Annotated in this window: 134 protein-coding genes, 1 tRNA gene and 1 pseudogene (2 of these 136 cut by a window edge); 42 read left to right on the top strand and 94 right to left on the bottom strand. The window is 41.7% G+C overall.

Going from position 1 to position 108,453, the window contains the following annotated elements:
- The 13 genes and pseudogenes from NTZ93_03030 to NTZ93_03090 form a co-directional block, all read left to right on the top strand.
- Positions 1-684: the 3' end of an ATP-dependent Clp protease ATP-binding subunit gene (locus tag NTZ93_03030; protein ID MCX6816812.1), read on the top strand. 1,515 nt of this gene lie to the left of the window's left edge; only the last 684 of its 2,199 coding nucleotides appear in the window; its start codon lies beyond the left edge, outside the window; it ends in the stop codon at positions 682-684.
- On the top strand, positions 681-1,691 hold the full coding sequence (gene prfB, locus NTZ93_03035) for a peptide chain release factor 2 (GenBank protein MCX6816813.1): 1,011 nt from the start codon (positions 681-683) through the stop codon (positions 1,689-1,691). Before NTZ93_03030 ends, prfB begins: the two co-directional genes overlap by 4 nt.
- Positions 1,692-1,726: 35 nt before the next feature.
- Positions 1,727-2,206 (top strand): hypothetical protein, encoded by a 480-nt coding sequence (locus NTZ93_03040; GenBank protein ID MCX6816814.1) that lies wholly within the window; start codon positions 1,727-1,729, stop codon positions 2,204-2,206.
- Positions 2,203-2,889: a cell division ATP-binding protein FtsE gene (ftsE, locus tag NTZ93_03045; GenBank protein MCX6816815.1), complete on the top strand. Its 687-nt coding sequence runs from the start codon at positions 2,203-2,205 to the stop codon at positions 2,887-2,889. The genes NTZ93_03040 and ftsE overlap by 4 nt, the downstream gene beginning before the upstream one ends.
- Complete coding sequence (locus NTZ93_03050) at positions 2,886-3,764, top strand: permease-like cell division protein FtsX (GenBank protein MCX6816816.1); 879 nt, start codon at positions 2,886-2,888, stop codon at positions 3,762-3,764. The genes ftsE and NTZ93_03050 overlap by 4 nt, the downstream gene beginning before the upstream one ends.
- 702 nt (positions 3,765-4,466) lie before the next feature.
- A pseudogene (locus NTZ93_03055) lies at positions 4,467-4,556 on the top strand (M23 family metallopeptidase).
- A 407-nt stretch (positions 4,557-4,963) separates the two neighbouring features.
- Positions 4,964-5,890, top strand: coding sequence for a lamin tail domain-containing protein (locus NTZ93_03060; GenBank protein ID MCX6816817.1), 927 nt, complete (start codon positions 4,964-4,966; stop codon positions 5,888-5,890).
- Positions 5,868-6,239: a VanZ family protein gene (locus NTZ93_03065; GenBank protein ID MCX6816818.1), complete on the top strand. Its 372-nt coding sequence runs from the start codon at positions 5,868-5,870 to the stop codon at positions 6,237-6,239. The genes NTZ93_03060 and NTZ93_03065 overlap by 23 nt, the downstream gene beginning before the upstream one ends.
- Positions 6,236-7,168: a UDP-glucose 4-epimerase GalE gene (galE, locus tag NTZ93_03070; GenBank protein ID MCX6816819.1), complete on the top strand. Its 933-nt coding sequence runs from the start codon at positions 6,236-6,238 to the stop codon at positions 7,166-7,168. The genes NTZ93_03065 and galE overlap by 4 nt, the downstream gene beginning before the upstream one ends.
- Positions 7,165-7,761, top strand: coding sequence for a hypothetical protein (locus tag NTZ93_03075; GenBank protein MCX6816820.1), 597 nt, complete (start codon positions 7,165-7,167; stop codon positions 7,759-7,761). The genes galE and NTZ93_03075 overlap by 4 nt, the downstream gene beginning before the upstream one ends.
- 93 nt (positions 7,762-7,854) lie before the next feature.
- A complete protein-coding gene (locus NTZ93_03080; GenBank protein MCX6816821.1) occupies positions 7,855-8,028 on the top strand; it encodes a hypothetical protein in 174 nt (57 codons plus the stop codon).
- 86 nt (positions 8,029-8,114) lie between these two features.
- Positions 8,115-8,888, top strand: a complete 774-nt coding sequence (locus NTZ93_03085) for a YidC/Oxa1 family membrane protein insertase (GenBank protein ID MCX6816822.1) — start codon at positions 8,115-8,117, stop codon at positions 8,886-8,888.
- Positions 8,889-9,506, top strand: a complete 618-nt coding sequence (locus NTZ93_03090) for an SPFH domain-containing protein (protein MCX6816823.1) — start codon at positions 8,889-8,891, stop codon at positions 9,504-9,506.
- Here NTZ93_03090 and NTZ93_03095 read toward each other — a convergent pair.
- From NTZ93_03095 to NTZ93_03110, 4 genes are read right to left on the bottom strand one after another with little or no spacing between them, the layout of a single operon-like run.
- A complete protein-coding gene (locus tag NTZ93_03095; protein ID MCX6816824.1) occupies positions 9,503-10,384 on the bottom strand; it encodes an SGNH/GDSL hydrolase family protein in 882 nt (293 codons plus the stop codon). The two genes, NTZ93_03090 and NTZ93_03095, sit on opposite strands and share 4 nt — an antisense overlap.
- Before the next feature lie 24 nt (positions 10,385-10,408).
- Positions 10,409-12,769: an endopeptidase La gene (lon, locus tag NTZ93_03100; protein ID MCX6816825.1), complete on the bottom strand. Its 2,361-nt coding sequence runs from the start codon at positions 12,767-12,769 to the stop codon at positions 10,409-10,411.
- A gap of 26 nt (positions 12,770-12,795) precedes the next feature.
- Positions 12,796-13,437: a triose-phosphate isomerase gene (locus tag NTZ93_03105; GenBank protein MCX6816826.1), complete on the bottom strand. Its 642-nt coding sequence runs from the start codon at positions 13,435-13,437 to the stop codon at positions 12,796-12,798.
- Between the two features lie 3 nt (positions 13,438-13,440).
- Complete coding sequence (locus NTZ93_03110; GenBank protein ID MCX6816827.1) at positions 13,441-13,842, bottom strand: hypothetical protein; 402 nt, start codon at positions 13,840-13,842, stop codon at positions 13,441-13,443.
- Positions 13,843-13,860: 18 nt separating this feature from the next.
- On the opposite strand from NTZ93_03110, the gene NTZ93_03115 reads away from it, so the two are divergent.
- The gene (locus NTZ93_03115; protein ID MCX6816828.1) at positions 13,861-14,427 is read left to right on the top strand and encodes a hypothetical protein; all 567 of its coding nucleotides are present in this window, start codon (positions 13,861-13,863) and stop codon (positions 14,425-14,427) included.
- Complete coding sequence (locus NTZ93_03120) at positions 14,424-14,657, top strand: hypothetical protein (GenBank protein MCX6816829.1); 234 nt, start codon at positions 14,424-14,426, stop codon at positions 14,655-14,657. The genes NTZ93_03115 and NTZ93_03120 overlap by 4 nt, the downstream gene beginning before the upstream one ends.
- On the opposite strand, the gene NTZ93_03125 is transcribed toward NTZ93_03120, so the two are convergent.
- Positions 14,644-16,146, bottom strand: a complete 1,503-nt coding sequence (locus NTZ93_03125; protein ID MCX6816830.1) for a tRNA uridine(34) 5-carboxymethylaminomethyl modification radical SAM/GNAT enzyme Elp3 — start codon at positions 16,144-16,146, stop codon at positions 14,644-14,646. The genes NTZ93_03120 and NTZ93_03125 overlap by 14 nt on opposite strands.
- Here NTZ93_03125 and NTZ93_03130 point away from each other — a divergent pair, their 5' ends adjacent.
- On the top strand, positions 16,147-16,791 hold the full coding sequence (locus tag NTZ93_03130) for a class I SAM-dependent methyltransferase (GenBank protein ID MCX6816831.1): 645 nt from the start codon (positions 16,147-16,149) through the stop codon (positions 16,789-16,791).
- Here NTZ93_03130 and NTZ93_03135 read toward each other — a convergent pair.
- The 4 genes from NTZ93_03135 to NTZ93_03150 form a co-directional block, all read right to left on the bottom strand.
- Positions 16,767-17,213, bottom strand: a complete 447-nt coding sequence (locus NTZ93_03135; GenBank protein MCX6816832.1) for an NUDIX hydrolase — start codon at positions 17,211-17,213, stop codon at positions 16,767-16,769. The two genes, NTZ93_03130 and NTZ93_03135, sit on opposite strands and share 25 nt — an antisense overlap.
- Complete coding sequence (locus tag NTZ93_03140; GenBank protein ID MCX6816833.1) at positions 17,194-17,991, bottom strand: inositol monophosphatase; 798 nt, start codon at positions 17,989-17,991, stop codon at positions 17,194-17,196. Before NTZ93_03140 ends, NTZ93_03135 begins: the two co-directional genes overlap by 20 nt.
- Entirely contained in the window at positions 17,969-19,069 is a 1,101-nt protein-coding gene (gene thiI / locus NTZ93_03145) for a tRNA 4-thiouridine(8) synthase ThiI (GenBank protein ID MCX6816834.1), read from the bottom strand. Before thiI ends, NTZ93_03140 begins: the two co-directional genes overlap by 23 nt.
- 265 nt (positions 19,070-19,334) lie before the next feature.
- On the bottom strand, positions 19,335-20,444 hold the full coding sequence (locus NTZ93_03150) for a fibronectin type III domain-containing protein (GenBank protein MCX6816835.1): 1,110 nt from the start codon (positions 20,442-20,444) through the stop codon (positions 19,335-19,337).
- A 131-nt stretch (positions 20,445-20,575) separates the two neighbouring features.
- Between NTZ93_03150 and NTZ93_03155 the strand changes: the two genes are divergently transcribed.
- The 9 genes from NTZ93_03155 to NTZ93_03195 all read left to right on the top strand — a co-directional run bounded on the left by NTZ93_03155 (position 20,576) and on the right by NTZ93_03195 (position 27,763).
- On the top strand, positions 20,576-20,962 hold the full coding sequence (locus tag NTZ93_03155) for a hypothetical protein (protein MCX6816836.1): 387 nt from the start codon (positions 20,576-20,578) through the stop codon (positions 20,960-20,962).
- Between the two features lie 16 nt (positions 20,963-20,978).
- Positions 20,979-21,578 carry a hypothetical protein gene (locus NTZ93_03160; GenBank protein MCX6816837.1) on the top strand — a complete coding sequence of 200 codons (600 nt, stop codon included), beginning with the start codon at positions 20,979-20,981 and terminating at the stop codon, positions 21,576-21,578.
- A gap of 5 nt (positions 21,579-21,583) precedes the next feature.
- Positions 21,584-22,420 carry a DUF5677 domain-containing protein gene (locus tag NTZ93_03165; protein ID MCX6816838.1) on the top strand — a complete coding sequence of 279 codons (837 nt, stop codon included), beginning with the start codon at positions 21,584-21,586 and terminating at the stop codon, positions 22,418-22,420.
- 21 nt (positions 22,421-22,441) lie between these two features.
- Positions 22,442-23,698, top strand: a complete 1,257-nt coding sequence (locus NTZ93_03170; protein ID MCX6816839.1) for a hypothetical protein — start codon at positions 22,442-22,444, stop codon at positions 23,696-23,698.
- 168 nt (positions 23,699-23,866) lie between these two features.
- Positions 23,867-24,679 (top strand): hypothetical protein, encoded by an 813-nt coding sequence (locus tag NTZ93_03175; protein ID MCX6816840.1) that lies wholly within the window; start codon positions 23,867-23,869, stop codon positions 24,677-24,679.
- A gap of 55 nt (positions 24,680-24,734) precedes the next feature.
- Positions 24,735-25,415: a hypothetical protein gene (locus tag NTZ93_03180; protein MCX6816841.1), complete on the top strand. Its 681-nt coding sequence runs from the start codon at positions 24,735-24,737 to the stop codon at positions 25,413-25,415.
- A gap of 66 nt (positions 25,416-25,481) precedes the next feature.
- Positions 25,482-26,078, top strand: a complete 597-nt coding sequence (locus NTZ93_03185; protein MCX6816842.1) for a hypothetical protein — start codon at positions 25,482-25,484, stop codon at positions 26,076-26,078.
- A gap of 57 nt (positions 26,079-26,135) precedes the next feature.
- Entirely contained in the window at positions 26,136-27,032 is an 897-nt protein-coding gene (locus NTZ93_03190; protein MCX6816843.1) for a hypothetical protein, read from the top strand.
- Positions 27,033-27,103: 71 nt separating this feature from the next.
- Positions 27,104-27,763: a hypothetical protein gene (locus NTZ93_03195; protein MCX6816844.1), complete on the top strand. Its 660-nt coding sequence runs from the start codon at positions 27,104-27,106 to the stop codon at positions 27,761-27,763.
- Here NTZ93_03195 and NTZ93_03200 read toward each other — a convergent pair.
- Positions 27,729-28,898, bottom strand: a complete 1,170-nt coding sequence (locus NTZ93_03200; GenBank protein MCX6816845.1) for a glycosyl hydrolase family 18 protein — start codon at positions 28,896-28,898, stop codon at positions 27,729-27,731. The two genes, NTZ93_03195 and NTZ93_03200, sit on opposite strands and share 35 nt — an antisense overlap.
- Before the next feature lie 24 nt (positions 28,899-28,922).
- Between NTZ93_03200 and NTZ93_03205 the strand changes: the two genes are divergently transcribed.
- Positions 28,923-29,759 (top strand): polysaccharide deacetylase family protein, encoded by an 837-nt coding sequence (locus NTZ93_03205; GenBank protein ID MCX6816846.1) that lies wholly within the window; start codon positions 28,923-28,925, stop codon positions 29,757-29,759.
- Position 29,760: 1 nt separating this feature from the next.
- Here the strand turns inward: NTZ93_03205 and NTZ93_03210 are convergent, their stop codons facing one another.
- Positions 29,761-31,539 carry an ABC transporter ATP-binding protein gene (locus NTZ93_03210; GenBank protein ID MCX6816847.1) on the bottom strand — a complete coding sequence of 593 codons (1,779 nt, stop codon included), beginning with the start codon at positions 31,537-31,539 and terminating at the stop codon, positions 29,761-29,763.
- A gap of 38 nt (positions 31,540-31,577) precedes the next feature.
- Here NTZ93_03210 and NTZ93_03215 point away from each other — a divergent pair, with 38 nt between their 5' ends.
- Positions 31,578-32,105 carry a YbhB/YbcL family Raf kinase inhibitor-like protein gene (locus NTZ93_03215; GenBank protein ID MCX6816848.1) on the top strand — a complete coding sequence of 176 codons (528 nt, stop codon included), beginning with the start codon at positions 31,578-31,580 and terminating at the stop codon, positions 32,103-32,105.
- On the opposite strand, the gene NTZ93_03220 is transcribed toward NTZ93_03215, so the two are convergent.
- From NTZ93_03220 to NTZ93_03245, 6 genes are read right to left on the bottom strand one after another with little or no spacing between them, the layout of a single operon-like run.
- Complete coding sequence (locus tag NTZ93_03220) at positions 32,090-32,488, bottom strand: DUF5666 domain-containing protein (protein MCX6816849.1); 399 nt, start codon at positions 32,486-32,488, stop codon at positions 32,090-32,092. The genes NTZ93_03215 and NTZ93_03220 overlap by 16 nt on opposite strands.
- Positions 32,481-33,707, bottom strand: a complete 1,227-nt coding sequence (locus NTZ93_03225; protein MCX6816850.1) for an ABC transporter permease — start codon at positions 33,705-33,707, stop codon at positions 32,481-32,483. The genes NTZ93_03220 and NTZ93_03225 overlap by 8 nt, the downstream gene beginning before the upstream one ends.
- Before the next feature lie 2 nt (positions 33,708-33,709).
- The gene (locus NTZ93_03230; protein MCX6816851.1) at positions 33,710-34,420 is read right to left on the bottom strand and encodes an ABC transporter ATP-binding protein; all 711 of its coding nucleotides are present in this window, start codon (positions 34,418-34,420) and stop codon (positions 33,710-33,712) included.
- A complete protein-coding gene (locus NTZ93_03235; GenBank protein ID MCX6816852.1) occupies positions 34,417-35,682 on the bottom strand; it encodes an HlyD family efflux transporter periplasmic adaptor subunit in 1,266 nt (421 codons plus the stop codon). The genes NTZ93_03230 and NTZ93_03235 overlap by 4 nt, the downstream gene beginning before the upstream one ends.
- A 37-nt stretch (positions 35,683-35,719) precedes the next feature.
- Positions 35,720-36,724: a HAMP domain-containing sensor histidine kinase gene (locus NTZ93_03240; GenBank protein MCX6816853.1), complete on the bottom strand. Its 1,005-nt coding sequence runs from the start codon at positions 36,722-36,724 to the stop codon at positions 35,720-35,722.
- Positions 36,725-37,405, bottom strand: a complete 681-nt coding sequence (locus NTZ93_03245; GenBank protein ID MCX6816854.1) for a response regulator transcription factor — start codon at positions 37,403-37,405, stop codon at positions 36,725-36,727. It lies immediately after the preceding gene.
- Between the two features lie 56 nt (positions 37,406-37,461).
- On the opposite strand from NTZ93_03245, the gene NTZ93_03250 reads away from it, so the two are divergent.
- The gene (locus NTZ93_03250) at positions 37,462-37,890 is read left to right on the top strand and encodes a transcription elongation factor GreA (protein MCX6816855.1); all 429 of its coding nucleotides are present in this window, start codon (positions 37,462-37,464) and stop codon (positions 37,888-37,890) included.
- Here the strand turns inward: NTZ93_03250 and typA are convergent.
- From typA to thyA, 6 genes are all read right to left on the bottom strand, one after another.
- A complete protein-coding gene (typA, locus tag NTZ93_03255) occupies positions 37,880-39,700 on the bottom strand; it encodes a translational GTPase TypA (protein ID MCX6816856.1) in 1,821 nt (606 codons plus the stop codon). The two genes, NTZ93_03250 and typA, sit on opposite strands and share 11 nt — an antisense overlap.
- 128 nt (positions 39,701-39,828) lie before the next feature.
- Positions 39,829-41,325, bottom strand: coding sequence for a hypothetical protein (locus tag NTZ93_03260; protein MCX6816857.1), 1,497 nt, complete (start codon positions 41,323-41,325; stop codon positions 39,829-39,831).
- A gap of 64 nt (positions 41,326-41,389) precedes the next feature.
- Positions 41,390-42,133 carry a class I SAM-dependent methyltransferase gene (locus NTZ93_03265; protein MCX6816858.1) on the bottom strand — a complete coding sequence of 248 codons (744 nt, stop codon included), beginning with the start codon at positions 42,131-42,133 and terminating at the stop codon, positions 41,390-41,392.
- Entirely contained in the window at positions 42,088-42,687 is a 600-nt protein-coding gene (locus tag NTZ93_03270; protein ID MCX6816859.1) for a phosphoribosyltransferase, read from the bottom strand. The genes NTZ93_03265 and NTZ93_03270 overlap by 46 nt, the downstream gene beginning before the upstream one ends.
- A complete protein-coding gene (locus tag NTZ93_03275; GenBank protein ID MCX6816860.1) occupies positions 42,668-43,153 on the bottom strand; it encodes a dihydrofolate reductase in 486 nt (161 codons plus the stop codon). The genes NTZ93_03270 and NTZ93_03275 overlap by 20 nt, the downstream gene beginning before the upstream one ends.
- A 31-nt stretch (positions 43,154-43,184) precedes the next feature.
- Entirely contained in the window at positions 43,185-44,135 is a 951-nt protein-coding gene (gene thyA, locus NTZ93_03280) for a thymidylate synthase (GenBank protein ID MCX6816861.1), read from the bottom strand.
- A gap of 27 nt (positions 44,136-44,162) precedes the next feature.
- Here thyA and NTZ93_03285 point away from each other — a divergent pair, with 27 nt between their 5' ends.
- Positions 44,163-44,645, top strand: coding sequence for a SurA N-terminal domain-containing protein (locus NTZ93_03285; protein MCX6816862.1), 483 nt, complete (start codon positions 44,163-44,165; stop codon positions 44,643-44,645).
- Here NTZ93_03285 and NTZ93_03290 read toward each other — a convergent pair.
- Genes NTZ93_03290 through gltX form a run of 3 tightly spaced genes read right to left on the bottom strand, consistent with a single transcriptional unit; the run spans position 44,607 to position 48,420 of the window.
- Positions 44,607-46,253, bottom strand: a complete 1,647-nt coding sequence (locus tag NTZ93_03290) for a hypothetical protein (protein ID MCX6816863.1) — start codon at positions 46,251-46,253, stop codon at positions 44,607-44,609. The two genes, NTZ93_03285 and NTZ93_03290, sit on opposite strands and share 39 nt — an antisense overlap.
- Positions 46,254-46,256: 3 nt before the next feature.
- Positions 46,257-47,057: a hypothetical protein gene (locus NTZ93_03295; GenBank protein ID MCX6816864.1), complete on the bottom strand. Its 801-nt coding sequence runs from the start codon at positions 47,055-47,057 to the stop codon at positions 46,257-46,259.
- Complete coding sequence (gene gltX / locus NTZ93_03300; protein ID MCX6816865.1) at positions 47,035-48,420, bottom strand: glutamate--tRNA ligase; 1,386 nt, start codon at positions 48,418-48,420, stop codon at positions 47,035-47,037. The genes NTZ93_03295 and gltX overlap by 23 nt, the downstream gene beginning before the upstream one ends.
- Before the next feature lie 41 nt (positions 48,421-48,461).
- Here gltX and NTZ93_03305 point away from each other — a divergent pair, with 41 nt between their 5' ends.
- Positions 48,462-49,544, top strand: coding sequence for a hypothetical protein (locus NTZ93_03305; GenBank protein MCX6816866.1), 1,083 nt, complete (start codon positions 48,462-48,464; stop codon positions 49,542-49,544).
- On the opposite strand, the gene NTZ93_03310 is transcribed toward NTZ93_03305, so the two are convergent.
- Positions 49,489-50,391 (bottom strand): D-alanyl-D-alanine carboxypeptidase, encoded by a 903-nt coding sequence (locus tag NTZ93_03310; GenBank protein ID MCX6816867.1) that lies wholly within the window; start codon positions 50,389-50,391, stop codon positions 49,489-49,491. The two genes, NTZ93_03305 and NTZ93_03310, sit on opposite strands and share 56 nt — an antisense overlap.
- Complete coding sequence (locus tag NTZ93_03315; protein MCX6816868.1) at positions 50,388-51,776, bottom strand: OB-fold nucleic acid binding domain-containing protein; 1,389 nt, start codon at positions 51,774-51,776, stop codon at positions 50,388-50,390. Before NTZ93_03315 ends, NTZ93_03310 begins: the two co-directional genes overlap by 4 nt.
- Before the next feature lie 70 nt (positions 51,777-51,846).
- Here NTZ93_03315 and NTZ93_03320 point away from each other — a divergent pair, with 70 nt between their 5' ends.
- The gene (locus tag NTZ93_03320) at positions 51,847-52,188 is read left to right on the top strand and encodes a hypothetical protein (protein MCX6816869.1); all 342 of its coding nucleotides are present in this window, start codon (positions 51,847-51,849) and stop codon (positions 52,186-52,188) included.
- Here NTZ93_03320 and recJ read toward each other — a convergent pair.
- Positions 52,178-53,797, bottom strand: coding sequence for a single-stranded-DNA-specific exonuclease RecJ (recJ, locus tag NTZ93_03325; GenBank protein ID MCX6816870.1), 1,620 nt, complete (start codon positions 53,795-53,797; stop codon positions 52,178-52,180). The genes NTZ93_03320 and recJ overlap by 11 nt on opposite strands.
- Before the next feature lie 20 nt (positions 53,798-53,817).
- Between recJ and NTZ93_03330 the strand changes: the two genes are divergently transcribed.
- The 3 genes from NTZ93_03330 to NTZ93_03340 are packed head-to-tail and all read left to right on the top strand — an operon-like array spanning position 53,818 to position 55,831.
- Positions 53,818-55,185 (top strand): HDIG domain-containing protein, encoded by a 1,368-nt coding sequence (locus NTZ93_03330; protein ID MCX6816871.1) that lies wholly within the window; start codon positions 53,818-53,820, stop codon positions 55,183-55,185.
- Positions 55,186-55,224: 39 nt separating this feature from the next.
- Positions 55,225-55,533, top strand: a complete 309-nt coding sequence (locus tag NTZ93_03335; protein ID MCX6816872.1) for a type II toxin-antitoxin system RelE/ParE family toxin — start codon at positions 55,225-55,227, stop codon at positions 55,531-55,533.
- Positions 55,526-55,831 carry a helix-turn-helix transcriptional regulator gene (locus NTZ93_03340; protein MCX6816873.1) on the top strand — a complete coding sequence of 102 codons (306 nt, stop codon included), beginning with the start codon at positions 55,526-55,528 and terminating at the stop codon, positions 55,829-55,831. Before NTZ93_03335 ends, NTZ93_03340 begins: the two co-directional genes overlap by 8 nt.
- Before the next feature lie 84 nt (positions 55,832-55,915).
- On the opposite strand, the gene NTZ93_03345 is transcribed toward NTZ93_03340, so the two are convergent.
- Genes NTZ93_03345 through NTZ93_03375 form a run of 7 tightly spaced genes read right to left on the bottom strand, consistent with a single transcriptional unit; the run spans position 55,916 to position 61,245 of the window.
- On the bottom strand, positions 55,916-56,602 hold the full coding sequence (locus tag NTZ93_03345) for a transposase (GenBank protein ID MCX6816874.1): 687 nt from the start codon (positions 56,600-56,602) through the stop codon (positions 55,916-55,918).
- Positions 56,603-56,625: 23 nt separating this feature from the next.
- Positions 56,626-57,510 carry a protein translocase subunit SecF gene (secF, locus tag NTZ93_03350; GenBank protein ID MCX6816875.1) on the bottom strand — a complete coding sequence of 295 codons (885 nt, stop codon included), beginning with the start codon at positions 57,508-57,510 and terminating at the stop codon, positions 56,626-56,628.
- Positions 57,511-57,518: 8 nt separating this feature from the next.
- Positions 57,519-58,778, bottom strand: a complete 1,260-nt coding sequence (secD, locus tag NTZ93_03355) for a protein translocase subunit SecD (protein ID MCX6816876.1) — start codon at positions 58,776-58,778, stop codon at positions 57,519-57,521.
- A 3-nt stretch (positions 58,779-58,781) separates the two neighbouring features.
- Positions 58,782-58,970, bottom strand: coding sequence for an AbrB/MazE/SpoVT family DNA-binding domain-containing protein (locus NTZ93_03360; protein ID MCX6816877.1), 189 nt, complete (start codon positions 58,968-58,970; stop codon positions 58,782-58,784).
- Positions 58,971-59,003: 33 nt separating this feature from the next.
- Positions 59,004-59,588 (bottom strand): hypothetical protein, encoded by a 585-nt coding sequence (locus NTZ93_03365; protein MCX6816878.1) that lies wholly within the window; start codon positions 59,586-59,588, stop codon positions 59,004-59,006.
- Between the two features lie 18 nt (positions 59,589-59,606).
- Complete coding sequence (locus tag NTZ93_03370; protein ID MCX6816879.1) at positions 59,607-60,794, bottom strand: DUF3048 domain-containing protein; 1,188 nt, start codon at positions 60,792-60,794, stop codon at positions 59,607-59,609.
- Positions 60,784-61,245: a DUF4446 family protein gene (locus NTZ93_03375; protein ID MCX6816880.1), complete on the bottom strand. Its 462-nt coding sequence runs from the start codon at positions 61,243-61,245 to the stop codon at positions 60,784-60,786. The genes NTZ93_03370 and NTZ93_03375 overlap by 11 nt, the downstream gene beginning before the upstream one ends.
- A gap of 32 nt (positions 61,246-61,277) precedes the next feature.
- Between NTZ93_03375 and NTZ93_03380 the strand changes: the two genes are divergently transcribed.
- On the top strand, positions 61,278-61,481 hold the full coding sequence (locus NTZ93_03380; GenBank protein MCX6816881.1) for a hypothetical protein: 204 nt from the start codon (positions 61,278-61,280) through the stop codon (positions 61,479-61,481).
- Here NTZ93_03380 and rdgB read toward each other — a convergent pair.
- A complete protein-coding gene (gene rdgB, locus NTZ93_03385; protein MCX6816882.1) occupies positions 61,426-62,004 on the bottom strand; it encodes an RdgB/HAM1 family non-canonical purine NTP pyrophosphatase in 579 nt (192 codons plus the stop codon). The two genes, NTZ93_03380 and rdgB, sit on opposite strands and share 56 nt — an antisense overlap.
- A 20-nt stretch (positions 62,005-62,024) precedes the next feature.
- Between rdgB and NTZ93_03390 the strand changes: the two genes are divergently transcribed.
- Positions 62,025-62,597, top strand: a complete 573-nt coding sequence (locus NTZ93_03390) for an aspartyl protease family protein (GenBank protein ID MCX6816883.1) — start codon at positions 62,025-62,027, stop codon at positions 62,595-62,597.
- 5 nt (positions 62,598-62,602) lie between these two features.
- The gene (locus NTZ93_03395; GenBank protein ID MCX6816884.1) at positions 62,603-63,409 is read left to right on the top strand and encodes a hypothetical protein; all 807 of its coding nucleotides are present in this window, start codon (positions 62,603-62,605) and stop codon (positions 63,407-63,409) included.
- 4 nt (positions 63,410-63,413) lie between these two features.
- Here NTZ93_03395 and NTZ93_03400 read toward each other — a convergent pair whose 3' ends face one another.
- From NTZ93_03400 to recA, 12 genes are all read right to left on the bottom strand, one after another.
- A complete protein-coding gene (locus tag NTZ93_03400) occupies positions 63,414-63,989 on the bottom strand; it encodes a hypothetical protein (protein MCX6816885.1) in 576 nt (191 codons plus the stop codon).
- Between the two features lie 56 nt (positions 63,990-64,045).
- On the bottom strand, positions 64,046-64,816 hold the full coding sequence (locus NTZ93_03405) for an undecaprenyl-diphosphate phosphatase (protein MCX6816886.1): 771 nt from the start codon (positions 64,814-64,816) through the stop codon (positions 64,046-64,048).
- Positions 64,817-65,500: a hypothetical protein gene (locus tag NTZ93_03410; protein ID MCX6816887.1), complete on the bottom strand. Its 684-nt coding sequence runs from the start codon at positions 65,498-65,500 to the stop codon at positions 64,817-64,819.
- Between the two features lie 454 nt (positions 65,501-65,954).
- Entirely contained in the window at positions 65,955-68,450 is a 2,496-nt protein-coding gene (gene mgtA, locus NTZ93_03415) for a magnesium-translocating P-type ATPase (protein ID MCX6816888.1), read from the bottom strand.
- Positions 68,451-68,455: 5 nt separating this feature from the next.
- On the bottom strand, positions 68,456-69,436 hold the full coding sequence (locus NTZ93_03420) for an AI-2E family transporter (GenBank protein ID MCX6816889.1): 981 nt from the start codon (positions 69,434-69,436) through the stop codon (positions 68,456-68,458).
- Position 69,437: 1 nt separating this feature from the next.
- Positions 69,438-70,295: a tRNA (adenosine(37)-N6)-dimethylallyltransferase MiaA gene (gene miaA / locus NTZ93_03425; GenBank protein ID MCX6816890.1), complete on the bottom strand. Its 858-nt coding sequence runs from the start codon at positions 70,293-70,295 to the stop codon at positions 69,438-69,440.
- Positions 70,292-71,380, bottom strand: coding sequence for a MiaB/RimO family radical SAM methylthiotransferase (locus NTZ93_03430; protein ID MCX6816891.1), 1,089 nt, complete (start codon positions 71,378-71,380; stop codon positions 70,292-70,294). The genes miaA and NTZ93_03430 overlap by 4 nt, the downstream gene beginning before the upstream one ends.
- The gene (locus NTZ93_03435; protein ID MCX6816892.1) at positions 71,380-73,017 is read right to left on the bottom strand and encodes a hypothetical protein; all 1,638 of its coding nucleotides are present in this window, start codon (positions 73,015-73,017) and stop codon (positions 71,380-71,382) included. The genes NTZ93_03430 and NTZ93_03435 overlap by 1 nt, the downstream gene beginning before the upstream one ends.
- 28 nt (positions 73,018-73,045) lie before the next feature.
- Complete coding sequence (locus NTZ93_03440; protein ID MCX6816893.1) at positions 73,046-73,321, bottom strand: HU family DNA-binding protein; 276 nt, start codon at positions 73,319-73,321, stop codon at positions 73,046-73,048.
- A 60-nt stretch (positions 73,322-73,381) separates the two neighbouring features.
- A complete protein-coding gene (gene rny / locus NTZ93_03445; GenBank protein MCX6816894.1) occupies positions 73,382-74,887 on the bottom strand; it encodes a ribonuclease Y in 1,506 nt (501 codons plus the stop codon).
- 127 nt (positions 74,888-75,014) lie between these two features.
- A complete protein-coding gene (locus NTZ93_03450; protein ID MCX6816895.1) occupies positions 75,015-75,419 on the bottom strand; it encodes a regulatory protein RecX in 405 nt (134 codons plus the stop codon).
- Positions 75,379-76,419 (bottom strand): recombinase RecA, encoded by a 1,041-nt coding sequence (recA, locus tag NTZ93_03455; GenBank protein ID MCX6816896.1) that lies wholly within the window; start codon positions 76,417-76,419, stop codon positions 75,379-75,381. Before recA ends, NTZ93_03450 begins: the two co-directional genes overlap by 41 nt.
- 66 nt (positions 76,420-76,485) lie before the next feature.
- On the opposite strand from recA, the gene NTZ93_03460 reads away from it, so the two are divergent.
- Positions 76,486-76,559, top strand: a tRNA-Pro gene (locus NTZ93_03460).
- Complete coding sequence (locus NTZ93_03465; protein ID MCX6816897.1) at positions 76,560-78,209, top strand: DUF2207 domain-containing protein; 1,650 nt, start codon at positions 76,560-76,562, stop codon at positions 78,207-78,209.
- A 13-nt stretch (positions 78,210-78,222) separates the two neighbouring features.
- Here the strand turns inward: NTZ93_03465 and NTZ93_03470 are convergent, their stop codons facing one another.
- The 5 genes from NTZ93_03470 to NTZ93_03490 are packed head-to-tail and all read right to left on the bottom strand — an operon-like array spanning position 78,223 to position 81,968.
- Positions 78,223-78,921, bottom strand: coding sequence for a hypothetical protein (locus tag NTZ93_03470; protein MCX6816898.1), 699 nt, complete (start codon positions 78,919-78,921; stop codon positions 78,223-78,225).
- Positions 78,922-78,969: 48 nt separating this feature from the next.
- Positions 78,970-79,638, bottom strand: a complete 669-nt coding sequence (locus NTZ93_03475; protein MCX6816899.1) for a thermonuclease family protein — start codon at positions 79,636-79,638, stop codon at positions 78,970-78,972.
- The gene (locus NTZ93_03480; protein MCX6816900.1) at positions 79,635-80,315 is read right to left on the bottom strand and encodes an SIMPL domain-containing protein; all 681 of its coding nucleotides are present in this window, start codon (positions 80,313-80,315) and stop codon (positions 79,635-79,637) included. Before NTZ93_03480 ends, NTZ93_03475 begins: the two co-directional genes overlap by 4 nt.
- Before the next feature lie 4 nt (positions 80,316-80,319).
- Positions 80,320-81,060 carry a phosphodiester glycosidase family protein gene (locus tag NTZ93_03485; GenBank protein ID MCX6816901.1) on the bottom strand — a complete coding sequence of 247 codons (741 nt, stop codon included), beginning with the start codon at positions 81,058-81,060 and terminating at the stop codon, positions 80,320-80,322.
- A complete protein-coding gene (locus NTZ93_03490; protein ID MCX6816902.1) occupies positions 81,057-81,968 on the bottom strand; it encodes a tRNA-dihydrouridine synthase in 912 nt (303 codons plus the stop codon). The genes NTZ93_03485 and NTZ93_03490 overlap by 4 nt, the downstream gene beginning before the upstream one ends.
- Positions 81,969-81,990: 22 nt before the next feature.
- On the opposite strand from NTZ93_03490, the gene NTZ93_03495 reads away from it, so the two are divergent.
- On the top strand, positions 81,991-82,854 hold the full coding sequence (locus NTZ93_03495) for a PD-(D/E)XK nuclease family protein (protein ID MCX6816903.1): 864 nt from the start codon (positions 81,991-81,993) through the stop codon (positions 82,852-82,854).
- 37 nt (positions 82,855-82,891) lie between these two features.
- On the opposite strand, the gene rpsI is transcribed toward NTZ93_03495, so the two are convergent.
- From rpsI to NTZ93_03670, 35 genes are all read right to left on the bottom strand, one after another.
- Entirely contained in the window at positions 82,892-83,299 is a 408-nt protein-coding gene (rpsI, locus tag NTZ93_03500) for a 30S ribosomal protein S9 (protein MCX6816904.1), read from the bottom strand.
- Positions 83,300-83,302: 3 nt separating this feature from the next.
- The gene (rplM, locus tag NTZ93_03505; protein MCX6816905.1) at positions 83,303-83,722 is read right to left on the bottom strand and encodes a 50S ribosomal protein L13; all 420 of its coding nucleotides are present in this window, start codon (positions 83,720-83,722) and stop codon (positions 83,303-83,305) included.
- Entirely contained in the window at positions 83,719-84,114 is a 396-nt protein-coding gene (gene rplQ / locus NTZ93_03510; GenBank protein ID MCX6816906.1) for a 50S ribosomal protein L17, read from the bottom strand. The genes rplM and rplQ overlap by 4 nt, the downstream gene beginning before the upstream one ends.
- The gene (locus NTZ93_03515) at positions 84,111-85,022 is read right to left on the bottom strand and encodes a DNA-directed RNA polymerase subunit alpha (GenBank protein ID MCX6816907.1); all 912 of its coding nucleotides are present in this window, start codon (positions 85,020-85,022) and stop codon (positions 84,111-84,113) included. Before NTZ93_03515 ends, rplQ begins: the two co-directional genes overlap by 4 nt.
- 33 nt (positions 85,023-85,055) lie before the next feature.
- Positions 85,056-85,667, bottom strand: a complete 612-nt coding sequence (gene rpsD, locus NTZ93_03520) for a 30S ribosomal protein S4 (protein ID MCX6816908.1) — start codon at positions 85,665-85,667, stop codon at positions 85,056-85,058.
- Positions 85,668-85,672: 5 nt separating this feature from the next.
- The gene (gene rpsK / locus NTZ93_03525) at positions 85,673-86,041 is read right to left on the bottom strand and encodes a 30S ribosomal protein S11 (protein ID MCX6816909.1); all 369 of its coding nucleotides are present in this window, start codon (positions 86,039-86,041) and stop codon (positions 85,673-85,675) included.
- A gap of 2 nt (positions 86,042-86,043) precedes the next feature.
- A complete protein-coding gene (gene rpsM / locus NTZ93_03530) occupies positions 86,044-86,454 on the bottom strand; it encodes a 30S ribosomal protein S13 (GenBank protein MCX6816910.1) in 411 nt (136 codons plus the stop codon).
- Positions 86,455-86,460: 6 nt separating this feature from the next.
- Complete coding sequence (gene rpmJ / locus NTZ93_03535; protein ID MCX6816911.1) at positions 86,461-86,574, bottom strand: 50S ribosomal protein L36; 114 nt, start codon at positions 86,572-86,574, stop codon at positions 86,461-86,463.
- Complete coding sequence (infA, locus tag NTZ93_03540; protein ID MCX6816912.1) at positions 86,571-86,792, bottom strand: translation initiation factor IF-1; 222 nt, start codon at positions 86,790-86,792, stop codon at positions 86,571-86,573. The genes rpmJ and infA overlap by 4 nt, the downstream gene beginning before the upstream one ends.
- A 97-nt stretch (positions 86,793-86,889) precedes the next feature.
- Entirely contained in the window at positions 86,890-87,459 is a 570-nt protein-coding gene (locus NTZ93_03545; GenBank protein MCX6816913.1) for an AAA family ATPase, read from the bottom strand.
- Entirely contained in the window at positions 87,435-88,010 is a 576-nt protein-coding gene (locus NTZ93_03550; GenBank protein ID MCX6816914.1) for a nucleoside monophosphate kinase, read from the bottom strand. Before NTZ93_03550 ends, NTZ93_03545 begins: the two co-directional genes overlap by 25 nt.
- Before the next feature lies 1 nt (position 88,011).
- The gene (secY, locus tag NTZ93_03555; protein ID MCX6816915.1) at positions 88,012-89,298 is read right to left on the bottom strand and encodes a preprotein translocase subunit SecY; all 1,287 of its coding nucleotides are present in this window, start codon (positions 89,296-89,298) and stop codon (positions 88,012-88,014) included.
- Positions 89,291-89,725 (bottom strand): uL15 family ribosomal protein, encoded by a 435-nt coding sequence (locus NTZ93_03560; GenBank protein ID MCX6816916.1) that lies wholly within the window; start codon positions 89,723-89,725, stop codon positions 89,291-89,293. Before NTZ93_03560 ends, secY begins: the two co-directional genes overlap by 8 nt.
- A 1-nt stretch (position 89,726) precedes the next feature.
- Positions 89,727-90,170 carry a 30S ribosomal protein S5 gene (gene rpsE, locus NTZ93_03565; GenBank protein MCX6816917.1) on the bottom strand — a complete coding sequence of 148 codons (444 nt, stop codon included), beginning with the start codon at positions 90,168-90,170 and terminating at the stop codon, positions 89,727-89,729.
- Between the two features lies 1 nt (position 90,171).
- On the bottom strand, positions 90,172-90,489 hold the full coding sequence (gene rplR / locus NTZ93_03570; protein MCX6816918.1) for a 50S ribosomal protein L18: 318 nt from the start codon (positions 90,487-90,489) through the stop codon (positions 90,172-90,174).
- Between the two features lie 7 nt (positions 90,490-90,496).
- Positions 90,497-91,048, bottom strand: a complete 552-nt coding sequence (rplF, locus tag NTZ93_03575) for a 50S ribosomal protein L6 (protein ID MCX6816919.1) — start codon at positions 91,046-91,048, stop codon at positions 90,497-90,499.
- A gap of 3 nt (positions 91,049-91,051) precedes the next feature.
- The gene (gene rpsH / locus NTZ93_03580) at positions 91,052-91,441 is read right to left on the bottom strand and encodes a 30S ribosomal protein S8 (protein ID MCX6816920.1); all 390 of its coding nucleotides are present in this window, start codon (positions 91,439-91,441) and stop codon (positions 91,052-91,054) included.
- A 12-nt stretch (positions 91,442-91,453) separates the two neighbouring features.
- A complete protein-coding gene (locus NTZ93_03585; protein MCX6816921.1) occupies positions 91,454-91,639 on the bottom strand; it encodes a type Z 30S ribosomal protein S14 in 186 nt (61 codons plus the stop codon).
- Positions 91,640-91,644: 5 nt separating this feature from the next.
- On the bottom strand, positions 91,645-92,202 hold the full coding sequence (gene rplE, locus NTZ93_03590; protein ID MCX6816922.1) for a 50S ribosomal protein L5: 558 nt from the start codon (positions 92,200-92,202) through the stop codon (positions 91,645-91,647).
- A 2-nt stretch (positions 92,203-92,204) separates the two neighbouring features.
- Positions 92,205-92,513 (bottom strand): 50S ribosomal protein L24, encoded by a 309-nt coding sequence (gene rplX / locus NTZ93_03595; GenBank protein MCX6816923.1) that lies wholly within the window; start codon positions 92,511-92,513, stop codon positions 92,205-92,207.
- Positions 92,510-92,884, bottom strand: a complete 375-nt coding sequence (rplN, locus tag NTZ93_03600) for a 50S ribosomal protein L14 (GenBank protein MCX6816924.1) — start codon at positions 92,882-92,884, stop codon at positions 92,510-92,512. Before rplN ends, rplX begins: the two co-directional genes overlap by 4 nt.
- A complete protein-coding gene (gene rpsQ / locus NTZ93_03605) occupies positions 92,881-93,105 on the bottom strand; it encodes a 30S ribosomal protein S17 (protein ID MCX6816925.1) in 225 nt (74 codons plus the stop codon). Before rpsQ ends, rplN begins: the two co-directional genes overlap by 4 nt.
- Positions 93,102-93,260: a 50S ribosomal protein L29 gene (rpmC, locus tag NTZ93_03610; protein MCX6816926.1), complete on the bottom strand. Its 159-nt coding sequence runs from the start codon at positions 93,258-93,260 to the stop codon at positions 93,102-93,104. The genes rpsQ and rpmC overlap by 4 nt, the downstream gene beginning before the upstream one ends.
- Positions 93,257-93,664: a 50S ribosomal protein L16 gene (rplP, locus tag NTZ93_03615; GenBank protein MCX6816927.1), complete on the bottom strand. Its 408-nt coding sequence runs from the start codon at positions 93,662-93,664 to the stop codon at positions 93,257-93,259. Before rplP ends, rpmC begins: the two co-directional genes overlap by 4 nt.
- 4 nt (positions 93,665-93,668) lie before the next feature.
- A complete protein-coding gene (gene rpsC / locus NTZ93_03620; GenBank protein MCX6816928.1) occupies positions 93,669-94,346 on the bottom strand; it encodes a 30S ribosomal protein S3 in 678 nt (225 codons plus the stop codon).
- The gene (rplV, locus tag NTZ93_03625) at positions 94,330-94,692 is read right to left on the bottom strand and encodes a 50S ribosomal protein L22 (GenBank protein ID MCX6816929.1); all 363 of its coding nucleotides are present in this window, start codon (positions 94,690-94,692) and stop codon (positions 94,330-94,332) included. Before rplV ends, rpsC begins: the two co-directional genes overlap by 17 nt.
- 4 nt (positions 94,693-94,696) lie before the next feature.
- The gene (gene rpsS / locus NTZ93_03630) at positions 94,697-94,978 is read right to left on the bottom strand and encodes a 30S ribosomal protein S19 (protein ID MCX6816930.1); all 282 of its coding nucleotides are present in this window, start codon (positions 94,976-94,978) and stop codon (positions 94,697-94,699) included.
- A gap of 1 nt (position 94,979) precedes the next feature.
- Entirely contained in the window at positions 94,980-95,807 is an 828-nt protein-coding gene (gene rplB / locus NTZ93_03635) for a 50S ribosomal protein L2 (protein MCX6816931.1), read from the bottom strand.
- The gene (gene rplW / locus NTZ93_03640; protein ID MCX6816932.1) at positions 95,804-96,121 is read right to left on the bottom strand and encodes a 50S ribosomal protein L23; all 318 of its coding nucleotides are present in this window, start codon (positions 96,119-96,121) and stop codon (positions 95,804-95,806) included. The genes rplB and rplW overlap by 4 nt, the downstream gene beginning before the upstream one ends.
- Complete coding sequence (gene rplD, locus NTZ93_03645; protein MCX6816933.1) at positions 96,111-96,743, bottom strand: 50S ribosomal protein L4; 633 nt, start codon at positions 96,741-96,743, stop codon at positions 96,111-96,113. Before rplD ends, rplW begins: the two co-directional genes overlap by 11 nt.
- Positions 96,730-97,317 (bottom strand): 50S ribosomal protein L3, encoded by a 588-nt coding sequence (gene rplC / locus NTZ93_03650; GenBank protein ID MCX6816934.1) that lies wholly within the window; start codon positions 97,315-97,317, stop codon positions 96,730-96,732. The genes rplD and rplC overlap by 14 nt, the downstream gene beginning before the upstream one ends.
- A 5-nt stretch (positions 97,318-97,322) precedes the next feature.
- A complete protein-coding gene (gene rpsJ, locus NTZ93_03655) occupies positions 97,323-97,631 on the bottom strand; it encodes a 30S ribosomal protein S10 (protein MCX6816935.1) in 309 nt (102 codons plus the stop codon).
- 70 nt (positions 97,632-97,701) lie between these two features.
- Complete coding sequence (tuf, locus tag NTZ93_03660; GenBank protein MCX6816936.1) at positions 97,702-98,880, bottom strand: elongation factor Tu; 1,179 nt, start codon at positions 98,878-98,880, stop codon at positions 97,702-97,704.
- Positions 98,881-98,930: 50 nt separating this feature from the next.
- Positions 98,931-101,108 (bottom strand): elongation factor G, encoded by a 2,178-nt coding sequence (gene fusA / locus NTZ93_03665; GenBank protein MCX6816937.1) that lies wholly within the window; start codon positions 101,106-101,108, stop codon positions 98,931-98,933.
- A gap of 660 nt (positions 101,109-101,768) precedes the next feature.
- Complete coding sequence (locus tag NTZ93_03670; GenBank protein ID MCX6816938.1) at positions 101,769-102,041, bottom strand: hypothetical protein; 273 nt, start codon at positions 102,039-102,041, stop codon at positions 101,769-101,771.
- 143 nt (positions 102,042-102,184) lie between these two features.
- On the opposite strand from NTZ93_03670, the gene NTZ93_03675 reads away from it, so the two are divergent.
- Together NTZ93_03675 and NTZ93_03680 are read left to right on the top strand one after the other, a co-directional pair.
- Positions 102,185-102,661: a hypothetical protein gene (locus tag NTZ93_03675; protein MCX6816939.1), complete on the top strand. Its 477-nt coding sequence runs from the start codon at positions 102,185-102,187 to the stop codon at positions 102,659-102,661.
- 8 nt (positions 102,662-102,669) lie between these two features.
- Positions 102,670-103,176, top strand: a complete 507-nt coding sequence (locus tag NTZ93_03680; protein ID MCX6816940.1) for a hypothetical protein — start codon at positions 102,670-102,672, stop codon at positions 103,174-103,176.
- 13 nt (positions 103,177-103,189) lie between these two features.
- Here NTZ93_03680 and NTZ93_03685 read toward each other — a convergent pair whose 3' ends face one another.
- From NTZ93_03685 to rpoC, 5 genes are all read right to left on the bottom strand, one after another.
- Complete coding sequence (locus NTZ93_03685) at positions 103,190-103,861, bottom strand: hypothetical protein (protein ID MCX6816941.1); 672 nt, start codon at positions 103,859-103,861, stop codon at positions 103,190-103,192.
- Between the two features lie 71 nt (positions 103,862-103,932).
- Complete coding sequence (locus tag NTZ93_03690; GenBank protein MCX6816942.1) at positions 103,933-104,448, bottom strand: VTT domain-containing protein; 516 nt, start codon at positions 104,446-104,448, stop codon at positions 103,933-103,935.
- 57 nt (positions 104,449-104,505) lie between these two features.
- A complete protein-coding gene (gene rpsG / locus NTZ93_03695) occupies positions 104,506-104,985 on the bottom strand; it encodes a 30S ribosomal protein S7 (protein ID MCX6816943.1) in 480 nt (159 codons plus the stop codon).
- Positions 104,986-104,990: 5 nt separating this feature from the next.
- Complete coding sequence (gene rpsL / locus NTZ93_03700; protein ID MCX6816944.1) at positions 104,991-105,491, bottom strand: 30S ribosomal protein S12; 501 nt, start codon at positions 105,489-105,491, stop codon at positions 104,991-104,993.
- Positions 105,478-108,453, bottom strand: the 3' portion of a protein-coding gene (rpoC, locus tag NTZ93_03705) for a DNA-directed RNA polymerase subunit beta' (GenBank protein ID MCX6816945.1). 699 nt of this gene lie beyond the right edge of the window; the window shows 2,976 of its 3,675 coding nt (coding positions 700-3,675); the start codon falls outside the window, past its right edge — the gene reads right to left on this strand; the stop codon is at positions 105,478-105,480. Before rpoC ends, rpsL begins: the two co-directional genes overlap by 14 nt.

A 108,453-nucleotide genomic window follows, 5' to 3' on the forward strand; every position in this document is an offset into this window, starting at 1 on the left:
AAACAAGACAACAAACCGATTGCCAGCTTTTTGTTTGGCGGGCCAACCGGTGTAGGTAAAACGGAAACCGCCAAAACCTTAGCGGCCGAGTTTTTCGGCTCAGAAAAAGTAATGATACGCTTAGACATGAGTGAATACCAAAATTTAAACAGCTTAGATAGATTGAATAATCAGCTGACCGGGGCGGTGAAACATCAACCCTATACTTTAATCTTGCTGGATGAGCTGGAAAAAGCTCACTCTAAGATTTTAAATCTGTTTTTGCAGGTTTTAGACGATGCTAGGCTTACTGACAGCACTGGAAAAACCATTGATTTTAGTAATACCATTATTATCGCCACCACGAATGCCGGGACTAAAATTGAACAAATTGAGAGTGCTTTTCCGCCGGAATTTTTAAACCGTTTCAGCGGAATAATTGTTTTTGAAACCCTCTCTAAAAAAGAAACCGAGGAGGTCATTAAATTAAAATTAAAAGAGGTGGCAGCAGAATTAGCAAAACAGGAAATTATTGTTAACTTTAATGAGGAGGCGGTAAAAAATTTAATTGCTGATAGCTTTTCGACCAAATGGGGCGGCAGGCAAATTGACAGAACCATTCAGGAAAAAATTACTAATGTTATTGCCGAAAAAATTCTTCAGGGCGAGATTAAGAAAAACCAAGCGTTTGAGTTTAAGGTATGACTGCGCTAATTGACAGGCTGAACCAATTGAAAAAGGCGATTAATTTTGATGGGAAAAAAGCGGAATTGGCGGCGTTAGAAAAGCAAATTCAAGACCCGGATTTCTGGAAAGACCACCAGCGGGCGCAAAATGAGATGAAAAACTTAAGCCGATTACAGGAAGAATTGAGCGAAATAGACAGATTTGAGGAAAAATTAGGGGAAAATCAAGACCAAGCTATTTTAGAGGCGGAATTAGCGAAACTCGAGTTAAAGCGATATTTAGCCGGACCGCACGATCAGGCTGACGCAATTTTAGCCATTCATGCCGGGCAGGGCGGGGTCGAAGCCATGGATTGGGCAGAGATGCTGAAACGGATGTACTTAAGATACAGCGAAAGAAAGGGGTTTAAAACCCAAATATTGCAGGAAAGCCAAGGAGAAGAAGCGGGAATTAAAAGTACGACGATTAAAATTGAAGGCAATCTGGCTTACGGTTATTTAAAGAATGAAAAAGGGACCCATCGTTTAGTCCGACAGTCGCCGTTTAATTCCGACCATTTAAGGGAAACGTCTTTTGCCTTAGTGGAGGTTTTGCCGGTTTTAGAGGAGACGGAAATGGTGACTATCCGCCCGGAAGATTTGGAAATTGAATTTTCCCGCTCGTCCGGGGCCGGCGGCCAGAATGTTAATAAAGTATCGACGTCCGTCAGGTTAAAGCACAAACCGACGGGAATCGTTGTGGAATGCCAAACCCAGAGGTTTCAGGAACAAAACCGGAAGATTGCCATGCAAATTTTAGCGGCTAAGCTTTGGCAGATTGAAGAAGAAAAACGGCAGCTAAACTTAAAAAATCTTAAAGGCGAACACAAACCGGCTTCCTGGGGGAACCAAATCCGTTCCTATGTCCTCCACCCTTATAAACAAGTGAAGGATTTAAGGACCGGCCACACGGAAACTGACCCGGGGAAAGTATTAGATGGCGAGCTGGATAGTTTTATTGAGGCAGAATTGGGACTTGTGGTATGATTAAAGTATATTAATTTTTCGGGGAGGTTCAACCTATGGTCGAAATAAAACCATTAAATTTATCTTCGGATACAACGACGCCAATGATGTCTAAAAAACCACAGGCAAAAAGCAAGGGGAAATTAATCCTCTGGTTTTTAGTAATAATTCTTTTAGGCGCCGGTTCGGGTTTTGGACTATTTCGTTTGAAACAGCCCGGAGGTACGACCGGAGTAAAATATCTGAGCCGAACGGCAACAGATGAAACCATGAAAAAAGGCGCTACTTTTGGCGTCCAAGACGAGAAATCATTTCCAGATTTAGCCGAAGGCCAATTAGTCCAGGGAGGAATTGACGGAGAAGGTTCCCATCATTTAATCAGGGAGGGGGGCGAATCACAAAACGTTTACCTAACCTCATCAATTATCGACTTAGATCAATTTGTCGGGAAAAAGGTTAAAGTTTGGGGACAGACATTTCAAGCGCAAAAAGCCGGCTGGTTGATGGACGTCGGGCGCTTAGAAATTCAAGAATGATTGTTTTTCAAAAAGTCACCAAAATTTTTCCGGACGGAACTCAAGCTCTTCATGAAGCCTCTTTCCAAATAAAAAAGGGTGAGTTTGTGTTTTTCATCGGACCTTCAGGGGCAGGTAAAACCACGGTAATGAAATTATTGCGGCGGGAAATTATCCCCACTCAGGGAGAAATTTTAATTAAAGATAAAAATTTGGCGGAAATTAAACAAAAAGAAATTCCTTTTTTGAGGCGGCAGACAGCCATGTGCTTTCAGGATTTCAAACTATTGGGTGATCGAACGGTAAAAGAAAATGTGGCTTTAAATTTGGAGGTGGAAGGAATTAAAGATGAGGAAATTGATAAAAGAGTTCACGAGGTTTTAAAAAATGTCGGTTTGGAAAAAAAAGGCAATTTTTTCCCGAGGCAGATTTCCGGAGGCGAACTACAGCGGGTGGGAATTGCCCGGGCAATTGTCGGGAAGCCAGATATCCTGTTGGCTGATGAACCGACAGGCAACCTTGATCCTCAAGCCGGTTTTGATATTTTAAAACTATTCAAAGAAATTAACCTAGCCGGGACAACCGTACTGGTCGCCACCCATAACGCCGAAGTGGTAAATAATTTTGAAGAAAGAGTCATTACTTTAAATAAAGGCAAAGTGATAACGGACACGAAGAAAGGAAAGTATAAAATAAAAATATGACCTTTCTTAAAAAAACCTGGACACAGATAAGAAGAAGCCCTTGGCAAAATCTGGCAGCAGTAATGACGACAACTTTAACTTTATTGGTAATCGCCGTTTTTGTCCTGATTTCTTTCGGTTCAATCAAAATTTTGAAATATTTTGAATCGGCCCCTCAGGTAATCGCCTTTTTTAAACCGGGGAAAGATTTAACCGATGCCAATATTGCCAATATCCGGGCGCAGCTGGATAAAACCGGCAAGTTAAATGATTTCCGCTACGTTTCCACCCACGAGGCGGAAGCAATTTATAAAGAAAAAAATAAAGATAATCCCCTGTTGTTGGAATTAGTCGATTATAGTATTCTACCCGCTTCAATCGAGATCTCAGCGAAAGATTTAAAAGATTTAAAGGATTTAAGGCAAATTCTGCAGGTGCAAGATAATGTCGACGAAGTGGTTTATTACGAAGATATTATTAATAACCTGGCCAAATGGATTAACAGCATTAAGACGTTGGGCCTCGGAATAATTATTTATTTGACCGTAGAGTCGATTTTGGTAATTTTGGTGATTACCGGTATGCAGATTGCCTCTAGGCGGGAAGAAATTGAGATTTTACGTCTAATCGGCGCCACTAGTTGGTTTATCAGAAAACCATTTATCTTAACCGGGATAATTTACGGAATCGTGGGTAGTTTTTTGGCCTGGGGAGTGTCATATTTACTGTTACTTTACTCGACACCCTTCTTAACTAATTGGCTCCAGGATATTCCGTTACTCCCGATTCCTTTCTGGTTTATGATGCTGGTACTATTGATTGAATTATTTTTAGGTGCCTTGATCGGAGCAACCGGCGGTTTATTGGCCACACACAGATTTTTAAAAGAAGAATAAAATTAAGCCATGTGGAAAAAAATTTTAGGGATTTGCTTACTGCTATTATGTATATCGACGGTAGAAATTCAGGCTGATGATTGCGCTAATTTTTCTACCGGCAGCAGTGAAAAAGTTAATTGCTACCAAAATAAATTAAACGAGAATCAGGGACAACAAAAAACCTTAAACTCCACCATTGTCTATTTAGACAATAAAATGGCTTTAACCATGGCCCAAATCGCCAAAACCGAACAAGAATTGAAGGTCCTGGAAGAAGACATTGCCACTTTAACGGTAAAAATCAGCCGGCTGGATGAAAACTTAACAGAGATTTCCAAGCTTTTGGTTTCCCGGGTCGGAGCCGGCTATAAAAGAAGTTTATTTAACCCGATACTGATGTTGTTTTCCAGCGATGGGTTAACCAGCTTTATGCAAAAAGCCAAATACCTGGAACTGGCCCAACAAAATGACCGAAATTTGCTAATGGAGCTGCAAAGTACAAAAAACCAACACGAACAGCAAAAACAGCTTGAGGAAGAAAAACAAAAACAAGCGGAAGCTTTAAGACAAACGCTAGCAACGCAAAACTCCAACCTACTGACACAAAAACAAAGCAAGCAACAATTATTAGAAATTACTAAGAATGATGAAAAAACTTACCAACAATCATTAGCAGAGGCACGAGCAGAGCTCGAAGCTTTACTAAATTCTAAGTTTACAGAAAAACGTAATGTGAAAAAAGGGGAAGTTATTGGAATTATGGGTAGCACCGGTAATTCTACCGGTCCGCATTTACACTTTGGTATTTATAATCTAAGGGAAAATGAGAGGGAAAATTTTAATTATTATGCTGACACTAACCCCTATGACTACCTATCATCCAAAACAGTATTATTTGATAGTAAGTCATGTGATGATGTTGGTAATGAGCCTGTTACTAAAACTGTAGGCAATGGAGGCCACGATTGGCCCATGGGGAATATTCGAGTTACGCAATGTTGGGGACATACTCCATATTCATATAAATATCCAAATAACTTTCATAACGGTTTTGACATCGTTGATCCAAATGCCATCGTTAAAACCACTGATGATGGAATTGCTTATTTCTACCGAGGAAGTTCCGCTATGGGCAATAATGTTCGGGTTTTTCACAATGATGGTAAGATGACCCTTTATCTTCATCTTCAATAATTTTTTTTGATACACTATTCTTAATGCCTGCCCGCATAAATAATATACGAACAAAAATTTTCATTAGCGCCCTCACCGGCGCTTTATTTTTAATTACTCCAAATAAAATATTGGGACAAATACGGATTAATGAATTTAGCTCAGACACTTCAAGTGATTGGGTTGAAATTTATAACGACTCTGATAATTCTGTGGATCTGAGCGAATACAGCTTAGTCGATGGTAGTACTTCAGGTAATCCAAAAAGTTTTAACTGCATTTTAGCAGCAAAAGGTTGGACAGTAACAGAATGGAGCAATAAATTAAATCATGACGGCGATATTATTAAATTAAAGAGTGGTGAAAATGTAACTGATTGCGTTAGTTATGGTAACTGGACAGAACAATTTTGTTCAGAAGCAACTCAAGTTACTTTAGCTGAGATTAAAGGAAATGAGGTGGGAGCGCGAAATCCTGACGGCAACGGGACATGGATAGTAACGACAACAGTAACCAAAGATGGTCCTAATGGCGGTGGTCAAAAGGATTCGAATCTTGGTTGTTTTATGCCCAGCCCGTCACCAGCGCCGAGTCCGTCACCCTCATCTACTCCCTCACCAAGTCCTGAACCCAGCCCGAGTCGAAGTCCAAGTCCAACACCATTACCATCAAAATCCCCCAGCCCAAAACCCAGCCCCTCGAGTCCCTCGATTGCACTCGGGACAGGTTCGCTCGGGGTCGTTGATCCATCATTTGATCCTGAAGAAAATTTAATAGCTGAGTTGGCCACGCCTGAAGGCGAGGTTTTGGGGGAAACTGAGCCGGCGACGAAAGCCGGAAAAACCAAAAATCCTTATTTATTATCTTTTGGTCTAATCGGCTTGGGTTTAGCTTTGATGGCTACGACAGTGGTAGTTTTTACAAAAAGCAACCATTATAATAAACCTCATGACACTCAAGGAAAGATTTAAATTGTGGCTGCCGGCAATGATTTGGATGGTAATAATTTTCTTCATATCCGGCCAACCGATTAATAACCCGGGGGTAGCTTTCAGCTGGCTGGATTTTATTTTTAAAAAAACCGGCCATCTGACAGAATACGCTATTTTATACGGATTAATTTTCCGGGCAGTCTCACAAAAAGGAAAATTTACTTATAAAAAAATTTTTATGACTGCGTTTGTTTTAGGCTTGATTTATGCTTTAACTGATGAATGGCATCAGACTTTTGTGACCGGCAGAGAAGGAACCTTAAGAGATGTAGGTTTTGATTCTTTGGGGATGTTGGCCGGATTAATAATCACCAGAAATTGGTTATGAAAATATTAGTGACCGGCGGCAAAGGCTATATTGGCTCGATTACGGCTAGTGCTTTAGAAAAAAACGGACAGAAAGTGGTAATTTTTGATAAAAAAGACGGACAGGATATTCAAGATATCAACAAATTAAAACAACTGTTAGCAACGGAAAAAATCGAGGCGGTGATGCATTTTGCCGCTTATATCGAAATGGGTGAATCAATGACTAATCCGCAAAAATATTTTGAAAATAATTTTGTCGGTTCACAACACTTAATCCAAGCAATGGTAGACACTAAGGTTAAATATTTAATTTTTTCTTCCACCGCCGGAGTGTACGGCAATCCGATCAGAATTCCGATTAAAGAAGATGACCGGAAAGAGCCGGAAAATCCGTATGGACAGTCAAAATTAATGGTGGAGGAAACTTTAGATTTTTATGACCGGATTTACGGTTTAAAATCGATTTCTTTAAGATATTTTAACGCGGCGGGGGCTTCGCCTGCTGGCGAAGGATTAGGAGAAAACCATCAACCGGAAAGCCATTTAATCCCTAACCTGATTAAAGCGATTTTGGAAAACCGGGAGTTCTCTTTGTTCGGCAACGATTATCCGACTAAAGATGGAACTTGTATCCGGGATTACATCCATGTTTTGGATTTGGCCGAGGCGCATATTTTAGCCTTAAAAGCACTTATTTCCGGTCATAAAAGCGAGGTTTATAATGTGGGTGCCGGAAAAGGTTATTCTTCTTTAGAAGTGATCAAAATGGTGGAAAAAGTCAGCGCTAAAAAATTAAAGTTAAAAATCGGACCAAGGCGACCGGGAGATGCTAATGAGTTGGTGGCCGACCCGACAAAAATTCAAAAAGACTTAGGCTGGCGACCAAAATATTCGGATTTAGAAACAATTGTTAGATCTGCCTGGCAGTGGCACAAAAAACAGCTATGAATATGATTGGTTCTGCAATTGAAAAGGGTCTGGGAATTTTAGGGATAAGGGAGAGTGTAAAATTGGTCGCTCCGATTCAAAAACTTGATTTTTCTATTAAAGAAGTAGCCGATCCTGAGTTTTCTGCCATTGTGCAAAAAGAACCGGAGGCAAACAGAATCTTTGTTTTACCTTTTAAGGTTAATTCCTCAGATTATTTTTCTTTTTTGCAATTATTGCAAAATTTAGGTTTTGATAATTTTGCTATGCTGAGTATGCCTCATGGGGAAAAATTATCACCTGTCCATAGCAATATTGCCGGACTTCGCCAACAATTACTGGAAAATCCTATTCCCACAAACAGGAAAAGCGAGCCTAGAAATAAATTTTCTTCACTGAATATTTTCAAATCAGGAAGATTGCACCTGCGTCTATTTGAATTTGGACAAGATACGGTAATTGCGGCACATATCGACCAACCAAATACAGAACATTTAGATATCAGAAAACATCTGGCAAATAAGTTTGTTTCTGATTATCCGGGTGGAGAAACATTGTTTCAGGAATTACTTGAAAATGTAAAATCGGCTTTGGAGCCAAGCATTACTTCCTAACATTCCGTTCCGGAACGGAATAAACGAAACCACCTCTATCACACACCGGGTGTGTGATAAGACTATAGCAAGGTAACGTGTTAAAATGCCTTTATGTGGTTAATCTGGGCGTTGATATCAGGACTGTTTTATACCGGGGATAATTTAATTACCCGCTATATTCTCAAAGGGAATAAAGACGCTTGGGCGTTCTCATTTTATTTTAGTTTTATTGGCGCGCTGGTAAGTTTGCCGCCGTCATCGCCGCCACCCTCGGCGCAATTTTAATCCGCTGGAGCTAATTACCTCTATCACACACCGGGTGTGTGATAAGAAAAGTGGCGGAAAGGCCGCCTTTTTACTACAATAACCATATGGGTTGGTTTACGACCTTTATTTATCAGCCGTTTTTTAATCTATTGGTAGGAATTTACTGGGCTTTAGGGAGGGTGGCGCCGCAATATTTGGACATGGGAAATGCGGTGATTATTTTTACGATAATTTTTAGAATTATCTGGATACCCATCTCTCTTTCTTCCTCTCGCAGCGCTAAAGAACGGCATGAAATCTCGGAAAAATTTTCAGAAATTCAGGCATTACACGCTAAAGATCCTATCAGAGAACGGGAAGAAACGAAAAAATTAATGAGGAGAAACAGAAGAATCATCTTTATGTCCTCGTTCGATATCTTTTTTCAGATAATGGTGATGCTGATGCTTTACCGGATTTTTACCACCGGTTTGGAGGGGGCAGATTTTCATTTGATTTATAAGTGGATGCCAGCGCATCCGGAACACTTTAATTTAACCTGGCTAAACGGCCGGTTTGATTTAACCCACCCGAATGTAACTTTAAATCTCATCAATTCGCTGGTTATTTTTGTCGCCGAAGGACTGTCGGGGTTGCTGTCGCCCTTCCCAACCGGCAGAAGCGAACTATTAACTTTATTTATCTTGCCGATCGGGGCGTTTAGTTTTTTTGCTTTTATGCCGGCCGGGAAAAAATTGTTTGTGATTACCACTTTACTGTTTTCAATTGTAATCATGCTTGCTAAGGCCGTAAAAATTATCTATTATGAATCCAGGGGCAGGCTGAAGAAATTAGCCTACGGCCTAATTATTGATAAACCCAAAGAAGGGGTAAAATAAATGGAGTTTGATAAATTAGTGGTTTCTTTCTTAGCCGATGAGGTGGTCGGCGGATTTTTTGTCAATGTGCCGCCGGGACACGTCGCCTGCATCCATGACTTAGGACGAGGGGTATTAAAAAAAGTTAAGGGTCCGGGATTACATCTTAAAATCCCCTTTTGGCAAAGAGCCAAGCTGTTTAACGCGCAGATTCTGGAATACTTAATCCGGCATGACTTTGATTTAACTTATAAAGAAGCAATGGGCGATGAAGCGATTACCGGCAAGACTTCAGACGGAAAAAATATCCAATTAGAAGGTTCAATCTTATTTAAAATCGATAAAACCCGGGCCAATGAACTGTGGGAAACGATTGGAGAGAATTTTATCAGTAAAATTGTCCGGCCGGTTTCCCGGAGCCGCATCAGAAGCGTTTTATCAGAGGTCTCCTTAAATCAGTTAACCTCTTATCGAACCCAAGTCGAGGAAAAAATCAAAAAAGAGTTGAATAATATTTTTTCCAAATCAGGTATTATTTGCGACGGATTTTTATTATCGGAATTAAAAGATTTAGGAGTTTTGAAAACCACCAGTGATGATAAAGTGATTTTTAAAGAAGAAAAATCAGACGAAAGCTAACGGAAATAATTTAAGATAAGTTTAGCGGTCAGTTCGTGACCAGCCACAGAAGGATGAAGGCCGTCATGACTGATATAGCGGCTATTACCTTCTCCGTCTGGAGATAAACTCGCCTCATAGACATTAATTAAAGGAATGTTTTGGCTGTGAGCAAAGTTAATAAAATTATTCAAATATAACTTAACTGTTTTAGCCTGATCAGCCCGATCATTGGCTGATAAATTTAATCCTTCAATGTTGCCGGCAAAAAGCTTGGAGTTGGGGGCAATGGTGGCCAAAAATATCAATTTCGCGTGACTGTTGTTTCTGACCGTCTCGACAATTTTGCCTAAAGTCAGCCACTGTTTATCCAAATCCTCCTGGGACTGGCTCCCATGATTGTAGGCCATGGACTCAATAATAATAATATCCGGCTGGACAGAGAAGAGAGCCGGAATGGTTTGGCCTAAATATTGATAATCATTATTTAACCGATGCAGGCCAAATTCTAAGTTGGTAGCGCCGGCGCCGTAATTGAAAATTTGAAAGGCGGCGGCGGGAAAATAGCGACTGAGCTCCTGCTGTAATGCCGGAAACCCCGGACCGGCAGTATCGATCATGGAATCACCTAATAGGGCAATTTTATATTCCCCTTTGAGTTGGTTATTGGTTTTTGGCTCAACTTCTGGTTTAGTTGAGGGAACACGAGGAATTTCGATTACTTGGGCTTGGATAGTTCCGGCCGGAATCACAATCTGTAAAGGCACTGAAGTATCTTCACTGCTACTGCTTAATGGGGATAAAAACGCCGGTTGATTGACAGAAAAGCCGCCGACTGAAAAAACGCCGACAATCAGGCCTAAAGAAAAAATAAAGCCAGCCTTTTGCCAGTAAGCCATGATGCAACCATCTTAACCTTAAAGTCAGACGAAGGCTAATTTAAGCACTTCATCCAGGTGGGAAACGAATTCAAACTTAATTTCTTTTTTAACTTTAGCGGGAAGTTTGTCTAAATTTTTCTGATTGTCTTTCGGTAAAATTACCATGGTGATGCCGGCACGATGAGCGGCGATGACTTTTTCTTTAACCCCGCCGATTTCCAGGACCCGGCCCCGAAGGGTAATTTCACCGGTCATGGCGACAGTTTTTTTAACTTTTTTCTTAGTTAAAGCGGAAATAACGGCGGTGGCCATGGTAATACCGGCCGACGGACCGTCTTTAGGCACCGCCCCCTCAGGCACATGAATATGGATATCCACGGTTTGATAAAAATTCTTGTTGAGTTTTAGCTGCTGCCAGCGGGAACGGACATAAGAGATGGCGGCTTGAGCAGATTCTTTCATCACTTCGCCTAAATGACCGGTAAGGGTAATTTTGCCTTTGCCGGGAACAATCGCTACTTCAATAAATAAAACATCGCCGCCGGCTTCGGTCCAAGCCAGGCCGGTAGCCACACCAATATCATCTTTTTGTCCGGCCAAAACAGGAGAAAATGCTTCCGGGCCAAGATATTCAAATAAATTTTTAGGGATAACTTTAAAGGGACCACGTTTTTTAAAGGCAATTTTCTTGGCAATTTTGCGAAAAACCTTAGAGATTTCTCTTTCTAAGCCGCGAACGCCGGCTTCATGAGTGTAGCCGGAAATAATTTTTTTCAAACTTGATAAGGGTAAAATCGCCTGTTTTTTAGTCAGACCGCTGGCATTTAAGCTTTTATTGATCAAGTATTTTAGGGCAATTTTTTCTTTTTCATCAGCGGTATAACCGGAAAAATGAATTACTTCTAAACGGTCTCTTAAGGACGGCGGGATCGTATCTAAAATATTAGCTGTGGTGATAAACATCACCTGGGATAAATCAAAAGCCACTTCCAGATAGTGATCGGAAAAATCTTTATTCTGCTCGGGGTCCAAAGCTTCCAATAAAGCGGCCGAGGGGTCACCGCGAAAATCTGCCCCAACCTTGTCAATTTCATCCAGCATAAAGACCGGATTATTGGTCCCGGCGGTTTTAATCCCCTGAATAATCCGGCCGGGCAAGGCACCAACATAAGTGCGGCGGTGGCCGCGGATTTCGGCTTCGTCGCGAATACCGCCTAAAGAAACTTTGACAAATTTACGATTTAAGGCCCGGGCAATCGAACGGCCAATCGAGGTTTTACCAACTCCGGGAGGGCCAACGAAGCAAAGAATCGTCGGTCCGGCCGGAACAACAGATTTATTAGCGCCCTGACGTTGTTTTTTCAACTGGAGCACGGCTAAATATTCCATAATTCTGTCTTTAACTTCTTCAAGACCATAATGATCGGCTTCGAGGATACTCTCAGCCTTATTCATACTGACATTATTGGGACTACCAACACTCCAGGGCAAGCCACAAAGCCAATCCAAATAGGTACGAATATAGCCTGTTTCTGGATTATACATATGCATTTCTTCCAGACGGTTTAATTCTTCCAAGGCTTTTTTGTTTGCCTCATTAGGCATCTTGGCGGCGGTGATTTTCTCCCGATATTCTTTAATGTCTTTATTTTCACTGTCATCGCCCAGTTCTTTTTGAATGGTTTTTAAACGTTCGCGCAAAACAGTCTCCCGCATGTTTTTATCGAATTTCTTCTGGGTTTTAGTATTAATATTGCGTTCAATTTCCAAAATTTTTAATTCCTGCGAGAGGTGGTCGGAAACTAATTCCAAACGTTTTTTCACCTCCAGAGTTTCCAAGAGAAACTGTTTTTGACTGGTAGAAATATCCAGATTGGTGGCAATTTGATCAGCCAGCTCGGAAGCGGAAACCCCGCTCATTACCCGCATAAACATGAAAAAATCGACGGATTTACCCATATTGACGGCTTGTTTATAGTTATTGCTAACCAGCTTCAGCAAAGCCGTAACCTCATCAGATTCTTCGGTAATTTCCGCTAATTCTTCCACTTCGCCAACTAAAAAAGGTTCACTGGCAGTTAAACTGTTAATTTTGACCCGGACTAAACCCTTGACCAGAGCGTTAATTTCCCCATCGGTCTTTAAAATTCTTTCCAGGCTGCAAAGCGTCCCGATTGTATAAATATCGTTTACCCCCGGTTCGGCAACTTCAGGGTTTTTTTGCGCCACGAAAACAATTAATCGATCGGTGCGAAAAGCGGCCTCGACACCGGCACTACTTTTGGCCCGGCCAAAAGTCAAGACCGACTCACTGTGAGGAAAGACAACCCCTTCACGCAAGGGCACAAGCGGAACAACCCTTTTGGTTGGTTTATTCTGGTGCGGACCTAAAAGAATAGCCATAATTTAGCAGTATAAACAAAAGAGTGCTAACGGTCAAGTCCCAGTATTAATTCTTTTAGAGTTTGTTCCTGATTATCTGATTTGGCAAATTCGGAAGCGACTAACACTCCGGCACCGCCGGCGGCTAAAGCTTTTTGAACATGGAGTTTGTTTCTAATTCCCCCGCCGATAATTAAAGGTGCCTGAGCCACTTGAACGGCTTTTTTAATTAAAGCCTCATGGGCATCAATCATAGCGACCGGCCCGCCAATCAGCCGGGGATCTTCAAAAGCGATAAAATCAGGTTTTAAGGTGTTAAATTTGGTAATCATGGCCAAATCGGATGCCATTAACATAAATTTGAGCCCTACCTTCCGGCAAAAAGCCGTGGTTTTGATAATAGTTGACCAATCAAGCAGGTGTTCGGCGTGATTTAATAACACCCCTGAGGCTCCGGCAAATTTTAAACTTGCTGGTGCCTGCCAGCCGGTAAATTTTCCAGACTCAACCGGGTCGGCGTGCTGGGCCCAGATTTCTAAATCAGGCAAAGCTTGCTTAACCTGGTAAATATCCACAGCCTGAAGACAAGGAATTACAAGTTTGTCTGCCAGTTGGCGGATCAGACGGCAAAGTTTAAGAGTATTCTCCCCGCAGGTTTGGCGATAAATCTTAAAATTAAGAAAAATCATATTTTATTGACATTTAATTTCTTTAGCGACATTACAAATGTCTTCCTCTAAAAGATTTTCGCAGGCGCCGATTTTAATCTTTCTTACCTGTTGGGCCGGAAACTGCCTAATTTGAGTAGTGGTAGTTTCTAAAATCTGGGTAATTTCCTGCTTGACTGCCTGGCTAATTGCCTGACTAACCTCCTGGGGAGTTAGATCTTTTAAATTGTTTAAATTCAGAGGCTGGGGAGATTCACCGGAGGAGACAAGGCTGCCCTGAACACCTTTAATTAAACTTGAAGTGGCCAGATTTTTGGGAAAATCAGGATAATACTGCTTAATAACGATGTATAAACCAAAAGCACCGAAAGCAAACCAGGCCAATTTCAGTAAATTTTTCGGCCGGAAAATTTTTAACAAAAACATTGATTTATTGTAACATCCATGCTAATTTTAGGATACATGAGAAGGTTGATAATTATTTTGGCTTTATTCCTGATTAGTGCGACCCCGGTATTGGGTCAAAAAGAAGCTTCCGAAACAGGCAAAAATCGCCTCTTAATACAGCAAGAAAACCAGGCATTTAAAGAAAAAGTAAAAACAATTAAAGATCAGAGGAAACAAAAAATTGCGGAGAGAATTAATCAGCAGCTGGCTCATATCAATGACCAGGCGACTAAAGCCATGACTAATGTATTAGACCGAATGACTCAACTGTTAGAAAAACTGTCCAGTCGAGTGGCCAAACTTAAAGAGCAAGGCAAAAATACAACCGCAGCCGAAGCAGCAATTGCTAAGACCCAAGATTCAATTACCGCCACTAAGGCGGCAGTGGAAGAGCAAGCTAAAAAAGTGTACGTAATTGAATTCACTGAAGAAAGCGGTTTAAAGGTTGGCGCATCCCAAGCAAAAACCAGCTTAAGGGTAGACTTAAAAGCTCTGCGAGAAAAAGTCCAAACCACCAGACAAATGTTGGTTGATGCCCTTAAAGCCGTAAAGAATAGTTTATGAAAAAAATATTTTTTATCACAATAGTTTTAAGTTTAGGAATTATTTTGTCCGGTTGCTTGCCAAAAAAAGTTGATGAAACAACAACAATTGGACAACCGGAATCAACTCAACAAGAACAAATTAACAATGATGATTCTGTGGAAACCATCGAAAAAGAGATAGATCAAACAACTGTGCAAGATTTTGACAAGGAGATTAACACTCTGGATTCGGATATCAATCAATTGTAAGCGACTGATAAAGTTGCCTGTCAATAAAGCCCAAACGGCGGTAATACTCACGGGTGCCGACGCTAGAGATAACCCTAACTCTTTGATATTTAAATTTTTTAGCAATCTGGGCGGCTCTCATTATTAATTTTTTACCTAAACCAGCGTGCTGTACCCGAGCCTGGCCACCTAAAGCCAAAGCCTGACCATAAACATGAAGTTCGCGGATCATGGCCGTAGTTTTATTTTTAGGTAATGACAAACGCAAGAAAGCGCATAGTTTATTTTTTTCCGTCACCCACTGCAAAAACTTCTCTTCGCCGACTGAAGTCTGATAAGAGATAATTTTTAGGGTTAAATTTTTCCAAGGCTCGTTCCTGATTTCCCGAAAGCGGATTTCTTTAATCTTATTGGTGGTTTTTTGCTCGACTAACTGACGTAAATTACTGGTTTTGTTACCACTAACAATATCCGAGGCAGAAAAATCGCGGATCATCCGGGAAACACGGCAGTAAGGCGGCACGAGCGGCAAGGTTTGAGTTAAAACTTTGATTAATTCTGATTGAGTATAAGGCCGCCATAAATTTTTTTGATAATATAGATAGAGTGGGGCGGATTTAATTAAGCTACAAGGGTAGATTTTTAATTCATCCGGCCGAAAATTTTTATCGCTAAATAATTTTTTAAAATCAGCAATATCTGTTTTAGGGGTGGCGCCGTATAAGTTAGCCATCCAGTGGGCCTGAATTTTAAAACCATATAAACGCAGTAATTTAATTGCCTTTTTGGTGGCGGCCACGGTGTGCCCGCGCTGATTCAATTTTAAAATGCGATCACTTAAACTCTGAATACCGATTTGAACTTTGGTACAACCTAAGTGGCGAAAACGAATTAATTCTGGCTTGGTAATCCAATCCGGGCGGGTTTCCAGACTTAAACCAACACAGCGGTTGGTGGCGGTTTCGTTGATTTTTTGCGCTACAGCTAACGAAACAGACTTTTGACCGTTAAGGGCTTCAAAACAACGCTTAATAAACCAGATTTGATAAGCTCTGGGGTAAGCTGACCAGGTACCCCCTAAAATGATTAACTCGATTTTGTCAGTGGGATGACCGTTAGCCTGATAGGTTTTTAAACGGGAAATCACTTGGCGGTAAGGGTTAAATTGGTTGGCAACTGCCCGCTGGCCGCCGGGCTCGTTCGGCAAGTAGCTTTTGGGCATCCTGGGATCATTAGGGCAATAGAGACAGCGGCCGGGACAAGGATAGGGCTTAGTTAAAAGCGTGACCGGAACCACGCCGGATAAGGTGCGGACCGGCTTAGCCACCAAAGAAGGAGGATAATTAAAATATCTTAAACCGCTAATCACCTCCGCTTTAGTAAAAAGTGTGGTTGCAGTTTTGGGGAAACGGCGCAAAACCTGGTCGTAATTTTTGCCAGCCGCCAATTCCTTAATTAAAGGCTGAAGTTTTTTCTCATAGGTTTTTGGGTTAAAATCAAATTTAGCCATATGGATTTAAATAAATTAAACGAAAAGTTTTACTTAAAAACCCAAGAGTATTTTAACACTTCCCGGCAGTTTTACTGGGAAGGGTGGAAAAAGCTCTTGCCTTACCTGCCTCGCCGGCAGGCGGGCCTACAGGGAGAGAACCTGCAGGTATTGGACCTGGGGTGTGGCAATGGCCGGTTCGGCAAATTCTTGGCAGAACATAAAAATATTGATTATATTGGCATTGATAATAATCAGTATTTACTGGATCAGGCGAAAAAATCTCTACCGCAGGCAAAATTGATAAAACAAGATTTACTGCTCCCCTGGCCGGTGAAAGAAAAATTCGATTTAGTAGCAATTTTAGGAGTAATGCACCACTTATCTGAACTTGATCGCGCGCCGCTGCTCCGGCGCGCTGCCGCTTGTTTAAAATCTAACGGAGTTTTATTTTTAAGTTTCTGGCAATTTAATCCGGCCAAAGGAAAATCAATTGGCAACCATGATTATCTTTTACCCTGGCATTTAGGCGTAGACGCCGAACGCTACTGCCATCTTTACAGTCAAGAAGAAATTAATAAATTAATTAAGCCGCTTAAATTAAAATTGCTTGATAACTTTATCGCCGACAAGAACAACCGCTATTTGGTGCTTAAAAACTGTTGAATAATCTCTAAATGGTCAAAGGCAAAAGATTTAGCCGGAGGAAGCTTGTCTAAATCAAACCATTTAATTTCACTGACTTCATGATCATGACCGCCGAGCTTTTTAAGCGGTTTTAGTAAATAAACTAAGGAAACGTTTTGACGGTTTAATTCGTGAGGCCGCTGAGGATTGTCATTAACCATAAATAGCTTGATTACTTTGGCCTCATAACCGGTTTCTTCGCGGATTTCGCGCACTGCCGCCTGAGCCCCAGTTTCATTCAAGTCTAAAAATCCACCCGGTAAAGCCCACTTACCGGTCTCCACCCACTTGCCGCTGCGTTTAACCAGAAGAATTTGGTTATCTTTTACTAACAGCATATCCACCACCATGTGGCGCAAAAAAACTTTTTTCTTTGATTTTTCAAAATAACAGGTGATCATAAAGCTGGTTGGCCAAATTTTCCGAGCCGATGACCATTGAATACTGATATGTTTTCAAATTATCGGTGCCTAGATTGGGTGGAGCGGAAGTGTATTTTATTGTTAACCCGGCTTCCTGACACAATAAAATGATGGCGCCAATATCCCAAACTGCCTGGTTAACAAACACCCCGGCATCAATCCGACCTAAGGCAATATTGACGCCGTGAAAAACACAACTACCATAACTGCGGGGGACGGAAGAAACGTGACAAATCTTAGCAAAAACCGCTTGCTTTTCTTCGGCTGAACCCACCATTGAGTAAACCAGCAACTTTTGTTTTAAGCGGTTAAATTTGGGTTTAATTTTTTTCTGATTCAGAAATATACCACCGCTTTTAAGCGCATGAATGATTTCATTGGATATCGGGAAAGAAGCTAACGTATAAACCGGCTGGTTTTTATACCACAAGGCAATAGAGACAGCAAAAACCGGAATTTTATTGGCAAAATTTAAAGTGCCGTCAATCGGATCAATTATCCAGTTATATTCCGGCCGGACATTAACGCCGGTTTCTTCACCGATAAAACCGGCCTGAGGCAGAATTTTTTTCAAGGCTTTTTTTAAGAAATTTTCTATCTGACTATCAAGATGGGTAACAACCGAGACTGACAGCTGAGGACTGGTTTTATAGCTAACTTTATTAGTCTTAGAAAAACCCAGCCGCAGCCGCTCGTTAATTGAGGGAATTAACTTAACTACCTGCTGGTGAATTTTAGAGAGAGATAATTCGGACATCTGTGGTTATTTGATTAATAATCTGGTCTATTTTAATCTTTTTTTCTAATATTTGTATCCGGGAAAAATTAGCCTTGATGGCTGGGTGAGTAGAGATAAGCGAGCAACAATCTTTGTAAGGTTTAATTGTTTCTTCATACAGGCCAATACCTTTCACTAAAGCGATAATGTCTTTTTTGTCAGTACCGATTAGGGGGCGAAAAATGGGAATTTTGACAGCCTCATCAACGCTACAGATATTTTCCATGGTTTGAGAGGCCACCTGACCTAAACTATCACCCAAAACTAAAGCCTGGTAGCCGTATTTTTTAGCCAAGATTTCCCCCACTCTGGCCATCAACCGGCGATAAACCACTAATTCCTGCGGTTCATCACGACTAGTTAAATCTAAAACAGCCATTTGAAAGGGTAAATACGAGGCCAAATAAATATTCTGGGATAAGGTCAGGCCGGACAATTTATCAACGATTGTTTTAATTTTGCTTTGCAGAACTGTCTTTGAATCAGGAAAAACATGAAAGTGTAAGAAATCCACCTGCGCTCCCCGCTTGGCTAATAAATACGAGGCGGCAATCGAGTCAAAGCCGCCGGATAATAAAGATAAAACTTTGCCGGAAGTGGCAACCGGCAGGCCACCTGGTCCGGGGATTTTTTGGTTAAAAATAAGCGTCTGATTATTAAATTCAGTAATGTAAATTGTTTGTTGGGGATGAGATAAATCGACTTTTATCTTTTTCTTGGTTCTAATCACATCGCCAATGGCCACTTCTAAATGACGGTGGGCTCTGACACTAAAAGTTTTTTTAGAAACGGCCATTTGTAAAGCAATTTTAGAAATTGATTCCAGGTTATTGGTTGACTCTTGAACCGGAGCAAACCAGGCAATGCCAAAAACGTTTTTTAATTTATCCAAGTCAATGTTTTCGCCGGAAATCATAATCTGTTTTTGCCCTTTAATTATTTGAAGTGAGGGATTTTTCAAGGCGATTTTAATATTGGTAATCAACCGGTTTTCAAAAAACGGCCGATTACCGCCTTTTAGGCCAATTTCGGCATAACGAACGAGAATTTTTTGCATATTAGTTTATTTTACTCTCAAAGCTGCAAAATCTGTTAAAATAAGCTATAAAACTGCCGGATGGTGAAATGGCATCACAGGCGGCTCTGAACCGCCTATTCCAAGTCCGAATCTTGGTCCGGCAACACTACTGGACGGAAAGCGACCGTAAGCTCTTAAATAGGTTGATGGCACTTGCTAAACCTCTACTTTGTTTTTAGGAGTTTCGGACCGTCCCCCTTATTGTTCAGGGTCCTAAATATTTTTCTTCAGACAATTTTTGAACTTAATTATTCTTTTTTCGTCTTATGAAGAAAATGTAGCCTGCTGCAAGAAGCGTGATTCCTATTCCAAAAAAGATTATATTTTTGCGACTACGACTTCCTTGGGAAACTGGGGAAATTGTGGGCGCTGGAGAAGAAGTTGCTTCTTTACCCAGCACTTCTCCCGCGGCTGAAACTGTTTCACCAAGCACTCCTGGAGCAAAACCTTCCGGAACCTCATTTATTACTTGACCATAAACATCGGTTGATAGCTCATTGGAAAAATCGCCTGGCATACAATTATTACCGGCCCTAACTTTGAAAAAATATTTAATTCCTGACGACAGTCCTTTTACTGTATAGGATGTTGTATTATTTCCACCAACATTTGGATTTCCATAAAGCATTTCTCCGGATTTAGTTCCAAATGCAATTAAGTAATAAGTTACCGGGTCCTTTGCTTTCGACCAGATTAAGGTAACTTCATTTGATCCACCTTGAATTATGGAAACAAGAGAAGGAGCGCTTCCAGGTTTTTCATCAGAACATACAGAAGAAGTAGAAGTTGTTGTTGTTCCCACTACTTCCCCTCCGCTACTTGTGTTATTTTCAGTCGCAAAACTTTTTTCATCACCAACTACCTCTGGTGAACCATGTGAAATTACACGGTAATAATAGGTAGTTTCTGCGGTGAGCCCACTGATTGTCACAGAATGTGAAGTAACTTTTGGAGAATTATCTGCTTCTATTGTAGAGTTAGCATAGCCATAGTTTGGAGCAATATCCAATACAGCGTGAGAAACAGTATCGTAAATCACTCTACTGGTACTTTGATGGTCAGTAGTCCAAACTATTGTTATGCTCGTTTCACTTGGTGCGTTAGTGGTTTCCTGTGAGATTGTGGGAGGTGGATTAACAGTAATGCTAATAGTGGCCGTATTGCTGTCAATCGTCCCGTCATTAGCTTTAAAGGTAAAAGAGTCTGTACCAGTGTAGCTGGCGGTTGGAGTGTAATCCACCTGGCTATCAGTCAAATTGCTTAAAATGCCATGGGAAACTCCGGAAACAATTGAGATCCAAAAAATAATTGATAAATTATACCTTAAAAAAAGGTAAGCAATGGTAAAAATCACTGACCCCTTTATTGATAAAATGGCTCCCTCTATCCAAAAAAAGGCGAAAGAAATTTTAGTTTATTGTAAAAATGATATTGTCAGAATTAAAAGAGAAAGGCCTAGAAGAAAAAAGCCAATAAATATTAAAAATGACCATTAAAAAAGAGTCAGCCGAAGAATTTATCAAAAGAAAAGGAAACCTTTTTAAAAAACATAACACTATTCAAGTTAAAGATATTGGTAGGACTGGGGTTCATTATTTTATCCGTGAAGCTTGGACGTTTTTAGCACAGAGTAATCTTAAGGAAAAAGTGTTTGTTATCGAACGATTAAGAAAAGAGTCGACTATAGGCAAACTGGCTTATGATAACTGGAAAAAAGGAGACATTGAATACAGAATCGGTTACTACATCGTAGGTAGAGTTGGTCGCGCCAAAGGGAAGTGGATTTGGGGGCAGTTTTGTCCAATGATTCCTCAAAACGATTTAGGTAAATTATTGGACAAAGCTCGGAAAGAAAGAACAATTATTTACTAATTTGAACTAGGATTATATGCCTTTATCTGACAAAGCTATTCAAGAATATAAGGATATTTTTAAGAAAAAGTATGGTAAGGATTTATCTGATGCTGAAGCCAAAGAACAAGGAGAAAACCTATTAGGATTTTTTGAGCTTTTGTTTAAAATGGCCGAAAAGGAATATTTAAGGAAACAGAGACTTAAAAGAGAAAAAATTAAGGGATTTTTCCTTGATGCCGATGAAGGAGCTTATTCTTGCGGGATTTGTGGAGAAAATTACCCCGGAAATAATATTTGGTGGAACCCAAAAGGATTAAAATGCCGAGATTGTTGGAGAAATATTAAAAATAGAGTAATCCCCGATTTGAAATATAAACATGATCATAATGAAGTTTGGATTCAAGATTGGCAAATAAAATACGACTATGGCGTTCACCCATCAACAGCAAGAAAACTTAGTCGAGAAGGATTGCTTCATGGGAGAGATTTAAAAAGAGAAAACGGAATGACTTACTGTACGATTTATTTGGTGAAAGAAAATAAAGGGTTTTTAAAGAAATATCCGAAGAAGCCGGCAATTAAAGTTAAATTTGTTAATCCCGAGATTAATAAAACAATGCAACAAAAAACATAAGTTCTATGCATTTTAATAAACGCCAGGAAGAATTAATTTCAGAGTATAAAAAACTTTTACTTTTTGGTTATCAAAAAATAAGCACAATCGGTCTAAATATTAAAAAAACTAGAGTAAGGAAAAGAGTTCTATATTTCATGATGGGTGCGATGCAAAATTTTTCTGAAAGTATATTGAAATTATTAGGTTCAATACCAATTTATGAAAGACCTGGAGAATCTCTATTAAGATCTCAGTTTGAATTATTGCTAAACGTAAGGTTTATTTATTCGGGCAGAACAGAAGAAAATGCAAGATTATTTCTTTCGGATTTATTACTAGAATCTATTAGCTTTGCAAAAAAACATCATAGGCTATGGGACAAATATCCCAAATGGGATCTAACTTTCGGATCAATAAAAAAACCGTGTGATTGGGACAAATTTATCTTGGGAAGTTTATATGATCTACAAAAATATAGAGAAAGGCACGGTGATAATAATGTTAATAAGCTACCCAGCTTATACGATAGAACTTTACAAATAGATAAATATCTTAAAAAGATAGGTACATTCTCCGAAAACAACAGCGCTGAGAAATATTATATTTACTATTATCAATTTTTTTCTCAAGCAACTCATTTAAATATGTCAGGGTTGCAAAGATATTTGAGAAGTAAAAAAGATATTTTAAAGGAACCCTTTTTTGATATTGATTCAAAACCTGAAGATGCTGAAAGAATATTGGCAGTTAGCTATCAAGCCTATTTTGTAATGCTTCGTCATTTTTTACAGGTATTTAATAGTTTTGATAGCCATGAATTAAAGTTTTTTAACAAATATTCAAAAAAAATAGCAAAATAAAGAATTATCTTTAAAAAAATTATGGGTCCAACGATAATATTTGATAAATCGTTCCTTCAAAGTATAAGCGTTGATGAATCCGTATTTCTTCAACAGTTTTTTATAACCAACGTAACCCCACTTTTTTATGTAGAGACTCTAGGAGACCTTGATTTAGGAAAACACAAAAGCGGGAAACCAATCACAGAAATTATTAGTGCACTAGCAATAAAAGTACCATCAACTAGTGTTGCGCCAAATATTCATCATAGAAGATTAATTATGGGTAATTTAATAGGCATGGACGTTGAAATGGATGGCAGAATTATTCGTGAAGGTGGTATCGAGAAAGTTGATCCTGACGGAAACGTTGGTATTCACTACTCTGAATCTCAAGAGGAAATGGCCTTAAATAGATGGCATAAAAGAGAATATTTTGCTGTTGAAAAATTATTTTCTAAATCATGGAGAAATATGTTATCAAATCTAACCTTTGATCACATATTAGGAATCATTAAAAATCTTCTACCTAATAATGAAAAGTTATCAAATTATTCACAAGTAAAAAAATTCGTAGATAAATTTATCACAAAAACAAAGATCGAGCTTTTACTTTATCTCGTTATTGAATTTTCAGGGATTAACCAAAATTATTATCATAAAGCATTACAAAGATGGCGTAGAGAATCTATTTCGGATTTTGAGAAATTTGCCCCTTATGCAGCATATGTTTTAAAAATCGACTTGTTTTTCTACATTTGCATGTTTCTTGGCTTGGAGTCGAAAAATCGTCCAAGCCATAAAATCGATCTAGCCTATTTATATTATTTACCTTTTTGTAATGTTTTCGTATCAAGCGATAAACTACATAAAAGAATTGTTAATTTTTTTTTGAGAAAAGATCAAATTTTTGTAGATGGCCCAGACTTTAAAAGAGGCTTAAGTAAATTAAATGAATACTACTTGCATTATTTAGATCAAATTAATAAAGAAGGATTTATGAGATTTGCCCCTCAGCCTCCAAAAGATTTAGACAATACCGTTTCTAAAATATGGGACAAAATATTTCCTAATTGGAGAGGAACAAAGCTAGATAAAATAAAAGAGAGAAATCCGGAAGAAGAAAAAATATTATTAGAAAAGTTAAAAAGAATTCAGAAAGAATCAATTGTAGTTGATAGAAAAACACCTATGGATGACATTCATCACATTATCGAAACACATAAAGTTCTGGTTCAAAAAGGAAAATGGAGAATTCTTCCCGAGGGAATAGAAAATAAAAAGTCACAAAATAAATAATATATCAAACTATATCAGCAATATTAAAGACGTCCCTTTTTATACTGTCTCATTTGTCTCATTTAGTCTGGGGATGATACACTATGGGAGTTTAGTTATAGCGACTTAATGGTCCCAGACCGGACCGCTCAACTAATACGAGCAAAATTAATAAAAAAACAAAATTATATGGGTAATACATTAATTACTTACAAACAAAAATTAAATCTTAATAATGGATTTGTTATTAATATTAATGAATTTAAACGTATTTATAGGGCTGTAGAGGAAACAATCAAAAATACCTCGGAATACAAAAAAGATATCAGTATCTACTCAAGCATAGAAGGTGAAACAAGTGCCGGAGATATAAAAGGACAATCTTTTGAAGATTTTCTAAATGAAATTATAACTCGACAGCTTGAGCTACAGTCTGTCAGAATATATCTGAGTTATAGTACTTATTCAAAAGAAAATCCCTATTCCTATACAATCGACATGTATTTAGGAAGAGCTTTTGGTAACCAGATAAATCTGAGTGGATCAGACGAAAAATGGGTTTTAGATTCAAAAGACAAACTTGAATTCACTTTTAGCAAGGTATCTCTATACCCCAAAGCTAAAAAGCCATTACCAACTAGATTAGTTGACTTTATATTTAATGGTAAGTTGGTAGTTACGGCGTGGATAATGGTGATTTTCTCTCTTTTGTTTTCGAAATTTTTCCCAAACATTTATTATGCCTGGATAAGTTCGTTTATTATCGCATATGCGTTAATGGGTGTAGCTACATTGGCGCTTATTAACCAAGGAGACAAAACTCCAATCGCAAAATTCATGTTTGTAAATAAAGAAAAGCAGGCTACCAAAAAGTCAATTGTTGATTATGCTGTGAAGCAGCCGAGAATAATTCAAATAATCCTTTTCATTTTTGCTTTGGTAGGTTTTATTTCTGCGATATTTACAATAATAGACATTGCTAAAAGATATAACTGGATATAGTTATTTAGTTATTTATAAGGATAGAATGGTCCGAGATCGGGCCACTCAACTAAATATGAAATTAAAAGTGGGATACTACAATGAAGAATACAATCTAAAAGAATTCTATGAATTGAAGAAGAAGAATTTTTGGATTGTAATTGTTGTTTTATTATTAACCTTTTTAATAGTTACTTTTAAACTACTCCCAAATAATTTTACGGCGGTTTTAATTTCCTTTGTTGCTGTCGGTGTAATATCTGATTTATTGATAAATATGATTGTGGGTAATATTTGGAGCCGTAAGTCTTTAAGAGATGTTGATGGCGTTCAAAAATATCTATCTCCATTAGAACAGGTGTCTTGGTTACCCAGAATAATTGGTATTTTTGAACGAATAATCTTTACGGCTAGTTTTATTATGCAAAAACCTGAATTCATTGGTATTTGGTTAGGTTTGAAAGTTATTGGAAGCTGGAAAGACAATTCTCCTGAAAATCTGGAGAAAGAAAGAAAGAAAAAAGAAAAAGGGGAAAAAGTAATTAAACTCTGGCGCATAAGAGAGAATATTTTTCTTATAGGGACAGCTTTATCACTTTTTTCGAGTTTTTTCGCATCCTACATATATTCACAAATAATTCATTTAACCAATTCTTTCGATAATAAATCTATCCATCTTCAGAAAAAAATTATGTATTTACAACATAATTATTATCATTTTCCAGCGTACGATAATTTTTCAAAATCAGAAAAATAAATTAGTCATAGACCAACTAGTTAAGTAAATTTGAGACAAATACGGAGATTGTCTTTAAATTTGAATATGCAACAATATATATGGGGAACATGCCAAACGAAAAAATATTCAATATTAGAAGTAAGCCAATCACAAAATCAAATAGTTATAAGGCCAATTGGAACAAAAACACATTTAACTTTACACAAGCTCGATGTTAAAAAGGAAACTGATCAGTACTGGATAGTTAAATATCAAAATTCTCCACTTAAGTTATATAAAAATTCGTATGCGCCTATATCATTTAGTTGGAATAGTTCAGCAATTAGAGGAGTCTGGTCAGATTTAATAGTAGATGTGGCAAGGAAAAGTGGATTTTTAAATCCGGAAAAACACGCCACCTCTTCTCAAGGTTTATTAGTTAAATGTGTAAACACAATGGGTTACGATATCGGTACAACTAGAATAGAATTGAATCATAGCTCTATCAAGGCAAAATATCTTAAACAGGCTGATAAGATCGCTGAATTAGATCTAAAAAATACTAAATTTATGGTTAGGATAATTCTTTCAACTCCAGATAATGAATATAAAAACAAGTCAGATTGTTCATTTGAAACTAATTTAGGTAAATTATTTATTGTTAATGAAGAGGTACCAGTTATCAGGATAAAACGGTCCTAGACCGAACCGCTCAATAAATAGGTACTTAATACACCTAAAATTTGATATTATAAAAATATGAATATAAATATAAGTATAAATACAAATAAAAATCAACTTTCCCTGACCCCATTGGAAATTGCATCTAACAAACTTTTTGCAGTTTTGCTGGCCTTGTCCACTCTCATGTATTTTTTAAATATATTTACTCTCCCGACAATCATTATCTATATAGTGTTTGTCTTTTTCCTCTGGTTCGGTAAAAAATATCGCCTGTTTGCCAACATTATTTTTTTAATTTTCGCTATAGGTGTTTATTTTATCCCAATTACGCCCATTGGCTGGGGGCTTTTCCGCATGCTAAAAGAACTTCGACTTGGCGATGTTGATTTTAATTTTGCCTTAATTTTTTACCTTGCCGCACTTATTTTTATTTCTTTTTCGGTTAGAAATGTTTTAGGCAATATTTTCGCTTACTTTAAAACCAGCACCGCGTCGCGTAATGTTTATTATTTTATTTCTCTAGTTATTGTTTTGGCAACACTCTTAGCTTATCCGTTTTTGGATAGCGTAAAGTTACGCGATCAATCTTTTCCAGCACAAGGAACCGGAGATCTGAGTACAATTGTCATACGACAAACACTTACTTTTATAGATCGTTATCATAAAGAGGACGGTTTCACTTCGAGGTTTGATTCTTCCACTAAAAAATATGTTTACCGTTTGCGATTACTTGAGCCATTAAATAAAGACCTTCAATTTACAAAAGTTGAAACTGACGGCGAAAAAATTAATTTTACAACTGATAACCGGGTAAAATGTTTGAATTGTCAAAAGGATATGGGCAATCCCTACGGCTTAGTTTTCCCGGCTGGCAAAGACATTGATTTCATCATCTCCAGTGACCAGTTGATTAGGACAATAAATTTCACTGAGCAGGAAAATAAGCTGGCTGAATTTGTTTTTTGGAAATAATTTCGGAGGATAAAGTTTGCAAACTACACTTATAATGATATTAAGGGTCCAGACCGGACCGCTCAACTAAGATGAAATTTTTTAGATATTTGCTGGCGTTTTTAACTATCTTAATTTTTATTTTGGCCATTTATTTTGGGTTTTTTAAGACGAAAAATAAAGAACACACGATTCTTTCACCGATCGCAGAAGTAACTACCCAAAAAACTTCAAATTTCTCACTAGAAAAAGCACCAACGGAATCACTTAAAGGAAAAATTGTGACTATGACAGGAGAAATTAGCTGGCAGTCAAGAACGGCAACTGAGGCAGCCAGAATTTTTTCGCCCAGCGAAATTCAACAAGGAGAGAAATTAATTACCGGAGAAAAAAGCAATTTAGCTTTGGTTTTTACAGAGGCCTGTTCGGTAACACTTTCGGAGAAAACAGAAATGGAGATTGTGCAAACTCTTCCGGCCAATATAGTTTTTTCCCAAACTAACGGGACTGGCGAATATGTTAAAACAGGTGGTTATCCTGTGACTATCAGGGTGATGAACCTTTTGGCAGAAGAGGATGGTGATATGATCGTCTCTATTGATCCAAAAAAACCGATTATTAGCTTGACTCTAAGGTCAGGAAAAGCGACGGCGGCCTTTAATGATTTAAATTATGTCAGTCATGAAATGACAGTGGTTGCCGGACAAACTTTTATTTTCAATTATGATACGCGGAAAGGGGTTCTAAAATAGTTTCTCCCTCGTACCCTAAAGCCCAAAGAGCAATGCCGCCAAGGGAATTTTGTTTGGCTAACTCAGTTTTATACTGGATGGCCGCTTTATCCGGATAAAAAATTTGGTAATAAGTTTTAGTTGTCTGGTCCTCATAAATAAAGTGGCTTTCTTTATCAATTTGGTCAAACTGGGCACTGCAAGTAGCACAGTCTGCCAACAAAGTCTCCGCCCGGACATTGCTGATAATAAAGCCTGTTCCCGGAATAATTGCCGAGCGGGGAACATTGCCGATGGCTTCCCAGCCGTAGCCATAAAGAGGAATGCCTAAAATAAGTTTTTTGGCAGGCATTATTTTAAGAGCCGCCTCAACTGCAGCTTGAGTGTCGAATTCGGAAACCACTCCTGCCCCCTCTCCCGGAGCCACCGGTCCGGTGACATAAGAACCGATGTAGTGATAGTCATAAGCCATGAGAATTACTTTATCAACCAGCGAAGCCAGGATAGCCGGATCGGAAAGGTTTGTTTCTTTGACAAAAGCAAAGGCAGTAATATCAATAGACAGGCTTTTTACTTTTTTAGGATCGAGGTTGCTTTTGACTGCTTGAACAAAACGGGTAAATTTTACCCGGGCTGCAGGAGAGGCATCTTGAGTCTGTTCAATGTCTAAATTTAAATCAGTAAAACCATAATTCTCCATTATGGGAGTAACTGCTTCGACTAAATTTTTAGCGCTGGCTTCCGGATCAGCCAGCAGATTATTTATGGTTTCGTCATCAACGCTGAAGACAGCCAACGAAAGCTTAACTTTTTTTTCTTTGGCGCTATTAATGAAAGGGTCAATTTTGCCGCTGGTGAGGGCTAAATAGCCGGGTTCACTTTCTCCGGGATTGGTATATTTTTGAATGGTCCCGTCACCGGCAACGGTCAAGCTAAAATAGGTCAACGTAGTAATATATTTTGAGTAATCGTTTTGGGCCCGGCTGACCAACCAATAAGGCAGGAAACCGACAACTTCCCGACGGGGAATGACAATATTAACCAATGAGACTTTTTCGCCGGAGATTTTTGGCAGGAAGTAATTATAAATTGTCAGATATCCGGCAAAAATTACGGCGATTAAAATTAGAAAGATTAAGACGCTTTTTCGCTTCATCAAAAGAAATTATATAATACTTTAATGAAGAGGACCTTAATATTTATTTTATTACTAGTAATCGCTGGGGGGATTTTGGGGGTAGTAAAATATTTCTCTCAGCGTAAGACTGATTTCCAAGCCGCAACTGCACATCAACCAAAAATCCCCTTTCAAAAACTAATCAAGGAGTCAGAAACGGTAAAAGTGCCGATCCTCATTTATCATTACGTGGAATATGTCAAAGATGAAGGAGACACAATCAGAAAAAGCCTGAACATCACGCCGAATATTTTTGAAAAACAAATTCAGACACTTTTAGATAATTCTTATTCTTTCATTTTTATCGATGAGCTGGCGGATTATCTGGATGGCAAGGTCAAATTAGCGCCAAAACCGATTATTTTAACTTTTGATGACGGCTATGAAGACTTTTATACCGTGGTTTTGCCAATATTAACAAAACATAACGTCAAGGCGACGGTTTATATTGTGCCGGGATTTTTGGACAAACTAAATGCGATGACGAGTAAACAAATTCAGGAAGTAGCTAACAGCGGCCTGGTGGAAATTGCCTCGCACACAGTTCATCATATCAATCTTAAATATGAGTCGGCTAAAATAGCCGAAGCAGAAATTATCGACAGTAAAAACAAACTGGAACAGCTAATTGCCAAAAGGGTGAATAATTTTGCTTACCCTTACGGCGGTTTTAATGAAGAAACAATCAAATTGCTTAAGGAAGCGGGGTACCGAACGGCGGTGACGGATACAAACGGCAGTTACCAATCTGAAGTTAATCGCTATTATCTTTATCGTCTGCGTCCAGGAGCCAAAACCGGCAAAGAGTTAATCGACTGGTTGGAGAGTTTGGAAAAATAAATCAGTGTAAATCGTATTTGGCGAGAAGTTTTTGGTTACCGGCAATTTGGTAGCGCAAGAGTTCGGAATAAACCCCGGGTTTTTGGGCTAATTCACCCGGAGTGCCAACATTAACCAATTTCCCTTCATCAATCACCAAAATTTGGTCGGCGGCCTGAATGGTGGAGAAGCGGTGGGCAATAATAATCACTAATTTATCTTTCATTAAATTTTCCAGAGCAGATTGAATTGTGCTTTCAGACTGAGAATCAAGGTTGCTGGTAGCTTCGTCCAAAATTAAAATCGGTGAGTTGCGCATAATCGCCCGGGCGATTTGAATCCGCTGTTTTTGGCCGCCGGAAAGCTTAACTCCCCGTTCGCCGATTTCGGCATCTAATTTGCCTGGCAATTGCCTCACAAAATCATAGGCATTGGCTTTTTTTAAAGCAGAAATAATCGCTTCATCTGAGGCTTTAGTCAGTCCATAGCTGACGTTTTCCCGGACAGTGGTAGAAAACAATTCATTATCCTGGAACACCAGAGAAATATGGCTACGGATCTGTTGGTGGGTCAATCGGCTGTAAGGTTGATTGTTTAAATAAATCTCGCCGGAAGCCGGCTGATAAAATTTTAAAACCAAGTTGATAATGGTGGATTTGCCGGCGCCGGAGTGACCGACTAAGGCAATAGTTTGACGGCCGGGAGTCGAAAAACTTAAATTGTGCAAAACTTCCTGACCGTCAGCCGAGTAGCGAAAAGAAACTTTATCAAAACGCAGGCTGGGGGGTTTAATAATTTTGACCGGCGGCAAAGGCAACAGATTTAATTTTTCTTCTGACTCTAAATCCATAACTTCAAAATATTCCTTAGAACCGCTTTCCGCCGCCTGAATTCTTTCCAAAATAAAACTCATCGCAAACAACGGCCGGCGCATCAGGTTAATCAACTGTAAAATCAAAACCATTTCGCCTAAAGTTAATTTGCCGGTAAAAGTTTGGCTGAAAGTAATCAGAGAAATTAGGACTAAAACCAGCTCGAGGCTAAATTCACGGATAAAATTAATGATGTGATAAGTAGTGGATTGACGGTCATAAATTTCGTTAACTTTGGCCAGGATTTTGGAAACTAATTTCCATTCCAGCGCCTGGGCCATAAAACCCCGGACCAAACGAATATTGCTGATGACTTCGCTGATGCGGCCGCGGGCAATATCTTCCAGTCGGTTTTTTTTAACTTCTTCTTTGCCCCATTTTTTGGTCGAGTAATTACTCATTAAGATATAGGCAGGAAAAATCAGAAAGGCGAGCAAGCCGATCGGCCGGCTGTAATAAAACAGAATCCCGACGGTAAAAATGCTTTGGAAAATGGCCGGCAAAACAAAGTTGGTGAACATCCCCATAAAATCCTGAATGGATTGGATGCCGCGGATAAGTTGATTTAAGATTTTTCCGGAAATCTCCGAGTCAAAATATTTTTGGGGCAGGGTAAAAACGTGCGAGTAAAATTTTTCGGTTAAAAAACGGCGCAAACGACTGTTAATGTAGTCGCCAAAACGCATACTTAAGGAATCAAGCAGGGAAGATAAAAGATTAACTACCAATAAGCCCAACATTAACAGGCTGACGGTTTGAAGATTGCCGTTATGGGTAGTAATCTCTTTTTGAATGTTATCAACGATAAATTTTATAAAAAACGGTTGGACCTGCTGCAAAACAGACATCACTAAAACCAACAAGCTTAAAAGCAAAGTCAGCCGATACAAAGGTTTGGATAAGGCGATAATTTTGCGGATGTTCTTCATAAGAAAGATTTTATAAGGAATTATAATATAATTAATTAATGAAATCTCTAAAATTAATTATTTTTATTTTAGTTTTGGGGCTTGTTGGCAGTATAATTGTATTGAGCCAGAAAAAAGGGGTAAAGATGCAAATATTCAGTTCCGCTTTTGAAAACGGGGAAACAATACCGAGCAAATATAGCTGTGATGGTGACAATGTTGGCCCGCCGTTAACTTTTGCGAACGTACCGGAAACAACTAAATCACTGGCGTTAATTGTTGATGATCCGGATGCGCCGTCAGGAACCTGGATTCATTGGTTAATTTGGAATATTGACCCGAAAACAACAACGTTAGCAGAAAATTCCGTACCGGCAGGCGCAGTTCAGGGAACCGCCAGTTCCGGACAAGCCAAATACGGCGGGCCGTGTCCGCCATCAGGCGAGCATCGCTATTTTTTCAAACTTTATGCCTTGGACAGCAGACTCAATCTAATTAGTTCGGCAAGAATTGAAGAGTTGGAAGCGGCAATAAAGGGGCATGTTTTAACCCAAGCCCAAATTATGGGCCGCTACGGACGAGAATAAACTGGATTTAACTGGATATTTTGAGCGGTCACACTGCCATCGGCATTAGTAGTGCCAAAAACAGCGACCTTTTGTCCAACAGTTAAATCAGCAGTGGTCGCTTCACTGGCTTTATTGATAGTCGTGCTAGCAGAAAAGAGAATGATTTTGCTGCTGCCATCAGTCAATTTAACGGTGATGGATTTGTCAGTACTGGCAATAATATCGCCATTAACCGGCCCTCCTCCGCCAAGGCTACGGCGGGGCGAGCCTCCCCCCTGACCATTTCCCAGTTGTCGATTAAAGATAGGCTGTTTTCCTTGCTGATATTTTATGCCACCAACAAAGCCACCGACACCAACAATCACCACTAATAAAAGAGTAATAATTAAGTTTTTATTCATATCTTAAGGCTTCGATGGGTTGGAGATTGGCGGCTTTTCGGGCAGGATACCAACCAAAAATAATCCCAATGGCTCCGGACACGCCGATGGCCATAATAATTGATGAGGCAGACATGGTAAAAGGTAAATTAATTAATTTGGAAATAATTAAAGAGATAATAATGCCTAAAATCATGCCAAAAATTCCACCGGTAATGGTTAAAATGATTGATTCGATTAAAAATTGGGCAACAACAGTCTTTTTCTTCGCCCCCAGGGCTTTTCTTAAACCAATTTCCCGGGTTCTTTCCGTCACCGTAACCAGCATAATATTCATAATGCCGATGCCGCCGACCAATAAAGAAATGGCGGCAATGCCGGAAAGCATACCGGTAAAAGTGCTGGTAATTGAGGAGGCAGTATTTAAAATGTCCTGTTGGGAAAAGATAGAAAAGTCGGCTTGAATCGGATCATTAAATTTATGCCGGGCTAATAATAAATAACCGATTTGATTTTGGGCATCAGTCATAACGTCAGCGTTGATGGCTTCAACGGCAATTGAACTAAGGTAGTTAACGCCAAAAAGTTCTTTTTGGGCAGTCGACAAGGGCACGTAAATAATGTCGTCCTGATTTTGAAATCCGCTGCCGCCTTTGGAAGTAGTCTCGCCAATAATAGTAAAAGTTTGACCACTGATCCGAAGGGTTTGTCCTTCGACGGGCTCAGGATTATCGCCAAATAAATCGCTCACCACCTGGGGACCAACCACCGCTACCTTACCCAAGGTATCCACATCTCTCTGGCTAATAAAGTTCCCGGAAGAGAGAGTGACTTTATGAACATCGGTATAAACAGGCGTGGCTCCAACTACCTGAGTATTGGTGTTATTAGCCCCAGTCGTTACCTGACTTCTTCGGGAAAATTCCGCTGAAACATTTTTAACGGTAGTAATTTGAGGAGAGTTGGTAATGGCCGCGGCATCATCATTAGTTAAAGTTGTTGAACCACCACCGGCTCCCCTAACGGCACCGCTTCTTTGGGCCCCAGGACTAACTGTTAATAAATTAGTGCCTAAGGCTTGAATTTGGGATTGAACCGCTTGCTGGCTGGCCCGGCCTAAAGACACCAAGGCAATGACGCTGCCGATACCGATCACTATGCCCAGTATGGCCAAACCCGTCCGCAGTTTATTGACAGTCAGGGTGGTTAAACTTTCTAAGAATAGTTGAGTAAAGTCCATAATTATTGTTTTAATTTAACTTGTTTATTAAGACTGTCTTTGATAATTTTTCCGTCACGGATTTGGATAATTCTTTTTGAATGTTCCGCGATATCCGGCTCATGGGTAATCATGACAATCGTATGCCCGGCATTATTTAATTTTTGAAAAATGGCCATAATTTCTTCGGCTTGATTAGAAGCAATGTTCCCGGTCGGCTCATCGGCTAAAATCATGGACGGATCTAGCACTAAGGCACGGGCGATGGCTACCCGCTGCTGCTGGCCGCCGGATAGTTGATTGGAGGTGTGGTTTAAACGATCGCCTAAACCAACCAGCTGGAGATATTTTTCCGCCTCTTGTTGACGTTTGGTTTTATCAATCCCGGCATACATCATCGGCAACATCACATTTTTCAAAGCCGTGGTGCGGGGTAAAAGATTAAAAGCCTGAAAAACAAAACCAATTTTCTGATTGCGGATATCGGCCAATTCGTCGTCAGAAAGCTTATTTACACTCACTCCGTCAAGAAGATACTCACCACTGGTAGGTTTATCAAGAGCACCCAAAATATGCATCAAAGTGGATTTACCGGAACCGGAAGGACCCATGATCGCCACAAATTCGCCTTGATTAATGCGAAAAGAAACATCGGAAATAGCAATCGTTTCGAGAGTATCAATCTGATAAATTTTGGTCAGATGGCTGGTTTGAATAATCGGACGGAGACTCATCTTCCCCCAAATCCCCGATTACCGCCAAGACTAAAAGGGGAAGTAGTGGTTTGAGTCCGGCTGGTAGTGGAATTGGTAGTACTAATAACAACCGTGTCGCCTTCAGACAAACCGGAAGTGATTTCTGTCTGAGTACTGGATGATAAACCGGTGACCACAGCAACTTGGCTGACCTGATTATTTTTCATTATCTGAACATACGTCTGGCCGTTTTGGCTATGAACCGCAGCCGAAGGAATCAATAGAATGTCATTTTTTGTCTGGGTGATGATATTGGCTTGACCGGTCATATTAGGGAAAATCTCGTCCGCGCCAAGATCGAGCTTGATGACCGCCGGATAAGAGGTGACGCCAGAACTGACAATACCGGTAGTATCAATACTGACAACTTTGCCGGTATAGGTTTTTCCCGGGAAAGCATCTAGGGTTATTGTCGCTAAATTTCCCGGTTGGACGTTGGGAACATCAATTTGAGTAAGATTAACGGTGACTGCCGGTGCGGCTTGGGTTTTAATGTTGGCGATTCTTTGAGACGTAGAGCTACCAGTAGAACTGGTTTGCGCAGTCAAAACCGAACCGACCTGAAGCGAAAGACCGCTAATAACACCGGAAATCGGGGCATAAATTGTCGGGGAAGATTGTTGATAGGCTGCCCAAGCGCTATTAACAGAGGTTTGCGCCTGAGCAATCACGTTTTGCTGATTTTTATACTTGGCTTCAGCGGCCAGCCAGTCATCCTGGGGAATATAAAATTCCGGCAGGTTGCGGTTACCCGAAGTCGTGTCTTTATAAGTATCACTCTCGGCTAATTCTTTAAAAGTATCCCATTTGCCCAACATATCTGACTGAACACTGTAAAGAGTGTATTTAGCGGACTCAAGACTATTTTTGGCACTTTGATAGGAAGCTAAAGCCTGAGCCGCCCGCTGTTTCCCGTCCATATCCAGATCAACCTGGGCAATCGGATCACCGGACTTGACTGTCTGGCCGTTTTGAACATAGATCTGACTGACAACTCCAGATGTTTGGGTGGTAACTGAGGCACTATTGTTAGTAGAAACTTGTCCGGAAGCAGCCACGGAAACAACCAATGTATTTTTTTCAACCGAAGCGGTTTGATATTGAACTTTGGGTTTGTTGGAAAGAGTCCGAGAAAGAATAATCACTAAAACGATGATAATGATTAAGCCAACAGCGGAAATTTTTTTATGTTTTTTTACCCAAAGAATGAAGTTGGCAAATAAAGTTTTAATTGGCTTCATATTATTAAGAATTTAATAAACTAAACTGAGAAATAGCTTAAGCACTAATTGGTAATTTAATAGTAAAAGTTGTGCCTTCCCTAAGGCGGCTGTGAACCTTAATTGATCCATGATGCCGCTCAATGATTTGCTTGGCAATGGCGAGGCCTAGACCATAACCGGAAATATTGGTTTTACTGCGGGATTGATCGGCCCGGAAAAAACGGTCAAAAAGATGAGGAATATCTTTCTGGCTAATACCGATCCCCTGATCGCTAATAGTAATCAAAACATGACCGTCGGTGGCTAAACTAGTAATAGTAACTTTACTTTTGGCAGGACTATATTTAATAGCGTTATCTAAAAAGATCGTCAACATTTCCACTAAAGTTGACTGATTACCCTTTAGGTTCAAGTTTTTGGTTTTGTTAATAACAATAATTTTTTTATTTTTAGCAGAAACGTTTGCTTTTTTCAGTGCTGGCGCAACAATCGAAGCTAGAGAAATTTTACTAATAATTAAGTCGTTTCTCCCTTTTTGATATTGAGTTAATTTAATTAAATTGTCCGACAGGACCTGTAAATTGTTGACTTCCTCAAGATTGCTAAGTAAAAGTTTTTTAGCTCCGATTAGATTGAGTTGTTTGTCCCGCAGATTAACTTCGATTTCTGACTTAAGAGCGGTTAAAGGAGTCCGCAGCTCGTGGGAAGAGTCAGTGATAAAACGACTTTGCTCATCAACCATTACTTTAATTGATTGAAGTGTTTTTCCGGATAGAAAATAGGCAGCAGCAGCAGAACCGGTTAAAATTATCAGATTAATCAAAATTAAAAATAATTTAAGTCTGGTTTCAGTTTCCTTAATTAGATCGGGATCAAGTCTAAATCTTTCCGGCGGCAGCGGGTTAGGCAAACGATCTTCAAGCTGTAAGCGATGCATTCGTTCGACTCGATTGAGTTCAGAGGTAATCACTTGATAAATTCCGACACTAAAAAAAACACTGACAATCATAATGATCAGCAGATACCAAACGGTTAGTTTAATTCGCGCCTGTTTAAACATTTAATTGGTTTTACCTAATTTGTAACCGAAACCTCTAATCGTATGAATCAAGTTTGGTTGCTTAGGAAAGGGTTGATCGATTTTGTGGCGCAGATAGCCAATATAAACTTCGACGGTATTAGGTAAAACATCGGCATCATAATCCCAAACATGACTGATAATTTTATCTTTGGTCAGTATCTGATTGGCATGCCTTAATAAGTATTCTAAAAGGCTGAATTCTTTGCTGGATAATTGAATAGATTTACCGCCCCGAGTAACTTCATAAGTCAAGGCATTCAGGTTTAAATCTTCTACACTTAAAGTTGTCCCGCTAGAATGATGCGGCCGCCGGATTAATGCCCGGATCCGGGCCAATAATTCTTCAAAGGCAAAGGGTTTAGTTAAATAATCATCGGCGCCGCTATCCAACCCTTCAACTTTGTCGCTCACCTGCCCTTTAGCGGTTAAAATTAAAATCGGGGCATGAATTTTTTGCTGGCGAAGCCGGTGACAAATTTCCAACCCATTAATTTCCGGCAGTAAAAGGTCAAGAATAATCATGTCGTAATCTTCCGTGGAAGCCAGATCAAAACCGTCAGTGCCGGTGTAAGCCACATCAACGGCATACTTTTCCTGCTCTAAGCCCTGTTTGATAGAGTTGGCAATTTTATGTTCGTCTTCAACGACTAAAATTCTCATAGATAATATATAATTAAATTAATATTATAACCCTAAGCTGAAAATAAGCTGAGAAAATGAATACAATTCCCTTTACCCAAGACGGATTAGATAAAATTAGTGCCGAAAGAGATAAGCTGACGGCCGAGCGGCCGGAAGTGGTCGGCAATTTGCAAAAAGCCCGGGAAATGGGCGATCTGTCCGAAAACGGCTACTACAAAGAATCAAAAGCCAGACTGGGATGGCTGGACGGCCGGTTAAGATATTTAAACCGGTTAATTAAACAGGCGGAAATTGTTAAAAGCGGCCAAGTGACGCTAACTGACGGGAAAAAGACTTATGAATACAAGATTGTCGGCGGTTACGAATCCAATCCGCAAGAAAAGACAATTTCCTACCAGTCGCCTCTTGGCAGGGCAATTTTGGGGAAAAAGGCCGGAGAAACAGTTAAGGTACAAACACCGAACGGCTTGGTGGAATATAAAATCTTAAAAATCAGCGCTTGAAATTTAAGTCTTTTTTACGAAGACGCAAAGATTTGGGGGTCACTTCCAACAGCTCATCCGTGCCGATAAAAGTTAAGTATTGCTCCAAAGACATTTTTAAAGCCGGAGTAATTTTAATGGTGGCGTCGGCGATAACCGAGCGGACGTTGGTTTTTTGTTTACCTTTGCAAACATTCATGTGCATATCCCCTTGGCGGGTACTTAAACCAACCACCATCCCGCGATAAACGACATCCCCGGGATTCACAAACGAGAGACCGCGTTCCTGTAAATTAGCAATGCTATAAGATAGGGTTTGGCCGGATTCGTCGGAAACAATGGCGCCGTTACGGACAAAACTTAAGTCTTCACCCTGGGGTTCATAATCCAAAAACTCCGAGTTAACCACGCACATGCCGGAGGTTTGGGATAATAAATCGCCGCGAAAACCGATTAAATTCCGGGTGGAAATTTTATACTCAAAGCGGACGCCGGATTTTAAGTTAGCCATGTTTAACATGACCGCTTTTCTTTGGCCTAAAGAATTAATGACGGTGCCGGAATATTTTTCCGGAACTTCGACATAAAGTTTTTCAAACGGCTCGCAGGTTTTCCCGGCAATTTCCTGGAAAATCACTTCCGGCCGGGAAACGGAAAATTCAAAACTTTCGCGGCGCATAGTTTCAATCAGAATGGATAAATGGAGTTCGCCGCGGCCGGCGACGACAAAACTGTTACCGGAAGAACCAGGAGTAATCTTTAAACTGATATTGGTCTCAATTTCTTTTTTCAGACGGCTGGAAATTTGGCGGGAAGTAGTGAGTTTGCCATCTTGACCGACGAGGGGCGAAGTGGAAACAGACAGCTCGACTTTAAGAATCGGCGGGGTAATATTTAAACCCGGCAGGCCTGCCAAAACATTAACATCGGTTAAAGTATCGCCGATCTGGACGTCTTTAAAACCAGCTAGGGCAATAATATCGCCGGTGTCGGCTTGCTTGATAGCTTCTTTAATCAAACCTTTAAAAGTAAATAAATATTCCACTTGAGACTGGCTGATTTTCTGGCCATTGCGGACCACGGCTAAAAAATCGTGTAATTTGATGACTCCCCGATTGACCTTACCAATAGAGTAACGGCCTTTGTGAGCATCATAGTCCAGGTTGGTAATTTGAATCTGGGCCGGACCGGTTGGTTCGCCTGATGGTGCCGGAATCGTATCAATAATGGTTTGAAATAAAAGCGCTAAATCTTTGGCGTCGGTAATGGTTAAAGAGTGATTAGGATTAAGTATGGTTTGCGTACCGACTATCCCCTGGCGGCCGACAGCATATAAAACCGGAAATTCCAGTTGCTCGGCGTTTTCAGCCAAATCCACAAATAAATCGTTAATTTCGTTTAAAACCACTTCGGCCCGCTGATCTTTGCGGTCGACTTTGTTGATAATGACGATCGGCTGGAGGCCGAGCTTTAAGGCTAAAGACAAAACATAACGGGTTTGGGAAAGAACGCCTTCGGCGGCATCAACTAACAGGAGACAGCCTTCGGCCATGTTTAACACCCGTTCAACTTCACCGGAAAAATCAGCGTGGCCGGGAGTATCGATAATGTTGATTTTATAGTCGTGCCAATGGATGGCCGTGTTTTTGGCCAAAATCGTGATGCTGCGCTCGCGTTCCAAAGCATTGGAATCCATAATCGTGTCCTGCTGCATTTCGGACTGGTAAGCGGCAAAAGTGTGGGATTGCTTCAGCAAATGATCGACCAGGGTGGTTTTACCATGGTCAACATGGGCAATAATGGCGATATTTCTGATTTTGCTTTGATCCATAGTATTTTGGGTACAATCTGTTAATTATACGCTTAATTGATATAATTATATTATCCGGATCACTGAATTAAACTATAATTTGATTGCTTTAATCGTTAAAAAGAGAGGAAATTCCTGACGGCTGCGATTTAAAAATGACTTTGGCTTAGCCAATTTTTATAACCGGCATCGAGATCTCTCTGGATCTTATTGTCCATATACCCTCTCGCCTCAAGTTCTATGGTTGATAAATAAGTTTCCACCCCCCAAGGTAATCCTGATTTAATTATTGCAAGCATAAGGTTGGTCGCTGCCATTTTTGAGTCGAAATTGTTTCTGAATGTATTTGTAATTTCTTTTGGTGTATATAATGTTCTCATTAACCAATAATACCCCTGTTGGAGCTGGTCAGATGTCATATTTTTTGGTTCAAAAACGGAAATTCGATGGTTGTAATGCAATGTATCTCTATCTTTAATCCTTCCTTGTCTTTCCATCTGAATTCCCCATGGAGTAGATGGATATGGCGTGGCCAGATGCAAAAATGTGTAAGGAACTTTGAGCGATTTTAATATGTAAGCATGCCTGTAAAATGTATCGGGAAAGCTATGATTATCCAAACCAACAACTACAGATAGATTTAATGGTATACCCATCTCCTTAAAAACAACTTCTGCTTTTGCGAGTAATGTGACTTCTTTATCCTTTGAACCCGCAACGCGTGGGGTGACTATGTCGTCCGCTCCATAAAGAAAGGAAAAACATCCTCCCCCACCATATTTTGCTGACATAAGACGCAAAAGACTTTTATCAGGGCCAAAATTTTCTAAATCTTCAAGAAGAGGAGCAACCGTCCCTTCTGTGTACCAATGAATTCCTGTTTTATTCAAATAAGTAAATAGCTCATATAAAACTTCTCTTGGGATGGCTGAAGTATTTAAGTCTGTAGAAAATAAATGGTCGCCTTTTCCTAAGCCCATCTGCTTAATTTCCTTAATAATATCCTCGGCGCTTCTATACCTTACCTCATCGTCCCCACCTCTTTGCATTCTAGTCGGACTGCAAAATGAGCAATAATTAGTACAGCCTCTTTGCCATTCTTGCGGATGTCTACGCAGTTTTTCCAGAACTCCCGGTAATTTTGAAAAAATGGACCTATCCGGATAAACATAATCCTTCATATCAAAAGGTTCCATTTTTCTTGAATCATATTCATCTTTAAGCCTTCCTGATAAAAGATCGGTCATAAATTCTTCCGCAACAGGTTCAAATTCGCCCTTTACCCGGACATCAGCTTCAGCAAACGATTCAGGGCTAAAAGTAGGACTATAGCCACCAACGATAACCCTTTTACCTTTTAGCTTGGCAATTCTTGTCGCTTCCTTCGCCATTGATGTATCAAAGTGTCTGGCTGAGATAAAAACGTTTCCAACATTTTCAATTAATCCCTCAAGAGCGGAAGATCCTTTCGGAGACATCTGCGCATAGGTAGTCTTAAAGCCGGCAGCTTTCAGATAGGAACTGACTATGGCGATTCCAAGAGGATCAAGGTGTTCCAAATATTTCCGTATTTTCCCAACCGCCGGCCTTTTTTCATCATAATGTTGAGGGCCGGCTAAGAGTAAAGCTCGTCTTTCTACTGACATGCGGTCATTATAGGACATTATTTTCTAAATACAACAATTCTTTGTAGAACCTAAAGGCGATGAGTTATGATTTGATGGCCTTAATCGTTAAAAAGAGAGGGAATTCTGAACGGCTGCGATTTTCCATTTTGGCAGCGCCACCCTCGCTGGATTTATCCGAAGTCCATTCTTCAATTAATTGAATGACAAAACCGGCTGAGGCCAGCATTTGGGAATAAACCGACAGCGGCTGATGAAAACTCCAGGTCACGGAAGAATGGCGCTGGCCGGGGTGCATCTGAATGGGAATTTCTAAAGGAGACAAATAACGGTTAATCCGGCGATACTGCAGTTTGTTAGCTTCATCAATCCCCCAGCTGGATTGGCGGGGAATCCGGAAACAAGGATGGTTAAGGACAATGACTAAAGTGCCATTTTTAATTAGGTGCTTCCCGGCATTAGTGATGACGCAGGCCGGAGTTTTAATGTTTTGTAAAGATAAAATTAAAGTAGCGTGGGTAAAGTCCTGGGCCACAGACAGCGGTTTAGACACGTCAGCCACAAGGTATTGATGGTGGGTATTTTTGTCGGAACGCTTGGCAGATTCAATTAAGTTCGGAGATAGATCAATCCCGGTATAACTAATGGCCGGGGCCAAACGGCGGGCTAGAACGCCAGCACCGCAAGCTAAGTCTAAAATTTTACTTTTTGAATTTAAATTTAACAGCTTTAGAACACCCCCAAGAACAATGTGTTCGTGATAATAGTGACCGGAACCGGCAGTTAACTCGCTATACCAGCGACTATCTTTTTGCCAAGAAGTTTGCATAGACGGGAATTAATTAATGATTGGGGGAGATGGCGGGATTGCCATTTATTGATTAAAAATTTCATGGTTTCAACTTTTTCGTAAGGAAAAATAATCCAGGCATCGGTTTTATAACCATAAAAATCCGGCTTAAAAATTGAGTGAGGTTTGTAAAAAAGTGAGGCGGTGGTAATGCTGCGGACGTTATTTTTTAATAAATGGCTTTTTGTAAACTTAAATGATTCGCCGGTATCGGCAACATCATCAAACAGCAATACCTGTTCGCCTTTCAGGCTAACCGGAAAATCCTGGTAAATCTTTGGCTTAACAAATCTTTGATTAACCCCGGAATAAAATTTGATACCTAAACTGGCCACCTGTCCTACTTCCAAAAAATCGACTAAAGAGCGGGTCATCGGCCAACCGCCTTTAGCTAAAGTTACAATCCGGTCGAATTTTTTGCCGGCCTGAATCATTTTTTGAGAAATTTGAAACGCTAAATCGTTCATGTCATCCCAAGTGGGAGTAATAAATTTAATTTTTTCACCGGGAAAACTAATGTTTGGTAAATTCATAGAAAGTAAAATTATAATTATTTTCAGTATAGTCTGCTTTCTTTAATAATTTAAAGTGGGAGTAATCGGGGAAAAAGACGTCGGCGTGAAAGTCGCCTTTAACTTTAGTCACATAAAGCTTATCAACCAAATTTTGGGCTAAAGCCTGACGGTAAATTTCAGCGCCGCCGATAATGAAGACTTCTTTTTTATCGATAGACTGAGCTAGATCGATGGCTTCTTTTAAAGAGTGGGTGATCTCTACATTCCGTTTTGGAACGGAATAGGGGTGGCGGGTAACGATAATATTGGTCCGACCAGGTAAAGATTTGCCTATGGACTCGTAAGTTTTTCTGCCCATAATCACCGGGTGGCCGGTAGTGATGGTTTTAAAATGGCTAAAATCTTTTTTGATATGCCAAAGCAGCCGGTTTTTAGCGCCGATGCCTAACTTATTATCATGGGCCACAATAATCGAAATTTTCATAAATTTACTCTATCACATTCCGGGAATGTGATTAGAATCCTCCGACAACGGTAATATCGGCTTTAATGCCGGAATGCGGATTGTAGCCAATAACCTCAAAATCTGCGAATTTAAAATCGTCAATGTTGGTAACTTTGGGGTTTATTTTCATCACCGGAAACGGACGGGGCTGGCGTTTCAACTGAGTCTTGACCTGTTCAATATGATTGGCATAAATATGGGCGTCGCCGAAAGTGTGGATAAACTCACCCGGCTGGTAACCGGTAACCTGGGCGAGCATTAAAGTCAGTAAAGCGTAAGAAGCAATATTAAACGGTACGCCTAAAAACATATCGGCCGAGCGCTGATATAAAAGCAGAGATAATTTATTAGCGGTAATATTAATGTGAAACAGGGTGTGACAAGGAGCAATGACCATGGAAGCGTCGTGTGAGCCGGACATTTCGTAAATACAGCCGGCGTTCCAAGCGGAAATAATGTAGTGCTTTTTTTGTGGATATTTTTTAATCTTCTCAATCGCCCAGCCGAGTTGATCGATAGTACGGGGCTTGCCCGCCGAAGCCTCGGCGAAGGCGGGCCAGTGGCGCCATTGGACGCCGTAAACTGCGCCTAGTTGGCCGTATTTTTCGACAAAACCGGATTTATTTTTCAGGTTAACCATAAATTCTTCATAAGGTATCGGTTTGGTAACGCCCCAGCTATATTTTTTGTAGGCCCATTCGTCCCAAATGTGGACGTCATTGTCGATTAAATATTTAATATTGGAGGAGCCGGATAAAAACCATAAAAGTTCGTGGATGATCCCGCGGACAAAAACTTTTTTAGTGGTTAAAAGCGGGAACCCTTTGGACAAATCAAAGCGGATTTGCCGGCCGAAAACCGATTTTAATTTGACCCCGGTCGAGTGGCTGATTTTCCATTGGCCGTTGTCCAGAATGTCCTGAAGCAAATCTAAATATTGATATTCCGGGTGTTTTGACATATAAATAGTTTCTGTTATCATTAAACAATGAAAACAAAAAAAAGCCAACCCCAACTAAAAAACCCAAGAATCTTCGTGATTGTTTTAGCAATTTTAGCGTTTTTAGGTTTGTTGTTTTATTTTAAAAATCAAATTGTGGTGGCTTGGGTAAACGGCCGGCCAATCTGGAAGTTGAGCTATAGCCAAGAATTAAATCGACTGGCCGGACAACAGGCATTAAATTCGGTGATTACTAAAACTTTAATTACCAGTGAAGCTAAAAAACAAAAAGTCAGTGTGGCTAATAATGAAATTCAGGCCGAGATCAGCCGGATAGAAGACTTAGCAAAACAGCAAGGGACTGATTTAAATGAACTGTTAACTTTACAAGGGATGACGAGGCAAGACCTGACGGAAGATATCAAATTAAACAAATTGGTAGAAAAAATGGCCGGAACTGAAAGCGCGCAGATTCAGGATTGGCTGACCAATTTACAAACGCAGGCGAAGATAATTAAGTGGGTCAAGTAAAACTTTAAAAAGATTGGGAAGAAGAGGTTTAAAAGTAATTTCGGTTTCTTTCGGGTTAAGCGGGGAATAAAGCTGACGCGGCAGAAATTCCGGTTTTAATAAAACAAAACGGTAAAGGTTTTCCGGAACTAAATTGTACAAAAATACCGGCTGGCTTAGGCCATTATTAACCTGAAGGTTTAATTTTGTCTGCAATTCGTTTCTCTCATCGTAAACTAACAGCTGAAAATCATTCCCGCTGACCTGACGCTTAAACAGCATTTTGATATGAGCCACCAATGACGGCGGCGGGACAACTTTGATGGTTTGGTAAAACTTTTCCCCGAAAGGTTTGCCTTTAAGGCTTAATTGAAGGCCAAGAGAAAAATCTTGATGATCAGGCGGAGTTTTTAAGTTAATTTTAAAATCGGCTGTTTGAAACGGCTCGGTGGAATTAACCAGACTAACCTGAACCAGGTCCGGAGGAAAATCGCCGCTAGTTAATAAACTAAAATCAGCCGGTGTCCAAATGGACTGGCCGGTATTGGTTAAACTTAAGGAAAATTCATAAACAGAATTGTCAATTAAGGAACCGGGGATGTTCTTAGAAACAATGCTACTGGAATTATTTTGCTCCGGCCGGCCGGCAATTTTTGGTAAAGATTGAACCGCATAATAATGGGGGTAAAAATCGGCAGAGTTTGGCTTCCTCCAAGAAAATTGATTAAAGGGGCTTTCGGAATAATTTAAGATAAACGGGGTAATGGTCACTAAGTTGCTTTGGGTCCAAATTTGGGTAAAGGCTTGAGTATAGCGATCAGTTAAATTATTGGAATAAAAATTAGTCCAGCCGGTTTCCGTAATAAAAATCGGCAGGGAGGAATTTAATCCAAGGGTTGCAAGGTAATTAACCTCTGCCTGATAGCTTTGCAATGTTCCCAGGCCTTTAGCGGTGGGCAAACCGGAAAAATCAGGATTGGGATAACTATGAGAGTTCCAGCCATCAAAAAGCGTAAAAATATCGTGATCGGCTTGATACATACGCTGCCAATAATTAACAGCGGAGAGGGTGGAGTTAGAGTTGGGGGCGGCGGTATCCAGTCCAGCCGGCAAAATAAAAAAATCTTCTGAAGCGGCCTTTAACTTGTCATGAAATTGCCGCACAATCGAGCTATATTCCGACGGATTAATCGAGTTCTCCCATTCCAAGGCATGATTGGGCTCATTAAAAAGAATCACATAGCGGTTGGTAACTACCCAATTTAAAGAATTAAGGAAATCAACCCAGGTCTGAACTTCCGAAACTTCAGGTTTAACCCAGTAATTTTTTTCAGGATTAGTCGCCAGTCGAACAAGAGGAATCAAGTGCAAACGGCGCAATTGATCAAAGACAGTCTGCCATTTATTTTTATCCCGGTCGTTCTGCCGGATGATTAAAGTCACGTAGCCCCAATCGCCTCCCTGACTATTAACTAAAGCGGCCGCAGCCGGAATATCCGCGGGCTCAAGAATGTGAATACCAAAACGATTATTAGGAACGGATAAAGGATTAACGATTGCCTGAGCCGGCCGGCTCGAAACCAGTAAGAAAATAAATAAACTGAGAAAAACCCAAAAAATTCTAGACATGTTTTAGATTAGGGCAGGCGGTTTACCGGCAGAATGGGTCACCGGACCTAAAGGGACCTCATTGTGCGGATCGTCAACAAATAAAACAATGACTTTGCCTTTCGTGTTTTTTGGATAAAGACCAAGGTCGACCATGACTTGCGGTGAGCCGCCGAATTGCTTACCGGTCTGTTTAGCCGGACCGGCATCGGCGATAACCGCGACTACGGCCGCACCGGTTTGAGGATTAACCACTAAAACCTTACGATATTGAAACCACTGCTTCAATTGGTTGGCTTGCTGCGGCCAATCAGGTAAATATAAGGTTTGCACCGCCACATAATATTTTTCCCGTTCCCGATCCACCTTCGCCAAGGCTTCGGCAGACGAAGCAAAATAACCCCAAGCACCGGTGCCGGGAGCCAGCCCGACCTGGGGAAAGCTACGACCTTCCAGGGTGTCGCCCGGATAACGCAAGAGGTGCTGCTCCAAACCGATAAGGCCAATTTGGTTATTTAAGCGCTTCCCTTCGAGTTCGGCTACAGCTTTAATCCCCAGAGTTTTTTGAATTGCTTGCGTGATTGACAATTCTTCTTTTTCGGTTAAAACACGGTTGAACGACGGCAAAACTTTATTTAAATATTTACTTAAGATTTTTTTTATTTCTTCATCATTAACTAATCCCAGGGGGAGACGCAATTCCGGCGGCTTGTCCGGCAAAGCTTTTAATGATTGCGAACCGGAAGTCAACAATAAACTGCCGGCTAAAGAGGCAGAAGCCAATAAGTTTTTACCACTGATTTTATTCAAGTGTTTTTTGGGCATAATTTAACCTCTTTATTGCTTCATCTTTCCCTAATATATATATAATATCAAACAAGGGCGGAGTGGCCGGTCGGGCGGTAACCACCAATCTTAAGGTCATAAAGGCCTGGCGGGGTGATAAATTTAATTTTTGCTGTAACTGATGCAGGTCTGTTTCTAAATTTTTTACTGTCCAAGATTTGAGTACTTTAATTACTTGAATTACCTCTTGCAAATATTTTTTTGTCTCGACGGCGGACAGTTTTGATTCCTCCAGCAAAGCCTGTTTGTCCACTTTTGGCGGGTTAACAAAATAATCAATTAAATCATTAATTTCCCCCAACTTAATCATTCTTTCCTGGATTAAAGGAATAATTTGAGCTAATTGTTTATCGCTTATCTTTAATTTCAGGTATGGTTTAATTAATTGAAGTAAGGTTTTTGGCGGAGTTTGCCGAATTAATTTAGCGTTAAAATAATTCAATTTTTTAAGGTCAAAAATTGAATTGGCAATTTGGACTTTAGTTAAGTCAAATAAATTAATTAACTGCTCCATTGTCAGCAGCTGAGAATTATCCTGATAAGACCAGCCAAGATAGGCCATAAATGTGACCAACGCTTCAGGTAAATAACCTTCAGCTTGATAATCTAAAATGCTTTTGGCTCCGTGGCGTTTAGACAACTTAGCCTTATCCGGACCTAAGATAACCGGAAAGTGGCCGATCTGAGGAATCGGCCAGCCAAAGGCCTGATATAGAAGAAGGTGTTTGGGAGTGGAGGAAATCCACTCGACGCCGCGTAAAATATGGCTGATTTTCATCAAATGATCGTCAATGACCACAGCCAAATGATAAGTCGGATAACCATCAGATTTTAACAGTACCTGATCATCCAATAATTCATTTTTAAACTCAATTCTTGATTGAATCAAATCATCCCAACCGGTAACGCCTTGATCCGGCACCCGGAGACGAATCACGTGAGGAGTTTTCTTAACCAAGAGGTTGGTCACCTCAGCCGGACTTAGTTTTAAACAATGCTGATCGTAACCCTGACCACGCAGTTTTACCAACCGCTCTTTGGTACAAAAACAATAGTAAGCCAATTTCTTCTTAACCAGCAACTCGGCATGTTCTTGGTAAATTGGTAATCTTTCGGACTGAATATACGGCCCTTCGTCCCAGGTAATGCCGACAGTTTTTAAAATTTGTAAAATTTTTTTCAAACTCCCGGGAACTAATCTCTCCCGATCGGTGTCTTCAATTCTCAAAATCAATTTCCCCTTATTGTGCCGGGCAAATAAGTAATTAAATAAAGCAGTGCGGGTATTGCCAATATGGGGAATACCGGTCGGACTGGGGGCAAAGCGGACACGAATAGACATATTTGCATTTTAACAGAGAAACTAGCTATACTCAAAGAGAAATGGCAACTTTAACAGAAACCGCCGTTGGGGCCAAAAAAGTTTTTTTATTCGGCTTAGTGGCAGTAGTGGCATTTTTATTGTTACAAGTAGGTTTATTCTTTTTTAACACCTATCTTAAGGTGGTTAAGCCGGCTCCAACTCCGCCGCCGACAGTAGCTTTTGGTAAACTAACAAAAATTGCCTGGCCGCAAAAATTAAATCCGGAAATTACTTTAAGGTTGGAAACCACAACCGGAGGAACCCCAGATTTAGGCGATCGAGCCGAGGTTTATTTAATGCCGACATTCCGATCTAATTTTCTGGCACTTGACCAGGCTAAGCTGACGGCAAAAAAAATGAGTTTTACCGATCAGCCGAAAGAAATTACCGACAGACGCTACCGCTGGGAAACTGAAGAATTTTTACCCTCAATCCTGGAAATGGATATTATCAACGGCTCGTTTTCTTTAAAAAGAAATTGGCAAACCGACCCGACAATTTTGTCAGAAAAACAGTTGCCCGGAAAAGAACAGACAATAATTGAAGTGAAGAATTTTTTAAGGCAAGTGGGACTGTTAAGTAGCGAGTTGGAAAACGCCAGAATTGAGATTTCCTACTTAACGTTTTCCAGCGGTCAATATCAGAAAGCGGTGAGTTTATCGGAGGCGGACTTTGTTCAGGCAGATGTATTCCGGCCGGACATCAATAATCACGCCGTCTTTCCGCCCAACCCCCAAAAAGGGATTATCAGTATTATTTTCTCCGGATCAAGAGAAACAGCCAAACAAATTATCCAGGTTGATTATAATTATTTCCCGGTTAACTTTGACCAATCGGCCACCTATCCGATTAAATCGGCCAGCCAGGCCTGGAGAGAATTACAAACCAAACAAGGATTTATTGCCAGTGTCGGCAGCAGTAGTGAAGTAGTGGCAATAAGAAGAATATATTTGGCCTATTATGACAGCGAGACCCCGAACGGGTTCTTAATGCCGATAATCGTCTTTGAAGGCGATAGTGGTTTTTATGGTTACGTGCCGGCAATTACTAATGAATGGCTGACAGATTCTCCCAACGGTGATTCGCAAACGTCCAATCAATAAGACTACGGCTATCACCGAAGCGGTCGCTACTGTCCAAAATAACCGTAATAATCCGGTGACCGTTACGCTGGACGTAACCAACTAAACATTCCCCGGCCAATTGAGTTAAGCCGGTTTTAACCCCGGCTAAACCAGGAATCTGACCCAAAAGCTGATTAACATTTTTAAGCTCGTGAATCACGGTGTTATCGGTGTCGGTGACGGTAATACTAATGGTCGAGACAATTTTGGAAAATTCGGGATTTTGGAGGGCAACGGCAGCCAACAGGCTTAAATCATGAACGGTGGTATAGTGATTATAATTATCCAAGCCAATCGGATTAATAAATTGAGTGGAATCAAGATGTAGACTGTTTGCTTTTTGATTCATGGCTGTTACAAAACCGGCTTCTCCGCTCGGATAAAATTGCGCCAAAGCCACGGCGGCATCATTGGCAGAAGCGACTAAAAGGCCATAAAGCAGATTTTCGACAGTAATTTTTTCGCCGGGAATTAAATCCATGTTGGATTTTTCCACCTTAATATTGCCGATAGTGACAATGTCACTAAGAACATAGTTATCCAAAGCCACCAAGGCTGTCATAATTTTGGTAGTAGAAGCGGGCAAAAGTTTTAAATCAGGATTTTTTTCGTAAATAATGGCTTTGGAGTCGACGTCAATTACAATGGCCGAACGGCTAGATAAATAAGGAGTGAGTCGCCCAGTAGAATTTAAGGGGTAATCGGAAAAAGAACTGATTTGGTAATTAACCGGCCGGGTTACCGGGGTAAGAACATCTAATTTAATGGTCAGAAAACACGAAAAAATCAGCGCCAGAATAAGGTTTAAATTTAAAAACTGCTTCATTTAACCACTTTAACATGAAGTTCCTTTAGTTGTTCGTCGGTGGCTGGCGAGGGGGCGTCCATGATCGAGACTTGACCGGAGGCGACGGCCGGAAAAGCCATCACTTCCCGGACACTGGATTCGCCAAAAACGGCCATTAAAAACCGGTCAATGCCCGGAGCAATACCGCCGTGCGGCGGGACACCGTAAGTAAAGGCCGTGAGCATGTGTCGGAATTCTTCTTTCTGCTTTGAGGTAAAACCGATCAACTCGAAAACTTTTTCCTGGATTTTGGGGTCGTGAATCCTGATTGATCCCCCGCCCACTTCGTAACCATTTAAAACTAAATCATGCTGCAAACCCCGGACTTTTAAAGGGTTTTTGTCTAGTAATTTAATATCGTCTGGGTGCGGGCTGGTAAACATGTGGTGCGACGGAGCAAACTTGGCTTGGCCGGAACCGTAATAAAAGTCCTCTTTGCTTTGCTTAGTAAATAACGGAAAGTCAATAATCCAGGCAAAGGCCAATTCATCAGAGTTGGTTTTGTCTTTTCTCAAGTCCGGTTTATCGGAACCGTACTGTTTTTTAGCTTGAGCGTGAGTAATTCTGGGCCAAGGCGACTGAGAAATGGTTTTATGGGGAAAGAGTTGTTTAATGAGCTTGGTAAACATCGCTTCAGTTAATTGAAGAATGTCGTTTTGCTCGACAAAAGACATTTCGATATCCAGCTGGGTAAATTCACCGTAAGCCCGGTCGCGACGCGGGTCTTCATCGCGAAAACAACGGGCTATCTGAAAATAACGTTCAAACCCGGCTACCATCAGCATTTGTTTATATTGCTGGGGACTTTGCGGCAGGGCATAAAAATTACCGGGCTGTAACCGGGAAGGCACGAGAAAATCCCGGGCGCCTTCAGGAGTCGTTTTGGTTAAAATCGGGGTTTCGACTTCCACAAAATCCTGATTCAATAAATATTGACGGATAAAATTTACCACCCGGGAACGAGCCTTAATAATTTGATTTAGGCGCGGCCGGCGTAAATCCAAGTAGCGGTATTTTAAACGGATGGTTTCGTCGATGTCGTGGCCGTCCGTATCCAGCGGGAAAGGTAATTCTCTGGATTTGGTAATAATATCAATTTTTTCCGCCTGAATTTCGACAGTGCCGGTCGCCAATTTGGGATTAACTAATTTTTCCGGCCGTTTGACTGCCTGACCGGTGACGGCCACAACCGACTCCGGTTTTAAATCAATTTTTGACTGAGTGACTATCTGAATCAGGCCCGACCGGTCACGTAAATCAAAAAAAGTAATTTTGCCGTGGGAACGGACTGAATTCACCCAGCCTTTTAATAAAACGGTTTTAGCGACGTGTTTAACCGCCTCAACCGCCAAAGTTCTTTCCATAACTTTGATTATATTGATAAACCCTCCTCTTGACAATCAATAAATGTTATAATCGGGAGAAATTTTTAATATGGCTACTATTTGTGAAAGACCATGTCCACTTCCAAAATGGGCGCGAAACAAATGTCCTCAAAGTCCAAATAACCTACATTCTTGCCTAAAAAAAGTAAATGAACACATTGAACCAGGAATGACTTTGGGTGATTTAAAAAAATTAATTATGCCCGCAGATTCGCCCACCCCTCAAGTTCCTCCTTTGGAGCATTTTGTTTCACTTTCAGAGTTATTAGCTGACGAGACAATCTCTCGCTATGAAATAGAATCATTAGAAATATTATCTGATCAAAAAAAACAGCCAGCGGCTTGCTTGTTAAAATTTAAAAATGGCCGAGAAATGATTTTCAGGTTGTAATAATCTCTTTTATCTTTAGCTGCAATTCTTTTTTGTTGTGCCATTCATTTTTCTCAAGCGTATAGGCAATATTGACTAATTGGCCGGGGGTAAGTTTATCGGCCAGATAGCCTTGATTAAAAGCTATCCCTGAAAATTTTTCAAGACGAAGCTTTAGGTGTTTATTGTCCTGACCGACTGGGCGAAAGTTGATTAATTTAACTTGGCTCGTGCAAAAAACCGGCTCGGAGTTCCCAAAACCAAAAGGCCTTAATTTTTCCAGATCAGCCATTAAGTCCCAAGTGATATCCGAAAGTTTAATCTCGCAATCGATTTCTATAACCGGCTGCAGCTGATTGCCGGATAATTGTGTTTGGGCCAGGTTTTCCAATTTTTTTTGAACTAATTTAATATTCTTATTGTCGATCGTAAAACCGGCGGCTAACTCGTGACCACCATGCTCCAACAAATATCTTTCCAAAGACCGGATGTTTTTAATGGCGTTAAACCCCTTAATAGAACGAATAGAAGCTTTGGAATAATTTTTGCCCAAGGCAATAACCACGGACGGATGATGAAATTCTTCAGCTAAGCGACCGGCAACCAAGCCAACCACGCCCTCATGGTAGGATTTGTCAGCCACAAAGATTAAAGCTTTTTTTTGATTGGTGGTTAACCACTTTTTTTTGGCATCAAGAAACATGGTTAAAGTTTTATCCTGACGCAGTTGATTAATTTCCCCTAAATGTTTGGCTAATTTTTCTCCCCGCTCTTTATCTTTGGTACAAACCAGGCGTAAAGAATTTAAGGCGTGTTCCATGCGACCCATGGCATTAAGCCGGGGAGCGAAAATAAAACTGACCTGGTGTTCGGAAATATTGGTTAGATCAAGGCCGGCAACTTTAGCTAGGGCTTTAAGGCCAAAACGTTGGGTTTGGCGTAATTGTTGTAAACCGAATTTAACCAAGCTACGGTTGGGACCGATTAAGGGTACCATATCGGCAATCGTGCCGAGAGCGGCTAAGTCAAGAATAGTATTTAGCATATAGCTTTTAGTATTTAGCGATTTAAGAATTTCCCGGCTAAAAAACCAGGCCACGCCGGCACCGGCCAACTCAGTGGTATGAATAATAGTTAAGGCTGGTGGTAAGTGAACTTTCCCTTGTCGATGTTGAGGTAGGTGGTGATCGGTAATAATAACATCAATCCCCAATTTTTTAGCAAATTCACAACCTTTAAAAGCAGAAATGCCGTTATCGACAGTAATAATGAGGGAGGGATGATCTTTAAGTGATCCTATTCCTGTCGGAGAGAGACCGCGAACGGGATCGTTGCGTACCGGAATATAGGGCAAAACTTTGGCCCCTAAAAAATTAAGGGCTTCCCAAAGAATGGCGGTGGCGCTGACACCGTCAGTGTCGTAGTCGCCGTAAATATAAATTAGTTCCTGATTTTTGATAGCCTGTTTGATCCTGGAAATAGCTTTGGCCACCTGAATTTTACTGATCTTTAGATCCTTAAGTTTAATTTTTTCCGGATTGGTGGGATTAAGAAATTCAACCTGGTCTTTTTTGGTGATCAAGCCGCGTTTTTTGAGTAAGCTTAAAATAATTTTCCAATTTTTATTCATAACGGCTATAATCTTATCATATGAAGATTAAGCTGCCTGAATTGGTGGTTAAAGTTTTGGAAACTTTGGAAAAGGCCGGATTTGAAGCTTATGTGGTGGGTGGAGCAGTCAGGGATATCTTAACAGAAACGCCGGTTAAAGATTGGGATTTCACTAGCGATGCTAACCCAGAAGAAATTGTGAAACTATTTAAAGAGGCTTTCTATGATAATCGATTTGGAACCGTGGGTGTGGCGGCTAAACATCTGGAAGAACAATTCGGATTAAAAAGTAAGACTGACAGAGTCTATGAAATAACCACTTTCAGAAGCGAATCGGGATATTCAGACAGACGGCGGCCGGATAAGGTGGCGTGGGGAAAAAGCTTAAAAGAAGATTTAAAAAGAAGGGATTTTACTATTAATGCCATGAGTTTTAATAAAAATCTAAAATTGATCGATCCGTTTGAGGGAGAAAAAGATTTAACCAATAAACTAATTAGAGCGGTTGGCGACCCGAATAAAAGATTTCAAGAAGACGCTTTAAGAATGATGCGGGCAATCAGAATTGCCAGCCAATTAGGTTTTAGCATAGAAATAAAAACCCTGGCAGCGATTAGTAAAAACAGCACTTTAATTAAACAAATCAGCGCCGAAAGAGTAAGGGATGAATTATTAAAAATTCTGGGCTCGAAATATCCAAAAGACGGAATTTTATTATTATTCAGCACGGGAATTTTAAAATATATTTTGCCGGAATTAATCGAGACGCGGGAAATCGAACAGGCGGGACACCACACTAAAGATGTTTGGAATCACAGTTTGGATAGTTTAGCCGCCTCTCCCTCCCCCAACCCGATTATCCGCTTAGCCACTTTACTTCATGATATCGGCAAACCGATGGTTAAGGCAAGCCGGGAAGGTAAAGAAATTACTTTTTACAACCACGAGGTCGCCGGGGCCAGAATGACGAAACTTATCAGCCGCCGTTTGCGCTTATCAAAAAAAGACAGCGACTTGCTATGGTTATTGGTCCGCTGGCATATGTTCGCTTATGAACCGAAAATGACTGATAAAGCTATCAGAAGATTTATCCGCCGGATCGGCAAAGAAAATATTAATAATATGATAATGCTCCGGGTTGGCGACCGCATTGGCGGCGGAAGCAAGGCGACTTCGTGGCGGCTACGCGAATTACAGGAAAGGATTGAGCAGGTATTGTATACGCCGATGCAAATTACTGACTTAAAAGTTAACGGTAAAGATGTAATGGACACTTTAAATATTCCAAGCGGACCGAAAGTCGGCCAAATTTTGAAAAAAATATTTGATGAAGTAATGGAAGACGCCACCAAAAACGACCGGGAGTATTTGTTAAAGAGAATTAAAGAAATACAAACTCATACTTGACATAATGTAACTTTTAAGTTACTATCAATCTAAATTGGCATGAAAAAGATTTATTATGACAAAAATGCTGATAAAGAACTGGCTGAATTTTCCATTTCAGTTCAAAAAGTTTTCTTATCTTTAATCAATATTTTGAAAACAACCGGAAAACTGGAGTTTCCGGTAACTAAAAAACTTGAGAAAAATCTTTATGAAATCAGAGTTAAGTTACAAGGAGAATTCCGAGGTTTTTATGCATATATGGGAAAAGAATTTATTGTCATTCTTCACTTTTTCCATAAAAAGACCCAGAAAACACCGTTAAAAAACCTAAAAACCGCTAAAAGGAGGTTAAAACAATATGAATGATAAAATTAAAACCGCAATTAAAAGAGGAGATTTAATTTCTTATGATGAAGTTTTTTCGCGGTATTCTAAAAAACACCAAAGAGAAATTTTAAAACAAGCCCGCTATTTAAAAGCGGCCATGGCCTTAAGAAAATTAAGAAAACAACTGAAATTAACCCAAGAAAAATTGGCCAGTAAAATGAAAGTAAAACGGGAATTTATCAGCCGGGCAGAAAGCGGAGAGCAAAACTTAACCCTGGAAACTCTCTATCAAATCGCCGAAGCGACGGGTAAAAGTTTTCGGTTTCAGTTTAAATAAATCTACGACGCTTCCAAAAACGAGAGGGAATATTTGTTGAAGAAAATTAAAGATTCTCACATACCGGGTGTGTGATAGAGAAAATTAGTCAGTTTCAGGATTTTCAAGCAAGATGTGTTTAATTATTGATAGTTCTCTTTGATAATCAGCCTGGCCAAAAATAAAATCTTCATAACCATTAAGTTTTTTAAAATAGTTAACAATAATGTCTTTCTGACAAATTTCATTTTTTAATCTTAAGTATTCCGGAAGTGAAGAATATTGATAGTCTTTTAAGCTGGAGATTGTCTTGATGATTCCGGAACTATAAGGATTAAGATGGATATAGCGGGTAACGTGTAAAAGTTGTTGTTCCGTTTCGACTCTTATAGATTTAAATCTTCCTTGGAAAATTGGCCCTATTCTTTTATTCTTAACATTAAAATAATGAGTATAGCTTTCAGATAGTTTGCGCATAAATTCAGAAATTCCTTTATCGTTAACTTGTTTTAAGAGAAAATGAAAATGATTAGGCATTAAACAATAACAGATGATCTCTACGAAATATTTTTTTGATTCATTTAGTTTTAATAAATACTCTGCTCTTACTGATTGCGGTAATCGGGAAAAGTATGAATACCGCATTGATTGTTGGTAATGCTGATAGTAAAGAGCAGTTTCTAAGAATCGACGATAATAGCGATTATCATTGAAAATTGGCATTGAAGCTACGCCGCGATTAATAACGTGATAAATTTCCCCTGTAACTAAAGGATCTTCTCTACTGGGCATTGATTTTTATACTACTATTACTATCACACACCGGGTGTGTGATGTCGAGAATGTGATGTTTTAATTTCTTCCCAGAGAACTAATAAAGGCGCGGCGGTAAAGGTGGAAGAATAGGTGCCGGAGACGGTGCCGATTAATAAGGCAAAAACAAACCATTTAGTGGTGGAACCGCCGAATAAATACAAGGCTAAAAGCATAAAAATAATCGTTAAGGAATTATTAAGCGAGCGGCCGAGGGTTTCGGTAACGGCTTTGTTGACTAACTGGGTAAAAGATAATTTAGGAAAGAGTTTTTGCGATTCACGGATACGGTCATAAACAACAATGGTGTCATGAACAGAAAAAGACAAAATCGTCAACAAGGCGGTGACAAACAAAGAATCGATTTCCACCCCAAAATAAACTCCTAAGAAAGCAAAGACACCGATCATAATAAAAGTGTCATGCAGCATAGCTAAGATGGCACAAACACCGAATTTGGCATTGCGAAAACGATAAGCGACATAGCCAAGAATAAAGCCGGCAGAAAGCAGAATGCCAACAATGGTCTTCAGGATTAATTCTTTTCCCAGCGTCGGTCCAATTGTTTCAAAGCGTTTTTCACTGACGGGTCCGAATTTTTGAGAAATGGCTGTCTGCAATTTTTGACTGGCTGATTGGTCGATGACTTGAGAACGGATAATAAAGGTGTTAACCCCGGCAGTCTGCAGATTGCTTAAAGCAATTTCTGACTCCACCACCGGACGCAGTTCATTTAAAGCAATATTTTTATCAGATTGAAGGCTAATTTCCAATAAGCTGCCGCCGGTAAAATCGACGCTGGGCTTTAAACCGTGGCGAATAAGAAAATACAAACCAGGCAGAATAAACAATAAAGAAAAAGCAAAGTATAAATATTTGTATTTCATGAAGTTGATCATAAGTTGACCCGCCTCCCTAAAAATAATCTCATAAAAGTCCGAGTAACAATAATGCCGGTAAATAAACTGATTAAAACCCCGATTAATAAGGTCAAGGCAAAACCACGGACCATGCCGGAAACATTAAGGAAAGTAAAATTAAACGGATTGATTAAAACTAGGCTGGTGATAATGGTAGCGGTGTTGGCATCTTTAATTGAGTCCCAAGCCCGGCCAAAAGCCAGCTCTAAAGCTACCGAATAAGGCCGGCCATCTCTTAATTCTTCCTTCAGGCGCTCGAAAATTAAGATATTGGAGTCAACGGCCATGCCAATCGTTAAAATAAAACCGGCAATTCCGGGAAGAGTCAGGGTGACGGGAACCAGCTTATAGATAGCTAGGGTGATTAGGCCATAGATCGCTAGGGCCACGTCAGCTAAAAAGCCATTAAAACCATACAGAAGGATCATAAAAAACATCACCAATCCCAAGCCGACAGCACCGGCAACCAGACTTTTGGCGACCGAATCAGCCCCCAGGGTGGCGGAAATATTTTCCTGCTCAACAATTTTAATCGGCACCGGCAAAGCGCCGGCGTTTAACTGGATGGCTAAATCGGCCGCAGTTTTAGGAGTAAAGCTACTTGAAGAAATAATGGCCTGGCCGTTCAGAATCGGCTCATTAACGGTCGGGGCAGTAATCAACTGATCGTCCAAAAAAATGGCCAGTGGTTTTTGGACATTCCTAGTAGTAATGTCCGCAAACTTTTTGCCTCCGACTTCGGTAAACTCTAAGCTGACCACCGGCTGACCAGAAGTTCCGCCTGACTGACCAAAAGTGACGCTGGCTTTTTTCAAATCTTTGCCGGTTAAACCGGCCGGCTGAAAGATAAGACTGGTAGCGCCGGGAGTCGAGGTTTGATCTTCCCGAAAATCGAGCTGAGCGGTTTGGCCAATCAGACCAATAGCCTGATTAATGTCTTTAATACCGGGAAGTTCCACAATTAAACGGTAAGATTCTTCCTGAGTTGAAGTCTGAAGGACCGGTTCGGAAACGCCATAGAGATCCACCCGGCGGGCAATCACCTGTTTAACTGATTCCAGGGCGTCGCTTCTGTCTTTCTTGTCCAGACCGGACATATCCGTTTGAAGAATTAAATGAGTCCCACCCTGCAAATCCAAGCCAGTTTTTAAGGGAATCTGAGAACGAAGGTCAATAAAGAGACAAACCGCAGTCAAGCCAATAATAAATAAAAATCGCCAAAAAAGCCGGTTCATAAACTATGGCGCCGGCGGCAAAGAATTTAAAGATAGCTGTTTGGCGCCTTGAAAAGAATAAATTACCTGGCCGGTTTCCAGAACGGTTTTTACCTTAACCTTGTCTTTGGCCTTGATACCGACGGCCTTAACAAAAGAAGAAGGCACGGTGACACCAAGGCTGTTACCGACGGTCATAACTTTTTGTTCCATAAATTATATTACCTTTCGACTTCGCTCAAGGTCTTAGCCGACCATCTCCTCTTCGTCGCCGATCAGCATGACCCGCCCGGCCATCAAAATTTTTTGTAAAAAAGGGTCGCGGCGCTGTTTTCTAAACGCAAATTCTTCTACAGACATGGGCGCGTAATTAATCTCTTTTTCGCGTTCACTTTCGGCTTTACGGATTAACTGATTAAGCTCAGCGGCCTTAATCGTTCCGACTAATAAAAGGTCAATGTTTTCGTCTGATTTGCGGGGCATCCGCCGGGCAAAGCGGCCGGAAAGAAGGGCAAATTTAATATTACCCAAAGCAGCTTTGTGCTTAATAATGTCCGCCCCCAAACCGACAGTTTTAGCTGTTAAATTAATTAAATCCTGGTAGAAAGCATAGTTTTTATTGAAAAAGTAATATAACCGGTTGGCCCGAGCCTCTTTTTTCACCAGGCCCCGCTTTTCCAAACGACCAAGCTCGCGGCGGACGGCATTGATTTCTTCTCCGGCCAAACGCACCAGCTGCCGCACATAAAATATTTCCTGAGGCTGATTTAGAAAAAGCTGAATCAGCTTGACGCGGACTTTTGAAACAAACAGATCTTGTAGTTCCGCCATAATGGTCTTTCTGGCAGGTTAATAAGCTACCTTGGTGCCGACTGGCAAAACAGAAATCCAGATTTTACCTGGGTTAAAAACGATTTCTTTAGCTTTATCGTCGTAAAAAACCGTCCGGCTGGTACGTTTGGCTTTGGCCCAAGTACCGGCAATGGCTTGGCCGTCTTTAAAAATTAAAGCTTTGCCTTGACCAATGGTGGTATATAAAAGATGAACGTTGCCGGGATAACCATCATTGGCATTTTTTTCTACGCTAAACTGAACCAGCAGATTTTTGGTGGTTAACTGTTCGTTAATATTCAGATCTTTATGCTCCTGACCGCCATTAAACCGCTTATAAAGGTTGCTGGTTTTATCGTATTGCCAACTAACAGCATAGTTTTCATCTTCCCAAAACGGATAACTAACGGTTTGAGAATCCGACCGTTTGTCTTGGGCGCTGTCGTCTTTAGCAAATTTCCAGGGAGTAAACCCCTTTGACCATTCAACTTTATCCGGGTCAAGATTGGTAAAGCCGCGCTTGACGCCAATCTCCCACAATTTGGTGGTGGTTGAATACATCGTGTGTTCCGTGGCGACAGTATGTCCTAATCTTTCATAATCGCGCCAGAAAGTCGGATAACCAATAGAAAATTGGTTTAAATCATTGGCGCCGGCCCAACCATAGCTTTCCAATTGGCCGAGGGCGTCCGCCGGTCCCGAAGTATTGGCGCCGCCGACATGGGCATACAAAGGCAGGTTGTATTCGGAGGCCCAATCGACAAAATAGGTCCGGGCGCTACGCACCGGCCCAATAATTGATTCATAGGCAGCTGCCTGACAGTAAAAAATAGCTTCAAAACGAGTAATCCCGCCTTCAGCGATGCCTTCGTAAACAATATCGGCATCAGACAAACCGGATTGCGGCCTGGCCTCTAAATGATTCTCAATCATCACGGCTAAAGGCCGACGGCTTTCCCAAAGTTTTTGTTCGGCGGCAGAGTATTTGGCCCCATTGAGCGGACAAACGGCAGTTTTGGCGCCAGTAACATCGGTAAGCGCCTTCCGGTTGTTGTTTTCCGCCTGATTTGTATTTGAGCTAGATAGGGGCGAAGTTAAACTACTGCCACCCTTAAAAGCGAAAGTAAAGGCGGCAAAAGAAATACCGGTCACTAATAAATAAACTCCAACGCTTCCAATGATGAATAAAAATTTTTTATTTGGCATTTTGGATCGCTTTTAGCTCCTCCTTGGATAATTCATAATTTTCTGCCTGTTTATTTTTAATGGTTTTAGCATAAAGCCGGGTGGCCTCACGGGAATGAAGCGAGCTTAAAACCAAGCCATTATCATTTTCGTCAAGCAAGGCCAGACAAAAACTTTGGTCGCCCCCGGTTTGGGAAAAAGGGTTAAAGCGGACAAAACCAATTTTTTGGAAAGTTGATTTAAGATTAACTTTAACCTTAATTAATTCCTGATTAAGTATAGCAATTTCTTTTTCGTTTAGCTCGACTTTGTCTAAAAGTTGGGATAAAACCGTTTTTAAATCTTTTTTGGTAATTTTTTTTGTCAGGCGGTTATAGTGAAGCAAGGAGCGGACTAATAACACTGTCAAAACAATTACCCAAAGAAACAAAAATAAAACCAAATATTGCAGGATAACTGAATTGAGTATCATCTGTGTTCTAATTTTATACTATAATATTACTTATGTCCAAAAGAAGAACCAGGGAACAAAAAATCAGGGCTAAACAAAGGGTTGAGACAAGAGAAATAATTCCCACAGCCATGCCAGAAAAAAACCAAGAAATGGAAAAGAGACGGTTAATAATTAAAGATTTAAAGAAAACTTTACTGATTACTGCCGGGTTTTTAATAATCCTGGCCATTTTATCAATTTGGCTAAAGCTTTAGCCCGGTGACTATAAAGATTTTTTTGGCTTAAACTCATTTGGGCAAAAGTTTTTTTCAGGGGCGGATAATAAAAAATCGGGTCAAAACCAAAACCCTTTTTCCCTTTAGGCTCAAGATTAATTAGCCCTTTAGCTTCACCGGTGAAAGTGATAATTTTTCTGCCTGGCTGATAAAAAGCTAAACAACAAACAAATTTTGCTTGGCGGTTAGACTTGCCTGCCAAGCGACGAATAATCTCGGCCATTGCCCGAGAATAATTCCCCCGGGCAAAACGGTTAGTTTTGATTCCGGGAAAACCGTTTAAACTAGATATAACCAAGCCAGAGTCGTCAGCTAAAACAGATGTGTTGAAGTAGCGGCCGTAAGTGGCGACTTTAATTATGGCATTTTCCCGAAAACTCTGGCCAGCTTCTTTAATGGTAAGTGGCTTTGGTGACTTAAGTAACTTAAGAGAGGAATTTTTTAATAAAAATCTATACTCTTTGACTTTGTTTTGGTTTTGAGTAGCCAGAAAAACTTTCATTAGCTATAATATAAAGAGAAATGGAAGAAAATGCTCGTTGGAAACTAATCGCTGTCTTTAAACTTGTGATCGTAGTGCTATTGTTTGTGGTCACCGGATTATTTTTGTTTAACTGGCAGAAAAAAAGTAAACTAACAACAGCTAAAATTGGTTTTGCCGGCCTCATCGGCCAAACAAACGGAGCGATTTTAACAATTCCCTACCAACAAACTTTGTACAAATATTTCGGCGCGACAATCGATCCCAAGGTTACGTTACCGGTAAAAACGATTTACGGATATAAAGATTTTGAATTTTTAATTGACAGTGGGGCAGTAGTCTCGGCTTTACCGCAAACTTTAGCCTCCGACTTAGGGGTAAGCCTGGAAGAGTTGCCAAGAATTACAATTGAGGGTTTTGCCGGACAGAAAACGTTTGCCTATCGGGGTGAATTTGTCATTAAAATCGGTAAAGAAGAAGTAGTAATCCCGGTGGTGTTTTCGGAAAACCCGAACAGCAGTAATATTTTGGGGAGAATCGGATTTTTTGAACAATTCAATGTTAATTTTGACGCCAATAACCAAACAATAATAATTACTAAAAAAGGCAGCTAATTTCTATGAGTCTTTTAAGGTGGTTTTATCAGCTTTCCTGGAAAAAAATTATGGGGTTTGGAATTTTCCTGCTGCTGGTGGCGGTAATTCCGATCAGTATTCAAGTGGCGACTAACCAAACCCGAACCAGGTCGGAGGCGGCGTTAATCCATCCCAGTGTTCAACCGGTAACGGATAGGTTTGAAACACCGGCTGGTCCGCCAAAAATTTATTTAGTCGATCACTTCTTCGGTAAAGTCGGCGATTCTGTCTTGATTCACGGCGAAAATCTGGGCGGAATTCACCCGCAAAGCGCGGTTTATCTGGCCGGCACGAAAATTCCCCACGAAAATTTGGTTTCCTGGACCGGCAGTTACATTGAATTTAAAGTTCCTGAGGGGGCTAAATCCGGAATAGTGGAAGTGAATATTTTAGGCCAGAAAACCAGTTGGCCGGGAATGTTTTTTGTGACGGACGAGTACACGGAAGCCGAATTGGCTTTAACCAAAAATCAAAACATTCCTAATGTTGCCAACTTAACGGCGACAAATATTCAATCGGCAGAAGAAATATTGGTGTGGCTGTTAATTTTCAGCGGCGACGGCGGCTTGACCATCAGTCCACTTAACGCCACAATTACTGAGCAAAATATAATTAACCTGCCGATTGGCAAAGTCTATGAACTGAAGCTAACCAACTTAAATGAAAAGGGGGAACTGTTAAAAATAGTTAAAGGTGAAAAACAGATGGTGGGGATTGCCCGGGCGGAAATTTCCCGTGCTGACAACACATTGATCCCGGTCAAATCCAACCCGCTATACGTGAGTTTTTAACCTATCACACACCGGGTGTGTGATTACTCAATAGCTGATGGGGAAAACACTCTTTTATTACCGCTTCTACGATTGCTTTTCGAACTGATCCATCAGGGATATTAAACCACCTAATGTTAAGACTTCTATTACGTTCCCATAGTATTTCCGATGCTCTGGCTATGGCAAATAATTCCGGACTAACATCTGTATATAATGAACGGCACTCAGATTTCGCTGCCAACTCATCAAGTTCAAAGGCTATCTCAAGCCTATGGCAAATTTGTTCAATTTCTTCATTTTTTAAATGATTAAATAATTTATTTCTAGAGGGGTTGTTGATAATAGCTTCGGAAATCTTACCAGGAGCGTCTCCTTCAATATCAGCATTTGCTTGTTGAGCCGCACTAAATCCTAATAAGCCTATTAAATGGGGATCATCAGTCACAATTCCAGGCAAACTTGGTTTAAAAGTTTCATCGTGGATCGCCTGCCGGTTAAATTTTCCCCAAAAGAAGGCTGTAGCTAATAGTATTACTTCTTTGTCATGAGGAGAGATATTTTTGAGGAACTCAGAAGGCCGAATCAATTCTTTTCCCATGAGTACATTATATCAAAAAAACTATAGGTTAGGCGGAGGGTGAGCATTCGCTAGACCTACTGGAGCAAAATAAAAAACACCAAAGCCAAGAGAATCCGATAAATACCGAAACCGATAAAAGAGTGCCGGGAAACAAAATTAATCAGCCATTTAACGGTGAAAAGCGCGGAAATAAAAGCGCCGATAAAACCAATCAAAATTAATAAATATTCGTGAGAAGTAAAAGCCAACCGGGTTTTAATAAGATCAAGTCCGGCGGCGGCGGCCATTGTAGGAATTGCCAAAAGGAAAGAAAATTCCGTGGCCGCTTGCCTGGTCAAGCCCAAACCCATACCGCCGAAAATTGTCGCGGCCGCCCGAGAAACGCCGGGAATAACGGAAATTGACTGAACCAAACCAATTGTCCCGCTTTTAACCAGGCTTAACTGATCCATGGTTTTAAGTTGGCGGGGCTTGGCAGCAAATATTTTTTCCAAGACAATTATTAAAACGCCGCCGATAAAAAGAGACAGAATATCGATCAGCAGATTGCCTAACAGAAAGCTTTTGATAAATTTATATAAAACCAGGCCGATTAGCGCCGTCGGGATAAAAGCGGCGATAATTTTCGACCAAAGTTTAAAGTTGCGGATAAGCCGGGGAAAATATAAAACTAAAACCGCTAAAATCGCCCCCAACTGAATGACAATGGTAAAGGTTTTGACAAACTCGGTTGGGGGAATCTGCAACAGCCGACTGGCCAAGATAAGATGGCCGGTTGAGGAAATCGGCAGAAATTCAGAAGTCCCCTCCACCAGAGAAAGGATAATTACAGCTAAAATTGTCATTTACTTTTTCTTCTTTTTGCCCTGACTGTACCACTCATTAAGCATCTGTGACACCAAATCTTTGGCGCCCAAACCAATCGCCAAACCTATACCTAAAGAAAGAGTGGTGATCACCCCAATGAATAAAATGTTAATTAAAGACTGGGCAATCCCCAACTCATTAATGCTGGCGAGAGCGGCTACAATCACTACTAAATAACTGGCTATTTTAGAAAGCATTCGGCTGGTTTTAATATCCACCTGATTAACCGCGCCTTTAATTAAGCTTTCAACGAGGCCGGCTAAAAAGACACCGACCGTTAAAATTAAAACGGCAGAAATGATTCGAGGCAAATAAGCCAATAAACCATTTAAAACCGTAGAAACGGTGGTAAGACCAAGAACATTAATTGAGGCAATAAAGAAAACTAGTAAAACGAGCCAGCGGACAATTTCGCCAAAAAAGACTTCGGCTTTAACCCGAACGTCAGCCTTATTTAAATAAGAACCAATCCCGCTTTTTTGGACCAGTAAATCAAGCTTAATGGCAGAAAGAATTTTGACAACTAAAGCTTTCGCCCATTTGGCCAAAACTAAGCCGACAAAGAAAATGACTAAAGCCCCAAAAAGACTCGGCAGAAAAGAAAAGAAACCAGTTAAAACATTTGATGCTGCTAAAAGAAGTGCATCTTGCCATGTATTCATAATAATAATCACCCCCTTTTCCGCCAAAGGCGGAGAGTACAATTTAGTTTACCTGGTTTTTGATATAATAATCAAGCTAGGAAGCGGGATGACGCCCCACGTCGCTCTCACGAGCTATGCTGGGGAGGAAAGTCCGGACTGCTGGAAGCAGGGTGCTGGGCGAAAGCCTTGGGTCCGCTGGGCATGGCCAGCGGACACAGTGAAGCCACAGAGACGAGTAGACCGCCGTCGCGTAAAGCTATGGCGGTCGAAGTGAAACGACCCTGACGCCTACGTTGTCAGGGGCTTGGGTAATTCTCCCCGCAGCAACTTCCGAACTGGCCGCTTGAGGACGCTTCCCCGAGGCCAAAAGCTTGAAGGCATAGAGAGATGTCATCTATACCCGTCGTCGCGTAAAGCTATGGCGGGTGAAACAGAATCCGGCTTACAGCTTCCTAGCGTTTTTTAAAAAATATCAGGAGTTTTCGTAACGGTTAAAAAACCAGCGCTTCAAAAATTCGGTGGTCATAAAATATAAAAATAAAACCGCGGCAAGCCAGGTCCAAATGGATAAAGAGAGCGAGTGAAACTCAAAAAATTTATGACCAAAGATTAAAAGCGGTAAAGCAATCACTAAAAGACAGGAAAGAAGCGTTGAACCGATTAACCAAAAACTGGGCAGGCTTTTATAAAAAGGCAATCTGGTTCTGATGGCAAAAGTGACAATCATTTCCGATAAAGATGATTCGACAAACCAGGCAGTGCGAAAAATTCCCGGAGGAACTTTCCAGAGGAGAAGCAAGGGTAAAATTAAGGCTAAATCAAAAAAGGAGCTGATTAAGCCAAAATAAGTCATAAACCGACCAATCATCTTAATATTCCAATGTTTGGGTTTTTTAATAAATTCCCGATCGACATTATCAGTGGCCACGGTTAAAAGCGGAACATCGCTAATAAAATTATTAAGTAAAATTTGCGAGGGTAAAAGAGGAATAAAATTTAAAAACAGCGAGGAAACCGAAACGGTAAACATGTTGCCGAAATTGGCGCTGATGGTATTTAAAATATACTTCATAATATTGGCAAAAGTTTTCCGGCCGGCCTGGATTCCCTCAGCTAAAATTTGTAAATCTTTTTTCAATAAAATTATGTCAGCAGCGTCTTTACTAATATCGGTGCCGGTATCGACCGCGATACCCACATCGGCCGCTTCTAAGGCCGGAGCATCATTAATGCCATCGCCTAAAAAGCCGATAACGCAACCTTTCTGATTTAAACTTTTAACGATTTTATATTTTAATTCCGGAGTAATCCGGGCAAAAACAGAAAACCTATTAACGGTTGTGGCTAGATCGGCAGCAGACATTTTGGCTAAAAGGTCCCCGGTAATAATGTCGGTTTTATCGATAGTTAAACCGACTTGTTTAGCGACAGCATAAGTAATCAGGGGACTGTCACCGCTGATGATTTTGACATCAATTCCTAATTTATTTAATAAAACCAGGGATTCTTTAACATGCAGTTTAACCGGATCGGTGAACAACAAGAGGCCGATTAAGGTCATTTTCGTTTCGTCTCTCTGGGAAGAAGTATTGTGATTAAGCTGTTTTTCCGCGACCGCGATGACCCGAAAGCCGGAATTTTCATAGCCGGCAATTTGGCGATTAGCCTGCTGGCGTTTAGTTGAGGAAAGTTGACTAATACTTAAAATTGAATCCGGGGCACCTTTAACAATTAATAAGTTGGGCTGGTGATTAATTTTAACTAAGACACTCATCCGCCGGCGGTCAAAATCAAATTCATTTTCGTCAATCACTTTAAATTCTTTTAATTTTGAAGCAACCAGTTGGGCGGGTTCTGATTCCCGCAAGGCTTGGTCGGTGGAATTAAAACCACTGGTGCAAACCAAGGCTTTAGCGACTAAATTTAAGTCTTTCTGACCATCGAGGGTAATAAAGTCTGATAAAGAAAATTTACCTTCGGTTAAAGTGCCGGTTTTGTCCGTGCAGAGCGTGTCGATATTACCCAAATCCTCAACCGACATTAAACGTTTAACAATCACCTTTTTTTTGGCCATTTGCAAAGCCCCCTGAGATAAAGTGATCGTCATAATTGCCGGTAACATTTCCGGGGTAATCCCGACTGCCAAGGCTAAAGCAAATAAGAATGAGTTAAAAACGCCTTTGTTTTGCCAAGCATTAACCACAAAAACAAAAACTGTCATAACTAAAATCACCCGGAAAAGAAATTGACTAAATTTACGGGTTTGGACTTGGAATTCGGTTTCGGAAGTGTTTTGGCCTAAATAAGCGGCAGTTTTACCAAAGAAAGTGTTTTTGCCGGTAGCGACCACCACACCAGTGGCCCGCCCGCCCGCCACGGCCGTTCCCATAAAAACCAGATTGATTAAATCCTGAGGTAAAAAATATTTGGCGCTGACCGGGGAAACTTTTTTCACCACGGGAATTGATTCGCCGGTTAAAACCGCTTCGTTAGTTAACAAACTATCAAGTTTAATAAGGCGCATATCCGCCGGAACAATATCGCCGATTCTCAACTGAACGATATCCCCGATTACCAGGTTTTGACTGTCTATTTGTTGCCACAGGCCGTCACGTAAAACTTTGGCCTTATGAGAAATATATTTTCTTAATTTTTTTAAGGCCTTTTCGGCCCGATATTCCTGAATAAATCCGGAAAAGACGCTTAAAAAAACTACGCTAATAATCACTAAAGATTCCAAGCGCTCACCTAAAAAGTAAGAAATGAGGGCGGCTAATAAAAGCGCAGTAATCAACCAATTTTGAAACTGCAAAAGAAGAATCTTTAGTGCCGGCCGAGCCGATTCTTTTTCGACAAGATTAAACCCATTTGTTTTTAAACGACCAGTAATCTGAGAATGAGTTAACCCTTGCACAGAGCTGTCAACTTGCTTTAAGACAGCTGAAGAACTTAAAGCCCAAAAATTCATAGGGCTTATTTTTTATAATGTTTAAGATAAAGATCTTTAAAAACAATTTCCATCAGTAAAACGGCGGGAACGGACAAAACTACCCCGGCAAGACCGGCAATTTTAAAGCCAGCCATTAAGGCAAGAATTACCGCTAAAGGGCTTAAACCAACCGCTTTGGACATTACCCGGGGAACAATTAATTGATTTTCCACCTGCTGAACGACAAAATACAAAGCTAGCGTTGCCAAAGCTAATAGCGGTGAAGTGCCAGAGGCAACCAGAATTGCCGGAATGGCCGATAAAGTCGGACCAACAGTAGGAATAACTTCCAATAAACCGGCTAAAAAGGCTAAGGGAATGGCAAAATTTACCCCTAAAAGAGTTAGGCCAAGATAAGACATTAACCCGACGATCAACATTAAAGTTAATTGGCCGCGAACCCAACCACCCAGTTTTTTTTCGAGCTTTACAATAAATTCTTCAGCGTGTTCTTCTTTGGCATTGTGGCCAAAAAGAAATAATAAATATTTTTTCATATTTTTGCGTTCCATAATCAGGTAATAAACAATGACCAAGAAAGTAAATAAACCGATGATATTATCAAAAACCCCGAGGGCAATTTTAAGAATTTGTTGCGGCAGAGTATTTAGTTGGGGTTGGAACATGGATAAATCAACTCTTCCCTTAGTGAGTTGATTAAGGTTTTGGGGGAAAAGGGTTAAGAATTTAGAGGTTTGCTCAACTAAAGGCGGGATTAAAGAAGCAACGCCAAAAAATATCAAGGCCAAAAATAAAATGTAAAAAAACAGAGTGGCAACAGAACGAGGAATTTTACGTTTTTCTAACTTATCAACCAAGGGACTAAGGGCAGACATGAAAATTACAGCGACAAAAAGCAAAAGCAAAAGATAACGAATTCGATATAAAAACCAGGTAAAAATCAGGAAAAAGACCGTAAAAATAATCGTCTTATAAGAAATCTCCACTTTATGAGAAGTGTCCATACTATTTTTTAGTATACCAAGCTTTTACCTGTCTAGCTACCAATTTAAATAAATCTTTAGCGTCAATGTCAAACCAGCGAATCGCTTTATTTTTCTTAAACCACGTTAGCTGGCGGCGGGCATATTGCTGTTCGGCCACAATCCATTTATTAACATCCGGCAGTTGATGATAGCCGATGGCAGACATCGAGGGTAAATTCGACCCATATTGTTTCTTTAGTTTTTGCCATTCCTGAATTGCTCCAGATTTAATTCTTTGCTCAACCCGCTTTTTAATTCTTTGATCTAATATTTTTTTCTCAGCGGTTAACCCGATCCATAGTAGATTATTCTCTTTAAGGTCCAACCCTTTGGACAAAAAGGTTGGACCTTTTTGAATAGCAACTTCAATGGCGCGGATCAGACGGCGGGGGTTTAACTGGTCTGAGTGATTCATCTGCATCAACCGTTTAGGATTAAGTTGCTTTAGTAACTTAAGTAGTTTAGGAATAGAAAAAAAAGATAATTTTTCGCGTAATTTCCAGTTGGGTTTCGCGAAAATTGTTGACGGGGGCTTGATTAAACTGTCTAAATATAAGCCTGTCCCGCCGACGATAATCGGAAAGCTAATTTGATTAATTAAAGTGCGGGTTAGTTTCACAAAATGGGCGACGGAAAATTCTTCGTCCGGCTTAACCAAGTCCAGGCCGTGAATTTTCACCCCTTTGGGTTTGTCTTTACCGGTAACAATATCCATCCCCTGGTAAACCTGACGGGAATCAGCGGAAATCAGTTCACCGGAGAATTGCTTGGCCAACTGGACGGCTAGTTTGGTTTTTCCGGTCGCCGTCGGGCCGCAAATAATTAAAATTTTGGTCATTTAATCACCTTGGGTCTATTTTTAAAATGTTTTAAGTTAATCAGTTTTTCTAAAATCTGCCAACGGCGTTTTTTTTCGGCAGCGGAAACATCATCGGGAATTTTTGCGGCAGCTGTTCCCGGCCGGGGCGAATACTGATTAACAAAGGCAATTTGCCAATTAACTTGGTTAGCTAAATTAACCGTGGCTTGGAAGTCGGCTTCGGTTTCGCCGGGAAAGCCGACAATAATATCCGTTCCCAAAGTCAAACCTTTGACCTTAGTTTTTAATTTTTTAACTAATTTCAAGTAATCCTGCCAGGTGTAACCGCGGTTCATGAGTTTTAAAATCCGGTTTGAGCCGGATTGAACCGGCAGATGGACATAACGGTCAATTTTTTTATTTTTGGCAATACAGTCAATCAGAGCATCGGAAAAATCCCAAGGATTGGAAGTCATAAACCTGATTAACTTTAATTGATTAAAGCGGCAAACTTTTTCCAAAAGTTGAACAAATGGTGGAACATCTTGCCTGGGCTGAGATTTCCTCAAACCAATGCCGACTTTATCCAAACCATAAGAATTAACGTTTTGACCCAAAAGGGTAATTTCGGTGTAACCTTTTTCCACCAACTGGCGGATTTCGACAAGAATGTCTAATTCAGGACGGGAGGTTTCCCGGCCGCGGGAGTAAGGGACAATACAGTAGGAACAAAAGGAGTTGCAACCGTTGCTAATCGGCACCCAGGCGTGATGCTGGTCCCGCCTGATGCTGGCTTGGTTAAAACCGACTTCGTTGATGGGTAAAATTTCATCAACAGCAGGCAGCATGTCCAATAATTTTTCCTGGCCGTAATGAATCATGCAGCCGGTAAGAATTATTTTTTTCTTGCCTTTATTTTTGGCCAAATTTAGAAGTAAGCCAATTACCCGATCTTCGGCGGATTTACGGACAGAACAAGTGTTAATGATAATTTCATCAGCTGTTTGAATGTTCTTCGCCGGTTTAAATCCCCGCTTTTGGTAATCGCCGGCAATCCGTTCCGAATCGGCCTTATTCATCTGGCAACCGAAAGTATAGATAAAGTAAGTTCTAGTCTTTTTCATCACGAGAAGTATTTTAACAGACGAGAGAAGAAAAATAGAGTTAAAGTAAATAATCCAAGACTGACAAGAGAAAGTTTATCGCCTAGCTGGCGGGCGGGAGTGTGTTCGGTAAAAGTGGAGATAACGGTGTGGGTGCCGGCGGTCAGATTATAGCCAATTAAACCAGGATAGTCCTGACGGTCATAAATAATTTGGGCCGGCTGGCCATCGACGGTCACTTCCCAACCAGGAAAGTAAGCAGTTTTTTCAAAAACCGGTTGGTCTTTAGGAACAGTAACCGTGTAAAGATGTTTTTGGGTTTGCCAGACTTGAACGACGCTTTTATCGGCATTAAAAACCCGGTCGGTATTTTGAGCCAATTTAAGAGCTTTGTCAGTCTCAAACCATTGAGGCCGGTACTCATTTTCAGTGGTAGAGGTAAACGGATATTGGAAATAGCTCATGTCCGGAGCATGAATAAAGCCCTGAGAATGAACATTAAGACCGGCATAAACGATAGCTACCAAAGCAACTAAAATACTCAAGCGCGGCCAAGCCTTGGCGACAAAGGCAGCTAAAAAAATCACGCTAAGGCTCATAAATAAAAGCAGGCGCCAGGGAAATTGGGCTTCGTAAATGAAAGGTAAGCGCAACCAAAACCATTGGGAAATGGGCAGGCTTAAAAACATAAAACCGGCAAAGGAAATTAAGAAAAACCAAGCTAAGTTTTTATTAATTTTCAGGTGACGTTTAAAAATCAGGGCAATAATTAATAAAACAATAATTAACCAATGGCCGGGGCCGAAATTAAAACTTAAACCATCGCCGGTGCCGGGAAAAGAAAAACCAAAACCCCACTTAGAAAAAAATAACTGTCCTAAAGTAGGAAAATGGTCTAAAAACCGCAATATCGGATGAACGGCTTTAATAATCGTAAATTGCTGTTCCATGACAAGGGGCAGCCAAAAAAACAAGCTTAAGCCAACGCTGATTAAAAAACTTAAACCAGCGATTAACCACTTCTTCTTTGACTGGCCCCATAAACTAACAAGGCTAAAGCCTAATAAAAGCGGCAAACCAAAAATAACACTGATGTTGTGACAAAGCAGAAAAGCAACCAGTGAACTGGTGGCGAGAAAAAAACTTATACGGCCCGGTTTTTGAATTAACCGCCTTAAAAAAAGCAAGCACAGCGGCACAATCGACCAAACCAATATTTCTCCGGTCGAGCCGCGGACGAGAAAATTTACCCAAGGGTAAACGGCAGTTAAAGCAAAAACCGAGGCAATAAAAGCCGAGAAACTGCCGAATAATGGCAGTAAGAAAAAATACCAGGCAATCGGGGCCACCACGGTACTAATCATTAAAATCAGCTTTAAACTCCACTCAATTGATAAGCCTAAAGAGAATAAAGGCCAAGCTAAAAATTCGGTTAAATAATAGCTAAAATTGAAAACCGGGTAGCCGTATTGGTAATTTAAACTGCCGGCCCAGCGCGGCGGCAGGTGGTGGTCACGCACGGCCAAATAAAGATTGGCCAAACGGGCCAAATGCATTTCACCGTCGTGAGATTGGGGAAAACCGACATTAAACAGGCTGCGCATTAAAAAAACTGACAGGGCAATCAACACGAAACAAACCAAGAAGTTCTTTTTCATGAACCAATTCTAGCACGAAAGAAAGGGTTTATTTTTTCACCAAACGCTTGAGGGTTTTGCCGACTAAGAAGCGAACGACGCGGTGGCTTTTGATGATTAAATCCTGGCCGGTGGCCGGATTGCGGCCTTTTTTATCTTTGACTTTACTGATTTTAAACGTGCCAAAGCCGGAAAGGACGACTTTTTCGCCCCGATCTATCTGGCGGACAAGTTCGTCTAAAAAAGCATCAATGGCTTCCATGGCCGCTTTTTTAGTTAAATGAGCTTTTTTAGCAATGATTTCAATAATGTCGGTTTTGGTCATATCGACAATAAATATAACCGCTGTATCAAGCTAAATCAAGAGGCAGTTTAATTGATTAAACTAGTTGGCAATTGCCTCTGCTCTGCTTTCCCGAATCACGTTGACTTTAATTTGACCGGGGAAATTCTTGACTTCGTCTTTAATTTTATCTCTTATGTCGCTCGCTAACTTAACACTTTGATCGTCGGTAAGCACTTCCGGTTTAACAATGACCCGGACTTCCCGACCGGCTTGAATCGCATAGGCGGATTCAACCCCTTCGAACGATTTAGCAATATCTTCCAACTGCGTCATCCGTTTTAAGTAACCCTCATGGTCAGCATAACGGGCGCCGGGACGAGAACCGGAAATGGCGTCGGAAATATATACCAGCATTGATTCAACCGAGGAAAACGGCTTATCTTCATGGTGTTCGGCGACACAGTCGAGCACCGCTTGGGGAATATGATGGGTTTTTAAAAATTTAACTGCCAGCTCAACGTGAGTGCCTTCCTCTTCGTCGATGACTTTGCCGATATCGTGCAGTAAACAACCTAGACGAACAATATTGGGATCAGCTCCGGTTTCGTAGGCCAATTTCAGGCCAATCTGGGTTTCCTCTAAAGTGTGAGTAATCATGTTTTGACCGTAAGAAAAGCGGTACTTAAACCGACCGAGCATATCAATAATTTCGATGGGTAAGTTAAAAACCTTAACCGCGTGGCAAAGTTTTTCACCCTCAGTCCGCATAATCCGCTCAATATCTTTTTGGGTGTGAGCGACAATTTCTTCAATGCGCGCCGGCTGAACCCGACCATCGGCAATCAATTTTTCCAAAGCGACCCGGGCAATTTCCCGCCTAACCGGATCAAAACAGGATAAACGGATCACACCAACCTCATCTAAATCAACTTCGACGCCGCTGACTTTTTCAAAAGTGCGGATGTTGCGACCTTCGCGGCCAATCACCCTGCCTTTAATGTCTTCATCGGTAACTTTGACTAAAGAAACGGTGTATTCGGCCACATAATCGGTGGCCGCATGACGCATAGACTCAATCAGAATTTCCCGGGCTTTGTCTTCGGCTTCAGCTTTGGCCTGACTCTCAGACTCACGAATAATATCGGCGATTTCCCGGGTCATCCGGCGCTGATATAACTTCAAAATTAAATCGTGGGCTTCGGTTTGATTTAATTTAGCCACTCTTTCTAATTTTTCCAGCTGCTGTTTTTTGACTTCCTCGATTTTTTTCAACTGTTCCTGAAGATGTCTTTCATGGCCGGTAACACTTTTTTCCCGTTGTTCGACAGCGCCAAGACGATGATCAACTTCCGCCAACTGGTGGACGGATTTTTCTCTTGAAGCCTGGGCTTCATTAATAATTTTTTGGGCAGAGGCATCGGCTTGTTTTTTAATTTCAAAAGCTTGATCTTTAGCTTCAATAATGAGCTCTCTGGCTTTAGCCTCTGCAGCCGATAGGTCGACCGGAGGAACAATTTTTTTTCGTCCAAAGGACGACCGGCCTGTGGCCGGGGTTAGGATGGCTTTACCTTTAATAATTTGAGAAAAACGTTTAAAAAACGACATAAACCTCTTTTTCTGAAGACAAATGGAAGATTACTCCGCTGCCGGAGCGGAAGAAGATTGACTGATTTGTTTTATTTTTAGTAACATTTATATCTTCTAATTACCATTTATCAACTATCTAGGTATTTTACTCGTCGGCGGCCAAGGCGTCAATAACTCGGTAAGAAAAACCACGACTCAACCGTTTATTTGAAGGGAGTGATTTGGCCAACTGCAACTCGTCTTCATAAGATAATAAAACATCATCGATAATATCCTGACTAACGCCCTTTTGGGATAATTCTTGTTTTAAAGCAATGTTGCCGCGAGGCCGAAACTTAATTCTTTGATCCACCCACCACTTAGCAAACTGGAAATCATCTAACCGTCCCTCATTAATAAAATGGTCAACTACTTGATTGATGGTAATCTGATCGGCGCCGCTTCTTTTAAGTTTAGTGGTAAATTCGGCGATACTTTGAGGACGGTAAGATAAGAGATTTAAGCCCCGATTAATCAGTTTTTGGCGGACGGCCGCGGCGGTGTTTTTCATTAGAATCAACTCCTTCTTTAACGCGTTTCCAAATTTCCGTCTCAATAATTTTGGTTAATTTGGTATTTTCGGTTAGGAACAAACGGACAGATTCCTTGCCCTGACCTAGAACTTCGTTGCCATATTTATAAAAACTGCCGGATTTAACAATGATGCCGTAGTCGACGGCTAAATCGATCAGGCCGCCTATTTTAGAAATCCCACCGACATTTAAGATATCCAGTTCTGCCTGGCGAAACGGCGGGGCAACTTTATTTTTAACGACTTTAATCCGGTGGCGGGAACCAATAATCGTTTCGCCGTCCTGAATATTGGCAATCTTGCGGCAATCCAAACGGATGGAAGAATAAAATTTTAAGGCTTTACCGCCGGACGTCGTTTCCGGATTGCCGAACATGACGCCGATTTTCATCCGGATCTGGTTGGTAAAAATAATCACGGCTTTGGATTTGGCAATGGCGCTGGTCAACTTACGCATAGCCTGACTCATCAACCGCGCCTGCATCCCCATAGTGGAATCACCCATCTCCCATTCAATTTCGGCTTTAGGCACAAGGGCAGCAACTGAATCAATACAGATAACATCAATGGCGCCGGAGCGAATTAAGGTCTCGGCAATTTCCAGGGCTTGCTCGCCCGTATCCGGCTGGGAAATCAATAAGTCGTCCAATTTGACACCAATAGACTGGGCGCGTTGAGGATCAAGAGCATGTTCGGCATCAATAAAGGCAGCCGTGCCGCCGGCTTTCTGGGCTTCGGCAATAACATGAAGACAAATGGTGGTTTTACCGGAAGCCTCCGGACCGAAAATTTCACTGATCCGACCGCGGGGCAAACCGCCAACACCCAAAGCAATATCTAAGGCGATGGAACCGGTAGAAATGGAGGCGACCTCCTGATGTTTTTTATCGCCCAATTTCATAATCGCGCCGGCGCCGTACTGCTTTTCAATCTGCTCCATTGCCACTTTAATTGCCTGAAGTTTGGGATCGGTAGTCATAAAACCATTAAACAAAGATTTACCGAAACTGTCAAGCCGAATTTTATGTGATAAAATTCAGGAGAACGGGGATTAGTTTAACGGTAGAATGCGCGCATGGGGTGCGCGTGGCGACAGTTCAATTCTGTCATCCCCGACCAATGAAAAAAATATTAATCAGTTTATTGATTTGGTTATTATTTCCGGTAAGTTCAGTTTTAGCCGCAGATTATACAGTTGATAACTTTAAAAGCCTGATTGAAATTAACCAGGACACTTCCTTAACCGTCACGGAAACAATTGAGGCGAATTTTAATGTGGCTAAACACGGAATTTTTCGGATTATTCCGGTGATTTATTCCGCTAACGGCCGGACGATTAACGGTGAATTTAAGTTGCTGTCGATAAATGCTCCCTACTCAAGCAGCCGATTCAACCAAAGTATCAAACTGCAAATCGGTGATCCTAATAAAACGATTATCGGCAAACAAACCTACGTGATTAAATACCAGCTTAATAATATTCTCCAAAGATACCCTGAGCATGACGAACTCTATTGGAACGTGACCGGGCATGAATGGGATACAACTATTGCCACGGCCTCAGCCGAAGTAATTTCGCCGTTTGCACCGATTATTAAAAGACAGGATTATAACGAAGGCGAACTGACGATTGCCGTGGCTTTGGATAAAAACAGCCAATTGATTTGGCCGACGAAAACTCAAATGGCAGCAAAAACTACAATCAATAACTGGGGCTATCCGGTCGCCCTGCTGCCGGTCTTAGTGATGTTTGGGTTTTGGCTGAAAAAAGGCCGGGATAAACGCTACACAACCGATAATTTGTATGTAAAGGGTCAAAAAACTAAGACTGTGGCAATATTTGAACACAAATTTTTACCCAGTGTTTACTCGCCGATTGACAACCTGACGCCGAGTGAAGCCGGGACAATTTTAGATCAGAAAGTGGATACCAAAGATGTGGTGGCAGAAATAATTGAACTGGGGCGGTTGGGATTTTTGACGATTAAAAGAACGGAAGTGAAAAAATTCCTGTATAAAAACACTGATTATGTTTTGACCAAACAAAATAAAGACACGAAAAATTTAAGAAATTACCAAAAATATTTATTGGAAAAGATTTTTGGTAACAAGCAAACAGTCAAATTATCAGAAATGAAAAATAGTTTTTACCAGTATTTGGAAGAATTCAGGAAAAAAGTGAACCAGTATTTGGCCGACGAAAAAATCTTTGACGGCAACCCCAAACAGGTAAAAACTAAGTGGACCGGTATTGGTTTTCTGATGATGGCCGGCGGGCTGGTAGGGGTAATAAATTTTGCCAGTTTAACGGCTAATTCCGGACCAATTGGCATACTGGCTTTAACTCTTATCCCTTTAATCATGCTCGTGAAAAATATGCCGGCCAGAACCGCCTGGGGATACTCACTGTTACGACAAATTGAAGGCTTAAAGTGGTATTTAGGTAAAGGGAAATGGCGGGAAGAAATTGCCGAGAAAAACTTGTTTTTAGGCGATATGCTGCCTTTAGCAATTGCTTTGGGAGTAGTCAATCAGCTGGCTAAGGATATGGCCGGCTTGGGAATTCCGCCGCCTAGTTATTTGCAGGGTTTTAGCGTGGTGAATTTTAATTCCCAGTTAAATCATTTAACTAATAACAGCACTGCGGCAATTATCAGCTCGCCGAGCGGCTCAAAATGGAGCGGTTCGTCTTCCTGGTCAGGCGGTTCCGGTTTTTCCGGCGGTTCATCAGGCGGTGGTTTCGGCGGCGGCGGCGGGGGTAGTTGGTAAGGCGTAATCTTGTTTAGGCTTTAATTGTCCAGTCGCCACCGGTTTCGGGTTTCTCAAAAACTCTAAGGGTGGCTGTCTGCCATTGGTCGTTGTCCTGAACAACCATGGCTAAAGTCAAAGTATTGATTTTTCTCCTTTGATCGTAGCCGTAGACCACATCAAGATATTGATTTAGGGTTGACTTTAATTTGCCGTCTCTTAACTGAGAAAAATTGTATTCAATTACGCTGGTTTTACCAAACAAGACAACGTCTCCAGGTTGACAAACATTGGGATTATATTCTGAAAGTTCAGGTAAATCATTAAACTGTTTTTCTTCAAAAAGATTGGCCAGAGTCATTATCGCATTCTTGCCAAGACCGCTTTCTCCGCGAAAGAGGACGGCATCAGTTTTATCTGCCTTAATCCAGTTAAGAGCATAAGCGTTTGTACTTATAGTTGTTTCAGCGTTGTCCACCGCGGCAAATATCCCCGGAGAAGTGCCTATTTTAGTCTGACAAATACATTTTGCATCAGCGCCGTTGACAACAATCAGGTTGTCCGGATCATCCGGGGTTTCGGGTGTTGGTGTGGGTTTTAGCGGCGGGGCTTCCGTAGATGGCGGTTTTAGACCACAGGCTGTTAAAAGTCGGCTTACGACTACTGCCCCGACTATTGCCCCACCTGCTTTTAAGGCATCTCGGCGAGATAGTGGTTTTGGTTCTTGAACCATAACTAGATTAATATGACTTATAACTTAGATTGATGTCAAGAACAAACATCAATGACAAGTGGCGGCTTTAACAAAGCCGGCGACCTGGGCGTCTTTCTCGGTGCAGAACCAGTCTTCACCGATATCTTTTTCCACAATCGTAAAAGCGTACTGGGCACAGTTGGGCAGGTAATATTTTCTGGCAGTGGAGTTTTTGTCAATATTCCCCTTAATATTACATTTTGGGTTATCCGGATTTTCTTTTTGGTAGCATTTGGGGCTGTAAATTCCGAGACGATCGGTTTTGGCTTGATTGGCGACGGCTTGAATTGGTTCGGTTTGAGAAGTCTGATCGCTGTGGTATCTGGCCCAGCCGGATTCCAGCATTTTTAAATTGACTAAAGTATCGCCAATATAAACCAGGGCCATCGGCCGGCCATACTGGTCCATGATTTTTTCTTCCACCCGGATCTTTTTTTGGTCAACCAATTTCGTCAGCAGGTCTTTGGCTTCCTCGCCGCCACAAAATTCCAGTTCCGGCGCGTCAATATGCCTTAAGCGCAAGCGGACTTTGCCGTCCATAACCAAGGTGTCGCCATCAATGACACCGATAACTTTAATGTCACCGCCCGGAGATTTATTTAATAAAAAGTAATTTAATAAGAGTGAGGGAAGAATCAAAATCAGACTAAGTAACTTTAGTAACCTAGGCAGCTTACGAGAAATGAGGGTACTCATTTTAGCTCAAAGGTGACGGTGACGGTTTTGGAAACGGTTTCCGTGCCGGGTTCGATTGGAGCAGGGACACCACCGACCTCGGCTTTGGCAGACATAAAAACCGGCCGAGGGGCAGAGGTGCCACCTTCACTGACAGTTAAAATTTTACCCAGTCGACGACGAGAAGCTTTGGCGACAACCGTGGCTTTTTCCCGGGCATTATCAATGGCAGTTTGCAATAAAGCGGCTTGAAATTGGGTAGTGTCGTCCAAAGAAAAACTGGGGCCGGAAACATTGGTAGCGCCAAGGCCTTGCAACAAATCGGTTAAGGCAGAGGCCTGATTAATATCCCTTAGAGTAAGGTTAACAGAATTGGAGGCCTGCCAGACTAAAATTTTTTCTTTGGTAGTTTGATAAACCGAAACCCGCTGAGTTTGGATGTCTTTGGGGTCAATGCCAAAATCTTTAATACTTTGGATAATTTTAGTCATGCTTTGATTAACTAAATCAACGGCCGTTTGTTTAGTTTGATTAGTAAAAACAACACTGGCGCTAAACTTGGCAATTTGAGGGGCTTCGTTTTGTTTGGCCTCGCCGGTGACGGTAATCGAAGCCGGTTGTTCAATAGAAAACGGAATAAATTTAATGACTAAGCCTAAACCCAGGAAAAAAGACAGAATCAGTAAAAATTTTTTCATATAATTAATTATAACAAAAAAAACTACCGATGTAAGAATATTCAGGGAGTTGCACTTCAGGAGTAATAAAGGCTGAGGCAGAACCACCGTCTAAATTAAGAGCTACGCCTAAGTTCTGGTTAATGGCCTGACCTAAGGCGACCACCAGCTTGGGCGTGTCCGCTAATAACGGTCCGCTAAAAAGGGAGTCGACCCCGGTTATAACCAGAAAAATCAGCTGATTTTGATCATTTAAAGCGGCAATGACCCGACGGCGGGGATGATCTTGGCTAATTTTTAAAAGCAAAGGCTGGGAATCAAAAATCAGCAACGGGCCGGATTGTAAGCCAAGATCGACTGAACCCTGCGGAACTGATGGGCTAATTTCCACCTTAGAGGTAGAAAGTGATAAAAAGCCGTTGAATAAACTGCTGGCAATCGGCTGGGATAAAGTTTTACCCTGGCTGACCAGCCAGCCTAAGGGTTTATCCTGTTTGTCATAAAAATTGCCATTAACCAGAACTTGGCAGTGATTAGTTTTAGCTAAATCTTCTGAGGAGGCCTGGGCAGCATGGTTGGGTAAGAGTCTTAAGTTGGTTAAGTTGTCCAACTTAACCCAGGCATAACGATAGGCACCAAACTGAGCTAAGGCCGGGGTAGGTGAAGGCAAGGGCCCCACTTCGCTCCGACTTGGTGTCGGAGCTACGCTAGAGGTACAAGCGCTTAAAAAGATAAGCAAAAATAAAACTAAAATAATTTTTTTCATAAAGAATCCATTAATTGGGTTCGCATTTTTAAGGCGCCTTTAAAGCCTTTGAGGTAAATCTTCAGAAAACGTTTCAGGGGATGAATCGGTTTAATTTCACCCCAGGTTTGCCGGTAAATTTCTAAATGGCGTTGCCAGGCGGCGATTTTGTCTGTCTTAGTTTTGGGAGTTTGCACAGCATTAAAAATCCAGGGGTTTTTAAAAACTCCCCGGCCGATCATAATGCCGTCCACTCCGGTTTCCCTGATTCTTTGATAAGCAGTTTCCCGGGAAAAAATATCGCCGTTGCCGATAATTAAAGTTTTGGGGTTAAATTGGTTTTTTAAAGCCACAATTTTTTTAATTTCTTTCCAGTGAGCCGGGCCTGTTGACATTTTTTTGGTGGTACGGCAGTGGACGGAAACCGCCGCTAAGTCAAAATTGAGTAAAAATTTAAACCAAGGCTGGATATTGATGGTTTTATAGCCCAGGCGGGTTTTAACTGAAACCGGCAAACGACCCTTGGCGCCTTTAATCGTACTTTGAATAATTTTTCCGGCTAAATCCGGATTGTCAATCAGGGCACCGCCGACGCCTTTTTTAACCACACTTGGTTCCGGACAGCCAAAGTTAATATCTATTCCGGCAAAACCAGCGCGAACGATAAAATCAGCGGCGGCGGCAAACAATTCCGGATCTAATCCCCATATTTGAGCAATCAATGGTTGTTCTTGAGAAGTGTAAGATAAAAGTTGAGTGACGGTTTTGATGTCCGGCGAAAAAATGGCCTGGACATTGATAAATTCGGTGAACATTAAGTCCGGCCGGCCCAGTTCACAAAGCAACTGGCGAAAAGCGGAGTCAGTCGCGCCAAACATCGGCGCCAGACAGAAAATTGGTTTAGGTAAAGTTTCCCAAATATTAACCATTGGCTGATGATATAATTTTTTTATGGATAAAGACAAATTCAGTGCGGTCTGGGTATCGCATTCGTCAATTTCCGATTGGCTGGCTTGCCCGCGGGCATATTATTTAAAAAATGTTTACAAAGATCCGAAAACCGGGAGAAAAACGACCTTAATTAATCCGGCAATGGCCTTAGGACAGGCGGTCCACGAAGTGGTTGAAGGTTTGTCGGTATTATCAGTCGAGCGGAGATTTAGCCAATCTTTACTGGAAAAGCTGGAGGTCGTCTGGAAAAAAATCAGCGGGAAACGGGGCGGATTTTTAAACGAGAAAATTGAGGGTGAGTATAAACAACGGGGCCGAGAAATGCTCAAACGCGTAGAAACCAATCCCGGGGTGCTAAAAAATCTGGCAGTAAAAATTAAAATGGAACTACCCTACTACTGGCTGTCGGAAAAAGACAATATTATTTTGTGCGGCAAAATCGACTGGCTGGAATACCTGAAAGAAACCGACAGTGTTCACATTATTGATTTTAAAACCGGTAAAGATAATGAAAAAGCGGATTCACTGCAACTGCCAATTTATTATCTGCTGGCAACCAACACGCAAAAACGGCCGGTAACAAAAATGAGTTATTGGTACATTGATAGGGAAAACGAACCGGTAGAAAGAAAACTGCCGGACATTGATAAGGCCCGAGAGAAAATCCTGAAAATTGCCAAAGAGATGAAATTGGCCAGGCAACTGAACCGGTTTAAGTGCCCGACCAATGGTTGCCGGGAATGCAAGCCGATGGAGGCAATTATTAACGGTGAAGGTGAATTTGTGGGGAAAGACGAAATCGGCCGAAGTGTGTATATTTTAACCAAATGTGAGAATCAAATCGGCAAAAGCGAGATTTTGTAAAAATACCTCTATCACATTCCGGGAATGTGATTGTATGTTACCTTTTTGGACTTTGCTTTTTGCGACGGGATTTGCCGCCCATGCCGATCATGCGGCGTTGACGCTCGCGGGGATCACGGGTAATAAAGCCTTTCTGGCGAAGCGGGGGTCTAAAATCCGGATTGGCCTTAACTAAGGCCCGGGCCAGACCGTGAATAACCGCGGTTAATTGGCTCATTTTGCCGGAACCGAGGACTTTGACAGTGACGTAATATTTATCCAAAACATCACAGGTCACCAATGGTTCCTGATAAAGCTTTTTTAAAACTGCGCCGGGAAAATATTTATCGATGGGAAGATTATTGACTAACGTCTCCCCTTTTCCTTTAAACAGCCTGATGCGGCTGACCGCAGATTTTCTCCGACCGATAGCAAAAATATATTTAGGTGATTTAACAGTTGTCATAAATTAAACCTTTTTAAGTTTATCTTGATAAATATGCTGATCAGTTTTAAAAACTTTCAAACGGCAAAGGCGAGCATCGCGCAATTTGTTTTTCGGCAACATTTTGGAAACAGTCCAAAGTAACGCCTGACGGGAATCTTTTTTAAGCTGCTCACCAAAAGTGATAGATTGAAAACCGCCGGGATAATTAGAATGGCGCCAATAAGTTTTTTGCAATAATTTTTTGCCGGTGACGCTAATTTTATCGCTGTTAATAACAACGACATAATCGCCGCAATCCAGCTGAGGGGTAAAATAAGGTTTGTTTTTGCCTAAAAGTTTTTGAGCAATAGCGGAAGCCAAGCGACCTAGAACTTGGTTGTCAGCATCAACTAAATGCCATTCACGCTTAATATCAGTTTGTTTGGTGGCGTAGGTTTTCATTTTTTCACCTCAGGTTTTTTCACTTCTTTTTTAATTTCTTTATCAATAAACTCAATCTGGGCGAGCATGGCGTTATCGCCGCGGCGAGTTCCGACTCTGACCAACTTGGTAAAACCACTGGTTCTGGTTTTTGTCCGGGGGGCAAGAATATCAACCAACTTGTGAACCGCCGGCTTGTAAGATAAAAAGGCCAATAGTTGGCGCCGGGCGGCTAAAGTGTCTTTTTTCGCCTGGGTCATCAACTTGTCCATTAGGCCGGCTAAAACTTTGGCTTTGGCAATCGTGGTGGTAATCTTTTCATGAATAATTAACGAATTAACCAATTGCCTAAACAAGGCTTGGCGTTGATTAGTGTTGCGGCCGAGCTTAGTCAATTTGTGACGATGTCTCATTTCACTTCAACCCCTTTAGTTTTTAATTTTTTAAGAACAATGTCGACGGATTTGCCGCCCAGATTTTTCACTTTGGCAATCGCTTCCTTGGTAGTGGAAGCTAAATCTTTGACGGTGACAAACCCGCCCTTTTTCAAGGCGTTGGCAATCCGGGTGGGTAAATCCAGCTCTTCAACTGATAATTTTAAGACTTCGTCGTCGCTGCTAACCACAGTAGCCACCGGTTCTTCGGCTTCAAAAACAGGTTTGATAATTTGGTTAAAGTGGCTAATTAAAATTTTAGCAGCCGCTTCTAAGGCCTTTGAAGGCTTAATGGTAGCGTCTGTAAAAATCTCCATCACCAATTTATCAAGATCGGTGCGGCGACCCACCCGGGCGGTTTCGATATTGTAGTTAACCCGAACAACCGGAGAAAAAGAAGCATCTAAAATAATTTCCGAGAGCTTCTTCGGCGCCCGGTCTTTTGCCGGCAGATAACCATAACCAGGACTAACTTCCAAGACAACGCTTAATTTGGTTTTTTTATCAGCCAAGGTGGCTAAAACCAAATCTTTATTGATAACTTTAACTCCGGCGGGAACGACAATGTCTCCGGCCTTAACTTTGGTCGGACCGCTAACAGTTAAATGGGCCTCAACCGGTTTATCGCCGGAGAATTCAAAACGGACCTGTTTTAAGTTTAACAAAAGCTCGACCACGTCTTCTTTCATACCGGACAAAGTGGTGAATTGATGGGTGATACCGTCAATAGTCACAGCCGTAATGGCGGCACCGGGAAGGTTGGTTAGAAGAACCCGACGCAGGGCATTACCGACAGTTAAACCAAAACCTTTTTCCAGAGGAAAGAGTTCAAATTTGCCAAAATCTTTAGTTTCGGCTTGGGCAATGGTTTTAAAATTAACTTTCATAAATGTCCTCCCCCCGACGTAACGTCGGGATAATTATCTTGAGTAAAACTCAACTATTAATTGTTCTTGAATATTAACATCAATTTCTTCACGTTTGGGTAAACGGGAAAATTTAACCAGCACGGCCTTTTTTTCCAGCCAATGAGGCACATTAAGTTCTTTGTTTTCCAATAATTTGGCAATCTGGGGAATGCTGGCGGTTTTCGGGCTTAAGCTGACAACCTGACCAACTTTTATTAAGCAGGAGGGAATCGTAACCCGCTGGCCTTCAACCAAAGCGTGACCGTGGTTAACCAGCTGACGGGCCATTGCCCTCGTAGTGGCAAAGCCGGCGCGATAGACAATATTATCCAGACGGGACTCCAAAATCTGCAACAGTTTTTCGCCGGTAGCGGCTTGAGTTTTTCTAGCGACTTCGTAGTAACGGCGAAATTGGCGTTCGGAAACGTCATAAATCGCTCTTAATTTCTGTTTCTCTTTTAACTGGCCGGCATAATCGGAAGAGCGACGTCTCATCATTTTCCGACCGTGCATGCCGGGTTTATTAGGTTTTTTGGCTAAAATTTTGTCAAATTTTTTGGAGCCGAAAATATTTTCGGAAAATTTTCTAACAATTTTGGCACGAGGCTGAATAGTTCTGGACATAAACTTTAACCGTGACGGCGCTTTTTAGGCCGGCAGCCGTTATGAGGCATGGGAGTAATGTCGGCAATCAGACCGACTTTAATTCCGCTGGCCTTAATCACTCCCAGAGCCGCGTCGCGGCCGGCACCCGGGCCTTTGATAAAAACCTGCATCGAGGTGACCCCGACTTCTTTAGCCGCTTTAACCACTTTGTCAATGGCGGTAGTGGCAGCAAAAGGGGTGGCTTTCCGGGCGCCTTTAAAACCGGAAGCGCCGGTGGAACCCCAGGAAATAACATTGCCGTTTAAGTCAGTTAAAGAAACTAAAGTATTATTAAAAGAAGCGGTAATGTAAAGCTTGGCAGATTTGATTTGGGGAAGTTCTTTTTTAGCCATATTTATTTACTATCCTCTTTCTTGGCAGCCTCAACTTTAGCGGCCTCTTCTTTCTTAAGGGCGCCAACGGTCATCCGTTTACCGCGTTTAGTCCGGGCGTTGTGGCGGGTGCGCTGGCCGCGGGCCGGCAGGCGCATGCTGTGACGCAAGCCGCGATAAGTACCAATCTGTTTTAAACGTTTGATATTCTCAGTAATTTGGCCGCGCAAAGAGCCTTCCACGGAAATCGTGTCAACGGCTTTTTGCAGGCGGGCAATTTCGTCGGAGTTTAAATCTTTGGCGCGCTTATTGGCATCAACATTGGCTAATTTAAGCAGTTTAGTGACATTGTGCCGGCCGACGCCAAAAAGATAACTCAAGGCAATTTCGATCCTTTTATTAGCGGGCAGGTCAATTCCGGAAATTCTGGGCATATATTTTTATCCCTGCCTTTGTTTGTGCCTTGGATTTGTACACAGCACATAAACCCGGCCTTTGCGCCGGACTATCTTACACTTTAAGCAACGTTTTTTAACTGAGGCTTGAACTTTCATTTTTCTCGGTAGACAATCCGACCTTTAGTGGTGTCGTAAGGCGACTGCTCAAGACGGACTTTGTCACCAGGCAGAACGCGGATGTGATATAAACGCATCTTGCCGGCCAAATGACAAAGAACAACTTTATCAGTCCCAGTCAATTTCACCCGAAAGGTGGCGTTGGGAAGAGATTCTAACACCTCTCCCTCAACTTCGATAATGTCTTTTGACTCCATTAATTAATTATAATAATAACAAAACTACCTCCACATCTTGCGAGGTAGTCTTTAATTTGTCAAGGAAACAGAGTGAATAATAACATGGGGTTGAGAATTAGTCCAGTAGGAAAAAATTTAAGGCCTTTTCTAGTTCCTGGTGGAAAGCGGAGACAGAAGTTTCATTAACAATTAAATAATCGGCTAAAGCGATCGGTTCGGCTTTATTGAGGTGTTTTAGCTCATCACAATCACGCTGTTTGGCTTGGATTTCCGTTAACGGCCGAACCGGACGGTTTTCCAGGCGCTGATAACGGATTTCCGGACGGGCGTAAATCCCTAACAATTTTAATTGGGGAAACTTGGCTTTTAAATAAGTGTATTCTTCCCAGGAATAAAGGCCGTCGAGAACAATACATTCCACTCCGGAGTGGAATGTTTCTTTAATGCGGGGCTCGAGCTTAATGGCATAGGCGGCCATGCCGAGTTCTTTTCTTAAGTTCTCGCGGTATTGACGTTCGTTAGTTTCGGTTAAAGGGAGATTTTTGGCACGTAAGCCCCGATCGGTTTCGTCACCAAAACGTAAAACCGGATAGCCTTTGGTTTTAAAAAAATCACAAGCCAAAGATTTTCCCGAACCGGCCATACCGACAACGGCAATAATTATTTGGTCTCGATCTCGCGGCATATATCCTCAAAAATTTTCTCGATCGTCTGCTCACCGTTAATTTTTCTTAATAAACCCTGCTCTTGGTAAAATTTTAAAACATCGGCTTCCTGGTCAGCATACATTTTTAAGCGGGTTTGAATCTTTTCCGGGCTGTCGTGTAAAGAACCGTCCGGATTGGTGCGTTTGCGGGCCAGAAGCCGTTTAATTGATTCGGCTTCGCTGACCTGAAGATAAAAGACAAAATTGACGGTTTTGCCGTATTTTTCCAGTTTTTCGTTTAAAAAGACCGCCTGGCTGGAATTTCTGGGAAAGCCGTCAATAATAAAACCATTGGCCGCATCCGGCTCTTTCAGGCGGACTTTCCACAAAACAAACATTTCCGAATCGGCCACATAGTGGCCTTTTGATAACGATTCCCGGCAGATTTCACCCATGATTCCTTTGTCTTCGGCCGAATATTTTCTGACTAAATCGCCGGAACCAAGATAGGGCAACTTTAGCTTCTCAGCCAGCATTTTAGCCTGAGTACTTTTACCTGAACCTTCGGGACCGTAAAAGATAATAAACATATTATAAGAACCCTTCATAATTTCTCATTAATAATTGAGATTCCAAGCTTTTAGAAACTTCCAAGATAACTGAGACAACAATCAAGATGCCGGTGCCGCCGATGGTTAAAGTAGTAATCCCGGTTAGACCGCTGGCAATCGAAGGCAAGATGGCCACCAAACCCAAAAAGATAGCCCCGGCCAAAGTAATCCGGTTTAAGACCTGAGACAGATAGTCAGCGGTCGGCCGACCGGGACGAAGCCCGGGAATAAAGCCGCCGTATTTTTTAATATCGTCGGAAATTTTGTCCGGATTAAAGGTGACGGCAGTATAGAAATAGGTAAAACCGATGACTAAAAAGAAATAAATCAGGTGGTAAGGTAAACGGTTGGGGTCAAAAAAATTGACGAAGGCCCCGGCAAAACGGCTAAAAGGAAATTGAGGCAACTGCTGTAAATAACGACCGACAACGGAAGGCATCACTACTAAAGAAACAGCAAAGATGATCGGGATAACGCCGGCCTGATTAACCCGTAAAGGCAGATAGGTGGTTTGACCGGATGCGGCAGTGGCCGAGGCATGGATCCGCCGGGCGTATTTTACCGGAATCTGGCGGACAGCTTCATTAACAAAAACAATGGCGGCAATAACAATTAAGCTCATGACCGTAAAAGTCACCACACTTAATAAATTAAGGGTTTGACTGATGGCCGATGTCTGCAACAAAGACACCGGCAGACGGCCGACAATGCCGGCGAAAATCAAGACCGAAATACCGTTGCCAATCCCATATTCGGTTAACAACTCCCCTAACCACATTAAGAAAATTGTGCCGCAAATCATGCTAAAAACCAGGTTAACTAAAGATAAGGGGCTGGAAATGGTTAAAATATGCTGATTTTTTAACAAAACGACCATACCCACAGACTGAATCGCCGATAAGGGAATGGTTAAAAGCCGGGTATATTGGTTAATTTTTTCGCGGCCATACTCGCCTTCTTTGGATAAAGCTTCTAATTTAGGGAAAAGAATGGTGGCTAGCTGTAAAACTATGGAAGCATTAATATATGGCCCTAAACCTAAAGCCATAATGGAAAAGTTGGCCAGGGTGCCGCCGGAAAAAATATCCAAAAGCCCTAACAGTTGGTTGGAGCCGAAAAGTTGTTTGAGAGCGCCGGGATTAACTCCGGGAACGGGAATGTGGGCCACAAAACGGAAAATAACAAAAATCAGCAAAGTAATTAAAAATTTACGGCGCAATTCGTGAAAACGCCACAATTTTTTAAGAGGGGCAAGAAAATTAGGCATTTAATTTCGCCACTTTTTTCGCAGCGGCCTTAGACATTGGCAAATCAATCTTCAAACGATGCTTAAGTTCACCTTCACCCAAGATTTTTACCGGTAAGCCAACCGCGTTTTTTGGTAATAAATTATATTTAATTAAAGTTTCGATGGTAACGACGGTGTTTTTAGGCAAAACATTTAAATCTTTAAGATTAAAAATCAAGGATTTCTTAGAGAAAGACTTAAATCTTAACTTGCCCCGAAGCATCGGCGAGCGCCGAATCAAGCCTTTGCGCATTTTGGTGCCTTCAAAATACAAAGGGACTTTGCCGCGAACGTTGTCACCTTTGGCGCCGCGGCCGGTGGTATGCCCACCAGAACCGGAACCATAACCACGGCCAACCCGTTTTTTGGACTTGTCAACAATTTTAGGCAACTTAGATAATTCCATATTATTGCAATAGCTTTAATGCTTTAATTGTACAATAAACATTGGTCGCCTGGTTTTTTGTACCCAAAACCTTGCTGGAAACATTAGTGATGCCGGCGGCTTCCATCACCGCCCGAACAGCACCACCGGCAATGACCCCACTCCCGGGTGGGGCGGGTTTTAAGAGAATTTCGGCGGCCCCAAATTTAACCCGGATATCGTAAGGAATAGTGGTGCCTTTCATATTAACTTTAAAAAGGTTTTTCTTGGCGCGGCGGACGGCTTTTTTAATACCGGATAAAACATCCGGAGCCTTGCCTAAACCGACACCGACGCGGCCTTTTTTATCCCCAACAACCATTAAAATAGAAAAACCAATCTGATTGCCGCCTTTAGTTTTTTTGGAAACGCGGTTAATTTGAATGATTTTCTCTTCAAATTCTTTTTTTTCTTCGTATCTAGGCATATTAAAAATTTAAACCTGCCTTTCTGGCTGCTTCGGCCAGGGCTTTAATCCGGCCGTGATATTGGTAGGGCCCGCGGTCAAAAACAACGGCTTTAATTTTTTTGGCCAGAGCGGTTTTGGCCAAGGTGGCACCAATAGAATCAGGGTCCGAACCGGAAGCGGCCGCCAAAGTGACGCCTTTATCATCATCAATAATTTGGGCGTAAAGATGTTTTAAGGAACGAAAAACCGTTAATCTTGGCCTTAAAGCAGTCCCTTTGGTCTTGGAACGAACCCGAACTATCCGGCCCATTTTCTGGTTGGAATAACGTTTAATCATAATGTTTTTAGGTTGTGACCGCAGCTTTGGCGGCTTTGCCAGGTTTTAATTTAATAACTTCTCCTTGGTAACGAATGCCTTTCCCCTTATAAACATCGGGGTGGCGGAATTTTTTGATGTTGGCGGCAACTTGACCAACTAAATACTTGTCCGGGCCAGAAACAACGATAAATTTATTTTCTTTAATTTCCAGTTTAATCCCGGCCGGCTGATGATAAATGATCGGATGGGAAAATCCTAAAGACAGTTCAATCCCCTCCGCTAACGGTTTAACCCGATAACCGGTACCCTGAATTTCCAAAGTTTTAGTAAAACCGACAGTGACGCCTAAAACCATGTTGGCAATAATGCTTCTGATTAAACCATGTAAGGCACTAACGTCAGTGGTTTTAGAAATAGGACTACAAATAACCTGATTGTCTTTAATTTCGACTTTAATGCCGGCGGGAATCGCTTGAGACAGTTCGGCGGTAGCGGATTTAACGACGATCCGACCGGCCGCAATAGTGGCGGTAACTCCTTGAGGGATAGTAACTGGTTGGTTGCCGATTCTACTCATAATTTAAGAAATTTTACAAATAATTTCGCCACCGACTGATAATTTTCTGGCCTCAGCCACGGTCATAATCCCTTTGGAAGTGGACAAAAGAGTCACTCCCCGGCCTTTAATTAAACGGTCAAGTTTAGCCACATCGGCGTAGTGCCGAACTCCGGGCCGGGAAATCCGGCGGACATTGGTCAGGGCCGGCTGGCGATTAATATATTTGAGATCGATGTTCAGATTTAAAAACGGTCTTTTGCCTTCAATTTTTAACCCCTTAAGATAATGATTGTTAATTAAAATTTTAACCAGCGCCTCTTTTAGCCGGGAATGAGGCACAATTAAGCTTTGGTGTTTGGCCAAATAAGCGTTTTTAATTCTGGTTAGTAAATCGGCAATCGGATCAGTCATAAATAAATATTTTTACCAGCTGGCTTTGGTAACTCCGGGTAATTCAGCTTTATGAGCCAGTTTACGAAAACATAAACGACACAAGCCAAAATGCCTAAGATAAGCCCGCGGCCGGCCGCACAATTTGCAGCGGTTGCGAAACCGGGTGGAAAACTTCGGTGGTTTAGCTTGTTTGGCAAAAAATTTAACTTTGGCCATACTTGTCAACCCTTGGCTGATTTTTCCTTGGTAAATGGCAGGCCGAGTAATTCTAGTAACTTTAAGGCTTTTTGATTATCAGCGGCAGTGGTAACAATGGTTATCTGTAAGCCGCGAGTCTGGTCGATTGTATCATAATTGACTTCGCGAAAAATAATCTGTTCTTTAAAGCCCAGTGAATAATTACCATGACCATCAAAAGCAGTGCGGGAAATCCCCTGAAAGCCCTGTATCTGCGGCAAAACGACGCTAATTAGTTTATCTAAGAAAGCGTACATTCTTTCCCCTCTTAAGGTGGCCATGACGCCAATCGGATCACCTTGTCTGATCTTAAAGGCGGCTTCGGCGGCCCGGGCCTTAGTAATCAGCGCTTTTTGGCCGGCAATTAAACTAAAATAGTCCTGAACTTTTTTCGCCACACTTTTGTCGCCGGCGCCTTCTTTAATACCAACATTTAAAACTATCTTGAGTAGGCGGGGAGCAGCCAGGTCATGCTTAAGCTTTAGTTCTTGCTTTAAGGCAGGTAAAACGGTTTTAAAATATTTTTCCTGTAAACGGTTCATATTTAGTCAATGGGTTTCCCACATTTTTTACAAATTCTTAACTTTTTCTTCGCCGCTCCCTCAAAACCAATTCGGGTGACGCTATGGCATTTAGGACAGATCAGGCTAATTTTAGCCAGATTTAAAGGCCGGGCTAAATCAACCATTGAACCAGCCTTACCTTCACCCCGGGCCTTAAGGTGTTTTTTATATAGATTAAGGCCAGTGACGGTAACGGCATTACTTTTAAGTAAAACTTTTTCAATTTTACCAGTTTTCCCCCGGTCTTTGCCGAGGGTAATTTTAACAGTATCGCCGACTTTAAATTTCATAATACCTCCGGAGCCAAAGAGGCAATTTTACTGTAGCCTAAATTTTTAACTTCACGGGCAATGGGGCCAAAAATACGGCTGGCCTTAGGCTCTTTGGTCTTAACATTGTCTAAAATAACCGCGGCATTGTCGTCAAAACGAATATAAGAACCGTCCTGACGGCGCTGTTCTTTGGCCACCCGGACGACCACGGCTTTAACCACTTCGCCTTTTTTAACCGCCGAAGTAGGGCTGGCTTCAATGACCGAAGCTGTGACCAAATCACCTAAGTAGCCGGTTTTACGCTTAAAACCGCCGTGAACCAGAAAGACCCGGAGCGATTTGGCCCCGGAATTATCAGCCACTTTAAGAACGGTTCTTAATTGAATCATATTTTTTTAATTACTTTCCATTTTTTTCTTTTACTTAAAGGTCGGCATTCATGAATTATGACTTTGTCGCCCAATTTTAGGGGAAGTTCATTGTGAGCTAAATATTTTTTCCGCCGGGTAATCGTTTTAGCATATAGGGGATGCGTCCAACGGCGCACTACTTCTATGACGACAGTTTTAAGCATTTTCGTACTGACAACTGAACCGGTAATTTGTTTCATAGATTTGTTTTTAATCTAGCAATTTGCTTTTTAATTTTTTTTATTTGACTGGTGTCTTTTAATTTATTGGCTTTTAAGTCCAGCCTAAGCTTGGCCAGGTCTATTTGCAGCTGACTTAAATTTTTTGATGGTTCGGTTTGATCTTTTTTGGTCATAGTTTAGCAACAAATTTAGTTTTTAAGGGCAATTTTTGAGTAGCCAAACGGAAAGATTCCCGGGCAGTTGGTTCATCGACACCGGCTAATTCAAAGAGAATCCGGCCGGGACGAATAACACAAACATAGCCTTCAATTTCACCTTTACCACCGCCCATGCGGACGCCCGGACCCTTGTGAGTGTAACTTTTATCAGGAAAAATGCGAATCCATAAACGGCCGCCGCGCTTAGTTTCATGGGTAATGGCCTTCCGGGCGGCTTCAATTTGCCGGGAAGTCAGCCAACCACAGGTCATCGCCTTAAGGCCAAATTCACCAAATTCTATCTTGGCCCCGGCTTGGCTTAAGCCGCGCATTCGGCCGCGAAATTGTTTACGGTATTTTTGGCGTTTAGGCTGAAGCATATGGTTAATTTATTTCCCCCTCTCCTTTATAAATCCAGACTTTAATGCCGACATAACCATATTTAGTAAAAGCCGGCTGTTCGAAATAATCAATGTCGCTTCTTAAAGTACTCAAGGGAATACTCCCCTGGCTGAATTTTTCCCGACGGGAAATTTCGGCGCCATTGATACGGCCAGATAAGAGAATTTTAATCCCCTTGGCGCCACTGCTCATGGTTTTTTCAATTGCCTGAGCCACGGCTCGACGATGAGGATAACGTTTATTAAGCTGTTCGGCAATTCGCAAACCGGTTAATCGGGCAGATAAGTCCGGATTTTTAACTTCAACCACGTTAAGCTCAAATTTCGGAGCCTGCCTGCCGGCAGGCAGGCTTTTTCCGGATTTAAGATCCAGCTTTAACTTCCCAATAATGGCTTTCTTTAGTTCTTCCAGGCCAGCGCCGCCGCGGCCAATCACGACTCCCGGCCGGGCAACAGAAAGAGTAATTTTGATCGTGTTAATTGACCGGTCAATTTTAACGTCGGTAATCCCGGCCAGTCTAAGTTTTTCAAATAAAAACCGTCGCAGTTTAATGTCCTCTAAAAGAAACTGGTGGTAGGTTTCGCCTTCGGCAAACCAGTTGGAAACCCAACCATAAAGTTTACCGAGACGAAAACCTAATGGATTAACTTTTTGACCCATGTTTATCAGCCTGTGGCTGACTCTCCAGAATAATTTTAATGTGACTGGTGCGTTTTTTTATCGGGTGGGCGCGGCCCCGGGAAATCGGCTGTGACCGTTTATAAACCGGTCCGGCGTTCACTTCAATTAATTGAATTGTCAAACTATCTTTGGCTAAATGATGATTATTAACGGCATTGGCCACCGCCTGCTGTAAAACCTTAAGCACCGGGGTGGCGGCTTTCTGCGGCAAATGTTTTAATGTCAGCAAGGCTTCGGCAATCGGCATCGGCCGAATTAAGTCGGCAACCAAACGAGCTTTTCTGGGATTAATACGGATAAATTTGCTGGAGGCTTTAATTTGCATATTTTTAGGTTTTGGTTAATAAGCGTTTAACCATCTTGCCGTGACCCCTAAAGGTCCGGGTAGGAGAAAATTCCCCTAAGCGATGGCCGACCATAGATTCATTGACAAAAACATCAATAAATTTGCGGCCGTTATGGACCTGAAAAGTCACCCCGACAAACTCCGGCGGAATCTGACTTTTTCTGGACCAGGTTTTGATGGGTGTTTTTTTACCCACCTCTTTCTGCTTGTTTATTTTCTGCAAAAGCCGCTCATCAACAAATGGTCCTTTTTTTGAGCTGCGCATATTATTTTATCCGCCTGTCTTTAATAATAAATTTTTTAGAATAGCGCCGGCGGCTGCGAGTTTTTTTACCCAAGGTCTTTTTACCCCAAGGAGAAACCGGGGAAGGCCGGCCAATGCCGGATCGACCTTCGCCGCCGCCATGAGGATGGGAATTAGGATGCTGGGCAATCCCCCGGACAGTCGGTTTAATCCCTAAATGACGCTTCCGGCCGGCTTTGCCCAGCTTAATGTTTTTTAACTCCGGGTTAGAAACTTCGCCTATTGTAGCATAACAGCTCAGGGAAATTTGCCGGACTTCACCGGAAGGCAGTTTAATAATCGCTTGTTTGTCTTTACTCTGCAAAACCGCGGCATTGCCGGCAGAGCGAACTAACTGGCCGCCTTTATGGGGGGTAAGCTCCAAATTATGAACCAAGCTGCCAACCGGAATGTTGGTTAAGGGCAGGGCATTACCGGGTCTGACCGGAGCGGCCGGACCGGCAATCACTTCGTGGCCAATTTTTAGTCCCTGGGGGGCTAAAATATATCTTTTCTCGCCATCGGCATAAACTAAAAGGGCAATGTGGGCGGAGCGGTTGGGGTCAAATTCCAAAGTGACCACCTGGGCAGGAATATCCCGCTTATCGCGCTTAAAATCGATGACCCGATAAAGATGACGGTTTTGACCGCCTTGATGGCGGACGGTTAATTTTCCGGTATTATTCCGGCCGGCATGATAGGTTAAGGTCCTGATCAGGGTTTTTGGCGGCCGGACTTTGGATAAATAAGATAAATCCAAATCGGTCCGGTGGCGGCGGCTGGAAGTGATTGCCTTATGGTGTTTGATCATTGCTTCTTCTCTTTCTTAACTTTCTTTGCCTTTTTCTCTTCAGGCACAGCAAAGTATTCAATCATTTGGCCCGGTTTTAAAGTAACAACCGTCTTATGCTTGGCGGCCAGGGTAACAGAAAAACCTCTTTTACCGGTCCGGTGGCTTTTAGCAGCATTAGTTAACATCCTGACTTTAAGGACATTAACATTAAAAGCCTTCTCTACTAATTCCCTAACCTGGGTTTTGGTCGTCTCTTTTGAGACTCCAAAAGTAAATTGGCCAGATTGGGCCAAACGCATAGATTTTTCGGAAATTACCGGTTTAAGCAACATAGTGCTTTTCCAAAGCCTTAAGGGCTTCTTTGGTAAAAATTAAATGGCGGCTATTAAGCGCTTGATAGGTGTTGAGAGAGGTGGCTAAAGACAAGGTTAAATATTCCAGGTTAGCGGAGCCTCTTTTAATCGTCTGGTTAGTTTTATCTAACAGCAATAATAATTTCTTGGGGGATTTAATAAGGGCGTGAAAAATTTTATCAAACGCCTTGGTTTTGGCTTTAACTTTATCTAAACCGTCAACAACTAAAATTTCTTTATTTTTGAATTTGGTTGTCAGGGCGCTGAATAAGCTTAACTGTTTCATTTTTTGAGGAAATTTAAGGGTGTAATTTTGAGTGCCGGTCGGACCATGGGCCTTGCCGCCGCCGACAAAAATCGGGGCATTGCGGCTGCCGTGACGGGCACGGCCGGTGCCTTTTTGGCGCCACACTTTAGCCTTGGTAACGTCAACGTCACCGCGGCGTTTGGTCTGAGCATTAGCCAATCTTTGATTGGCAAGGTAAACCCGAACAGCTTGGGCCATTAAGTTTTGGTTAATTTTGGCCCCGAAAATTTTCTCGCTCACTGTTAAAGGTGTTAATTTTGTGCCACTGGTAGAATAAACGTCAATTTTTAACATGGGCTTTACTTAATTTAATTAATGAGTGACGGGCGCCGGGAACAGTGCCGCTGACGACTAAAAGATTGGTGGTGGTATCAAAACTAATCACGGTTAAGTTTCTGACACTAACGGTTTCGTCGCCCATGTGACCGGCCATACGATGACCTTTCCAAACCCGACCGGGTGTAGTTCTCATGCCGATTGAGCCGGGAGCCCGTTGACGGTCAGATTGGCCATGGGTTTGGCCGCCAACGCCTTTAAAATGATGGCGCTTAACCACACCGGCAAAACCCTTACCTTTAGAAATCCCGCTGACTTTAATTAGTTCGCCGGGCTTTAAGACATCAGCCAGTTTGATTTGATCGTTAATTTTAAGCTGGGGTTCTTCAGTCAGACGGATTTCGCGGCGCCAGAATTTATGGGCGGTTTTTGGCAGTTGACAGAGAATCGCCCAGTAACCGTCTTTGGCGACGGTTTTTACCTGGACGACAGTTAAAGGCAGGGCCTGAAGTTTAGTCACCACGCTTAAATTACCTTTTTCGTCAAAGACTTGAGAGGTTTCCAGTTTGGTAACAAAAAAGTCACTAATCATATGATTTACATCCTCACTTCAATTCCCACTCCGGCAGGCAATTCCAGATGCATTAAGCTGTCAATGGTTTTGTCGGTAGAATCGATAATGTCAATGAGGCGTTTATGGGTTAAAAGTTGAAAGTGCTCCCGGGCGTTTTTATCGGTAAAAGGGCTGGAGTTGACACAAATGAGTTTCCTTCTGGTGGGTAGAGGCACCGGTCCAATAACTTTAGCTCCGGTGGAAAGAGCCGTATCCAGAATTTTTTGGCAGCATTCATCGATGATCCGATGATCATATGATTTTAATCTGATACGTATGCGTCCTTTTGGCATAATATTTAAATAGCAAGATGAGCCCGAAGGCTCATCTTACCAGATTTTTTTTAAGAGTAAATACTGGTTTTTAAGCCAGAATTTTAGTAATAACTCCGGCACCGACAGTTAAACCACCCTCGCGGATAGCAAACCTTAAACCTTCTTCTAAGGCTACCGGCTGAATTAACTTGACGTTCATCTTGGCATCGTCGCCAGGCATGACCATCTCGACGCCTTTTTGCAAAGTCACGTCACCGGTAACATCGGTCGTACGGATATAAAACTGGGGTTTATAACCGGAAAAGAAAGGCGTATGGCGACCACCTTCTTCTTTACTCAAGATATAAACCTGAGCCTCAAATTCGGTGTGGGCCTTAGCTGAACCGGGCTTGGCTAAAACCTGTCCCCGTTCAACCTGGTCTTTTTCAATGCCGCGCAGCAAAATTCCGACATTGTCTCCGGCTAAACCCTCATCAAGCTGTTTTCTAAACATCTCGACACCGGTAACAACGGATTTTTTAGTTTCTTTAAGGCCGACGATTTCAATTTCCTCGCCAACTTTAATTTTACCCCGGTCAATCCGACCGGTAGCGACCGTGCCGCGGCCTTTAATCGAGAAAACATCCTCAACTGCCATTAAGAAAGGCTGGTCGGTCGCCCGTTTCGGCTCGGGAATGTATTCATCCAAAGCTTTCAATAAAGCTTCGATAGGCTTCTCAGCCTCCGGGTCACCCTGCAAAGCTTTTAAAGCTGAGCCGCGGATAACTGGGATTTCTTTACCGGGAAATTCGTACTTGGTTAAGAGTTCACGAATTTCCTCTTCCACCAAATCAATCATTTCTTTATCATCAACCGCATCACATTTGTTTAAGAAAACCACGATGGCCGGCACGTTAACCTGCCGGGCCAAAAGAATGTGCTCGCGGGTCTGAGGCATTGGACCATCAGTAGCGGCCACCACTAAAATCGCGCCATCCATCTGGGCGGCACCGGTGATCATGTTCTTGATGTAGTCTTTGTGACCCGGACAGTCAATGTGAGCATAGTGGCGTTTTTCAGTTTCGTACTCCAAATGAGTAATGGAAATCGTAATGCCGCGCTCACGTTCCTCCGGGGATTTATCGATGTCCTCGAATTTCATGGCCTGAGCCAGGTTTTTCTTGGCTAAATATTGAGTAATGGCCGCTGAAAGCGTGGTTTTACCATGATCGACATGACCAATAGTGCCCACGTTTAAGTGCGGTTTCGTGCGTTTGTAAACTGCCATAAAGCCTCCTAAATTAGATAATTAGATAAATAGATAGCTAGTTTCATATTTTAACGTCTTTTGGAAGATTTTTCATCTCCTGTTTCGGCCGAGCCGGGTTTGGCTTTGGCAATAATTTTTTGAGCAATATTATTCGGGACTTCTTCATAGTGGCTGGGCTCCATGTAAAAACTGGCCCGGCCTTGAGTCATGGAGCGTAAAATTGTCGCGTATTGGGGCATTTCCGCCAAGGGAACTTCGGCGTTAATAATTAAGACCCGACCGCGTTTGGCAGTCCCCAAAATCCGAGCGCGTTTTTTAGATAAATCGCCAATGACCTCGCCCATGAATTCTTCCGGTGAAGAGACTTCGAGCTTCATAATCGGCTCTAAAAGAACCGGATCAGCTTGTTTGACGGCTGACTGAAAAGCCATGGAGCCGGCAATTTTGAAGGCAATTTCCGAGGAGTCAACGTCGTGATAAGAACCGTCATAAACGGCCACTTTAACGTCGACTAAAGGAAAGCCGGCAATCACGCCATTTTCGGCCGCTTCTTTAGCACCTTTACCAATCGGGGGGATAAACTCGCGGGGAATGGAACCGCCGGTAATTTCGGAAACAAACTCAAAACCTTCCCCACGGGCTTTGGGCTCAACCCGTAGCAAACAGTGACCGTACTGGCCGTGGCCGCCGGTTTGCTTAATATATTTACCTTCAGCCTGGGCGGCTTTTTTGATGGTCTCTTTGTAGGCAACTTGCGGCTGGCCGGTATTGGCTTCGACATGAAATTCCCGCTTCATCCGGTCCACTAAAATGTCCAGATGCAGTTCGCCCATGCCGGAAATAATCGTCTGGCCGGTTTCGGGGTCGGATTTAATGGTAAAAGTCGGATCTTCTTCGCCAAGGCGGTTTAAGGCAAAGCCCATTTTTTCCTGATCGGCTTTGGTTTTAGGTTCGATCGCCAGGGAAATAACCGGATCGGTAAAGGTAATGCCTTCAAGAACAATCGGGTGAGCATCATCAGTTAAAGTATTGCCGGTGGTGGTATCTTTTAAACCAACCAGGGCGACAATTTCGCCGGAAAAGGCTTCGGGGATTTCCTCCCGGTCATTGGCATGCATTAATAACAGACGGCCGATGCGCTCTTTTTTATCTTTGGTAGAGTTATAGACATAACTACCTGATTTTAAAGTGCCTGAATAAATCCGGACATAAGTTAAACGGCCGACGTGCGGATCAGATTGAATCTTAAAAGCCAGGCCGCAGAAAGGCGCTTCGCTGTTACAAGCACGGATTTCTTCGACTTTGGTTTTAGGATTAGTGCCTTTAACTTGCCTAAGATCAACCGGGCTGGGCAAATACTCAACCACGGCATCCAAAAGCGACTGAACGCCTTTATTTCTTAAAGAAGAGCCGCAAAAAACCGGGACTAATTTATAAGCAATAACCGCTTTTCTTAAAGCGGCTTTTAACTCGACCATGGTTGGTTCTTCCGCGTTTAAGAATTTTTCTAAAAGTTTGTCGTCGTGTTCGGAAATCTGCTCAATTAATTTAGTCCGGTATTTTTTAACTTCAGTTTTCATGTCCGCCGGGATATCGACAATATCATATTTGGCGCCGGTTTCGTCGCCTTTCCAAATCAAGGCTTTTTGGTCCAAAAGCAAACAAATGCCTTTAAAGGTGTTTTCGGCGCCGATCGGCAAAGCCATGATGACGGGGTTGGCGCCTAAACGATCGCGGATGTCCTGCACCGTAGCCTGAAAATCCGCACCCAGTTTATCCATTTTATTAACAAAGCAAAGACGCGGGACTTTATATTTGTCGGCCTGATGCCAGACGGTTTCGGACTGACTTTGGACACCTTCTTCGGCATCCAAAACCGTAATGCCGCCATCAAGGACGCGTAAAGACCTTTCGACTTCGGCGGTAAAGTCGACGTGGCCAGGAGTATCAATAATGTTGATGCGGTATTCTTCCTGAGGGATAGCGCCGGGAAGAATGGGGGTCCAAAAAGCAGTGGTAGCAGCAGAAACAATGGTGATGCCGCGCTCGCGCTCCTGGGCCATCCAGTCCATTTGGGTAGTACCTTCATCAATGTCGCCGAGCTTGTAAGTCCGGCCGGTATAAAACAGAATCCGTTCGGTGGTGGTGGTTTTGCCGGCATCAATATGGGCAATAATGCCGATGTTGCGGATTTTATCCAAAGGCACATGGCGCTTATTGGCGGTATCGGTTTGCGTTAAAGTCATAAAAAATCGCTTCTTCTCAAAGCGATTAGCTTTCAAGAAAACTTGGTAAATTTATTAGTAAGGGAATTATATAAGAAAAAAGGGGGGTTGTCGAGTTGAGGACTTGACAATACCTTTACTGTCACATAATAATGAACTTTGTGCGGGGCAGCAATTTTCAAAGATGCGGCCAATCAACATCATGCTGGGATATAAAATCCTAGCGGATGAAGAATAAATCTTCGCCCTTGGTAAAACACTATTACCGGGGCGATTTTTATTATCACCACCATAATATCCTTTCTTACGGCCTTTAATTAACAAAAAGGTTGACCGTAAGTCCAAGACCGGCCTTAACCGTAAAAAGGATTGGGCAACGTTGGTCTGCTGCCCCGCATTAAATTCACTTTTTAAAGAACGTAGATTTTCTGGTTTTGCCAGATTTAGCAATAACACTACCTACAGTGCCAAAAAACATTATCCCCCCAAGGATAGTACCGTCAACTACCAATTTCTACTACAAACTATATCAGTTTATTTTTCCCTCAAGAAAAAGTGGGTTTTGAGGTTAAACAACAATGTTTTTTGCGTAATTTCTCTAGAGTTGAATACATTTTTTATTCAACCAGCATAAAAAGAAGAAATAATCCCCCTACAAGGATAGTCCTTGAAGGCTAAAAATTAAATATTAATTACTACTGGTTTGCCGCTTAATATTACGTCCATTGTTTCTCGTTTAATAATGGCGGCCATGTTTCCGTCTGGAGTTTGCACAAAAAAACCATCTCCGTCTCCAGCAAATCTAATATTTACACCGATCATTGATTCCCCTTGAGCTCTTTGCATTGTCACATTTTCAAAAAGAATGGGGGTGGGCTTTTTAGCTTGTTCCGGATTGGCGACTCCTATGGCTACTTGTTGATCACTAAGAGTTAGTTTCGGTTTTTCTGACATATTGGCCTGAATATTACTCGCTCATTCTGAAAAAAGCAAGCTCTCACCAATGTAAGGTACCGTACCTTATATGTATCCAATCTTGACATTTGTCGAGAAGAGAATACAATCTTTTATATCTCTGCCCGAAGCAGAGATTTTTTATGACAGATCAATGGCATGGTTTTACAGTTTCAGTAAGAACCCCAACTAGTGGCCAGGAACGGGAAAGCCACTCTTCGTGGCAAGAACAACCAACGGCTCGCTTTGGACATTACGAAGAAACGCTTTGGGAGCCAACTAAACCACAAGAGTTCTTAAAACCTCCGAAGGACACCGATTTTAGAGAAAGAGTTTTTGTTGTCTTTCTTAGTTCACAAGAACAACAGGAGAGGGGAAGTAAAGGAATAGCGATTGTCAGTCGCGGCCTGGCAGAAGTTTATTGCGGAGACGTAAAATTACTCTCTAGAGAAGAACCAATTATGAGAAAAGACGGGATAATTTTAATTCCCGGTCAAGCCTTCTATCCAAGCGTAAGAGCAGAAATACTTTTTGATAAACCGGGACAAGCAGTGGAGTTACAGATTAAAATCGGAGAGCAAACAGTAAAAGAAGTTAAGATTGTTAACAAATTTGTTTAGATTAGAATATGATATCTTTTCAAGTTTCTATAAAACAAGCGGCTGGGCAGGGAAGTGAAAGAGAAACAGTACCAGAGCCAATTTGGCAACCAGCAGAAATAGCTAAAAATAAAGGTAGAATTTGGAAACCAACGCAAAAAGGCGAATTTTTAGCTGACATCGGCCACCCAGAAGAAAGACAAGAAGAGGGAGTTTTTATTTTCCTCACTCCTCCTTATCAAGATCCAAGACTCAAAGGAATAAAAACAGCTCAAATTATCAGTCGTGGCAAAGCTGAAGTCTTTATCAGACAAGGCATGGGTCCAGATGGCAAATACACTAGCGAGCTATGCTTGATTGAACGTGATAGGCCAAAAGCAGTAAGCCCGGGAATAACAGTTGTCACAGACAGGGGTTTAGAATTTGAAAAACGGGCGCTAATCATCTTCCATAAATTAGGAGAAACGGCAGATATATTTCTTCGAGTGGACGGCAAGCTTACCGGAGAAACAAGAATAGAGTGTCAGGAAAAATAAAGAAGAAGTGAATTTAATCGGCAAATTGGAAAGTCCCGAGAATTTGATCGAAGGTAGCTAAGTTGGCTTTATAGTTATCACTTCCCTTGTCAGCTAACGGATAAACCAGATTAATTTCGTAAGTTTTATCTTGGTATTCAAAAGTCGGGCTGGAGTCACTGGCGCTAATTTCCCAAGAACCGGTGTTGGAATAAAGATTGTCACCGATATCTCTTTTATACAAATCCAGTCCGCTAACTTTAATCGGAGTGGAGGGGAATTGTTGTCCCCCGCCACTGACACCTTGAATATTGGCATAAATAGTAATAAGGTAATTATTTTCCGTGAGAGTCAGTTTGTTATTAATATCCACCGTGGCGGCGCTGTCATTAATTTGCCAAGCGCTGGGATATTTCAAAGAATAGCCCTGAGCCGGATTGGTGTAGGTTTGCCAGTCGGCAGTAATGTCCGGACTAGGACTAGCTAAGGCTGGGGCTGGACTGGGTGAAGATTTTAATTGAGTAATTTTTTGTTTAAGAGTTAAGTTTTGGTTGGCCAAAAAGGCGGTAACTCCAAACAGTAAAAAGACTAAAATAACCAAAAACCCGGAGGAAGATTTCTTAGGCGGTTCAGGAGTGAAAATAGGAAAATTGTCAGCCAAAGGCTGATGAGTCATTGGTTCAGAAGGAGGCAGTGTTTCTTCCATAATTTAGTTTAAAACATTTTAAAGTAGTCTACTAGTAGTAGGATTTAATATGTAAGGTACGGTACCTTACATTAGTACGCTACAGGTCGTGCTTTGCCCCAGATAGCAACGATGCCGGAACCTAAAAGCAAGAAGCGGATAAAACGACCGAGAAACATGGGAATGAAAAAACGTAAAAAAGGAACTTCGAGGTAGCCGGCAATGACGGCAATTAAATCAAACGGGAAAGGAATTAAGGCCCAGAAAAATATCGCCCAAGGGCCAAAACGGCGAATTTTGGCTTCAATTTTTTTAATTCTGGGGCCTCTTTTGATAACAATGTCACCGTTTTTACCAGCCAGCCAACTAAAACAATCATTAATCCCCATGCCCAAGGCGGTAAAGAAAGCCACCCAAAAAACATTAAAATGCCTCGAGAGAACGGGAATTAAAAAGATGCCGGGGCCAAAAAGATTATAAACAAAAATACCGGGATAGCCGAATTTAATAAACGGCCGGGGGTCGAAAACAACCACAAAGGCTAAAATAATAAAAATTACGCCTAAAATGAGGGTGAAGATTTTGAAAGGCTTGGATTGGAGAATCATTAATAACGATTATAACGGTTATAAAAATCATAACCACTATAAGGGGAGTCGCAATACTTACCAGCGAAAGTGAGAAAAAGCTTTGTTGGCTTCGGCCATTTTGGTCATCTGATTTTTCTTTTCCATGGCGCCGCCTTGGTTGTTGAGGGCATCTAAAAGTTCCGCGGCGAGCTTTTCACTAAAGTGATGAAATTCACGGTTGGAACGAGCGCGGGCGGCATTAACCACCCAACGAATAGACAGAGATTCGCGGCGTTCTCCCCGAACCGGAGTCGGCACCTGGTAGGCGGCGCCGCCGATACGCCGGGAACGAACTTCCATGGACGGTTTAACGTTATCCAACGCCTGGCGTAAAACCGTTAAAGCGTCTTGTTTGGTTTTTTGGCCAATAATCTCCAGAGTTTGGTAAATGTGTTTTTGAGCGATAGATTTTTTACCATCCCGCATAATCACGTTAATTAGTTTGCCAATCAAGCGATTCCCGTAAAGCGAGTCGGGAGCGTTAACACGTTTGGTAATTTTTCCTGATCGGCTCATATAATTTAAGCGGCTGGCGCTGGGGCCGCCGTCGCTGAAGCTTTGGCGGCCGAAGCAGGTTTAGCTCCGGCGGTGGCAGCAGCAGTACTGGTAGTAGCGCCGGATTTTTTAGTCCCGTATTTGGACCGGGAACTTTTACGGTTTTCGACGCCGGAGGTATCATACTTCCCTCTGATAATGTGGTATTTAACACCCGGCAAGTCTTTAACACGGCCGGCCCGAACCAGAACAATTGAGTGTTCGGCCAAATCATGACCGATGCCGGGAATGTAGGCAGTCACTTCCTGCTTATTACTCAAACGAACCCGAGCAACTTTTCGTAAAGCCGAGTTGGGTTTTTTCGGGGTCATGGTTTTAACCAATAAGCAAACTCCCCGTTTTTGGGGATTGACGGTGGCCACCATGCGCCTATCTTTAAGATTAAAGGTTTTGCGTAAAGCCGTCGCTTTAATCTTTTTAGCTAAAGGCCGGCGCGGTTTCCGGATAAGTTGATTAGTTGTTGGCATCTAATTTTGCCCTTTCTTCACTGGTAGGAATCAAGCGACCAATGATAACATTTTCTTTAAGACCTAAAAGTTTGTCAATTTTACCAGCGGCAGCAGCGTTAGTCAAAATACTACTGGTGTTTTGGAAAGAAGCGGCAGAAAGCCAAGACTCGGTGTGCAGCGAAGACCGGGTAATGCCTAAAACGACTTGCCGGGCGGTTGCCTCTTTGCCTTTATTGGTTTTAGCCTGTCCATTTTCCTCGGTAAGCCGAACTTTCTCGACATACTCGCCGATTAAAAGACCGGTGTCGCCGACAGTTTCCACCTGAACTTTGTCAGACATCTTGCGGATAATTACCTCAAAATGTTTGTCGTGAATCGGAATTCCCTGAGATTCATAAACACCCTGAATTTCTTCAATTAAATATTCCTGGGCACCGAGCAGGCCGCGGGTTTTTAATAAATCTTTGATATTTAAAGCACCGGAAGCTAAAGATTCGCCCACGCCAACTAAGTCATTATTTTTAACTTTTAAAACAGCGGTGAGAGGGACAAGATAAGTTTTGTCGGCCACGGTGACTTCATAACCATGACTGGTCTCTTTAATACTTACCTTGCCGCTAACTTCGGTAATGGGAGAAGCGGCTTTGGGATTGCGGGCTTCAAATAGTTCCTCCACGCGGGGCAACCCTTGAGTGACGTCGGAAACAACAATGCCGCCAAAGTGCTTAACGCGCATCGTCAATTGAGTGCCGGGTTCGCCGATGGACTGAGCAGCAATGACGCCAACAGGAGCACCGATAGTAACCGGTTTTTTGGTGGAAAAATCCCAACCGTAACATTGAGCACACATCCCGTATTTTGACTGGCAAGTTAAAGGGGAACGGATAATAACAGAGTCTACCTTGGCTTTAGTAATGGCTTCGGCCAACTCCTCATCAATTAGTGTCCCTTTTTTGGCAATAATTTTTTTAGTTTTGGGGTTAACGACGGGTTCTGCCAAAAAGCGACTGGTAATTCGGGTCGTAAAATATTGACTGCGGCGGCTACTGTTTTTAATGAGCAGGCCTGTTTTAGTACCACAGTCTTCCTGGCGGATAATCACATCATGGGCCACATCAACCAAGCGGCGGGTTAAGTAGCCGGCATCGGCGGTTTTGATGGCTGAGTCGGTTAAACCTTTACGGGAACCGCGCGAGGAGGTGACGTATTCAAAAATAGACAGGCCTTCGCGGAAGTTAGATTTGGTGGGCAATTCGACAATTTTACCTAAAGGGTCAACCACCAGTCCCCGCATGGCCGCCAATTGTTTAACCTGATCTTTAGAAGCCCGGGTGCCGCCGGAGTCAATGATTAATTTGACGGAGTTTTCAGCGGCAAAATTATTCCAGGTTTTGACGGCAATTTCGTCAGTAGTATCCATCCACAATTGATTGCTTAAACGGCGTTTTTCTTCCCGGGTAATCAAGCCGTTTTTATAATTTTCTTCAATTAACAGGGCTTTTTTGTTAGCCTCGGCAATCAATTTATCTTTTTCCGGGACAATATGACAGTCACTGACGGCGACCGATAAGCTAGAGGTCGTGGCAGCAGAAAAACCAAAATTTTTCAAGTCGTCAATTAATTTAACCATCTCTTCCGGTGTACACAAACCAATCGCTTTTTTTACCAAGGCCTTAATTTCGGCAGAGCGAATCGGCTGATTAAGGAAACGTAAAGTTTCCGGCAGAGCCTCATTGAAAAGAATCCGGCCGACGGTCGTATCAATGATTTTTTTATCCAGCCTTACTTTAATCGGTTGGCGGGGATTAAGCGAACCTGTCTGGTAGGCAAAAATGGCTTCCCGGCTAGAAGTATAAATCGTGGTGTTGACCGGCAATTGAGCGTCAATCGAAGTGAAATAATAAATACCCAAAGCCATTTCTTTATTAGGGAGGGTAATCGGCGATCCGTCGGCCGGTTTTAACAGATTGTTTTTAGGCATCATGTAGTCAATCGCCTCTTTCATGGCGTCTTTGGCTAAAGGCACATGAACGGCCATTTGGTCACCGTCGAAGTCGGCGTTGTAACCGGCACAAACGCAGGGATGCAGATGTATAGCATTGCCCTCAACCAAAACCGGGAAAAATGCCTGAATACCTAATTTATGCAAGGTCGGGGCGCGGTTTAAGAAAATCGGGTGATCTTTGATGACGTCTTCCAGGATGTCAAAAACTTCCGGCGGGCGGCGGTCTAAAACATTTTTGGCAGATTTAACGTTTGGGGCTAAGCCGCGATTAATCAGTTCGCGCAAAACATAGGGTTTAAAAATTTCCAAAGCCATAGTTTTGGGAATACCGGCCTGATTTAAAGTTAATTCCGGACCGACCACAATCACGGAACGACCGGAATAATCAACTCGTTTACCTAAAAGATTTTGCCGAAAACGGCCTTGTTTGCCGCGGAGCATATCCGCTAAAGAACGCAATTCTTTGATGCCGCGGCGGCGGGTGGCCCGAGCCTGAGAACTGTCAATAAGCGTGTCTACCGCCTCCTGAAGCATCCGTTTTTCATTACGTAAAATAATCTCCGGAGCGCCTAAATTAATTAAATGCTTTAAGCGATTGTTGCGGTTAATCACCCGGCGGTAAAGATCGTTGATATCCGAAGAGGCAAAATGACCACCGGAAAGCTGGACCATCGGCCGCAAATCCGGCGGCAAAACCGGCAAGGTGGTAGTAATCATCCAGGCGGGATCGATCGCGACTTTCTTAAACCCTTCCAAAATCCTTAAAACCTTAATGGCTTTAATTTGCCGCTGGCCGGAATAAGTTTGAATTTCTTCGCGATATTTGATTAAAAGTTTGTCAAAATCAATTTTTTTAATCAGAGATAAAATGGCTTCGGCGCCCATGCCAATCGTCATAAATTCCGCTGCCTGGTAATCGGCCAGCTTAAGATATTCTTCTTCGGTCAAAACCGTCTGCGGTTTAATTCTTTTAAC

The organism is Candidatus Beckwithbacteria bacterium (assembly GCA_026397255.1).
In the GTDB taxonomy this organism is placed as follows: Bacteria; Patescibacteriota; Microgenomatia; order UBA1400; family CG1-02-47-37; genus JAPLVF01.

Excerpts from the sequence above, each read along its gene's own strand:
- prfB (MCX6816813.1), top strand. The coding sequence starts at position 681 with ATGACTGCGCTAATTGACAGGCTGAACCAATTGAAAAAGGCGATTAAT.
- NTZ93_03040 (MCX6816814.1), top strand. The coding sequence starts at position 1,727 with ATGGTCGAAATAAAACCATTAAATTTATCTTCGGATACAACGACGCCA.
- ftsE (MCX6816815.1), top strand. The coding sequence starts at position 2,203 with ATGATTGTTTTTCAAAAAGTCACCAAAATTTTTCCGGACGGAACTCAA.
- NTZ93_03050 (MCX6816816.1), top strand. The coding sequence starts at position 2,886 with ATGACCTTTCTTAAAAAAACCTGGACACAGATAAGAAGAAGCCCTTGG.
- NTZ93_03060 (MCX6816817.1), top strand. The coding sequence starts at position 4,964 with ATGCCTGCCCGCATAAATAATATACGAACAAAAATTTTCATTAGCGCC.
- NTZ93_03065 (MCX6816818.1), top strand. The coding sequence starts at position 5,868 with ATGACACTCAAGGAAAGATTTAAATTGTGGCTGCCGGCAATGATTTGG.
- galE (MCX6816819.1), top strand. The coding sequence starts at position 6,236 with ATGAAAATATTAGTGACCGGCGGCAAAGGCTATATTGGCTCGATTACG.
- NTZ93_03075 (MCX6816820.1), top strand. The coding sequence starts at position 7,165 with ATGAATATGATTGGTTCTGCAATTGAAAAGGGTCTGGGAATTTTAGGG.
- NTZ93_03080 (MCX6816821.1), top strand. The coding sequence starts at position 7,855 with ATGTGGTTAATCTGGGCGTTGATATCAGGACTGTTTTATACCGGGGAT.
- NTZ93_03085 (MCX6816822.1), top strand. The coding sequence starts at position 8,115 with ATGGGTTGGTTTACGACCTTTATTTATCAGCCGTTTTTTAATCTATTG.
- NTZ93_03090 (MCX6816823.1), top strand. The coding sequence starts at position 8,889 with ATGGAGTTTGATAAATTAGTGGTTTCTTTCTTAGCCGATGAGGTGGTC.
- NTZ93_03095 (MCX6816824.1), bottom strand. The coding sequence starts at position 10,384 with ATGGCTTACTGGCAAAAGGCTGGCTTTATTTTTTCTTTAGGCCTGATT.
- lon (MCX6816825.1), bottom strand. The coding sequence starts at position 12,769 with ATGGCTATTCTTTTAGGTCCGCACCAGAATAAACCAACCAAAAGGGTT.
- NTZ93_03105 (MCX6816826.1), bottom strand. The coding sequence starts at position 13,437 with ATGATTTTTCTTAATTTTAAGATTTATCGCCAAACCTGCGGGGAGAAT.
- NTZ93_03110 (MCX6816827.1), bottom strand. The coding sequence starts at position 13,842 with ATGTTTTTGTTAAAAATTTTCCGGCCGAAAAATTTACTGAAATTGGCC.
- NTZ93_03115 (MCX6816828.1), top strand. The coding sequence starts at position 13,861 with ATGCTAATTTTAGGATACATGAGAAGGTTGATAATTATTTTGGCTTTA.
- NTZ93_03120 (MCX6816829.1), top strand. The coding sequence starts at position 14,424 with ATGAAAAAAATATTTTTTATCACAATAGTTTTAAGTTTAGGAATTATT.
- NTZ93_03125 (MCX6816830.1), bottom strand. The coding sequence starts at position 16,146 with ATGGCTAAATTTGATTTTAACCCAAAAACCTATGAGAAAAAACTTCAG.
- NTZ93_03130 (MCX6816831.1), top strand. The coding sequence starts at position 16,147 with ATGGATTTAAATAAATTAAACGAAAAGTTTTACTTAAAAACCCAAGAG.
- NTZ93_03135 (MCX6816832.1), bottom strand. The coding sequence starts at position 17,213 with ATGATCACCTGTTATTTTGAAAAATCAAAGAAAAAAGTTTTTTTGCGC.
- NTZ93_03140 (MCX6816833.1), bottom strand. The coding sequence starts at position 17,991 with ATGTCCGAATTATCTCTCTCTAAAATTCACCAGCAGGTAGTTAAGTTA.
- thiI (MCX6816834.1), bottom strand. The coding sequence starts at position 19,069 with ATGCAAAAAATTCTCGTTCGTTATGCCGAAATTGGCCTAAAAGGCGGT.
- NTZ93_03155 (MCX6816836.1), top strand. The coding sequence starts at position 20,576 with ATGACCATTAAAAAAGAGTCAGCCGAAGAATTTATCAAAAGAAAAGGA.
- NTZ93_03160 (MCX6816837.1), top strand. The coding sequence starts at position 20,979 with ATGCCTTTATCTGACAAAGCTATTCAAGAATATAAGGATATTTTTAAG.
- NTZ93_03165 (MCX6816838.1), top strand. The coding sequence starts at position 21,584 with ATGCATTTTAATAAACGCCAGGAAGAATTAATTTCAGAGTATAAAAAA.
- NTZ93_03170 (MCX6816839.1), top strand. The coding sequence starts at position 22,442 with ATGGGTCCAACGATAATATTTGATAAATCGTTCCTTCAAAGTATAAGC.
- NTZ93_03175 (MCX6816840.1), top strand. The coding sequence starts at position 23,867 with ATGGGTAATACATTAATTACTTACAAACAAAAATTAAATCTTAATAAT.
- NTZ93_03180 (MCX6816841.1), top strand. The coding sequence starts at position 24,735 with ATGAAATTAAAAGTGGGATACTACAATGAAGAATACAATCTAAAAGAA.
- NTZ93_03185 (MCX6816842.1), top strand. The coding sequence starts at position 25,482 with ATGCAACAATATATATGGGGAACATGCCAAACGAAAAAATATTCAATA.
- NTZ93_03190 (MCX6816843.1), top strand. The coding sequence starts at position 26,136 with ATGAATATAAATATAAGTATAAATACAAATAAAAATCAACTTTCCCTG.
- NTZ93_03195 (MCX6816844.1), top strand. The coding sequence starts at position 27,104 with ATGAAATTTTTTAGATATTTGCTGGCGTTTTTAACTATCTTAATTTTT.
- NTZ93_03200 (MCX6816845.1), bottom strand. The coding sequence starts at position 28,898 with ATGAAGCGAAAAAGCGTCTTAATCTTTCTAATTTTAATCGCCGTAATT.
- NTZ93_03205 (MCX6816846.1), top strand. The coding sequence starts at position 28,923 with ATGAAGAGGACCTTAATATTTATTTTATTACTAGTAATCGCTGGGGGG.
- NTZ93_03210 (MCX6816847.1), bottom strand. The coding sequence starts at position 31,539 with ATGAAGAACATCCGCAAAATTATCGCCTTATCCAAACCTTTGTATCGG.
- NTZ93_03215 (MCX6816848.1), top strand. The coding sequence starts at position 31,578 with ATGAAATCTCTAAAATTAATTATTTTTATTTTAGTTTTGGGGCTTGTT.
- NTZ93_03220 (MCX6816849.1), bottom strand. The coding sequence starts at position 32,488 with ATGAATAAAAACTTAATTATTACTCTTTTATTAGTGGTGATTGTTGGT.
- NTZ93_03225 (MCX6816850.1), bottom strand. The coding sequence starts at position 33,707 with ATGGACTTTACTCAACTATTCTTAGAAAGTTTAACCACCCTGACTGTC.
- NTZ93_03230 (MCX6816851.1), bottom strand. The coding sequence starts at position 34,420 with ATGAGTCTCCGTCCGATTATTCAAACCAGCCATCTGACCAAAATTTAT.
- NTZ93_03235 (MCX6816852.1), bottom strand. The coding sequence starts at position 35,682 with ATGAAGCCAATTAAAACTTTATTTGCCAACTTCATTCTTTGGGTAAAA.
- NTZ93_03240 (MCX6816853.1), bottom strand. The coding sequence starts at position 36,724 with ATGTTTAAACAGGCGCGAATTAAACTAACCGTTTGGTATCTGCTGATC.
- NTZ93_03245 (MCX6816854.1), bottom strand. The coding sequence starts at position 37,405 with ATGAGAATTTTAGTCGTTGAAGACGAACATAAAATTGCCAACTCTATC.
- NTZ93_03250 (MCX6816855.1), top strand. The coding sequence starts at position 37,462 with ATGAATACAATTCCCTTTACCCAAGACGGATTAGATAAAATTAGTGCC.
- typA (MCX6816856.1), bottom strand. The coding sequence starts at position 39,700 with ATGGATCAAAGCAAAATCAGAAATATCGCCATTATTGCCCATGTTGAC.
- NTZ93_03260 (MCX6816857.1), bottom strand. The coding sequence starts at position 41,325 with ATGTCAGTAGAAAGACGAGCTTTACTCTTAGCCGGCCCTCAACATTAT.
- NTZ93_03265 (MCX6816858.1), bottom strand. The coding sequence starts at position 42,133 with ATGCAAACTTCTTGGCAAAAAGATAGTCGCTGGTATAGCGAGTTAACT.
- NTZ93_03270 (MCX6816859.1), bottom strand. The coding sequence starts at position 42,687 with ATGAATTTACCAAACATTAGTTTTCCCGGTGAAAAAATTAAATTTATT.
- NTZ93_03275 (MCX6816860.1), bottom strand. The coding sequence starts at position 43,153 with ATGAAAATTTCGATTATTGTGGCCCATGATAATAAGTTAGGCATCGGC.
- thyA (MCX6816861.1), bottom strand. The coding sequence starts at position 44,135 with ATGTCAAAACACCCGGAATATCAATATTTAGATTTGCTTCAGGACATT.
- NTZ93_03285 (MCX6816862.1), top strand. The coding sequence starts at position 44,163 with ATGAAAACAAAAAAAAGCCAACCCCAACTAAAAAACCCAAGAATCTTC.
- NTZ93_03290 (MCX6816863.1), bottom strand. The coding sequence starts at position 46,253 with ATGTCTAGAATTTTTTGGGTTTTTCTCAGTTTATTTATTTTCTTACTG.
- NTZ93_03295 (MCX6816864.1), bottom strand. The coding sequence starts at position 47,057 with ATGCCCAAAAAACACTTGAATAAAATCAGTGGTAAAAACTTATTGGCT.
- gltX (MCX6816865.1), bottom strand. The coding sequence starts at position 48,420 with ATGTCTATTCGTGTCCGCTTTGCCCCCAGTCCGACCGGTATTCCCCAT.
- NTZ93_03305 (MCX6816866.1), top strand. The coding sequence starts at position 48,462 with ATGGCAACTTTAACAGAAACCGCCGTTGGGGCCAAAAAAGTTTTTTTA.
- NTZ93_03310 (MCX6816867.1), bottom strand. The coding sequence starts at position 50,391 with ATGAAGCAGTTTTTAAATTTAAACCTTATTCTGGCGCTGATTTTTTCG.
- NTZ93_03315 (MCX6816868.1), bottom strand. The coding sequence starts at position 51,776 with ATGGAAAGAACTTTGGCGGTTGAGGCGGTTAAACACGTCGCTAAAACC.
- NTZ93_03320 (MCX6816869.1), top strand. The coding sequence starts at position 51,847 with ATGGCTACTATTTGTGAAAGACCATGTCCACTTCCAAAATGGGCGCGA.
- recJ (MCX6816870.1), bottom strand. The coding sequence starts at position 53,797 with ATGAATAAAAATTGGAAAATTATTTTAAGCTTACTCAAAAAACGCGGC.
- NTZ93_03330 (MCX6816871.1), top strand. The coding sequence starts at position 53,818 with ATGAAGATTAAGCTGCCTGAATTGGTGGTTAAAGTTTTGGAAACTTTG.
- NTZ93_03335 (MCX6816872.1), top strand. The coding sequence starts at position 55,225 with ATGAAAAAGATTTATTATGACAAAAATGCTGATAAAGAACTGGCTGAA.
- NTZ93_03340 (MCX6816873.1), top strand. The coding sequence starts at position 55,526 with ATGAATGATAAAATTAAAACCGCAATTAAAAGAGGAGATTTAATTTCT.
- NTZ93_03345 (MCX6816874.1), bottom strand. The coding sequence starts at position 56,602 with ATGCCCAGTAGAGAAGATCCTTTAGTTACAGGGGAAATTTATCACGTT.
- secF (MCX6816875.1), bottom strand. The coding sequence starts at position 57,510 with ATGAAATACAAATATTTATACTTTGCTTTTTCTTTATTGTTTATTCTG.
- secD (MCX6816876.1), bottom strand. The coding sequence starts at position 58,778 with ATGAACCGGCTTTTTTGGCGATTTTTATTTATTATTGGCTTGACTGCG.
- NTZ93_03360 (MCX6816877.1), bottom strand. The coding sequence starts at position 58,970 with ATGGAACAAAAAGTTATGACCGTCGGTAACAGCCTTGGTGTCACCGTG.
- NTZ93_03365 (MCX6816878.1), bottom strand. The coding sequence starts at position 59,588 with ATGGCGGAACTACAAGATCTGTTTGTTTCAAAAGTCCGCGTCAAGCTG.
- NTZ93_03370 (MCX6816879.1), bottom strand. The coding sequence starts at position 60,794 with ATGCCAAATAAAAAATTTTTATTCATCATTGGAAGCGTTGGAGTTTAT.
- NTZ93_03375 (MCX6816880.1), bottom strand. The coding sequence starts at position 61,245 with ATGATACTCAATTCAGTTATCCTGCAATATTTGGTTTTATTTTTGTTT.
- NTZ93_03380 (MCX6816881.1), top strand. The coding sequence starts at position 61,278 with ATGTCCAAAAGAAGAACCAGGGAACAAAAAATCAGGGCTAAACAAAGG.
- rdgB (MCX6816882.1), bottom strand. The coding sequence starts at position 62,004 with ATGAAAGTTTTTCTGGCTACTCAAAACCAAAACAAAGTCAAAGAGTAT.
- NTZ93_03390 (MCX6816883.1), top strand. The coding sequence starts at position 62,025 with ATGGAAGAAAATGCTCGTTGGAAACTAATCGCTGTCTTTAAACTTGTG.
- NTZ93_03395 (MCX6816884.1), top strand. The coding sequence starts at position 62,603 with ATGAGTCTTTTAAGGTGGTTTTATCAGCTTTCCTGGAAAAAAATTATG.
- NTZ93_03400 (MCX6816885.1), bottom strand. The coding sequence starts at position 63,989 with ATGGGAAAAGAATTGATTCGGCCTTCTGAGTTCCTCAAAAATATCTCT.
- NTZ93_03405 (MCX6816886.1), bottom strand. The coding sequence starts at position 64,816 with ATGACAATTTTAGCTGTAATTATCCTTTCTCTGGTGGAGGGGACTTCT.
- NTZ93_03410 (MCX6816887.1), bottom strand. The coding sequence starts at position 65,500 with ATGAATACATGGCAAGATGCACTTCTTTTAGCAGCATCAAATGTTTTA.
- mgtA (MCX6816888.1), bottom strand. The coding sequence starts at position 68,450 with ATGAATTTTTGGGCTTTAAGTTCTTCAGCTGTCTTAAAGCAAGTTGAC.
- NTZ93_03420 (MCX6816889.1), bottom strand. The coding sequence starts at position 69,436 with ATGGACACTTCTCATAAAGTGGAGATTTCTTATAAGACGATTATTTTT.
- miaA (MCX6816890.1), bottom strand. The coding sequence starts at position 70,295 with ATGACCAAAATTTTAATTATTTGCGGCCCGACGGCGACCGGAAAAACC.
- NTZ93_03430 (MCX6816891.1), bottom strand. The coding sequence starts at position 71,380 with ATGAAAAAGACTAGAACTTACTTTATCTATACTTTCGGTTGCCAGATG.
- NTZ93_03435 (MCX6816892.1), bottom strand. The coding sequence starts at position 73,017 with ATGAAAAAGAACTTCTTGGTTTGTTTCGTGTTGATTGCCCTGTCAGTT.
- NTZ93_03440 (MCX6816893.1), bottom strand. The coding sequence starts at position 73,321 with ATGACCAAAACCGACATTATTGAAATCATTGCTAAAAAAGCTCATTTA.
- rny (MCX6816894.1), bottom strand. The coding sequence starts at position 74,887 with ATGTCGTTTTTTAAACGTTTTTCTCAAATTATTAAAGGTAAAGCCATC.
- NTZ93_03450 (MCX6816895.1), bottom strand. The coding sequence starts at position 75,419 with ATGAAAAACACCGCCGCGGCCGTCCGCCAAAAACTGATTAATCGGGGC.
- recA (MCX6816896.1), bottom strand. The coding sequence starts at position 76,419 with ATGACTACCGATCCCAAACTTCAGGCAATTAAAGTGGCAATGGAGCAG.
- NTZ93_03465 (MCX6816897.1), top strand. The coding sequence starts at position 76,560 with ATGAAAAAAATATTAATCAGTTTATTGATTTGGTTATTATTTCCGGTA.
- NTZ93_03470 (MCX6816898.1), bottom strand. The coding sequence starts at position 78,921 with ATGGTTCAAGAACCAAAACCACTATCTCGCCGAGATGCCTTAAAAGCA.
- NTZ93_03475 (MCX6816899.1), bottom strand. The coding sequence starts at position 79,638 with ATGAGTACCCTCATTTCTCGTAAGCTGCCTAGGTTACTAAAGTTACTT.
- NTZ93_03480 (MCX6816900.1), bottom strand. The coding sequence starts at position 80,315 with ATGAAAAAATTTTTACTGATTCTGTCTTTTTTCCTGGGTTTAGGCTTA.
- NTZ93_03485 (MCX6816901.1), bottom strand. The coding sequence starts at position 81,060 with ATGAAAAAAATTATTTTAGTTTTATTTTTGCTTATCTTTTTAAGCGCT.
- NTZ93_03490 (MCX6816902.1), bottom strand. The coding sequence starts at position 81,968 with ATGGTTAATATTTGGGAAACTTTACCTAAACCAATTTTCTGTCTGGCG.
- NTZ93_03495 (MCX6816903.1), top strand. The coding sequence starts at position 81,991 with ATGGATAAAGACAAATTCAGTGCGGTCTGGGTATCGCATTCGTCAATT.
- rpsI (MCX6816904.1), bottom strand. The coding sequence starts at position 83,299 with ATGACAACTGTTAAATCACCTAAATATATTTTTGCTATCGGTCGGAGA.
- rplM (MCX6816905.1), bottom strand. The coding sequence starts at position 83,722 with ATGAAAACCTACGCCACCAAACAAACTGATATTAAGCGTGAATGGCAT.
- rplQ (MCX6816906.1), bottom strand. The coding sequence starts at position 84,114 with ATGAGACATCGTCACAAATTGACTAAGCTCGGCCGCAACACTAATCAA.
- NTZ93_03515 (MCX6816907.1), bottom strand. The coding sequence starts at position 85,022 with ATGAAAGTTAATTTTAAAACCATTGCCCAAGCCGAAACTAAAGATTTT.
- rpsD (MCX6816908.1), bottom strand. The coding sequence starts at position 85,667 with ATGTCCAGAACTATTCAGCCTCGTGCCAAAATTGTTAGAAAATTTTCC.
- rpsK (MCX6816909.1), bottom strand. The coding sequence starts at position 86,041 with ATGGCTAAAAAAGAACTTCCCCAAATCAAATCTGCCAAGCTTTACATT.
- rpsM (MCX6816910.1), bottom strand. The coding sequence starts at position 86,454 with ATGCCCAGAATTTCCGGAATTGACCTGCCCGCTAATAAAAGGATCGAA.
- rpmJ (MCX6816911.1), bottom strand. The coding sequence starts at position 86,574 with ATGAAAGTTCAAGCCTCAGTTAAAAAACGTTGCTTAAAGTGTAAGATA.
- infA (MCX6816912.1), bottom strand. The coding sequence starts at position 86,792 with ATGGAGTCAAAAGACATTATCGAAGTTGAGGGAGAGGTGTTAGAATCT.
- NTZ93_03545 (MCX6816913.1), bottom strand. The coding sequence starts at position 87,459 with ATGCCGCGAGATCGAGACCAAATAATTATTGCCGTTGTCGGTATGGCC.
- NTZ93_03550 (MCX6816914.1), bottom strand. The coding sequence starts at position 88,010 with ATGTTTATTATCTTTTACGGTCCCGAAGGTTCAGGTAAAAGTACTCAG.
- secY (MCX6816915.1), bottom strand. The coding sequence starts at position 89,298 with ATGCCTAATTTTCTTGCCCCTCTTAAAAAATTGTGGCGTTTTCACGAA.
- NTZ93_03560 (MCX6816916.1), bottom strand. The coding sequence starts at position 89,725 with ATGGAATTATCTAAGTTGCCTAAAATTGTTGACAAGTCCAAAAAACGG.
- rpsE (MCX6816917.1), bottom strand. The coding sequence starts at position 90,170 with ATGCCTAGATACGAAGAAAAAAAAGAATTTGAAGAGAAAATCATTCAA.
- rplR (MCX6816918.1), bottom strand. The coding sequence starts at position 90,489 with ATGATTAAACGTTATTCCAACCAGAAAATGGGCCGGATAGTTCGGGTT.
- rplF (MCX6816919.1), bottom strand. The coding sequence starts at position 91,048 with ATGAGTAGAATCGGCAACCAACCAGTTACTATCCCTCAAGGAGTTACC.
- rpsH (MCX6816920.1), bottom strand. The coding sequence starts at position 91,441 with ATGACTGATCCGATTGCCGATTTACTAACCAGAATTAAAAACGCTTAT.
- NTZ93_03585 (MCX6816921.1), bottom strand. The coding sequence starts at position 91,639 with ATGGCCAAAGTTAAATTTTTTGCCAAACAAGCTAAACCACCGAAGTTT.
- rplE (MCX6816922.1), bottom strand. The coding sequence starts at position 92,202 with ATGAACCGTTTACAGGAAAAATATTTTAAAACCGTTTTACCTGCCTTA.
- rplX (MCX6816923.1), bottom strand. The coding sequence starts at position 92,513 with ATGAAATTTAAAGTCGGCGATACTGTTAAAATTACCCTCGGCAAAGAC.
- rplN (MCX6816924.1), bottom strand. The coding sequence starts at position 92,884 with ATGATTCAATTAAGAACCGTTCTTAAAGTGGCTGATAATTCCGGGGCC.
- rpsQ (MCX6816925.1), bottom strand. The coding sequence starts at position 93,105 with ATGAAACAAATTACCGGTTCAGTTGTCAGTACGAAAATGCTTAAAACT.
- rpmC (MCX6816926.1), bottom strand. The coding sequence starts at position 93,260 with ATGACCAAAAAAGATCAAACCGAACCATCAAAAAATTTAAGTCAGCTG.
- rplP (MCX6816927.1), bottom strand. The coding sequence starts at position 93,664 with ATGCTTCAGCCTAAACGCCAAAAATACCGTAAACAATTTCGCGGCCGA.
- rpsC (MCX6816928.1), bottom strand. The coding sequence starts at position 94,346 with ATGGGTCAAAAAGTTAATCCATTAGGTTTTCGTCTCGGTAAACTTTAT.
- rplV (MCX6816929.1), bottom strand. The coding sequence starts at position 94,692 with ATGCAAATTAAAGCCTCCAGCAAATTTATCCGTATTAATCCCAGAAAA.
- rpsS (MCX6816930.1), bottom strand. The coding sequence starts at position 94,978 with ATGCGCAGCTCAAAAAAAGGACCATTTGTTGATGAGCGGCTTTTGCAG.
- rplB (MCX6816931.1), bottom strand. The coding sequence starts at position 95,807 with ATGATCAAACACCATAAGGCAATCACTTCCAGCCGCCGCCACCGGACC.
- rplW (MCX6816932.1), bottom strand. The coding sequence starts at position 96,121 with ATGTTGCTTAAACCGGTAATTTCCGAAAAATCTATGCGTTTGGCCCAA.
- rplD (MCX6816933.1), bottom strand. The coding sequence starts at position 96,743 with ATGTTAAAAATTGACGTTTATTCTACCAGTGGCACAAAATTAACACCT.
- rplC (MCX6816934.1), bottom strand. The coding sequence starts at position 97,317 with ATGATTAGTGACTTTTTTGTTACCAAACTGGAAACCTCTCAAGTCTTT.
- rpsJ (MCX6816935.1), bottom strand. The coding sequence starts at position 97,631 with ATGCCAAAAGGACGCATACGTATCAGATTAAAATCATATGATCATCGG.
- tuf (MCX6816936.1), bottom strand. The coding sequence starts at position 98,880 with ATGGCAGTTTACAAACGCACGAAACCGCACTTAAACGTGGGCACTATT.
- fusA (MCX6816937.1), bottom strand. The coding sequence starts at position 101,108 with ATGACTTTAACGCAAACCGATACCGCCAATAAGCGCCATGTGCCTTTG.
- NTZ93_03670 (MCX6816938.1), bottom strand. The coding sequence starts at position 102,041 with ATGTCAGAAAAACCGAAACTAACTCTTAGTGATCAACAAGTAGCCATA.
- NTZ93_03675 (MCX6816939.1), top strand. The coding sequence starts at position 102,185 with ATGACAGATCAATGGCATGGTTTTACAGTTTCAGTAAGAACCCCAACT.
- NTZ93_03680 (MCX6816940.1), top strand. The coding sequence starts at position 102,670 with ATGATATCTTTTCAAGTTTCTATAAAACAAGCGGCTGGGCAGGGAAGT.
- NTZ93_03685 (MCX6816941.1), bottom strand. The coding sequence starts at position 103,861 with ATGGAAGAAACACTGCCTCCTTCTGAACCAATGACTCATCAGCCTTTG.
- NTZ93_03690 (MCX6816942.1), bottom strand. The coding sequence starts at position 104,448 with ATGATTCTCCAATCCAAGCCTTTCAAAATCTTCACCCTCATTTTAGGC.
- rpsG (MCX6816943.1), bottom strand. The coding sequence starts at position 104,985 with ATGAGCCGATCAGGAAAAATTACCAAACGTGTTAACGCTCCCGACTCG.
- rpsL (MCX6816944.1), bottom strand. The coding sequence starts at position 105,491 with ATGCCAACAACTAATCAACTTATCCGGAAACCGCGCCGGCCTTTAGCT.